The sequence below is a fragment of the Catalinimonas alkaloidigena genome, from assembly GCF_900100765.1.
Taxonomy (GTDB): Bacteria; Bacteroidota; Bacteroidia; order Cytophagales; family Flexibacteraceae; genus Mooreia; species Mooreia alkaloidigena.
Genome location: NZ_FNFO01000002.1, coordinates 345288 through 460630, shown reverse-complemented (window position 1 = coordinate 460630; position 115343 = coordinate 345288). Strand labels below are relative to the sequence as shown.

Here is a 115343-nt window from a genome sequence, read left to right as displayed (position 1 = left end):
TATAATTCTGGCGGTAGGATGCTTCGGCCTTCCTGCCCACAGCCAACCCGGCTTTCAGGGGAAACGCTTTTCGGTGCATTACGATCTGCTTACCTGCCCGGCCCTCAGCAACCCGACGTATACCAAGCCGTCCGGGCTACTGGCCTTCAATGCACAGCATGGGGGCAATATCGAATATGTGATAAACCGGCGTCATAGCCTGGGCCTGTTTATGCGTGGTTTCCGCACCCGATTTTATACGGGCTATGGTAGTTCTTCGAATGATGAGGAGAGGTATAGAAAGCTGTTTGGTACGGTAACCGGAATGAATTACCGCATCTACTCTCATTATCCGGGCAACATTGCCCCACAAGGGCGGTTTACCGACCTCGGCATGTCTTACACAAAAGCTGTGGTGGGCGACCGAAAAGTACCGGTGGAACAACTGTCCTCCTGCAATCTCCATTTAGGCCTCGGAAAACAGATGGTCTACGGCGGAAATTTTATGCTCCAGTATGGGATCGAAGTGGCATATCCTTTGCTGTTCCTTGAGAACAGTAGTTATGCCACCATCGACGCGTCGAAGCGTTACGCCAACCTGATGTACGTCAATTTCCGTGTGGGCTTTGGCTGGCTGACCTTTTAAAGGTCAGCTTTTCGTACCGGCATCGTCAGAAGCATCAGGCGTACGATCTTCTACCTCCAGCAGATCGACGTCGATTTCTTCGTCGTCGTCAGCGATGTAGAACTCTTCGTAATGCTCGAGCAGAGGCTCGAAGTCGAGTTTCTGGCGAGGCTTGTCAAAATACAGGAGCAGAGACGGCAGCAGCACAAGGTTGGTCAGCATGGCACACAACAAAGTGGTCGAGACCAGAATTCCCAACGCAACCGTTCCTCCAAACTCCGACTGTGAAAAGATCACGAAACCGGCGAACAACACCAGCGACGTGTAAAACATGCTGGAGCCGGTTTCCAGAATAGACACCGAAACTGCCTTGGGCACAAAGTAATTATGGCTTTTCAGTTCTTGCCGGTATTTAGCCAGGAAGTGCAGCGCATCGTCGACCGAGATGCCAAACGCAATCGAGAAGATCAGCGCCGTGCTCGGTTTGAGTGGAATGTTGAACCAGCCCATGATGCCCGCCGTGATGATCAGCGGTACGATGTTGGGAATCAGCGAGATCAGCACCATCCGAAAGCTGCCGAATAAGGCCGCCATGATCAGGGCGATAATCGCTACGGCAAAGAGCAGACTCGACCGCAGGTTTCGGATCAGGTAGTCGTTGCCTTTCACGAACAACAGCGTCGTACCGGTGATCTTGGCTTCCAGGTCGGTCCCCGCCAGCAGACTGTCTACTTCCGGACGGACGACATTCTGCATCAGCTCGCTCAGCCGAATAGAACCCATATCCTCGACTTTGAACGACACCCGCACCCGCTGTCCGGTACTGTCAACAAAGGCATCCATCAAATTACTTTCCAACGTGCCCTTTGCATCAGACTGACTACGCAGGTAGTTGAAAATGAAGTTTTTATCCTGGTTGGTTGGCAACCCGTAAAAAGCCGGACTTCCGTTGTAAAATGCCTGTCGGGCGGCCTTCAGGTAATCGACGATCGAGACCCCCGGTGCGATGGAAGGATGGGCCTCCAAATAGGCTTCCAATTCGGCGATGGTGCGGAGGTTTTTCAGGTCGAGCGCTCCACGTGGTTTGCCCGTATCCACCACCACTTCCAGGGGCATCACGCCCTCAAAATTATCTTCGAAAAAAGCCAGGTCGTGCCGGATGTCGCTGTCGGCGGGCAGATCGTCCACCATATAGGAAACGGCCCGGATGCGCAGCGCGCCCGCAATCGAGAACACCACGATCGCACCCGTCACCCCGAAAATGATGAGCGGATGGCGGTGTACCAGCAGATCCAGGCTGCGAATAAAACGCGTTGTGACTTTCGAATCGAGGTGACGCAACTGCCGCGGTGTAGGCGCCGGCAGGTAGGCATATACTGCCGGAATGAGGGTCACGCTCACCACAAAGGCCACAAATACGTTGATGCTCGCCACCAGTCCAAACTCTTTCAGGATGGCAATGTTCGTGAAGAACAAAACCAGAAACCCTACGGCCGTCGTCGCATTGGTCAGCAGCGTAACCACTCCGATTTTCCGCACGATGTAGGTCAGCGCGCGGACCTTGTTGCCGTGCTTGGCGTACTCCTGATGGTACTTGTTTAACAAATAGATGCAATTGGGTACCCCGATCACCACGATGATGGGCGGCAGCAGGCCCGTCAGCAGCGTGACCTTGTAGCCCAGGAGCGCAATCGTACCCATGGTAGAAAGCACCGTAATCCCGATAACGATCATGGGAAACACCACGGCGTTGAGCGACCGGAAGAAGATGAAGAGGATCAGGGCCGTTACCACGACCGACAGAATCAGAAAGAAATTGAGTTCTTCTTTGACCTTGGTCGTCATCACCGCCCGTACAAACGGCAGTCCGGCGTAATGCAGCGAAATGCCTGTATGCTCAGAAAAAGCTTCTCCCTGGCTCATGATGTCGTCGATCAGTTCGAACCGATCTTCCGAATCGAAGACCTTTGGGTCGAGGGTCACCAGCAGCGCCACTGCCGACGTGCTGTCGTTCGTCAAAAGCCCTTCGTACAGCGGAATGCTTCGCGAAATTGCCAGCAGGCTATCTAATTCTTGTTGCGTTTCGGGAAAAGGATCGAACAACGCCTCGAACACAAACCGACGCTTCTGCGCATCTTTGGTCAGGCGCACCAGCCGGGGTAGCGATACGACCTGTGTCACCCCTCGTAATTCCTGGATGGCCTTGCTCAGATACTCCAGCCGCTGAAAATTTTCTACTTCATAGATGCGCGGGTCCTGCAATCCGATTGCCATGATGTTGCCGTCTTCCCCGAAAGTTCGTTTGAACTCCTGGAAATAGGCCATGTCGGGATCGCTGGTCGGCACTACGTTGCTGAAGCTGTACGACATCTGGATGCGGCTTCCTTCGTAAGCCATAAACCCGGCGTACAGTGCCAGCAGTACGATGATAACCAGGCGGTACTTTAATATGAAATGGGCAACGTTAAAAGACATAGAGCGGGATCAGCAGCGACAAAAGTAAGGATTCTCGGGTAACCCGAATGAAATTGTGCCGGGGGGTCACTACGCACGTAAGAAATGGATCGAGGAATCGTAACGCATTGACGATGAGCTATTAACAAAAAACAACCTCGCAGCGAAGGTGGGGTCTCTTGATAATTTAGGGCCGCTTCTATCCGTTTTCGACAAGCCGCACCCCGGAACCCTACGGCGGGACAACAGCCCTACCAGTTTACCGGATCAACTCCAAAAAGTGACTTTCCGAGACGAACTCAATGCTGCTGCCGTAATGGCGCAGGCGCTGTGCTTCCCGCAATTTGGCACTCATTTGTCCCTCTTTCATGGCGACAAACTCCTTCTGCCCAATTACCAGAAAATGCGTTTCGGTCGTGACCTGGTTGCTGCAAACGCCCCCAATTTCCTCGACGGCATGCTGCGCGCGTGCCCGTGGCATGGAGAGAAAACGCCCGGTAAATACGATCGTTTTGCTGAAAAAAGGGTGATCGGGCTTTTCCACAGCAGACCTTTCCGGGCCGGCGATTGCCCGTGCCGGTGCGACGGGCAGGCGCTTCGGCGGAGCGGCGGCTTTTCCGGTGGCGGTGTAGCCGCCGGGAAATACGCGCCCCAAGCGCAGGCCGAGGTGGGCGGGTAGCTGTTGAAAATCGTCAATTCCGTGCTTTTCGAACGCACGCAACGCGATGAGCGCCGAAGCACGCGCATCGGAACCGGCGGCGTGGTGATTCAGGTCAATGCCCAACCATTGCGACAGGGAACCCAGCCCGTAGGACGTGAGGCCCTTCCAGGTACGGCGGGCGATCTGCACACTGCACGCATAATGAAAGGTAGGAAACGGAATTTCGTATTGCATGAGCCCATGGCGCAATACGCTGATGTCGAACGAGGCATTGTGGGCGACCAGATACGTGTCCTGAAAGTAAGGCACCAGCTCCGGCCACAAGGCGGCAAAGGTGGGGCTTTGTTCGACATCGCGGGCCGTGATGCCGTGGACCTGGATGTTCTGCCAGTTGAAATAGTTGGGCTCAGGCCGTATGCGCCACGAACGGGTTTCTACCACTCGCCCCTCTTCTACCCTCGAAAGGCCAATCTCACAAATGCTGTCCCGGCGGTAGTTTGCCGTCTCGAAGTCAAGGGCTATAAAACGCATGGTTCTTGTCGCGCGTACGTCTGGTTTTAAGGTTAAAGGTACGGGCGACCGTGAAAGAATCAAACCCCCTCCGCACCTTGCCCGAGCGATCGCGCGAAATTCCGAACTTTGGCCCCAATGCTGCGAAACATCATCGGGACGTTTGCCACCAAAGTCATCACGGCGGGCCTCAATTTCATCATTGTCCTCCTGACGACCCACTACCTGGGGGCAGAAGGGCGTGGCGAAATCAGTTTGCTGGTGGCCAACATCACGCTGATCGTGTTGATCTGCAACGTAGTCGGGGGCCCATCGCTGGTATACATGGCTTCGCGCCATCAGCCGTTTCAACTGGCATTGCCGTCGTTGCTGTGGGCGCTGCTGACGCCCCTCTGGACCGGGGCTGGCCTGGTGCTGGCCGATCAGGTACCGGCCGGCCTGGAAATGCATCTGATGCTGTTGGCAGGCATCGAAGGGGTTTATTCGGTCAGCATGATGCTGATTCTCGGCTGGAACCTGATCCGGACCCACAACCTGATTATGCTGGGGCGGGGCTTTGTGCTCTTCGTAGTGCTTCTGTCGCTTTTTTACGTGCAGCAACCGCAGGTCATGCATTACATCTGGGCGCTTTATGCCGGCTCGGGTATGGTGTTGCTGGTCAGCAGCGTGGTCGTGTTTCCTTATTTTAAGGAAATTTCCTTCCGGTCGTTCAAGAGTACGTTCCGGGCGGTGGTACGGACGGGGGCAACCGCCCAGTTTTCCAACATTCTCCAGTTCTTCAATTACCGCATCAGTTACTACTTCCTGAATTATTTTGCCGATACCCGTTCCGTCGGCATCTATTCGGCGGGGGTGATGCTCTCCGAATCCATCTGGCTGGTTACCCGGAGCGTTGCCTCGGTTCAATACGCCGAAGGCGTCAATACCGACGATGCCCAGAAGGCCGTACAGGTAGCATTCCGACTGGCGCGACTGTGTTTTCTGGCTTCGCTGGTGCTGCTGTTCCCACTGCTGCTGCTGCCCGATTCAGTGTTGACCTGGATTTTCGGGCGCGACTTCGGCGACGTGGGGGGCGTCATCCGTAGTCTGGCGATTGGCACCCTTTCTGTCAGCGTCTCTACGGTACTTTGCACCTACTTTTCCGGTCAGGGACGGTTTTACGTTAACAACTGGGTGGCGGGTATCGGGTTTATTGCGCTACTACCGGCCTGTTTTCTGCTCATTCCACGCTGGCACGTACTGGGGGCGGGCTGGGCCAACAGCTTGGCCTATCTGGCTTCACTGGTGTATGTCTGGATCACCTTTCGACGAGAGACCGGCTTTCGCATCACGCACCTGCTCCCCACCGCCGCCGATTGGCGTCTGGTACGCGCATTTCTCCGTCGATCGTAACCCACCGCGCAACAAATTCGGTTCGGTGGTTGTTGGGAGATGAGTTAGCTTTACATTATGGATCATTCTACTTCACCACAACCGCATACGGGTGTATTACTTGTGAACCTGGGCACGCCGGACAGCCCTTCTGTCGGCGATGTGCGGCGGTATCTCCGCGAGTTTCTGATGGACGGACGGGTGATCGACATTCCTTTTCTTTCCCGTTTCTTTCTGGTGAATTGCATCATTGCGCCGTTCCGCGCGCCGAAATCGGCAAAGGTGTATCAGGAAGTCTGGACCGACGCAGGTTCGCCCCTAAAAGTTTATAGCGAAGAGCTCAAGCGGCTGTTGCAAACGGCTCTGGGCGACGGCTACCGCGTTAGCCTCGGCATGCGCTACCAGAATCCCAGCCTCGAAAAGGCGCTGGAAGAATTACACGACCAGGGGTTCCGTCGGTTGATCATCGTGCCGCTGTTCCCGCAGTATGCTTCCGCCACGACCGGATCGGTCAAAGAAAAAGTGATGGCCCTGATTAGCCAATGGCAATTGATTCCTGAACTGACTTTTGTCGATCAGTTTTACGAACATCCCCTGTTTGTCGAAGCCTTTACGGCGCTGGGGAAACGTTACCTGGAGGCTGAACCGTTCGACCACGTGTTGTTCTCGTACCACGGATTACCCGAGCGGCAAATCCGGAAGGGCGATCCTCACAATCACTGCCTCCGCGACGGCTGTTGCGATTCGGTCGGGCCGCATAACCGCCTCTGCTACCGGGCGCAATGTTTCCAGACCAGCCGGTTGCTGGCGCAGGCGCTTGGCCTTTCCGACGATCAGTGGACCGTCTGCTTTCAGTCACGCCTGGGGCGCGATCCCTGGATTCAGCCCTATACTGAAGATGTGGTCAAACAACTGGTGGCGCAAGGCAAGAAACGTGTGCTGGCCTACTCCCCCGCCTTTGTGGCCGACTGCCTGGAAACCACGATCGAAATTGGGGAAGAGTACAAAGAAGTGTTTATGGAGACGGGCGGCGAACGCTGGCAACTGGTAGAAAGCCTGAATGTCGATCCGCGTTGGGTCGCCACGCTGCAAACGATGATTCAGGAGCGTTCACGCGCAGAGCACGTCTCGGATGAAGTGCCGCATACCGCTTCGCTTTCTTAAAACTTCGTTAAAGAACAAGTCTCACTCTCGCAACAATCTGATAATCAATACGTTATCTCAATAGACCTACGCAACGCCGTAGGTATTGTTAAATTCCCCAATCATGGCCCGGTCTGTCCCCAATGACCGGGCTTTTTTATTTGGCCAGCACCCGGTCTGGATAATCCGAGATGATGCCGTCTACGCCCAAACGCTTCATGCGTCGGATCTCGTCCGCCTCGTTGACGGTCCAGGGAATCAGTTGCATCGAACGGGTATGACAAAACGAAACCAACGTGGTGTCCACCAATTCGAAATGGGGACTGTAGATGGCAGGCACAAAGCCTAGGGTTTCCAGTTGTGCTTCAGGGCTTGCTTCATTTTCGACCAGCAACGCCAGCCGCAGGTCCGGATAGAGTTGATGAGCCACTTGCAGCGTACGCACGTCGAACGACTGCAGGATGCTCCGGTCCAGAATGCGCTTTTCTTCCAACACGCCGACCAGGAGTTTCACAAACGCTTCGGGAGCAGGATGAAATTTTTCGTCGCCTTCCGGCGTCGATTTGGTTTCGATGTTGTAGAAGACGGCGGGTTTTCCGTTGACTACCCGCCACTGTTCCACGCGGTCGATCACATCGGCAAGACGAGGTTTGATGACCGGTATTTTTTGTTGATCGGGAAACCGGGGATGGGGTTTGCTACCGCAATCGAACGCCCGCACTTCGTCGTACGTCATCTGGTAGATGTTGAACCGCGCCCGGGCTTCGTCTTCGTCTGTTGGTGCACCTGCGGCATTTCGGCAAATTTCGGGCGACATGAACGGCTCGTGCGACAGAATCACTTGTCGGTCTTTGGTAATCACCGCGTCCATCTCCAGGGTAGTTACCCCCAGTTCCAACGCGTGCATAAACGCCGGAATCGAATTTTCGGGGTAGAGGCCCCGGCAGCCGCGGTGCCCCTGCACATCCAAGGGCGCAGGCGAAGAACAAGCCATCAGCAATAGCGCTAACGAGAGAGAAAAAGATTTCATGAACAGGAATACGAATCAAATCGGAAGGCGAAAATCGCCGGAAGGCAGAGGCGTAAGCCGCTCGACCGGATGATTATATAAGTACGTCCAGGCCAGAATCGGGTTATCGGCAACTGCCTCACGCTGGACAGGCACCTGTGTCCGTACGTATTCCCAGGGTTGGGGAAACGTATCGCCAATTCCTTCGTACACATCCAGTTGGGCAAACAAGGCCAGCGGCTCTTCCAATGCATAGACCTCACCGTGCACCTTGCCGTCGCACGTCGGCTCGTATAGGGCACCCGGATACCACTCCACCCGAAACAACCGCCCCGGCATCCAGGCAGCGCTTACGTAACGCCCGGTCTTGTGCAGTAGTTGTGCGTTGGGATTATCGAATCCGCGCATGAGGGTACCGTATACAAAAAGGTAGTTGGCAGCGTCCATAGGCAGGCGAAGCATAAAGTGACGCATAAAAATAGCGGAGCCAGTCCTGATGGACCAACTCCGCACTCTCTAACCCTATGATTTTTAAGTAGCTACAGTTTGATATACCGGGTCTGCCAGACCGTATGCTTATCTCGCAACTGAACGAAATACACACCAGGTGCTAAATCACCCGTTTCGATCCGCCACTCGCCAGCGGGTTGCGGTTCTGTATACTGATAGATTCCCTGTGGACGACCCTGCGCATCGTGAATCCGCAGTTCCAGCGGTGAAGGCTGCGCACATTCGTACTGAATCGTGAAGGCCGCACCGCGTCCAGGATTCGGATAAAGTTGTGCCTTTAAAGTTTCGGCAAAGATCGGTGCCAGAAAGATCGGCGCGTAGCGCTCGGCACTCCCGTCGAAGTCGACCTGCTCCAACCGGTAGTACGCAGCCTGGTAACAGGCCGGATCGGCAAAGCGGTAGGTTTGCGGTGCGTTAGCATTACCAGCACCGGCGACAAAACCGATGCGCCGGTACTCGACGCCATCGTACGACCGTTCGATGTAAAATCCCGCGTTATTAATTTCTGTAGCGGTCTGCCACATTAAGTGCGCCGTATGCCCTTCGACGTGTCCCCGGAAATCGCGCAGGGTGATCGGCAGCGGCGTCAAATCACCTCCTATCGAAAACTTCGAAAACGTCGTCAACCCGGAGGTAGAGATCCAGTAAGGCGCAGAAGCCAAGTTCTGCGTTGCGGTGGGAAGGTTTTCCCAATCGAGCGAGATCGCAGCCGAGTAGCGCCCCATGCCGGCCGATGCCAGGTCCATCTCACCTCCCTGCGCATCGGGATACCAGAAGAGTTTCAGCGCAATGTCGGCACCCGAGCCGGTGTTGCCCGCCGTAGGTTCGACCTGCCATGTATAGCGGATAGCATTATTGTACCAACTAACCAGGGCACCACTGGTTCCCTGCTCATAAATTCCTGAAAACGAGCGCACTTTAAATTCATTCAGCGTGCCGTCGTTTGTAATGGCCAAGGGAGTATAGTATCCTCCCGAGCCGATGGGGAAAAGCGTTTCTACCCCCACGGCGGGGGTAGCCTGGAAAAATCCGACTCCCGCTTCGGAAGGCTGGTCGATGCTGTAGACATAACTATCGTTGCTACCTCCGGTGATGGTGCCGCCCGCTTCCACCGTCAGGTTGTAAGAACCGAGCAGCAGGTAACCATTCAGCATGTTCAACTGGTGTACCGTCAGGTCATTGCCCAAAAAAGCAAATCCGAACGAAGTGCGATCCATTGTCAGGTTGTTTAACTGCGCACTTCCCGGATCGAAGACAATCGTCCCGATTCCGCCGCCCGACCCTGCCAATATCAGGTTTGAAGACGCCCCGCCTTTCAGATTTCCGGCACTGGAAAACAGGCCACTCATGGTCAGGGTATTCGCTCCAATGTCGAGGTCGCCAAACAAGTAAAACAATCCTTCGAACGAGATGTCAGTGTTTAGTACCAATTCGGCTCCGGCTTGTACGGTGACGGCCCCACCGCTGCCGAACCGATAAGTGCCGCTCCCACCCAGGGGTTGTACGCCACTTCCACCGAAACTCACCTGGGCATCACCAAAATCGAAGACCCCTCCGTTGACGGTAAGGGTGCCATTAATTTCTGCCGTCGCGCTAGACGCCAGTTGGATCACCGTACTGCTGCTGTTGATGGTTAGCGAAGAGGTAGCATCAATCTGCAGGAACCCTGTAATCAACACGGTATCGGCATACTCGAACGTAGGAAACGAGCCATTGGTGATCAGCAACTGGCTGATGGTATCCGAAGCAGTCCCCCCCACGGTGGTAGCGGCCGTGCCGTTGAAGCGCAATACATCCGTCCGGAAAGGCTGCGCACGTGCAGGGTTCCAGGTCACATCGGTTTCCCAGTTGCCGCTGCCAATGTTGTCATACGCTTTTGAGAATCCGTATGCTCTGCCGGTATACCAGAACGGAAATACGGCCAGCCCCTCCGAATCGGTCAGACCAGCATGCGTCAGGTAGATTTCCAGCTCTGCCGTAGGAGGTGAGGGAATGGCACTTTTGACATCGACAACAATAAAGTAGTGTGTCGGTGTACTGGACAGCGACTCGCTCAAGCCAGTAAAGTTCAGTTGCGTAGTAGGCCCCGTAAGGGTACCCACTAAAACATCCGTCCCACTGTCATACACAGCATCGGAAGAGCGATACAAACGCGCCTCCGAAAGGTAGTTAACCATATTTTCAGAAAGCCCGAACTGCATGGCAGTTAACGTGGTGTTGATCTGTGCCGTCAGGGTTACGCCGAAAACGGGTTGATTGGTAGAACCTTCCTCCAGATCCAGATTGGTGAGACCGGAAGTGATGTGCGAGGCTTGTAACTGTGGCGTGTAGACCGCAACGTTGTCAAACAAAAAACGGTTGTTGTGGGTCACGCCTCCGGCGGTGCTACTGTGAATGGCCGTATATACATTGCCGGCGGTATTCAGTACCGTAGCGTCTGTTACGGTCATCCGCAGGGTGGAAGCGCCGCCCGTTCCCGGATCGATGTAGACTCTAAATTCGCCGGCCTTGCTTTTGGTGATCTTGATCGAATGGGTGGTACCACTCCCCGTATAGCCAGAAGTGATGTTGGTGATCGTACCAGAAGCGCTCTTTTGCAGGTAAAACTTGCCATCACTCTTCTGCTGGATCAGGTACCCATTGGTAGTGGCTGAAGCGACGTTGCTGTTGTTGGCCATCAACCACACGCGTGCCGCATTGTTCCCAAAAATGTTGGGAGCGGTGGCCAGGCCGGCACCCGCTTGCGTATCGCGGTAGATGAATTCCCAGACAACCGGCCGACCGGAGGCGCCGTTCATCGTAACGTTGGTACCGATTTGTCGGTAGAGGTAGTCGGAGTTGTTGGCACCTGCCAACGAGTACGCACCGCTAATTGCATTCGTAGTGGTCACGGCAAAGTTGCTTGTCGCAAGCGATGCAGTCCAGGCTGGATTGGCAGTGATGTTTCCGTCTTCAAAATAGTCGGAGAACTCCGTAAACGATTGCGCAGCCACGTTTGTCGAAAAGATCCCCGGAAGCATACATATCGTCAGCCACAACATGCGTGTAACGACGGTATGATAGTTCTTTTTATAGCGAGCCATTAGCGTAGATTTCATGATAGAGGTCTCATGAATGTAACTACTAAGATGGCTCAGCCTTAGCGATATATGCAATTCGGGCGCTCCCCCCCCACTGCAAGCCAAAGTTGTTTTATTGGGCAACAAGAAGCGTGTCTTTTCCGAACGCTCGTTCAGGCCTTACTTCCACTTACAAACCGCGACAAAATAGTACTATTCCTATTACGGATTATCATTTTTGTTGTACAAAACGACGAAAATGTCTATAACCCCGTATTTCTTACGTGGCTAGTAAGCCCTCCTTATTTTCAACGGCTTTCCCCTAACCCCTTTGCGCTCTGCCGTCTCTGCTTCTTGCCGGCTTGTTTCACGCCGCTTTGTGCAATTCAAACAGCGCACAATCCCCCCAGAACCCACCTAAAGCCCCTGTTTAGGATAATCTTCGGCAGCGCTTTAACTTAACGGGCCCGGTTTATTACTTTACCAATTCTTTGCGCTCTATGCTTCCCACTGATCCTTCCCAACGCGCCGCCATCAAACGTCTCGCCAACGATCCAGACCTCGCCCAGGCCGCACAGGCTTTTGCCGGTCACACCGCTGCCACTTCCCGAAAAGGAAACATCCGCCATTCGGTATGTCGGTGGTGCTACGAAAGCATCGCGCTGGAAACCCTGTGCGAAGCAGCCGTGGCGATGGGCATCCGGTCGATCGACCTGGCCGGGCCAGACGAATGGGAAACGCTCCGGCACTATGGCCTGACCTGTGCCATGACGCAGCACCGCGTTGGCAAAATGGGTTCGATTGAGTACGGATTTAACGACCCGACTCTCCACAAAGCGCTGTTGGCCTTCTACACGGACCTGATTCCGCGCGTCGCGGCCGCCGGCTACACCAACGTAATCTGTTTTTCGGGAAATCGGTGGGGCATGGACGACGCAACCGGCTTGCAGCACTGCGCCGAGGCACTGAAGCAGCTCATGCCACTGGCCCAGCAACACGGCGTGGTGGTCGTGATGGAGCTGCTCAACAGCAAAGTGGACCACCCCGACTACATGTGCGACCGGACCGCCTGGGGCGTGGCCCTCTGCCAGGCTGTGGGATCAGAGCACTTTAAACTGCTCTACGACATCTACCACATGCAGATCATGGAAGGGGACGTGATTCGAACCATTCAGGAGCATCATCCCTACTTTGCGCATTACCACACCGGAGGCGTGCCGGGCCGTCACGAAATCGACCGTACGCAAGAGTTGTACTACCCCGCTATCATGGAAGCGATTGTGGCGACAGGTTACCAGGGATTTGTTGCCCAGGAGTTCATTCCGAAACGCGAAGAGGCGCTGGCCTCCCTCCGGCAGGGGGTTGAAATCTGTGATGTATAGCTGAGTATAAAGCTTTTCTTTTCTCCTTTTTTAGCATATCGGCCTACCCGAAGCGGTACGATCGCTTAAGCTCTCTCATGAACCTACTTCTTATGAACTCACCACTGTCCGGCGGTCTTTCTTTTCTCTGTGCCGCTAGTGTGTTGGCCTCGTGCGCACAGCACACCTCGTCCACCACCGCACAAACGTCCGAGCCGAATCGGGACAGCCTTTACGCGCAGTTGTCCGATGCAGAAAAGCGCGACCCTCAATGGGCTTTGCTCGGACTGGAAACGGCCGAAGACCTGAACATCAGTCTGTTCGCTTCGGAACCGATGCTGGTAAACCCCACCAACATCGACATTGATGCCGAAGGACGCGTGTGGGTCTGCGAAGCGTATAACTACCGGATGCAACTCAACCCCAACAATCCTACCCGCGACGAGGGCGACCGGATTGTGATTCTGGAAGACCGGAACGGCGATGGCAAAGCTGACACCAGCCAGGTATTTTACCAGGGACCGGAAATCAATGCGGCACTGGGCATTGCCGTGCTGGGCAACGAAGTGATCGTTTCCTGTAGCCCGAACGTATTCAAATTCACCGACACCGACGGCGACCGGAAAGCCGACAAGAAAGAGGTACTCTTCACCGGACTGGGCGGCGAGCAGCACGATCACGCCATCCATGCGTTTACGTTTGGGCCCGACGGCAAGCTGTATTTCAACTTCGGCAACGAAGGCGGCCAGTTGCGTCGGGGCGATGGCTCGGTCGTCAAAGACATCTGGGGGCGCGTAGTCGATAATACTGGCGCACCCTTCCGGCAGGGCATGGTGTTCCGGTGTAATCCTGACGGCAGCGACGTCGAAGTGCTGGGTCACAACTTCCGCAACAACTACGAAGTGGCGGTCGATGCGTTCGGCACCCTCTGGCAGTCGGACAACGACGACGACGGGAACCAGGGCGTACGGATCAACTACGTGATGGAGCACGGCAACTTTGGGTACACCGACGAGCTGACGGGCGCCGGCTGGCGTACGCGGCGCACCAACATGGAGGCGGAAATTCCGAAACGCCATTGGCACCTCAACGATCCGGGCGTGGTCCCCAACCTGTTACAGACCGGTGCCGGCTCGCCAACGGGCATGGTGATTTACGAAGGCAGTCTGTTGCCCGAACGTTTTCAGTACGGGATGATCCATGCCGACGCCGGTCCTAACGTCGTGCGTGCGTATCCAACCGAACCCGATGGCGCCGGTTACCAGGCACGCATCGAAAACCTGGTGCAGGGAGCACGCGACCAGTGGTTTCGGCCGTCGGACGTGTGTGTGGCTCCGGACGGCTCGCTGTTCATCGCCGACTGGTACGATCCCGGCGTGGGCGGTCACCAAATGGGCGACTTAGCCGAAGGACGCATTTACCGCATCACCCCGAAGCAGGGAGGCGATACTGCTGCGTACCACATCACCCCGCCCGATCTTTCCACGCCGGCAGGCGCGGCCGAGGCTCTAAAAAGCCCGAACCTGGCGACACGAACCCTCGCCTGGAAAAAACTGTACGCCTGGGGAGCCGACGCAGAACCGGCGCTGCAAACCCTCTGGCAAGACGCCAATCCGCGTTTCCGGGCGCGGGCGCTCTGGCTGTTGTCCAAATTGCCCCAAAAAGGCGAAACCTATCTGCAGCAAGCGTTATCCGACGAAAATCCCGATCTCCGCATCACCGGCCTGCGCGCCGCCCGGCAGGTCCACGCATCGCCGCTTCCTTACGTCAAGCAACTCGTTAATGATCCGTCGCCACAGGTACGTCGGGAAGCCGCGCTGGCGCTGTACCACCAGAAAGCCCCCGAAGCGGCGCAACTCTGGGCCGACCTCGCCGCGCAACACGACGGAAAAGACCGTTGGTACCTGGAAGCTTTGGGCATTGCGGCCGACGGACAGTGGGACCGCTTTTTCACCGCCTGGAAAAATCAGGTGGGCAACGAGTGGAATACCCCGGCCGGGCGCGATCTTGTGTGGCGGGCACGTACCGAGGCCGCCGTTCCGCTGATTGTGGCCCTGGCGACCGATCCGGCCACGTCGTCGGACGAAAGCCCCCGTTACTTCCGCGCCCTCGACTTCCAGCAAGGCCCGGCTACCCGGAAAGCCCTGTTGGCCAGCCTGCAAAACCCCGCGTCCGATGCCGTCACGTTGCTTACGCTCCAACACCTCGACCCGCAGGCCGCTACGTTGCCGCAGGTGCGGTCCTCGTTGCAGAAGATGCTGGAAAAGACACAGGGCACTTACGATTACCTGACGCTGGTGGAACGCTACCGCCTGAAAGATCAATACGAAGGATTGCTGCAAACGGCACTGAGCTATCCGGACAGTAGCCTGGGGGCCGATGCGGTGCGCATTCTGGTGGCGACGGGCGGAATTGCCCAACTGCGCACCTCACTCGCTTCCATGGATGAAGCCACGCAACTCGCGGCGGTGAAAGTCATGGGCAAACGCAACGAGGCCCCGGTGAAAGACATTCTGCGGCGGGTGATGCTGGACACGACCTACGCGCTATCGGTGCGCCAGGAAGCCGTGCGCGGCTTCGGAAGCGGCTGGGACGGGGAAGAACAACTGGTAGCCCTGGTGCGCGAGCGGCAATTGCCCGAGGAGCTTAAACCCACGGCAGCGGGTGTGCTGGTGTCGGCCTACCGCCAATCGATTCGCAACGTGGCGACCGAATACCTCAACGTCGCAAGCGAAGGCTCGGACGATGACCTGCCCCCCGTGGTGGAGCTGGCGAAGCTGGAAGGCAACGCCACCAACGGAAAACAGGTGTTCCAACGCATCTGCCAGGCTTGCCATCAGGTTGACGGACAGGGCATTGACTTTGGTCCCAAGCTCAGTGAAATCGGCAGCAAACTTTCCCGCGAAGCGCAGTTTGTCTCCATCCTCCATCCCGACGCCGGTATTTCGTTCGGATACGAAGGCTTTGTCGTCAAGCTGAAAAACGGCTCTACCGTAACGGGCATGATCACGAGCCAGACCGAAAACGAAATCGCGATGAAGTTGCCCGGCGGCACGGTCAACACCTATCCGCTGAACGAAGTCGTCTCGAAAACGCCCCTCGATCATTCGTTGATGCCGACCGGCTTGCAAAGAGGCATGACGCAGGAAGAACTGGTCGATCTGGTTGAATACCTCATGTCCCTGAAACGGAACAGCTAGGCGTGCGGATCGTAAGACTAGGCGATGGCAGGTTGCATCCTTGTGCCATCGCCTGTATTTTGCTTTTCGATCGATTCACGCTGACTCTTCTCCGATGACACGTTTGCTGCTGACGCTCCCGCTTTTCTGGTTGATCCACACCGCCGTTGCTCAGGTGCCCCCCGATTCTTCCGGCACCATCCTCGTGAAAGATCCGGCCCTGCGTCAACTCCTCGATCCGCAGGCGAAAGTGGAAAAAGTGGCGGGCGGATTTCAGTTTACCGAAGGACCGCTCTGGTCGTTTCAGGGATCGCTTCTGTTCAGCGACATCCCCGCCAACCGCGTGTACGAGATGGACCCCGTCGACGGAGAGGTGTACGAACTGGTGCGGCCCAGCGGCAACTCCAACGGCCTGACCTACGACCGGGAAGAGCAGCTTCTGCTCTGCCAGCACGGCGACCGCCGGGTGGTGCTGTTGCGAAAAGACGGCGCGCTGAGCATTCTGGCCGATACCTACCGGGGTAAGCGGTTCAACAGCCCGAACGACCTGACGGTCCACTCCAGCGGTACGGTATTTTTTACCGATCCGCCCTGGGGATTGCCGCAAAACGACGACGACCCCGCCAAAGAACTCCCCTACAACGGCGTCTATCGGTATTACTACAGTGAGTTATCGCTGATCGACAGCACCCTGCATCGCCCTAACGGCATTGCGCTTTCGCCGGACGAAAAGTATCTGTACGTGTCGGAGACCAAACCCGACAAGCAAATCAACTGGCTGCGCTACGAACTCGATCCTTCGGCCAAAGTCCTTCGCAAAGAAGTGTTTATCTCGCTTCCTCCGCAACCCGAAACGGGCAACGCCGACGGCATGAAGGTCGACGTGCAGGGAAATTTATACGCCACTGGCCCCGGCGGTCTGTGGATTTTTTCGCCGGAAGGCAAGCACCTGGGCACCATCAAACTCCCGGAGCTTCCGTCCAACTGCGCGTGGGGCGGCACCGACGGCCGGACGCTCTACATGACGGCGCGAACCGGCATTTTTCGTGTGAAGTGCAAGGTAAAGGGCATTCAGCCCTGAGCGATCCGGCGGTATTTTTTGTAAAGCGGCCCGGCCGGGTTAGGCAAAAATCGGGACGAACCTACTCCTGATGGTTCCAACCCATTAACTTACAGCCACGCTCAGTACCGGTTCTGCCGGTTGTGCTGAGTATGGAAATTTTTATTCATTCTCTACTATTAAAACCGCCGTTGCTGCGGAACCAGTACTTATGTTCAAAAACAACCTAACCCACGTAGTCGCAGGCCTGGCCCTGTTAGGTTTTACCTTTAACGCAACCACAAGCGTGGCACAACAAGGCAAAAATCGCGAAGACATGGATCCCGAAGTCACCGAATTCTGGGAACTGGAACCTCGCGTCGTCACCCCCGGTGATGCTCAAACTCCTCCGTCCGATGCGGTCGTGCTGTTCGACGGCAAAAATCTTTCGCAATGGACCAACGCCAGCGGAGGCGCAGCTGGCTGGACCGTCGCCGACGGCGTGATGACCGTCAAACCCGGCGCGGGCATTATCAAAACAAAAGAAGGCTTTGGCAGCTGCCAGCTGCACATCGAGTGGCGCGAGCCGGCCAACATTCAGGGCACTAGCCAGGGGCGCGGCAACAGTGGGGTTTTCCTGATGGGCCTGTATGAGGTGCAGGTGCTGGATTCGTACAAAAACCGCACGTACTCGAACGGACAGGCAGGGAGTATTTACAAGCAGCACGTTCCACTCGTGAACGCCATGCGTCCTCCCGGCGAATGGCAGGTGTACGACATCATCTTTATGGCTCCCCGTTTCAACAAAGAAGGGCGCTGCATCGAACAGGCTCGAGTTACGCTGCTGCACAATGGCGTGCTGGTGCAAAACAACGTGTCGCTGATGGGCCCGACCGAGTATAAAGGTCTGCCGATCTACAAGCAACATGAGGACGCGCGCCCGATCGAACTACAAGACCACGGCAATCCGGTGAGCTTCCGCAACATCTGGGTGCGTCCGCTCTAACCTAATTTTTCGCATGAACCGTCGGGACTTTTTACAACACATGACAGCGGCCGGGGCGTTAGCGTCCCTGCCGCTGCCGTCCCTCCTGGCGGCTCCGGCACTGCGGAAACGCGCAAAACTGCAATGGGGGTGTGCGGCGATCACCTGGCAGGGACACGACCATACGGCGATAGAAGAAGTCGCCCAACTCGGGTATCGGGGCATTCAACTCCGCGCCAACGTCATCGACGAATTCGGGACGCAACCGCAAACGTTGCGCGACCTGTTGGCGCAGCACCACTTGCAGATGCCGGTTTTTTCCAGCGGCACGGTGCGGTGCGAAAGCCTCGCCGGCGCACAGCAGGAAATTGCGCTCCACACCGAGCATGCCCGGTTTGTTAAGCAGATGGGCGGCCAGTACTTGCAAGTGGTCGAGTTCATGAAGCCATCGGGCGACCGACCGACCGACGATGATTTTCGCCTGTTGAGCGACACGCTCAATACCCTCGGCAAACGCTGCGCCGACGAGGGCGTCACGCTCGTGCTTCACAACCACATGGGTTCCCTGGCCGAAGCACCCGAAAACTTCGACCGCCTCTGGTCACGCTGCGATGCCAGCGTCGTGAAGATTTTGCTCGACGTGGCGCACTACCAGCAAGGCGGGGGCGATCCGGTAGAGGCCATCGCGAAGTATGCGCCTCACATTGCGCTTTTTCACATTAAAGACGTGCGTCCGGTTCTGAAAGAAGGCCAGTATACGTACGAGTTTGTAGAACTGGGGCAAGGGCAGGTCGATCTACCCGCCGTGTTCGAGGCCATCGACGAATTTGAATTCAACGGCTGGGCCATCGTGGAACTGGACCGCGTGCCGCAACCGAACCAAACGCCCTATGCTGCGCAACTGATCAGCAAAACCTACCTCCAGAAGACGCTGAAACGAAAATTTTAACCGACCAATAGACTGCCTTACGGCTATGCAATTCACGTTCATTCGCTCATTCCCGCTCGCCTCGCTGGCGTTAGTCCTCGCCTGTGGCCCCGCCACCACGACCGAAGAGGCCGACGACAGCACGTCGACGGCCACCGCGCCAGTCGCCGAGCGCGCTCCCTCGCAGAATATCCTCACGCCCGAAGAAGAAGAAGCCGGTTGGACGCTTCTGTTCGACGGGGCCACCACCCAGGGCTGGCGCGGGGCCTACCGCCAGAGCTTCCCCGACTCGGGATGGACGGTGGAAGACGGTCAACTGATCGTCCTGGCTTCCGACGGTGCCGAGTCACACAACGGAGGCGACATCATCACCGAAAAAGAGTACAGCAATTTCGAGCTGACGTTTGAGTTCAAGCTGACCGAAGGGGCCAACAGCGGCGTCAAGTACTTCGTGACCGAAGCGGGCGACAAGCCAGCCGGCTCGGCCTTTGGCCTGGAATATCAGGTTCTGGACGACGACAAACACCCCGACGCCAAAATGGGTCGCGACGGCAACCGTACCGTCGGCTCGCTGTATGACCTGATTCCCGCAAAAGACAAGCTGGCGGCCCCCATCGGCGAGTGGAACACCGGGCGCATTCTGGTCGAAGGCAGCCACGTAGAGCACTGGCTGAACGGCAAAAAAGTGCTGGAATACGAACGCGGCAGCGAAGAGTTCCGCCAACTGGTCGCCCAGAGCAAATACGCCGCCCCCGAATACAACGAGAACGGCCGCTTCGGCGAAGCGCCCAAAGGACACATCTTGTTGCAGGACCACGGCAACCTAGTGGCCTACCGCGACATTAAAATTCGGGAGATACCCGCTTCCTGACCCATACTTCCCCACACTACAACCCTTATCCATCATGAAAAACGTATCCCAATCTCGCCGCGACTTTATGAAAAAAGCGGCCATCGGCACCGCCGGGCTGAGCCTCAGCATGAGCGCCAGCAGTTACGCCCGCATTCTGGGGGCGAACGACCGCGTCAACGTCGGGGTCATCGGCTTCTCCCACCGCTTTCAGGACGCCCTGATGCCCGCCTTCATGGCGAATGCAAAGGAACAGAATTTCCAGTTCGTGGCCGTTTCCGACATCTGGAACCAGCGCCGTGCCGAAGGCCTCGCCGTCCTGAAAGAGAAAACCGGCAACAAGAAAATCAAAGAGTGCCGCAACAACGACGAGTTGTACGACATCAAAGACGTGGACGCGGTGATCATCTCCACAGCCGATTTCCAGCACGCCATGATGTGTAAAGAAGCGGTAGAAAACGGACGGGACGCGTACGTTGAAAAGCCGTTTGCCGAAACGATGGAAGACAACAAAGCCGCCCGCGAAGCGGTAGAGCGAACCGGCAAGATCGTGCAGGTCGGCTCGCAGCGCCGCAGCGGCTCTAACTACTGGGCTGCGTACGATTTTATCAAATCCGGCAAGTTCGGCGACATCACGATGGTAGAAATGACCTGGAACGTGAACCAGCCCGGGCGCTGGCGTCGTCCCGACGAAGTGGCGGGCATCAAGGAGTCGGATACGGACTGGAAGCGGTACCTGATGAACCGCCCCTACGAAGCCTGGAACCCGCGCCACTACCTGGAGTACCGCTTGTTCTGGCCCTACTCGTCGGGCATTCCCGGCCAGTGGATGTCGCACCAGATCGATACCGTACACTGGTTTTCGGGATACGACCACCCACGCAGCGTCGCCGCCAACGGAGGCATCTACATGTGGAAAGACGGCCGCAAAAACCCGGATACGATGACGGCCGTGTTCGATTACGGCCCGCAGGACGACCTATCAAAAGGCTTCCAGGTGCTGTACTCGTCCCGCATGCACAACTCGGCCGGTGGTGTAAAAGAGTACTACTACTCGAACGGGGGGATGATGAACCTCGACACCAACAAGATTTCGCCGGAGGGGGGCCTGTCGGAGCGCATGGCCGCGCAGATGGACATGAAGCCGTTCCTGTTGCCGGAAATGTCGCTGGCCGAAGCTGCCAAGGCCGAAACGAGTGCCAATACGGGAGCCGATAACATGACGGTCGCCCACATGCGCAACTGGATGGAATGCGTGCGCAGCCGTAAAACGCCGAACGCTTCGGTCAAAGCGGGTTACAACCATTCGGTCGCCAACATCATGACCCGTATGGCCCTGCAAACCGGTAAGAAAATCACCTTCGACGACGACAAGCAGGAAGTCGTAGTGAGCTAGTTTATGGGCATAACCCATTAAAGCCCATTGGGGCAAAGAAACAAAGAACCACTTTTCTGCATCAAGCGTCCTGAAAAGTGGTTCTTTGTTATTATCAACAACTTATTGATTTTGAGCCAATAAACCAGACTTATCCTACTGGTCGCGATCACGAATTTGCACGTATTAGCAAGAATCTAAAAAGGCTATCTATGAATTCAGAGCCGTATCTCAATCCTTAGCTGACTTCAATCTCTTACGATTACCACCTCAAAGTCCTTCTACACGTACACTTCCAGCAACTCGGAGTCGCCCTGAGGAACGAGCGTAACCTTCGGCAGGCTGGCCGGTACCAGGTACACTTCCCCTTTGCTGATGGAAACGGTGTCGGTAGCCGCTTTGAGTTCGGTGGTGCCTTCGGTACCGATGTAGATCACGAACGAATCACGACCCGAGTGGTCGCGGTCCAGGGCCTGATCCAGCTTGAGTTTGTTCGTTGTGAAGTACGGGCAGCTCACCAGCGTGACCCCTTCGTTTTTGGCGTCTTTGTAATGCGTTTTCGCGTCGGGCGTCTCCTGGAAGTCGAGGGCGTCGAGGGCCAGTTCCGTGTGCAATTCACGCTTGTTTCCCTGGTCGTCGACCCGGTCGAAGTCGTAAATGCGGTACGTCACGTCCGAGGTCTGTTGAATTTCGGCCAGCAGCAGGCCTTTCCCGATGGTGTGGACCCGCCCGGCAGGCAGGAAGAACGTATCGCCCGCATCGACTTTTTCTTCGTTCAGGATGCTGGTCAGTTTCCCGCCGTTCAGCGCGTTGAGGTATTTTTCTTTCGTCAGGTCCTGGTTGAACCCGGCGATCAGCGTCGCGCCTTCGTCGGCCTGCATGATGTACCACATCTCCGTCTTCCCGAACGAGTTATGCCGTTTCTTGGCCAGTTCATCGTCCGGGTGTACCTGAATCGAGAGGTCTTCGGCGGCGTCGATGTACTTGATCAGCAGCGGAAAGTCGGTGCCGTGTTGTTCGTACACCTTGTTGCCGACCAGTTCGCCTTGGTATTCTGCGATCAACTCAGGCAGCGTTTTGCCTTGCAACGCTCCGTTCGCGACTTCCGACAGGTTGCCTTTCACGCCCGACAGTTCCCACGTTTCGCCGCAGTTGGGCAGCGGCGCAAAATCTTTGTGCAATACGTCGCGGATTTTGGTCCCGCCCCAGATTTTATCTTTGAAGATCGTCTTGAACGTCAGCGGATACAAATGCGTGGCCATAGGCTAAGATCGGTTAGATAAGGTTTGAAAGTGATGTTCGGTAAAATCCTCCAGACTGGAAAGCTTTAGCGTCGCTTTTTCGAAACGCGGATCGTCGAACGTAGAGGCTTCGGGGACGACGATGGTCGGAATGCCCGCCGCCACCGCCGCCAGCATGCCGTTCGGCGAGTCTTCCAGGGCCAGGCATTCGTGTGCCGCCAATCCCAGCTTTTTCAGGGCGGTGAGGTAGATGCCCGGATGTGGCTTTCCGAACGGTTCGTCTTCGGCCGAGTGGATAACGGTGAAATAGTCTTCTAACTCAAACGCCCGCAAACAGGCATAGATCAGCCGTTTGTAGGACGAGGAGGCGACCGCCAGGTGCAGCCCCTTCTTCCGGAACAAGTCGATGATGGCCTGGACGCCGGGCATCGGCTTGCCTTCGGCCAGCATCAGGGCTTCGACCGCCGCGACGATCTGTTCCACGACTGCCTCCTTGGAAGGACTCTCCCAGGGATAGCGCGCATGCCAGTAAGTCACGACTTCGTCGATGCGCAGTCCCATGGTCTGGATGCACATTTCTTCCGTCAGCGGCACGCCGAGGGGATTGAAAATGGCGACTTCAGCCTTGCGCCAGAGCGGCTCCGAATCGACGAGCAATCCGTCCATGTCGAAAATAATTCCTTTGATCATCCGCAGATTTTAGTGGGGTTGAGGGGGATTTTCCGATTCGTACCCGATTCGCTTCCAAAGGGTTACGTAGTCGGGCACGTCGTGGTGATAATGACTGACCAAAATCAGGGCCGCTTCGGCAGGCAGGTAATGCTGCACAAACCGAAACGCCTGTTGTTTGTGAGTAGGGTCAAGGTACTGAAACGGTTCGTCGAGGATGTAGAGGTCGCGTGGCACGGCAAATGCCTTGATCAACAGCAGCACCTGAAACTGTCCGGTCGAAACCGACGCCATGGTTTGGCGCCACAACGCCTCCAGGCCGAACCACGCCAGCATCGCTTGCCAGCGTGCCTCGGCGACCGGTTCGGTATGGACGGCCAGGGTGCGTTGCTGCAGAAACGCCGCGACGGGTTGGTTCCGAGGCGTATTGGCATAGCCGTAGGTCAGCAGCTCCGGAGCCAGAAAGTTGATCCGCCGTTTGATGTCCCAGATCGACTCGCCGGTGCCGCGCGGTCGGCCAAACAGCTCCACCTGGTTGTGATAGCCCTGCGGACTGTCGGCATTCAGCAAGGCCAGAATCGTACTTTTTCCACTGCCGTTCGGCCCCATCAGCACCCATTTTTCCCCTTGCCGGATGGTCCAGTGGAATCCTGCCAAGAGTATCTTTTCGCCGTATTGCAGCCGGATGTCGGTGAGCTTCACAATGGGTGCTCCGGCCACGGCAACGGGGGGCAAAACGCCGTTACTCTGCGGCGGCGTCGTGCCCGAAGGCTTGTCGAGCACCAGCGTACGGTTGATAAAAGACGGCAGGTGGTGGTGATGATCCGTCAGCACAAGTTGCGTCTGGCTGGCGGCAACGACACCCTCCAGCAACCGATTCAGGTCGGCGCGGCTCGGTTCGTCCAAGCCTTCGTAAGGATAATCTAACAGCAGCAAATGCGGCTGGGCTGCCAGCGCACGCAGCAAAATCAGCTTGCGCAACTGTCCGTTCGAGAGGTACGTGACCTTAAGGGGCAACAGTGGTGTCAGGTCGAAATGATCATGTCCTAGGCGGCGGACGGCCTCCACCAGGTCGCCCAGAAATGACTCGACCGTCGGGACGTCTTCGTTGCCGGTGGCGTAATAACGCTGCTGGTAGTAAAGCGACGACTGCCCTACGGCAAAGGCATGGGCGGGCAGGTAGACCACGTGCGCGCGGACCTGCCGGTAGCGCGCCTCCCAATCGTGTTCCGTCACAAACGCGTACGCGACGTGTCCGTGGGTGGGCGTCAGTTTCCCGGCGATGACGCGTAACAGCGTCGTTTTTCCGGCGCCGTTGTCGCCGCGAATCACCCAATGTTCGCCAGGTTGTAGTTGCCAGGAAACCGGAGGGAGCCAGGTCACACCCGCTCGGCTGACGGTGACGGCATCGCACGATACTACCATGCGCCAAAGTTATCGGACCGCGCCGGATGGGCACAAAAAAAGATCGCAGCGCCACGCCACGATCTTCCTATAAGGTTTATAACCGAAGAGGTTACGCCGACAGAATCGACAGGCCGCTTAAGGATTCCAGCTGCTCGCGATTCAGTTCGCAGTTGATCCATTCGGGATCGAAATCGGCGGCGACACGCTCGTAGAACCGAATGGCCGAGGCGTTGTCTTCGGCGACCTGCCACTTCATTTTGCTGGCGCCGTTTTTCACGGCCTGATGGGCCAGCGCCTGCATGAACAACTTTCCGATGCCTCGCCCCCGGTGCGACTCCGTGATGATCAGGTCTTCCAGGTAAAGGCTTTTGCCTTTCCAGGTAGAGTAGATGTAATAGTAGATGGTGGCCCCAACGATGTGGCCATTTTCTTCCGCGACAAAGAAGCGGAAGTAGCGGTTTTCGCCGAAGGCATCTTCCCGCATCTGCTCCGGCGAGTTGATGATGTAGTTGGGGTCGTGCTTGTGGTAAATGGCCAGTTCTTCGACTAACTGGTAAACCGCGTCAATGTCTTTTTCCTCTCCCTGGCGGATCAGGATACCGTTAGAATGATTCATAAAGAATTATATGGATGAAGCCCGGCACGATCGGCCGGATCAGGAATAAATCCGCGTTGTGCGTTTTTATGTACGAAATCGGGACGCAAACCGTTATGGTCGGTCTGTTCAACAAACCTGCGTCCGAATAAATTCAACACAAAGGTACAGGAATTCAGACCGACATGCCGCCCCGGACTGGTTACGGATATGTTACGTGTACCATTTGGCACCGGGGCGGTTGCACCGCTCAATGCCGCTCGAAGCGCTCTCCACTCAATTCCATGTACACCACGCCGTCGGCATCGACGGTAGGCCGCTGATCAATCCGAAAGCGCTTTCGATCCAGCGTGGAGTCGTCGGTGTTGCTGACGAAAACCAGATGCCGGTCGCGGATTTTGACGTAGCCTTCGCAGGTGAGGCCGCCCCATTTGCGCGTGTTGCAGACGCCGTAGCCGTTGCTGAAAATTTGCAACGCGTACGTACGCGAACTCCAGTCGCCCCGGAAAATGAGGTCATCGTCGTCGAGGGAACGCTGGCAAGAGGAGAACAAAACTAAAAGTGAGAAACAAGCGAGAAGGGTACGGTTTTTCATGGCTTACAGGAGGTAGAGGTGAACGCCTAAACCAAACAAGAACTGTGCCTTGGCGACCGAAGTCCACAAAAAAGGCCGGAAAGCAACTTTCCGGCCTACTTACATCGCACGTGTTTTTAGGTTACTCGGCGCTTACCCGCCAGATGATGTTGGCATCGTCGTCGTTGACCAGCATGGAGCCATCCTGCAGCACCGTCACTCCTACCGGGCGGCCGTGCACTTTGCTATCGGCAGCATCGGCAACAAATCCGGTCAGAAAATCTTCCGGTGCTCCGGTCGGCGCTCCGTTCGCAAACGGCACAAAAACGACCTTGTAGCCCGACAACTGAGCGCGGTTCCACGAACCATGCTGCCCCACAAACGCACCGTTCCGGTACTTGGCCGGAAAAGCCGACTGGTCGTAAAAAGCCAGTCCCAGCGAAGCCGTGTGCGAGCCCAGCGGCACGTCGGGCACTACGGTTTTTTCTACCAGATCAGGCCGCTCGCCCTTCCGGCGCGGATCGACGTGCTGACCAAAGTACGCATACGGCCAGCCGTAGAAGGCGCCTTGTTCTACACTGGTCAAGTAGTCGGGCACCAGATCGTCACCCAACTCGTCGCGCTCGTTCACGGCGGTCCACAATTCGTTGGAATTCGGTTGCCAGTCCATGCCGACCGGGTTCCGCAGGCCACTGGCGTACACTACTTCGCCCGAGCCGTCCGGGTTGATCTGTAAGATGTTGGCGCGACGTTCTTCCTCTTCGATGCCGTGTTCGGCGACGTTACTGGCCGAACCGACCGAAACGTAAATCTTCGAGCCGTCGGGGCTGGCGAGCAGATTCCGCGTCCAGTGATTGTTGTACCCACCGGCGGGCAGTTCTAGAATTTTCTCACCGGTGTTGGCAGCGAGTTGCGTCTGCCCTTCTTGGTAAGGATAGCGATACAGACCGTCTGTGTTCGCCACGTAGAAATACTCTTTCAGAATCAACATTCCAAAAGGCTGATTCAGGTCCTCCAGAAAGGTTTTTTGCAACTCGGGGGTACCGTCGGCTTTAAGGCCACGCAACAGCGTGATGCGGTCGGCGCTGTTCTTCGTATTGGATTCGGCCACCAACACGTCGCCGTTCGGTGCCTGATACGTCCAGCGTGGGTGCTCCAACCCTTCAACGTATTTTTTTACGACGAAACCGGCCGGCGCCTGGGGCGTCTGCCCTTCCGGCCAACCGATGACTTTCCCTTCGTTGTGCACCGATTCGGTCTGGTACGGCGGCGGAAGCGTCACCTCCCCGACTTCGGTTTTTACCTGCGCTGTGGCCGTGGTATCATTGACCAGTTCTTTGTCTACGTTCGATTCCTGCGATTTGCACTGGAACAGAAGCATGGCGGCCACCGCACATGCTCCGATTGAAAAAGTGGTGTTCATAAAAAGTGTGTGTATGGACAATCACTCACATAAACGGCTGACTCTGAGAAGGGTTATTGCATTTCTGCCGAATCATCCTGCCGCCGAACTGCGTATCTGATTTTGAGCGAAAAAATATTTTTACATATAATGTACGTACATTCAATGTTTATACATATATTTGTGTCATTGAAATTCACTTTATCGTCAAACCCCTAATAGATACCACTATGAGCAAGACAACTTGGACCATCGACCCCACGCACTCCGAGGTACAATTCAAAGTAAAGCACCTCGTAATTTCCACGGTAACCGGACACTTCAGCATTTATGACGGGAAGGTAACTACGGAAGAGAGCGACTGGACCACTGCACAGATTTTGTTCTCGGTCAACATCGACAGCATCAACACCGGGCAGGAGCAGCGCGACGCGCACCTGAAGTCAGCCGACTTCTTCGATGCCGCCAACTACCCGCAGATGACGTTCGAATCGACGTCGATCGAAAAGGTTTCGGACGATACGTACAAACTGCACGGTACGCTTTCGATCCGCGACGTGTCAAAGCCCGTTACCCTGAACGTAGAATACGGCGGTCAAACGACCGACTTCTACGGTAACCAGAAAGCGGGTTTCGAGATCAATGGAAAAATCAACCGCAAAGAGTTTGGCCTGACCTGGAACGGTGTAACCGAAGCGGGCAGCATTGTGGTCAGCGACGAAGTGAAACTGATCGCTAACATCCAGCTGGTGAAGCAGGTAGAACAGGAAGCGTAAGGATAAAACAGCATGCGTTCGCGTGCGGTGTGCACTCAGGAGGCGCGGGCAAGTAACAGGCTCCGCTACTTTTTCCTCCGCGAATTGCTTGATTTCTATAAAAAAAGCTGTGCCTCTTTCGAAGCACAGCTTTTTTGTTTTATGGATGCTCTATGCGGAGCTTAGGCGTTGGCCTGTAGCAGCGATTTATCGCGCGAAGGCAGCATGGTAGTTCCCATCAGGTATTTGTCGACCTCCCGAGCGGCCTCACGGCCTTCCGAGATGGCCCACACTACCAGCGACTGCCCTCGGCGGGCGTCTCCGGCAGCGAAAACACCGTCCACGTTGGTTTGGTACCCACGCGCTTTGATGTTCCCGCGCTCATCCTGCTCGATACCCAGTTCTTCCAGAATGCCGCCCTTCTGCGTGTGCAGGAAACCAACGGCCAGCAGTGCCAGATCACAGGGAATTTTGCGTTCGGTGCCCTCTACTTCGACAAATTTCGGGCGACCGGTTGCTTCGTCTTTCTTCCATTCGATGTCGACCAGACGAAGCCCTTTGACGTTGCCTTCGGCATCGCCGACAAACTCTTTTGTCAGAATGGACCAGCGACGTTCGCCACCTTCTTCGTGCGAAGAAGACGTCCGCAGCACCATCGGCCAGAGCGGCCAGGGGTTGTCTTCAGGACGCGACTCCGGCGGCTTGCTCAAGAGCTCAATTTGCGTGACCGAAGCGGCCCGATGACGGTTCGAGGTGCCTACACAGTCGGAGCCGGTGTCGCCACCGCCGATCACCACCACGTGCTTGTCGGTTGCCAGGATGTCTTCCTGCCAGGTTTCCCACCCTTGCAGATGAGCGGGTTTCGGATCACCATGGCCCGTTACGCGGCGGTTCTGCTGCGTCAGGAAATCCATCGCGAAGTGAACGCCTTTGAACTGACGCCCCGGAATCGGCAGGTCGCGCGGTACCGTAGAACCCGCACAAATGACCACCGCATCGAATTGCTGTTTCAGCTCTTCGCCGGTGATGTCCACACCCACGTTGGTGTTGGTGCGGAACGCTACCCCTTCCTGACGCATCACATCGACACGGCGATCGACCACCCACTTTTCCAGTTTGAAGTCGGGAATCCCGTAAATCAGCAATCCTCCGATTTTGTCGGAACGTTCGAACACGGTGACCGTATGCCCGGCGCGGTTCAGTTGCGAAGCCGCGGCCAATCCGGCCGGGCCGGAACCGATCACGGCCACTTTTTTGCCCGTACGAGTCGCTGGTGGCTTGGGCACAATCAGGTTGTGCTCAAACGCTTTTTCGGCGATGGTCTTCTCGATGTGCTCGATGGCAACCGGTGGCTTGTTGATGCCCAACACGCACGAACCCTCGCAGGGGGCCGGGCAAATTCTCCCCGTAAATTCCGGGAAATTGTTGGTCATGTCCAGAATCTGGATGGCTTCCGCCCATTCGCCGCGGTACGCAGCGTCGTTAAAATCAGGAATGTTATTTCCCAAAGGGCAGCCGTTGTGGCAGAAAGGAACGCCACAGTCCATGCAGCGCGCAGCTTGTTGCCGCGAGCGTTCTTCCGGAAACTCTAGATAGATTTCTTGATAGTCGTTAATCCTTTCATGCGGTTCTTTGGCTGCAGGGAGTTCCCGTTCGAACTCCATGAATCCCCTTGGTTTTCCCATGATGCTTCTACCTTTTTAAGTACTTCTTCTTGTTGTTGACGGCGACGCTGCAGTACGGCTTTGTACTCGCGTGGCATTACTTTAATAAAACTACCGATCTCTTTTTCCCAGTTTTCCAGGAGGCCTTGCGCCAGCGCGCTCTCGGTATACATGGCGTGGTTTTCGACCAGTTCGCGAACCAGTTCTTTGTCTTCTTCTTCCAGAGCTTCCAGCTCGACCAGCTCTTTGTTGCACTGCGACGGGAAGTTCTCGTGCGGATCGTAGATGTAGGCGACCCCGCCACTCATCCCTGCCGCGAAGTTGCGTCCGGTCTCGCCCAGCACCACCACGCGGCCACCGGTCATGTACTCGCAACCGTGGTCACCGACGCCCTCGACGACGGCTTTCACGCCGGAGTTGCGGACGCAGAAACGTTCGCCGGCCTGCCCGCGGATGTAGGCTTCGCCGGATGTAGCGCCATAAAACGCCACGTTCCCGATGATGATCTGCTCGCTGGCTTTGAACTGCGACGTCCGGTCGGGGTAAATCACCAGGCGGCTGCCCGACAGTCCCTTGCCGAAGTAATCATTGGCTTCGCCTTCCACTTCGAAGTGAATGCCCGGTGCGGAAAACGCCGCGAAACTTTGACCCGCCGACCCGCGGAATTTCAGGTGGATGGTGCCGCTCGGCAAACCACCGCTTCCGTAGCGCTTCGAAATTTCGTTGGAGAGCATTGTACCCGTCGAACGATCGGTGTTGATGATCTCAAACTCCGAATAAACGGCTTCCATGTTTTCCAGGGCCGGCTGGGCGGCTTCGATCAACCGACGGTCAAGCACGTACTCGATGCCGTGATCCTGTTCCATCTGCTTGTAAATGCCTACTTCCGATCCGGCGCTTTCTTTCGCCAGGATGGGGCTCAGGTCCAGGTTTTTAATTTTCCAGTGGTCGATGTTGTCGCGCATCTTGAGGCATTGCACCTGACCGACCATTTCGTCTACCGTACGGAAGCCCAGTTCCGCCATAATCTCGCGCAGGTCCTGCACCAGGAACTGGAACAGATTCACCACGTGGTCAGGATCACCCGTAAACAGCTTGCGCAGTTCCGGGTCCTGGGTAGCCACACCGACCGGACAGGTGTTCAGGTGACACTTCCGCATCATGATACAGCCTTCCACCACCAGGGCGGCCGTAGCCACGCCGAACTCTTCGGCACCCAGCATGATGGCGATGGCGATGTCGCGGCCCGTACGAATTTGTCCGTCGGTCTGGAGCGTCACGCGGCTGCGCAGATCGTTCTTTACGAGCGTCTGATGTGCTTCCGACAGGCCGATTTCCCACGGAATACCCGCATGGCGGATGGACGAAAGGGGCGATGCGCCCGTTCCGCCGTCGTGGCCCGAAATCAGAATCACGTCGGCGTGCGCCTTCGAAACTCCGGCGGCAATGGTGCCCACCCCGGCTTCAGAGACGAGTTTCACGTTGATGCGCGCTTCGCGGTTGGCGTTTTTCAGATCGTAGATGAGCTGAGCCAGATCTTCGATCGAGTAGATGTCGTGGTGCGGCGGCGGCGAAATCAGCCCCACGCCCGGCGTAGAGTGCCGTACGCGCCCGATCCATTCGTCGACTTTATGGCCCGGCAACTGTCCGCCTTCACCCGGCTTGGCGCCCTGGGCCATTTTGATCTGCAGCTCAGCCGCGTTGGTCAGGTAATTGCTCGTCACGCCGAAGCGACCCGATGCCACCTGTTTGATGGCCGAACGCTCCCAATCGCCGTTGGCTTTGCGCTCGAAACGAATTTCGTCTTCGCCCCCTTCGCCGCTGTTGCTTTTGCCGCCGATGCGGTTCATGGCAATGGCCAGCGTAGAGTGCGCTTCGTGCGAGATAGACCCGAACGACATGGCTCCCGTGGCGAAACGCTTGTAGATGTTCTCGGCCGGCTCTACTTCATCGATCGGAATCGAAGTGCGGTCGGCTTTGAATTCCAGTAGGCCGCGCAGCGTGCAGGCTTTTTCGACCTGCTCGTTGATGGCGCGAGCGTATTTTTTGTAGATGTCGTACTTATTCGAACGCGTAGAGTGCTGCAACAAGTGAATGGTCTCGGGATTGAACAGGTGGAACTCACCGGTCCGTTTCCACTGATAAAGGCCACCGACCTCCAGACGCGTGCGCGGCTGCGGAGCCAGATGGGCCGGCGGATAGGCCATGCGATGGCGCATCAGCACCTCTTTGGCCAGCTCGTCGAAGCCCATGCCTTCGATCCGGGAGATGGTTCCCCGGAAACACTTGTCGATCACGGTTTTGTTAACGCCCAGCGCCTCGAAAATCTGCGCCCCCTTGTAAGACTGCAGCGTCGAGATGCCCATTTTGGAGAAGATTTTCAACAAACCTGCTCCTACGGCGTAGATGTAATTCTTCTTGGCCTGAGTGGCGTCCAACGCTTCGGGGAAAAGGCCGTCCTGCTCAAACGACTCAATAGTATCGAGCGTCAGGTACGGGTTCACCGCACCGACCCCGTAACCGATCAGGGTAGCAAAGTGGTGCGTCTCGCGAACGTCGCCCGCTTCCACCACCAGTCCGGTTTGGGTCCGAAGGCGCTTTTCAATCAGGTGGTGATGCACCGCTCCGGCCGCCATCAACGACGGAATCGGCGCGTTTTCGACATCAGAACCACGATCTGAAAGAATCAGAATATTGTACCCTTCGTTGACCGCAGCTTCGGCCTCCTCGCAGATCCGATCGACGGCGGCTTCCAGAACACCGGGTTCGTCCGTAGCGGGGAACAGTGTTTTGAGTACGTAGGTCCGGAAATGCGGGTGATCGATGTACTTCAGCGTATTGAGCTGCTCGTTGCTTAACACCGGCTGCTGCAGCGCAATCTGACGGCAGTGCTCCGGCGAAGCGGCCAGAATGTTCTTAGACGGTCCGATGCTGGCCTGGAGCGACATCACCAAGCGCTCGCGAATGGAGTCGATCGGCGGGTTGCTGACCTGGGCAAACATCTGCTTGAAGTAGTGCGACAGGTGCTGGCTTTGGTCAGAAAGCACGGCCAGAGGCGTATCGGCGCCCATCGAGCCTACCGGTTCTTTCGCGCCGGTGGCCATCGGATGCAGAATCTGCTTCAGGTCTTCGGCCGTAAACCCGAACACCAGCTGCTGTTTGAAAAGATCTTGTCCGTCGAACTGTTCCGTGGCCACTTCGGCCGGTGTCAGTTCTTCCAGGCGCACTTTATTTTCGTCGAGCCACTGCTGATACGGTTCGCGTGAGCAGATGTCCCGCTTCAGCTCTTCGTCGGAAATGATGCGACCGGCTTTCAGGTCGGCTACAAACATACGACCGGGCTGCAAGCGTCCTTTCGAAACGACTTTGGCCGGATCGACCGGCAGAGCACCGGCTTCAGACGCCATCACCAGCACGTCGTCGGACGTGAGGCAGTAGCGCGAGGGACGCAGCCCGTTGCGGTCGAGCGTAGCGCCGACCATCTCTCCGTCGGTAAAGCAGACCGAGGCGGGGCCGTCCCAGGGCTCCATCAGGGAAGCGTGGTATTCGTAGAAAGCCCGCTTTTGAGGGTCCATTTCCGGATGTTCCTGCCATGCTTCCGGAATCAGCATCATCATGACGTGCGGCAGCGAACGGCCACTCAGCGTCAGCATTTCCACGATGTTGTCGAGGTTGGCAGAGTCGGAGTCGGCCGCGTCGCAAATCGGCGCCAGCATCATCAGCTCTTCCTTCGTAAAATTCGACGATTCGAACAGCACTTCTTTCGACTTCATCCAGTTGACGTTGCCGCGGATCGTATTGATCTCTCCGTTGTGCGCCATGTAGCGGAACGGCTGCGCCAGTTTCCACTTCGGGAAGGTGTTAGTCGAAAAGCGCGAGTGCACCATCGCCAGGGCCGACGTCAGGCGCTCGTCGCGCAGGTCGAGGTAATACGCGCCCACCTGTCCCGTCCGGAGTTGTCCTTTGTAGACGATGATGCGGTGCGAAAACGAGGCGATATAAAAGAAGTCATCCTCTTTGGCCTGCACCGTCTTTTGGATCATGTGCGAAGCGTAGTTCTTGAGGATGAACAGCTTACGTTCTAACGTTTCGGCGTCGAGCGCCGTTTTGGGTTTTACAAAAATCTGCTCGATCCACGGCTCCACCTTTAACGCCGTCGGGCCAACGGGCTTGGGGTTGGTCGGCACCACCCGGTACGCGATCAACTCAAGTCCCAAATCGTCCAGGTACTTGTTCAACAAAGCACGGCACTCTTCGCGAGTAGCTTCCTGCTTAGAGAAAAAAATGGTTCCCACGCCATACGAGCCGAATGCGGGCAGTTCGATTCCTTTCTCACCCAGCACCGCCCGAAAGAACGCATCAGGCACCTGAATGAGAATCCCTGCACCATCGCCCGATTCTGCATCACAGCCACATGCCCCACGGTGTTCCATGTTCTCGAGCATCTGCAACGCATCGCGAACAATCCCATGCGACTTTTGTCCCTTTAGGTGTGCTGTAAACCCAATCCCGCATGAGTCATGCTCCAGCTCGGGTACATAAAGAGACTTGACTTCATTTTCTTTCATGTAAATATTACGTTATACGACTATACATAAACCTGAGGCCCAGCGTGGTGGTGGTACCGGGACAATAAAGGCGACAATGCCGCCTTTCAGAACTTGGTGTAATACCGCAGAAAAAACTCTAAGATAGGGCTATTTTACAATTGCACCAATAGACGACAAGATTAATATTTTTGCGAATAATCGTGTAGTCGGTTGCAAGGTATGCAACCCCATTACAGGAAACAGGCTCACAAAGTTCTGCGTGTTACGATATTTTGCAATAATTGCAACCAAGCGACTTAGCGCGCTTTCTTACTATTGTACAATACCAGAAAACCCCTTTCTTCTCTCGTTCCTCCCGCGAACATAAGAGACAAGGCCGTACAAAGCTTTGAATACCGCTATTCGTTCTTCAAAAATGCAATGCTGCCTGGTGTTATTTTCTAAGGACATGTAAGTTATTACTAAATAATACAATAAACAAAATTTTATGTGTGTTTACCCAAAGCTGTTCAATTACTTTTATCAGCTAGGGTTCTGTTTGGTAATTTTTTATTTTGCCAACCTCGACCAACGCCTACAATGGCGTATCTTTCGGATATTATTTTCCTGGAAATGAGTGACTTAGGCACGCTTATGCGCAAGTGAGCTTCCGAAGAGTTGCTCCCCGCTTCCCACCACGTCAGGCGGCTTCCGGCTCGTGCTAATTTGTAACGCATTAACTGTCAACCCTTTTGGCGTATCAACATACTGTAGCGGGTCATGTGTACCGTTTTCCGGACCTGAAAACGGTTATGGCCAAGGCCTCGCCCCGCCGTTCCGGCGACGAGCTGGCGGGCATTGCGGCGCAACGGAGTGTAGAACGGGTCGCGGCACAAATGTGCCTGGCCGCGTTGCCACTGAAGCGCTTTTTGCAGGAGGAGCTGATTCCGTACGAAACCGATGAGGTGACGCGCCTCATTGCGGACACGCACGATGCGGAGGCATTTGCGCCGGTCGCCCACATGACGGTAGGCGATTTCCGCAACTGGCTGCTGTCGTCGGCCGCCACCACGACCGCATTGCAAAGGCTGGCTCCCGGTCTCACCCCCGAAATGGTGGCCGCCGTCAGTAAGCTCATGCGCTTGCAGGATCTGGTGCTGGTTGCCAGCAAGTGCGAGGTGGTCACGCAGTTCCGCAATACGTTGGGGCAACATGGTCATTTCGCGACGCGCCTGCAGCCCAACCACCCGACCGACGACCTGCGGGGCGTCGCAGCTTCGATCCTCGACGGCCTGTTGTACGGCTGCGGCGATGCGGTCATCGGGGTCAATCCGGCCACCGACCAGCCCCGGACGGTCCGGCGCTTGCTGGAGATGATGAACGAAATCCGCGAACGGTTCGATGTCCCGACACAGACGTGCGTATTGGCACACCTGACGACCACCCTCCCCTTGCTGGAAAGCGGGGCACCGGTCGATCTGGTTTTTCAGTCCATCGGCGGCACCGAGGCGACCAACCGCAGCTTCGGTGTCTCGCTCGCGATGCTACAGGAAGCCTACGAAGCGGCGCTGTCCCTGCACCGGGGAACTACCGGGCAAAACGTGATGTATTTCGAAACCGGACAAGGCAGCAGTCTTTCGGCCGGAGCGCACCACGGAGTCGATCAGCAAACCTGCGAGGCCCGTGCCTACGCCGTCGCCCGGCAGTTCAAGCCCCTGTTGGTGAATACCGTGGTGGGGTTTATCGGTCCGGAATACCTCTACGATGGCAAACAGATCACGCGCGCGGGCCTGGAAGATCACTTTTGTGGCAAACTGCTCGGCCTGCCGATGGGCTGCGACGTATGTTACACCAACCACGCCGAAGCCGACCAGGACGACATGGACGGTCTGTTGACCCTGCTGGCGACGGCGGGGTGCAACTTCGTTATCGGCGTGCCGGGTGCCGACGACGTGATGCTCCACTACCAGAGCACCTCTTTTCACGATGCTCTGTACGTGCGCCAGTTGTTGGGCCTCCGCCCCGCGCCCGAATTCGAAGCGTGGCTACAGCGCATGGAGATCATGACGCCCCAACTTCAGTTACGTTCCATTCCGCCTCACCACCATCTGCTGGCGGGGCTCACCTCACCCTCGTAAAAACGACGATGCATACGGAAGACGGATGGGAGCATTTGCGCGCGTTTACCGCCGCCCGCATTGCCCTGGGCCGGGCCGGTGGCAGCCTGCCTTCCACGCCGTGGCTCTCGTTTCAGTTGGCCCACGCCCGCGCCCGCGATGCGGTCTGGTCGGCGTTCGACCTCAAAGCGATGCGCAAACAACTTGAGCCGCTCGGATTGAGTGTGCTGTCGCTGCGCAGCCAGGCCACCGACCGGGCCGACTACCTGCGTCGTCCCGATTTAGGGCGGAAGCTGCAAGAAACGGCCGACGAAGCCCTTAGCCAATGTGCGGCCCCTTCGGACGTATGTTTCGTGGTGACCGATGGGCTGTCGTCCTATGCCGTGGCCGAAAACGCGTTTCCGTTTCTGGAAACCCTGTTACCGCTTTTGATTCAGGAGGGTCTGCGGGTAGGACCGCTGTGCCTCGTCACCCAGGGACGCGTGGCCATCGGCGACGAAATTGCCGTGCAGTTGGGCAGCCGGCTCGTGGTGGTGCTGATCGGCGAACGGCCCGGCCTCAGTGCGCCCAACAGCATGGGCATCTATTTTACGTACCAGCCCCACCCCGGCATTACCGACGAGAAGCGCAACTGCATTTCGAACGTGCGCCCCGAGGGGCTGCCTCCCACTGCCGCCGCCGAAAAACTTCATTACTTGTTGCGAGAAGCGTTCCGGCGTAAACTCACGGGTCTGGCGTTAAAAGACGATCAGGAACTTCGCCTGAGATGACCACGCCACCATTTTTCCAGAAAAAATTACCTCTCGGGAAGCACCCTCCTCTCCCCGCAAGGCCGAGCACCAGACGCATCTCCCTGATAATCAAACACTCTCCATTCGGATTCTACTTGTTCCTGCCCCGACAAGGCGCTAACGCTTTCCAGCCAAAAGTCCGGTGTTTTACGGACGTTTCGCCCCTGAAAGCCGCCCGAACAGCGACTTCCTTACACCTAGCCCCGAGGCCATGATGAAGAGCGGCTGCTTTGGAGAAAATAAATAAACCTGTTTTGGCAAGGGAACCTTATTCCTTTCGTTTCTCTTCTGATTCTTACTCAGTTTCAGCATTCTTTTTAAGGAATTGGCCTTCTGATGTTCTATCCTTGAATTTTATTTATCTAATTTGGCAGGACTCGACCTACAGCCTATTCCAATAAATCCTTAGTTTCTGTTTAATCACACCTACATGAATTCCAAAGTTCGCTTTGTCTCTTCTCAAAAAACCGAGTTTTTTCCTATCCTGCGTAAACGTGTTGATCAGTATTTCCGTGATCACAACCTCTCGCAAAAAGGCAACGAGAAGGTGATCTTGAAAACGATCGTCATGTTCGCGCTCTATTTTGTTCCTTACTTCATGATCATTTCCGGCGCATTCCCACTCGGTGTGATGTGGTTGCTGGCGTTGGTGATGGGGCTGGGCATCGCGGGCATTGGCCTGGCGGTGATGCACGACGCCAACCACGGCACCCTCTCGGACCACGCCTGGATCAACCGTTTTTTTGGCTATAGCCTGAACGTGATCGGCGGCAATGCCTTTACCTGGAAAGTTCAGCACAACGTGTTGCACCATACCTATACCAACATCCACGAGATGGACGAAGACCTCGATGCCGGCATCATCGTGCGGCTTTCGCCCCACGCGCCGCATTACTACCTGCACCGCTACCAGCACATCTACGCCTTTATGCTTTATGGGCTGGTGACGCTGTCGTGGGTGTTGTTCAAAGATTTTATCAAGATTACGCGCTACAATAAAATGGGCCTCACGGCCAAGCAACGCGCCAATGCCTCGGTCGAAGTCGGGGTGATTATCCTGACCAAGCTGCTCTACGTAGCCTACATGGTGGTGCTGCCGCTGGTGCTGCTCGACATTACGTGGTGGCAGTTTCTGATCGGTTTCATGACCATGCACCTGACAGCGGGGCTGATTCTGAGCCTGGTGTTTCAGACGGCGCACGTGGTAGAAGAAACCCTCCACCCGCAGGTGAACGCCGAAGGCTGCATCGAAAACCAATGGGCCATTCACCAGTTGGTGACTACCGCTAATTTTTCCCGCAAAAACCGTCTTTTGTCCTGGTATGTCGGCGGCCTGAACTATCAGGTAGAACACCATTTGTTCCCCAACATCAACCACATTCACTACCGGCCCCTCTCGGAAATTGTGAAGGCGACGGCGGCCGAGTTCGACCTGCCGTACCACGATCAGCCCACGTTCCTGAAGGCCATCCGTTCGCACGCGCGTCTGCTAAAAGAGTTAGGCAAGCCGGTTCCGGCAGTGGCTTCGGTACGCCCGAAAGCCGAAGCCGTCATGGCCGACTAACCTGCCAGCCAGTGTTCCAGCAGGTGGCCTACGGCGTAGGCCACCACAGCTGCGGTGACACCCAACAGCACCGTTTCGAGCACGCCACGCCACGCACGTTTTTCGTTGACGCGGCTTTTAAAGAAACCAATCAGTGCGAACGCAATTAAGGTAAGCCCGGAGGAAATTTCGAACCTCCGGGCTATTTCTATGGTGAACGCGTAGTCGAGCACGTACACCAACAGGGGAATAAACCCCACGATGACAAAGGCGACGAACGTAGCCAGCGCCATGCCCAGGGCCGGCTTGTTCGACGGAATCATCTCCAGTTCTTCTTTCATCATCACGTTGACCCAACGGTCACGATCGGCCGTAATCACCTCGACCACCTTCTCCAGAAGCTCGCCTTCGAACCCTTTGCCACGGTAGATTTCCCGAATCTCGTCGCGTTCCTGTTCCGGAAGCTGATCGACCTCATCGTATTCGATCTGGCGATTTTTTTCGTAGGCATCCCGCTCGGCCTGGTGCGACAGGTAACTCCCGACCGACATGGAAAAACCATCGGCCAGCAGGTTGGCAAACCCCAGAATCAGGATGATGGAGGAATCCAGCCCCGCTCCGGCCGAACCGGCCACTACGGCAAAGGTGGTGATGCTGCCGTCGATGCCGCCGTAAACAAACTCGGCCAGGTAGTCCTGATACCGCCCCAGGCCCGTAGGCGTGCCGTGAAGTTGGGGTTCGTCGTGAGATGTGTGCATGCACCCAAGCTAGTAAAGCTGCCGCAGGGATGAAAATTTCTGTCTTGATCACTTCTGCCTCTCCCCCACGCAGTTGTTTTTGGGCTGAGACGTCGGGCGGTAGTGTTGAACTTGAAATTCTTTTTCTTTTGCAACCTTGTTGCATTTACTCACGTTGCATGTATATTTGCTGTACAGGACAAGCATCGCTTCATGAAAAGTTGGTTACGTAACACATCCCTGCCTGCGGGTCGAGCCGTCGGAGCTGCGCTTGTTCTGTTACTCTTGTGGGGCTGGTCACGGCCCGCGACGGCTCAGTCTTCTTCTGCCGAGTGTCGGCTGTCGATTTCCGGACAAGTCCTGGACGAGCACGACGGCTCGGTGCTGGAATTTTCAACCCTTTATATCCACGATACGGGCAAAGGCGCTTCGGCCGATGCCGAGGGTCGTTTTCAACTGACAGGCCTGTGCCCGGGCACGTACCACATCACCGTAAGTCATATCGGGTGCAAGCCGCTGGACCGCACCCTTCAGCTTACCTCCGACTCTTCGTTTGTATTTCGGCTGGAGCACCACGCCGAACTGTTGCAGGAAGTGGTAATCTCGACGCGGCCCGTGCCCATCGCACCTGTGCAAACAGAAGTTACTCTGACCGGGCGCACCTTGCAGGAAACCCGCGGCCAAGCCCTTGGCGAAGCCCTGACGCGTCTGCCCGGCGTCAGCGTACTGCAAACAGGACCGACGATTTTCAAGCCGGTGATTCAGGGCCTGTACGGCAACCGCATTCAACTGATCAACAACGGCGTACGCCTCGAAAGCCAACGCTGGGGTACCGAACACGCACCCGAAATTGACCCGTTTCTGGCCAACGAACTCAAGGTTGTAAAAGGCGCTTCGGCGGTGCGCTACGGTCCCGAGGCCGTGGGCGGTGCCATCGTCGTCAATCCGCCTACCCTGCCGACCGAAGCGGGCCTGCACGGCGAGGCCAATCTGATCGGCTTTTCGAACAGCCGTGGGGGCGCGGCCTCCGCTTCGCTCGAAGGCGGCCTCAACCGCCTGGAGGGATTTGGCTGGCGCATCCAGGGCTCGGGCAAACGGACCGGCGACTGGCGCGCGCCCACGTACCTTCTGTCGAACACAGGCGTGAAAGAATTGAACCTGACGGCCGCCGCGGGCTATCAGCACGACCGCTGGGGAGTCGACGTGTACGCCAGCCGGTTTTCGACGGAACTGGGCATTTTGCGCAGCGCGCACATCGGGAACCTTACCGACCTGCAAGACGCACTGGAAAGCGGAACACCGCGCTACATCGCCCCTTTTACGTACGCCATTGCCAATCCGCGTCAGCGGGTTGCCCACTTGCTGACCAAGGCGCGGGCCTATTACCAAAGCGAACACAGCGGCAAATGGTCGCTGCAATACGGCGGGCAGTACAACAACCGGCGCGAATTCGACATTCGCCGGGGTGATCGGTCCGACCGACCCGCGCTGTTCATGCAACTGGCAACCCATACCCTGGACCTGAACTGGGAACAGGAACGACATGCCCATTGGCGACACGCGGCGGGCCTGACCGGTACGCTGCAACACAACCGCAACCGGTCGCTCATTACCGGCACGCTGCCGTTGGTACCCGATTTTCTGACGCGCTCAGTAGGGGCATACTGGATCGAGCGCTACGTCCGCGATCGCTGGGAACTGGAAGCCGGCCTGCGTGGCGATTACCGCTGGCAGCAGGTGCTGACGTTTGCGCGCAGCGCAGGATCGTACACCGCCGATTCGCTGATCCGACCGGTCTATCACCTGAAAAGCCTTTCGGGAAGCGTGGGAGCGGTCTATCACGTGGACGAGGGCGTAGTGCTACAAAGCCAGTTGGGACTCGCCTCACGTATGCCGACGATGAACGAACTGTACAGCCAGGGGCTACACCACGGCACCGCTTCGCTGGAACGGGGGCCTGCCATCTACACTGCCGACCCGGCGGTGGGCGTCAATCCCGACACCGTCTTCCGCAACGAACAGGCGTACAAATGGATCAATACCCTGACGTACAAACGCCCCCGCCTGTCGGGCGAGTTGAGCGCTTATTTTCAATACATTCCCGGGTTCATTTTTCTGCAACCGCAGGGCACGGAACTGACCATCCGGGGCGCTTTTCCGGTATTCCATTACCAACAGACCGACGCACGGCTGCTGGGCGCCGACCTGAACGTCACCTACAACCTGACGTCCCGGCTGGTGCTGACCGGGCAAGGCGCTGTGGTACGGGCACGCGACCTGCTCCGCCGCGATTTCCTTCCCTGGATTCCGGCCGACCGGATCGGCGGTTCGCTGACGTATCAATGGCCCCAGCTCCGGCAACTTCGCAACCTGTATCTGTCGGTCGGTACGTCGCACGTCCGGCAACAGACCCGGGTCCCCACCAACCGCGAACACCTGAACTTTGGACTGGAGACGCCACCCACCGTCCTCGACTTTGCCGCTCCACCACCGGCGTATACCCTCTGGCGACTTGATGCCGGCACCACGCTGCCCCTCGGCCCCCACCAACTGGGCGTTACAGTTTCGGTGACCAACCTGCTCAACACCCGCTACCGCGATTACCTAAACCGCCTACGTTACTACGCCGACGATACCGGCCGTAACCTGACCATTCGCCTTCATTATAGTTTTTAGTATTTCAACTTTTCAACTCCCCTTTTCTATGCGTACCCCTTGGAAACCAGCCGTTCTGGTGACTGCCCTCGTGGCGCTTGGCGTCTCTTGCACCAAAAACAACGATCCGGAGCCGGTCAATCAGGAAGAAGAAATCACGACCATGCACCTGATGTTTACGGAAGTCGGCAACGCTGGCAACACGTTTACGGTTTCGTACCGCGATCCGGACGGCACGGGCGGCAATGCCCCCACGCTCGATTCCATTGTGCTGGCCACCAACACCACGTACCAGGTCGAAATTCAGCTGCTGAACGAGTCTGATCCGAACGACGTAGCCGACATTACGGCGGAGGTACAACAAGAAAGCGACGAGCACTTGTTCTGCTTCGAGCCCGCCAACCTCAACCTTGTGGTGGAACGTACGGACAGCGACGGCACTTACGAAGTGGGCATCACGTCCGAATGGACTACCACCACCGCCAGCGAAGGCAGCATCCAGATTCAACTGCGGCACCAGCCCGGCGTGAAAGACGGCTCCTGCACTCCCGGCGAAAGCGACCTCCAGGTGACGTTCCCGGGTCGTATCCAGTAATCAACCTGTCTCCTAAAAAAGGCGCTTTTCAGAAGCGCCTTTTTTATACTAGGACGGGCGCAAACCGGTGCGTTTGGAACCAATAACCCTCTTTGTGTACTTTCCCGTACCTAGAGAGTACCCAAACGTTTCGGTTTACATGAGTCATTCGCACGCCCACGGTCATCATCACCACGGTCACGGACATCAGCACGGCCCCCACGAGCAATCGGAGTCGAACTTGCGGCTGGCCTTTTTCCTGAACCTGGGCTTCACGTTGTTCGAGCTGGTCGGCGGCCTTTATACCAACAGCGTGGCCATTCTGTCCGACGCGCTGCACGACCTCGGCGATTGCGTGTCGCTCGGCCTGTCGTGGTATTTGCAGCGCGTCTCGAAACGCGGGCGCGACGCCACGTTCTCGTACGGATACCGTCGTTTTTCGCTGTTGGGCGCCGTCATCATCTCGCTGGTACTTGTCGTCGGCTCGGTCATCATTCTGTTCGAAGCCATTCCGCGGCTTTTGAATCCGGAACCGCCCAAAGCCGGGGGGATGATCGTGCTGGCCATTGTCGGAGTGCTGGTTAACGGAGCCGCCGTTTTTCGACTGAGCAAAGGCGAATCGCTGAACGAGCGGGCCGTAAAGCTGCATTTGCTCGAAGACGTGCTTGGCTGGCTGGCCGTGCTGGCCGGTAGCATCCTCATGTATTTTTTTGACCTGCCAATTCTCGATCCGTTGCTCTCGGTCGGCATCGCGCTGTTCATCCTGTTCAACGTATACCGCAACCTCCGCGACAGCTTCCGCATCTTTTTGCAGGCCACGCCAACGAACGTTGACATTGATGCGCTCCGGGAGCAGATCCAGAACGTGGAGTCGGTGCAGGAAGTCCACGACATCCATGCCTGGAGCCTCGACGGCGCTTACAACATCCTGACCGTTCACCTGAAAGTAAACGACGCCACGACGTTCGAAGAGTCAGTACAGATCCGCAATCGGGTCAAGCAATTGCTGAAAGACGCGGACCTTCAGCACGTGACGGTGGAAGTGGAAAAGGAAAGCGAAACCTGCGACCTGCAACATTGTTAGCACAAAAAAAGCCGATCCCGGTCAGGAATCGGCTTGGGTCGTCGTAACGTTCTGATTTACTTCAGGTATTTCTTCAGGGCACGCGTGGCCGCCACAGCCGCAATCCCTCCTAATACGTAATAGCCTACGGTCATGACCTGGGTTTCGGTCGTCCGGTTGGTCGGTGCGTCGCCCAGTCCCAGTTTTCCGGGGAGAATGAGGCCCCCGAGACCGGCACCCAATCCCAGCAACACCCCTTTGGCCCAACTGGTCCCCGCCAGGCTGTAAAACGTCGCGTTGGCCATCAGGTCACCGCTCAGCGCCATGCCCCGTTTTGTTTCCGCATCGGGTTGCTTAAAATCCGTTCCACGGATGATGCTGTTGATCGCACGAATGCCTACCAAATCGATCCGCGGCGCCTGAGGCACCACCTGGCGTATGGATTCGTGGACCGCGGTAAGCGCTACGGCGCCGGCCATTCCACCGAGGAAAGAGGCCGATATAGGAGATCTCATAAGAAAAATAAGTTATATGGTTAAGATGAAAGGCACTTGTAATGGGTTACCGTACGGTTGAACGTAACTGCGGCGTTTTCGTTGGGTTCGGGTGCGGATCAGCCCCACACCAGCGGTGGTACGGCACCCGATTCCGTTAAAAAGGTGAGAAAAGCCTACAAACGCAAAACAACGATATACACGCGGTGTTTCGAATTCATAGGGATTCGCTTACATTTATCGAAGTGCAGGAACGTTTTAGAGGTGGAAAGTGCTATCCGTTTTTGATGACGGGATGCAAACTCGCCACCGGTATTTTTTGAATCAGACGTCGCTCATGAGCGCAAAAATAGGCATGAAGCCCGTGAGGGCATGTTTTTGGATCGTATGCTGGCTGATGGGCATGGCCACGACGGTCTGTGCGCAACCAAAGCGACACTTGTTCAACCAGGTCAACACCAGCCAGGGGCTTTCGCACAACCAGGTCAACGCCATTTTTCAGGACGACCGGGGGTTCATCTGGTTCGGCACGATGGCGGGGCTGAACCGGTACGACGGCTACGGTTTCAAACTGTTTCAGCACGACCTGAACGATACTACCTCGCTGAGCGACAATTACGTACAGCAGATTCTGGAAGCGCCCCACAACAAAATCTGGATCGGTACCACCGGTGGCGTAAACCTCTACGACCCCCTTACCGAACGCTTCGACCGCCACCCCGAACGCTTTCTGGCGTCGCTGGGCATTCCGAACGGTTCCATCAACGAAATCCACAAAGATCGCCACGGCCGTTTCTGGTTCGTTCATGCCCAACAGGGCCTGTTCCGCTACGATCCGGCGCGGCAGCAGACCCGCCACGTGATCGCCACCTCGCCCGAGGCGCCGTCGCAAACGCTGCAACACCTGGCCGAAGACCAGGAAGGGAACCTCTGGGTGATCCATGCGGATGGCCTATTAGAAAAGATCGACGGGCAAACGCTGTCGGTCATTCAACGCAATACGCAACTGTGCCGCTACTTTGGCGGCGAATTGCTGACCTACACCCTCTACGCCGATACGGACAACGACCTGTGGATTTTGCCGACCTATACCCCCCGGGGCGTGCTGTATTTTAACACCACTGACCAGACGATCCGTCCCCTGCACGAAAACACGCCGGCGACGCCCCTCAGCACCAATGTGGTGCGGGTCATTACCCAGGACGACGAAGGGGTGATCTGGATCGGGACCGATCACGGCGGCATTAACCTGATCGACAAAAGCGATTTTTCGATTCAGTACCTCTGGAATACCGAAGGTGACCCCAAAAGCCTGGCTCAGAACAGCATCAACACGTTTTACAAAGACCACTCGGGCATCATCTGGGTAGGCACGTTTAAAAAAGGGGTGAGTTATTACCACCAGCGCCTCGGCAAGTTTCAGCTCATCACGCACCAGGTGGGCAACCCCGCCAGCCTTCCCTACGACGACATCAACCACTTTGCGGAAGACGCACAGGGCAACCTCTGGATCGGCACCAACGGCGGCGGCTTGATTTACTACGACCGAAAACGCGAACGATTTACGCAGTTTCAACACGATCCGAACGATCCCTACAGCCTGAGCAGCAACATCATCGTCAGCCTGATGATCGACCATCGGGAGCGGCTCTGGATCGGCACCTACTTCGGCGGCCTGAACTGCTTCGACGGCAAACGGTTCATCCGCTACCAGCACGACGCCAGCGACCCCTATAGCCTGGCCGACGACCGCGTCTGGGAGATTTACGAAGACCGCGACCACCAACTCTGGGTAGGCACGCTGGGCGGTGGGCTGGATCGGTTCGACCCGCAAACGGCTCGGTTTATACACCACCGGAATCACCAGCCGAACGGCATCAGTTCGGACTACATTTCGGCCATTGCCGAAGACCAACAGGGCGACCTCTGGCTCAGCACAGCATTCGGCGTCAGTGTGTTGCCGCACGCAATCCGGGAAAAGCGCCCGCCCGCCATTCACGAGGCCGGCGTGTCGGAGTCGTCGGTGGAGTTTCAGAAGTATTACCACCCCAACAATTCGCCGAGCAGCAACAACAACGTATCCATTCTCCGCGATCACCGGGGGCGCATGTGGGTCGGTAGCCGCGAGGGGCTCAACGTATTCGACGACGAATTGCACCTGTTGCGTACGTTCCGCAAGGAAGACGGGCTGGTCGATAACGCCATCCTTTCCATTCAGGAGGACACGTTGCACGACCTATGGGTCAGCACGCCCAACGGTATCTCGCACTTGCAACTTGGGCAGGACAGCCTGATTGCGCAGATCACCAACTTCGACGAGTCGGACGGGTTGCAGGGGCGCGCTTTCAACGAAAATGCAGGATTTACCACCAGCCGCGGCGAGCTCTTGTTTGGTGGGGCCGATGGGTTTAACATCATTCAGCCGCCGGTGCTGGCCCCGCCGGCCGAACAACCGCCGGTCGTGCTGACGCACTTTTCGATCTTCAACCGGGAAGTTGGCATTGGCGAAGCACCGCACGATCGGCCGGTCCTTTCCCGCTCCATCACCGAAACCAAGAAACTGACGCTTACGCACCGCGACAACGTCTTTTCGTTCGAATTTGCCGCACTGAGTTACTACCATCCAGAACGGAACCGCTACGCTTACAAGCTGGAGGGATTCAACGACGACTGGCTGCTGACCGACGGCAAAACCCGACGCGCCACCTACACCAACCTGGACCCCGGTGAATACACCTTCCGCGTGAAGGCCGCCAACGGCGACGGCACCTGGAACGAAGACGGCGTACGGTTGGCCCTCACCATTCTTCCGCCGTTCTGGAAAACCAAAGCGGCGTATGTCATTTACTTTATCCTGCTGGCGGCCGTTCTGGTATTGGCCCGGTACATGACCCTGAAACGGGAACGCTTCCGCGTCAGCCTGGAACACGAACGCCGGGAAGCGCGTCGCCAGCACGAGATGGACCTGATGAAAATCCGGTTCTTTACGAACGTAAGTCACGAATTCCGCACTCCGCTTTCGCTCATCCTCACCCCCATCGAGAAGATGACGCGCGAGGCGCGTGATCCCGACCAGCAGCGGCACCTGCAACTGGTGCAGCGCAACGCCCGCCGCCTGCTCACGATGGTGAACCAGCTCCTGGATTTCCGGAAACTGGAAGAACAGGAAGTGGCGCTGCATGCTAATCAGGCCGACATCATCGCCTTTTTGGAAGACGTTACGGAAAACTTCGCCGACCTGTCCGATCAGAAACACATCGGTTTCTCGTTTTCGTCCGCAGTGGAAAAGCTCGACATGCTGTTCGACGGGGAGAAGCTGGAGAAAATCCTGTTCAATCTGTTGTCCAACGCCTTTAAGTTTACGCCCGCCTACGGCAAAGTGGAAGTCAGCGTAGCGACACGGAAGGTCGCCGACGCCGCGTGGCTCGACATCCACATCAGTGATTCGGGCATCGGCATTCCGCCCGAAAAGCAGGAAAAAATCTTCGAGCGGTTCTTCCAGCAGGAACTGCCACCCCACCTTTCCAACCAGGGAAGCGGCATTGGGCTGGCCATTACCCAGGAGTTTGTCAGGTTGCACCACGGGCACATTGCCGTCCAGAGCGAGCCGGAAAAAGGCAGTTGCTTTACCGTTTCGCTGCCCATCCGCACGCAGGAGGCCGATGCGCTGGTGCGCCATACGTCTCCTCAGCCGGTGCAACTGCTGTCCCCTTCGGCCGACACACTGCCCCACGCCGGTGCAAAACCCGCTAACGGAACGCGCAAGCCTACGGTCCTCCTGATTGAAGACCACGAAGATTTCCGTTTTTACCTGAAAGACAACCTGAAGGCACACTTCCACATTTTGGAGGCCAGCAACGGCCGAAAAGGCTGGGAGATGCTTCAGGAAACCACGCCCGATCTGGTGGTGTCGGATGTTATGATGCCGGAGCTGGATGGAATCGAGCTGTGCAAGAAGCTGAAACATACGCCTCAAACGGCGCACATTCCGGTCATTCTGCTCACCGCCCGCGCCACCGATGCGCAGCGGCTAGAAGGCTACGAAGTCGGAGCCAACGACTACATCACCAAACCGTTCAACTTCGAGATCCTGCTGTCGCGCATTCGAAATCTGCTGGGGCAACAGCGCGCCCAGCGGGAAGCCTTCAGCAAACGGATTGCCGTGCAGCCCAGCGAGGTGGAGGTACTCTCGCTCGACGAACGGCTGGTGCAAAAGGCCCTGAGCCTAGTTGAACAACACCTGGCCGACCCGGACTTTACGGTCGAGCAACTCAGCCAGGAATTGGGCATGAGCCGCGTTCACTTTTACAAGAAAATCACGTCCCTCACCAACCAGACACCGCTGGAATTTATCCGCACCGTGCGGCTCCGGCGTGCGCAGCAACTGCTCCGCGACAGCCAACTGACCGTGGCCGAGGTGGCCTATCGGGTGGGCTTCAACAATCCCAAAAATTTTTCCCGGTACTTCAAACAAGAGTTCGGCGTATTGCCCTCACAATACGCTACCCAAACCGCCGATTCCTGACACCGGAGTTTCCCTGCTTTTTCGGCCAAGTGTTCGGCTGCGTTTATTGGGGTCATAGCATGAACTTTGGCGTTGGCATCACCTGGCCAGGGACAGCATTTTGCTTGCACTATTCCGCGATACCGACACTACATCACTTACACTTCGCATGGTGGTTCCGGTGAGGCCCTGAAGGGTATCCTTAGCCGCAACCACGCTTAAAATCGGGGCTTACGGACGAAAAAAGTAAGCTAGTTAACATTTCGACCCCCAATCGGAAACATTCGCATCCCCTCGTACATCATGATTCCCGGTACTTTCACTCGTCTATACAAAACCTATTTTCCTCCACCACCACCATGATCGGGAAATTACGCCGTCGACCTACTGCCGCCGCGTTTTTGTTGTACCCCTCTCTGCTCCGCGCCACGTGGACGCTGAGCCTCCTTCTGTTGCTGTTCCCGTTCAGTTCTTACGCTCAAGTCGAAAAACAATCAGACGGCATTCTCCTGCGGCTTCCTTCTTCCAAAGGGAACTCGGCCCGAACGCTCCGTTTGCAATGGATTACCGACCGCATTGTCCGCGTGACGGCCAGCCCGGCCGCGACGCTACCCGATCCGGCCAGCTTGATGGTGGTGGCGCAAACACAAGCTACCCCCGACTGGACCCTCGACGAACAACGCCAACAAGTGGTATTGCGCACCGCAGCCCTGCAAGCCTCCGTCAACAAAGCGACCGGTGAGGTTACGTTTCGCGACGCGCAGGGAAAGGTGCTGTTGCAGGAAGGTGGCGAAGGCCGGCAGTTTCGTCCCGTTACACTGGAAGGAAATACGCTCTACCAACTTCGTCAGGACTTTCGCACTACCCCGGACGAAGCCTTTTATGGACTGGGACAGCCGCAAACCAACCTGATGAACTACCAGGGCAAGACCGTGGACCTGGTGCAAACCAACTCGCAGGTGGCGGTACCATTCCTGGTGTCCAGCAAGAAGTACGGTTTGTTGTGGGACAATTATTCCATTACCCGGTTTGGCGACCCGCGCCCTTACCGGCCGCTGTCGGATCTGCGGCTGTACGACAAAAACGGCAAAGCCGGTGGCCTTACCGCCACGTATGCCTCAAAAGATCAACCTGATAAGGTATATACTCAGCGTACAGAACAAGAAATCGACTACGAATTTCTGGACTGTCTGGACCGCTTGCCGAAGGAGTTTCCCATGCAGGAGGGCCTGGTCACCTGGGAGGGGGAAATTGCCGCGAACACAACCGGCGAACATCTGTTTCTGATGACCGTGGCGGGTTACGTCAAGGTCTGGATCAATAACGAAGAATTGGTGGATAGGTGGCGGGAAGCCTGGAACCCAGGCCCTGAACTGTTTGCATTCGCAATGGAACAGGGCAAAAAGTACCCCCTCAGAATTACCTGGGATCCGGATGGGGGGCAGTCGTTTCTTTCGATGAAATGGCTCCCCCCGCGACCCGCCTCTGCCCAACATCAATTCTCGCTCGTTTCCGAAGCGGGCGAGCAACTCGACTATTACTTCGTGGCAGGCGACAATTTGGACGAGGTGATCAGCGGGTACCGTCACCTGACGGGCAAGGCGCAAATTATGCCCCGCTGGGCGATGGGCTTCTGGCAAAGCCGCGAACGCTACAAAACCCAGGAAGAAGTGCTGAGCACCGTGCAGGAGTTCCGCAAGCGCCGCATTCCGCTCGACAACATCGTCCAAGACTGGTCTTACTGGAAAGAAGACCAATGGGGCAGTCAGGAGTTCGATGCTACGCGCTTCCCCGACCCGAAGGGTATGATCGCTCAGCTCCACGGCCAGTACCACACGCATTTTATGATTTCGGTATGGCCCAAGTTTTACGAAGGCATCGAGAATTACCGGAAGTTTGACGAGAAGGGCTGGCTCTATACCCAAAACATCAAAAACCGGCAGCGTGACTGGATCGGGCAAGGCTATGTCTCCACGTTCTACGACGCTTTCAATCCGGAGGCTCGCCAGTTGTTCTGGGAGCTGCTGAGCGAGAAACTGTTCAGCAAAGGCGTAGACGCCTGGTGGATGGACGCGTCTGAACCCGACATTTTATCCAACGCGTCGATCGAGCACCGCAAATCGCTGATGAACCCCACGGCCCTGGGTTCGGCCACGCAATACTTCAACGCCTATCCGCTGGTGAATGCACAGGGCATTTACGAAGGCCAGCGGGCCGAACGCCCCAACCAACGGGTATTTACCCTGACACGCTCGGCCTACGCGGGCATTCAGCGCTACGGCGCCGCTACATGGAGTGGCGACATCGCGTCCCGCTTCGACGAAATGGCACGGCAAATTCCCGGCGGGTTGAATTTCGCGCTTTCGGGCCTTCCCTACTGGACGACCGACATCGGCGGCTTCTTTGTGGAAAACAAGTACGATCGCCCCGCCCCGCAGGGCGAAGCGCTGGAAGAATGGCGCGAGCTAAATACCCGCTGGTACCAGTTCGGAGCGTTTTGCCCGCTGTTTCGTGTCCACGGGCAGTTTCCATACCGTGAGATTTACAACATCGCGCCCGAAAGCCACCCCGCCTACCAGAGCATGCTCTACTACAACCGGTTGCGATACCGGCTGATGCCCTACCTCTATTCGCTGACGGGCCAGGTCTACCACCAGGATTATACGTTGATGCGGGCGCTGGTCATGGACTTCACCGCCGATCCGAACGTCTATAACATCGGCGACCAGTTCATGTTCGGACCCAGTCTGCTGGTTAGTCCAGTCACCACTTACAAAGCCCGCGAACGCACACTTTACCTCCCTGCCGCCACCGGCTGGTACGATGCCTATACGGGCAAGCACCAACGCGGCGGGCAGTCCATTACGGCCGAAGCACCGCTGGAACGCATGCCCCTTTTCGTGAAGGAAGGCTCCATTGTGCCGTTCGGTCCCGATTTGCAGTACACTAGCGAAAAGCCGGCCGACCCCATCACACTCTACGTCTACACGGGGCAAGATGCCGCCTTTACGTTGTATGAAGACGAGGATACTACCTACGCCTACGAACAAGGCGCGTATGCGACCATCCCGCTTGAGTACAAGGAGTCGACCGGCACCCTGACCATCGGCTCACGCCAGGGCGAGTTTCCGGGCATGCTTCGGGAGCGTACGTTCCGGGTGGTGTGGGTAACGCCCAACCGCCCCAAAGGCTGGGAAGATAATCCGGCAGTAGATCACACCCTTACGTACCGGGGCACCACGCAAACCCTCAAACGACCATGAATTCAAGAGCTTACCTATACTTTTTTCAAACTATTACCAATCCTATCCAAAACATCTACATGAGTATGCAAAACAGTTACCGAGCCAGGGATTTCTCTCGGAGAAATTCATCGGCAAGCCCCTGGGCGATGGTGGCCTTCTGCCTGCTGGCGCTTCTGCTGCCATTGGGCGCGACCATTGCTCAGACCACTACCTACCGCGTCAACGGTAAAGTGACCTCACAGACCGATAGCGAAGGTATTCCGGGCGTCAACATCATCATCAAGGGTACCACCACCGGAACCACAACCAGTTTCGACGGTACGTACTCTATTCAGTTGAAAGAAGGCGATGTGCTGGTCTTCTCGTCCATCGGGTACGTCAACCAGGAAGTCAATCCCAACGGCCAGAGTGAACTCAACATCCAGTTGGCCGAAGACGTAGCCATGCTGCAAGACGTCGTGGTGGTGGGGTACGGCGAGATGAAGCGTAGCGACATTTCGAGTGCACAAACCACGATTGACTCGAAGTCCATCCAGAAGACGGTGAACACGACCATCGACCAGGCCATTCAGGGCCGGGCCGCCGGGGTCTATGTGACGCAGAACACAGGCCAGCCCGGGGGGGGCGTGTCGGTGAACATCCGGGGCGTCAACTCGCTGACGGGTTCGAACGAGCCGCTCTATGTGATTGACGGTGTGCAGGTGCAGCCGGGTACGGTTTCATACGGTTCGACCAGCTCGGTCAACCCGCTGGCCGGTCTGAACCCTGCCGACATTGCTTCGATGGAAATTCTGCAAGGGCCTTCGGCGACGGCCATCTATGGATCGCGCGGCACGAACGGGGTTGTGCTGATCACCACCAAGCGTGGACAGGCAGGCGAAACCAAGGTGAGCTACGGCTTCCTGTACAGCTTGCAGGACAAACCCCAGGAGCTTCCTTCCATGAATCTGCAGCAGTACGCGCAGATGTACAACGAGATTCGGACGCTACGGGGCGAAACTGCCCCCATCGAGTTCCGCGATCCTTCCATCTTAGGTGCGGGTACCAACTGGCAGGACGCGCTGTTCAAAACCGCTCCCCTGATGAAACACCAGGTGAGTCTGAGCGGCGGTAGTGAGAAAACCACATTTTACCTCTCCGGCGAATACTTCGACCAGGAAGGCGTGGCCATCGGTTCCAGCTTCGACCGGTACAGCGTGCGCGTCAACGTCGACAACCAGACCCGCAAGTGGCTGAAACTCGGCATGAATCTGAACGTGAACCAAACCAACGAACAACTGGCCTCCACGCAGGAGAACGTTATTCTGAACGCCCTGCAACTGGCCCCCAACATTCCGGTCAGAAATCCGGACGGTACGTGGGGTGGTGCCGATGCCGCCAACGGACAAAGTGTGCAGTTCACGCCGCTTAACCCGGTTGCCATTGCCAATCTGATCAGCAATACCCTGATGAGACGGCAGGTACTCGGCGGCTTTAACGTCGACATCAACATCCTGAAAGGTCTGACGTTCCGGACTACCCTGAACGGGAACATCCAGTACTCGGACGGTCGCTACTTCATTCCGACCTACCAACTGGGACTTAAGTCCAACGACGTCGCCAGCCTGAGCGTGACGAGCGACAACAGTCTGTACTGGAACTGGAACCAACTGTTGGAGTACAAAACCACCATCGGCAAGCACGACATCGGTGCGATGATCAGCCACGAGGCCCAGGAGTCGCGCTGGCAGCAGATTACCGGTTCGCGTACCGGCTTCCTGTCCAACGACGTGGTCGACCTGCCGCTGGGGAACCAGCAGAGTGCCAACAACGGAGGCGGTCGCAGCCAGTGGGCCATGGAGTCGTACTTCGGACGTCTGAACTACACGTTCAACAGCCGCTACATCGTACAGGCCGCCCTTCGGGCCGACGGCTCGGCCAACTTTGGTCCTGAAAACCGGTGGGGTGTTTTCCCCTCGGCGTCAGCTGCCTGGCGGGTGTCGGAAGAGAGCTTCATGCAGAGCATTCCGGTCATCAACGACCTGAAGATCCGCTACGAAACCGGCTTAACGGGTAACCAGGGCAACGGTAGCTACATCTACGGGCCGCTGGCTTCGGTCACGACTCCCTGGGGACCGGGCTTCCGCCTGAGCCGCTACGGCAACCCTTACCTGCAGTGGGAATCGACCATGACCAACAACATCGGTTTCAACCTTAGCTTGTTCCAGAGCCGCATCCAACTGGAAGGTGATTTCTACGTCAAACAGACCGAAAACCTGTTGCTGGAAAACCCGCTTCCTGATTACATGGGAACCGCTGGCGAAGGTGCCATCGGCCGCCCCTGGGTCAACATCGGTGCGATGCAAAACCGCGGTTGGGCCTTTACGCTGAACACGATCAACATCGACAACGGCAACTTCAGCTGGAATTCCAACTTCAACATCTCGGGCAACAAAGCCAAGGTCACAGAATTCTACTCTGAAACCGCTTCGCTCAACCGCATCGCGTGGTACATGAACAACTGGAACCAGCGCTCGGTCGTGGGTCAGGCGCCCTGGCAGTTCTACGGCTACGTGCAGGAAGGCATCTTCCAGTCGGTCGACGAGATCAACAACAGCGCCATTCCGGCCGACAACAACGGCAACCGTCGGGAAGTGGCTCCCGGTTCGATCTGGGTAGGCGACGTGAAGTACAAAGACCTGAACGGCGACAACATCATCGACGAACGCGACCAGACCTTCATTGGCAACCCCTGGCCTAAGTTCACGATCGGCTTCACCAACACTTTCGCCTACAAAGGGTTCGACCTCAGCATCCTGCTGACGGGCGTCTACGGCAACGACGTGTACAACTACCTGCGTTTCATCCAGACCAACCCGAACAACATCAACCTGGGACGCAACCTGTTTGAAGAAACGTTCAATTACGCCCGCGTGGAAGGCGAAGGCACCGCCGCTCAAGTGACCAATCCGGGTACCAACATTCCCCGCATCACAACGGCAACTGTCAACGGTCAAGGCGAATACTTCACGGACTACTTTGTTGAAGACGGTTCTTTCCTGCGCGTGAAAAACATCCAGTTGGGTTACAACCTGCCGCAAACGCTGATGGCGAAGCAATCGGTATTGCAAAGCGTACGACTGACGGCTGGTATTCAGAACCTGTACACCCTCACCAAATACAAAGGATACGATCCCGAAGTAGGGGCGTATGTAGGGCGCGACGTCGATACCAACTCGCAGTCCATCGGTCTCGACTACGGTCGTTACCCGCTGACGCCGGTGTACACTTTTGGAATCAATGCTGATTTCTAAAACAACCTTTTCTAAATCAAAGAATCAACATGAAGTATCTAAATACACTAGCCTGCCTGTTTACGGTGGCGCTATTGACCAGTTGTAACGAAGATTTTCTGGACCGACCGCCGCTGTCGCAGATTGTGGATGCCAACTTCTACCAGAACGCCGATCAGGTGCTGGCCAGCACGGCTCCTCTCTACAACCAGGTGTGGTTCGCGTACAACGACAAAGCCTCGCACGGCCTCGGCGATGCGCGCGGTGGCGTTTTGACCTCGGGTTCTTACCAATTGGAGAACATTCTGTTCAACACCACCCCCACTACTGGCGAAAACGTCAGTGCTTGGCGTTCGTTCTACAACGCCGTGGGGCAGGCCAACACGGTTATCAAAAACGTGAACCTGTACGCCAGTGAGAACGTCCCCGAGGACATCAAGCAGCACGCCATTGCCGAAGCGCGTTTCATGCGCGGTCTGGCGTATTCGTACCTGGTGCAGAACTGGGGAGCGGTGCCAATCATTGTGGACAACACGACCCTGTTGCAGGATACAACCATTACGCGCAACACCGTAGAAAGCGTGTGGGAGTTCGTGATCCGCGACATGCGTTTTGCGACCGAACATCTGCCCGGTGCGCCGGTGCAGCCGGGTCGCCTGGATCGGTGGGCTGCCGAAGGCATGCTGGCGAAAATGTACCTGACCCGTGCGGGCATCAGCGGCACGCGCAACCAGACGGACCTGGACAGCGCCGCTTACTTTGCTAAGCGGGTGATCGACAACAGCGGAGCGTCGCTGTTACCGAACTACGAAGACCTGTTTCTGACCAGGAACAACAACAACGCCGAGAGTCTGTTCGCCCTGCAGTGGACGTACAACGGCGACTGGGGCACCCAGAACAGTGTGCAAGCTTTCTTGGCATACAGCTCCGAAATCACCGGCTTTGCCGACGGTTGGGGTGGCGACATCGGTGCTTCCTACTACATGCTGGAGCAATACGAAGGCCTGATGGAAAACGGCGTGACCAACGACAAGCGCCGCAAGGCTACGTTCATGTTCCCGGGCGATCATTATGCTTACATTCACCAGCGCCTGCCCGGTAGCGATGCCACGCAGGAACTGGAAGTGCCGATCAATACGGCGCAGGTCGAGGGTCAGGATGTGCGGGGTAACACACGCGCCTGGGTGAAGAAGTACGTGGTGGGCCGTCCGGAAGACAACGACGGACGCGTGATGCAACAGCGCACGGAGATCAACACGTACATGCTCCGCCTGGCCGACGTGTACCTGATCTACGCCGAAGCCGTTCTGGATCAGAACCCGGCCGAAGCGCTCAAGTACTACAACGCCGTGCACCAGCGCGCCGGTCTTGAGCCGAAAGAGTCGATTACCTGGGACGACATCTTCAAAGAGCGTTTACTGGAGTTTGCCATGGAAGGACAGCTTTGGTACGATTTCGTGCGGCTGCACTATTACGATCCGGCCAAAGCGTATCAACTTTTGGGCGATCAGGAACGCGGCTTCTTTGTGGTCGAGCCCGATCAGCTGGAAGATCCGACCGCCTGGACCATCACGCTGACCGAGTCGCGGAAGGTGAACGTAACCTCCGGCAATTTCGAGCTGCCCATTCCGGCCATCGAACTTTCCACCGCGCCGAACCTGCGCAAACCTCCTGTTCCTTACGACTTCAATCAATAACATTCAGAAACGCCCTCGCGCGGGTCTTGCTACGGCGAGGGCGTTTCGTTCTACACCGATAAGTTTATGAAACGACATACATTTTCTTTAGTACGGCTCAATGCCCTCCTTTGCCTGCTGTTGACGGGAAGTATGGCGTTACTCTCTTCGTGCGACAACGAAGAAGTAGGCGCGCCCCCGGTCATCGAACGGGTACGGTTTACCGATCCGGCTTCGGCCGACACGTCGCTGACGCAGACGACCCTGGGCAGCGTTCTGGTGATTGTCGGACAGCACCTTTCCAGCACACAGTACGTGCTGATGAACGATTACCGCGTTTCCATCAACTCGGCGTACGCCACCGATCAGCACCTGATTGTCAACGTGCCGGACAGCGTCCCGACCGTAGCACAAAACCCGAATGTACCGAACACCATTACGGTGGTGAATGCCTTCGGACAGGCGTCGTACGATTTCCAGATCCTGCCGCCGGCTCCGATCATTGAGCAGGTCAGCAGCCAGTACGTGAAAGAAGGCCAGACGATTACGATATTCGGTCGGTATTTCTACTTCATTGAGAGCATCATCTTCCCCGGGGGCGTTGAAGCCACGGATTATACGGCCGCTTCGAACGGCGGCACCATCCGGGTTACTGTCCCGGCGGGGGTAGATCCTACCGATGGCGATCTGGTCGTTAACACGCAGAGTGGATCGTCGGCCGCGACGCTGGCCACCCGCCTCTACGATGGGGAAGGCATCGTCAGCAACTTCGACGACAAGGTAAATTTCGGATGGGGCATTGCTCCTACCAACATCACCAACTCGACGCCCAACGGGGTGATTCAACCATTGGACGAAAACTTCGCCATGATCAACACCACGCTTCCCGAAAACTGGGGCTGGTCGAACGACAAAGTAATCAACCTCGTGGATTGGGGCGGCGCACAGATTTACCCGACTGAACCCGCGGAAGAATACAGCCCGGATCTGCCGCTTGCCGACTTCGTCATCAAAATGGAAGTTGCCGTTTCGGCCGACGCGGCCCTGTTCTCCGGCATTCAATTGCAAGTGTGGACGGACAACGCCACCGAAGAAGTTTCGGTTAACATCGAACTCGGCGACTTTATCCGTACGACGGATGGCACATGGTACACGGTGACGATACCGCTGCAAGACCTGCGCGGCAGAACTTCCGGCAACCCGCTGGCCAACTACGGCGCCTTGATCGCGGGTAATGCCGGTGGGCAGCACCAACTCCGCGTCGTTATTGAGAACCCGACTCCTACTCCGGTACCTGTGGTGATGACCATCGACAACATCCGGGTAGAAAACACCAAGATCCGTTAAGATCTGCTCGCGATTTGGTATATGAAAAGCCCCCGTCTCTCAGTAGGCGGGGGCTTTCATTTTTAGAGGCAACAACACAACTCAAAGTAGCTGAAACAGGCGCATCTTTTGATCATTAAAAGTCACAACCAAAATTCGCCTTCCATCCGCAGCATTGATCACTTTTATATCCTTCACATCTCCCTCTAAAATCAGTCCGCTTTGAGCCGGAGCAATCGACTCAAAACCGCCCTTTCCATTCCCTTGCAAAACCACTCCGTACGAGGCATCGTAACGACCCGTCATAATTTCCGTTTGGTACTCGTTCCCCGCTAAAATCAAATCCAGGTTTCCGTCGCCGGTCACATCCTCACAGGCGATCGCATTGACCGGGGCAAATTGCGCTTCGACGGGCAAGTTGTGCTTGACAAATACGCCGTTATCCTGATTCTCGAGCCAGACGCTGTGGGTCTCTTCACACACCAGTTCGAGCATTCCCTGCCGATCGGCTGGACTGAACAACTCCTGCGTCCGCACGTTGGCGTACGCGGCGTGCAGGTTGAACTTTTTGCGAATTCCCGGTACTTGCATGGCAAAGTGGTCGCGCCCCATGGCGGGGTACAGCTGGCGTGCCCCGTTCGGATCGGGCAGGTAGTACGACAGGATGGGATCGAGGGTACCGTTTTGGTCCAGGTCCTTGGCAAACAGCCGAATGGGTGTAGCGAGCGACGCTTTGAATTTGTTGTTCATGCCCAGATTTCCCGCCACCAGATCCTGATCGCCGTCACCGTCCAGATCGGCCGCCGCTAAACTGCGCCACTGCCCGTTCAGTTGGGTCAGCGTGGTTTGTGACGAGATTTCCCGCAGCTGCGGCCCTTCGTTTTTAAAGAAACGGATCGGCATCCACTCCCCGGCAATGATCAGGTCGGGTCGCTGGTCCTGGTCCACATCCAGCCACAGAGCAGAAGTTACCATGCCGGGCCGTTGCAAGGCGGGACACACCGTGGCGGTAATGTCGGTGAAGTGACCGTTGTCGTTTTGCAACAGGTAACTGGCCGGCGCTACCGGAAACTGATTGGGCGAGACGCGTCCACCGATAAACAGGTCCAAATCGCCGTCGCCGTCGTAGTCTGCCCCCGCTACGCACTGCGCGCTGGTGGCAAGGCGGGGCAACGCCGTGCGGTCCAGACTAAAATTTCCTGCTCCGTCGTTGGTATACAGCCGCGGCTGGTAGTAAGGCGAACCCGCATCGTATTCGTATCCGCCGCTGTTGATGAACAAATCCAGATCGCCGTCGCCGTCGGCATCGAACAACAGGCAGCCCAGGTCTTCTTCGTCTTTTTCGCCCCGCCCCAGCGGTTTGGCCACAAACTGTCCGTTCGGCTGTTGCAGAAAAAACTGCCCCCACTGCTGGTACGCACCCCCTGCAAAAAAATCCATCCGCCCGTCGCCGTTGACGTCGCCTTGTGCCAGAAAAGGCCCCAGTTGGGAATACTTCTGCGGCAGCATCCATTGAAAACTGTAATCATCAAAAAACGTTTCCTGATGCTTGAAATCAACCTTGCGCGCTTGCGTAACATCGGCAAAAAGTAGTGTTCCCGAGGAATTGGAGGGCTTTTGCACATGTGTTGTCGCCTCTGCGTGATGCAACATCAAGGTCTGGTTGGCCGCCACCGCCCGCAAAGTCTGCTGCGCACCGTCGGGCCAGGTAATCACCAACGAATCTACCTGAGCCGCCGAACCCAACCCCACGTGCAACCGCGCGTCGACACTGGAAGCGTACCCTCGCACCGGCTGCTGCTCTACCACCTGCTGCGCGCCGCCCGCGTACAGCCGGAGCGAAGTCCCGAATCCTGCCGGATTTTTCGCCGGGCCGTCCAGATGCAGGGTGAGAAAATGGTGAGTTTGTTGCTTGTCTTCCTCCGTCAGGTTATTGCGCAAAACCATCGCCTCCTGGTTGATATTGTTGACCACCAGATCAAGATCCCCGTCGTTGTCCAGGTCAGCGTACGCACAGCCATTCGAGATGGAGGCCCGATCTCCTTCTACCTCCAGGGTATTGAAAGTCAGGTCTTTGTTGTTCAGAAACAGGTAGTTTTTGAGTGCTACGTCTCCGTAGTCGGCAAGCTTTTGCACCACCGCTCGGTTGCGCTCTTCCTGGCTGGCAGACGCCTGGTATTGCCGCGCGATGTTGTCCCGATTCAGGATGTAATCGTTGTTCAGGAAATCCCGCCCCATGCCGTTGGTGATGTACAGGTCTTTCCAACCGTCGTTATCCCAATCGGCCATGAGCACGCTCCAGCTCCAGTCGGTTTCGTGCACGCCGGCCAGTTGCCCTATTTCACTAAAAAACGGTTCAGGAAGGCCCTTCTGCGGGCGTACGCCCCGGTTCAGTTGCAGCATGTTGCGCATAAATGTGGGTTCATAGCCCATCCGCCGTTCCAGTTCGTAGCGATCGTACCGCATGAACGAGTACATCATTTTTTTGCGGGCATTATCAGCCGGCAGCATGTCCAGCGAAGCCAGATCGGGCCATCCGTCGTTGTTGATATCGGCGGCATCCACGCCCATACTCGAATAGCTCTGGTGTTTGAGCGCCGTGGCTGCTTCATTCCGAAACGTGCCGTTCTGCTGGTTGATCCACAACAGGTCGTTGGCGATGTAGTCGTTGGCCACGTAAAGATCGGGCCACGCGTCGCCGTTGAAATCGCTGACCACTACGCCCAAACCGTACCCGTTTTCGCGGAGGCCTGCCGCCTGCGTAACTTCCCTGAAGACCGGGTGCGCTGTCCCGCCCAGGTTCTGGTACAATTTATCGCTTGCCGGACTCGGTTGCGCATCGTTGCGCGGGGCGATGGTATTGGCGTTGAGCGCGTACAGCTGGTGATTGAGTAAGTACAGGTCCAGGTCGCCGTCGCGATCGTAGTCGAAAAAAGTGGCTTGTGTCGAGAAACTCGTATCGGCCAGGCCGTACGCTTCGGCTTGCTCGCTGAACGTCAGATTCTGGTTGTTGATGTAAAGGCGATTTTTGCGCTCCTGTGGGTTGTTTCGTCCTGAGGCACAGACGTAAATGTCGTCGTAACCGTCCTGGTTGATGTCCACCACACTTACGCCCGTCCCCCAAAAATCACTCGTTAGTCCTGCTTGCTCAGTCACGTCCTCAAACCGCAAATCGCCCCGGTTCAGGTAGAGGCGCGCGGAACCCTGGCTGGCACTGAAGTACACATCCGGCAGGCCGTCGCGGTTGAAATCTCCGATGCCCACACCGCCCCCCATGTAGGTATATTCGTTGGCGATCAGGTTTACCGAATCGTTTTCGGTGATTTTATTACTAAAATCGATACCGGTCTGGCTCGATTCGAGTCGTGTAAAGAGGCTAAATTTTTGCGTTTGCGCCGGACGCTCAGTTGTTGTTTCGTCAGCTTTTTCCCGCGTCTTATCGGTATCGCACGCACCGCCTAACCCGAGCACAAAAATCAGCCCCAAGACTCGCCCGAAATTCACTCTAATTTTTCGCTTCTTTTTTCTCATAAAATCCTACTCTTTTCACGCCATAACCTCAACAAATATACAGGCTTTTAAGTAGCTTTATACGCTCCGAGCACCCGCACTTTTTACACCCAAAAATTATGTTTTGTGTAGTGGCCCATGCACTCAACAAAAAACACCTCAACGTTGGACGTTAAAACCTAAAAAAAGGGATTACCGCCCGCCACTTAATCTAGTTACATTCAATCTATTGCAAACAAACTACGCTTTTTCATGACACCTCTGCGGATTCTTTTTCTGCTTTTCGGCTTCTTTACGGTAGCCCTCCCCCTTCAGGCACAAACGTATCGCTGGCGCAACGTCGTCATGGGGGGCGGCGGCTTTGTTCCGGGCATCGTATTCAGCCCCACCGAGCCGGGTTTGGTATATGCCCGCACCGATGTAGGAGGCGCGTACCGTTGGGATGCTGCCGGACGTACCTGGATCTCGATTACCGATCACCTTTCGCGTAACGAATCGAACTACACCGGAGTGCGCAGCCTGGCCCTGGACCCCTCCGACCCGGATCGTGTGTACCTGGCTACGGGATTATACAGTCAATCGTGGGCGGGCACGGGTGCTATCCTGGCGTCTACCGACCGGGGGACTACGTGGTCACATTACCCGCTGTCTATTAAGCTGGGCGGCAACGAAGACGGCCGCTCGACCGGCGAATGTTTGCAGGTGGACCCCAGTTTGAACAGTCGTTTGTTGCTCGGTTCCAGCACCGATGGTCTCTGGAAAAGCGAAGATTATGGTGCTTCTTGGGCACAAGTCACCAGCTTTCCGATCAATAGCACGCCTGCCGGCCGAAACGGGATCTCGTTCGTACTTTTCGATACCACCGGCAGTACCGCGGGTCAAGCAACTCCAACCATTTACGTGGGGGTGCTCCGCACGGGCGCATCCAACCTGTACCAAAGCCTGGACGGCGGCGTGACGTGGAGCGCCGTACCCGGGCAGACAACTACGCTGATGCCTCACCAGGCCGTCGTGGATGACCAGGGAAATATATACATCACCTATAGCAACGGCCCCGGCCCTAACAACATAACGTCGGGCGACGTACGGCGCTACCAGGCTGCTACGAATCAGTGGACCAGCATCCGCCCCGACCAGGGACAGCAAGGTGGTTTTGCGGGCATCAGCCGCCACCCCAACGGCACGTTGCTGGTCAGCACAATCGACCGCTGGTGGCCCGGTGATGAAGTATTTCGCAGCACCGATAACGGAGCGACCTGGCAACCCCTGGTGCGCAATGCCACCTGGGATTACGCCGGATTTGCACACGCCGCCGAATCGACACCTCACTGGCTGGGCGATGTCGACATCAATCCGTTCGATGCAGACCAGGCGTGGTTCGTGACGGGTTACGGCGTGTTTCACGCAACGAATCTAACAACCACCTCCGGGGCTGTTACATGGTCGTTTGACAACGCCGGGCTGGAAGAGACAGTACCGCTGGGCCTGATCAGTCCACCTAGTGGGCCGCATCTGGTCGTAGCGTTGGGAGACATCGACGGATTCCGGTACGAAACCCAGCTGGAAACCTCCCCCGCTGAGGGGCGCTTATCCCCTCAGTATGGCACCAACACCAGCATCGCCTTCGCAGAACAGCAACCCGCTGTCATGGCACGCACGCACTACAATGCCAATGCGCATTACGGCAGTTACTCGACCGACGGCGGCGCCTCCTGGCAGGCCTTTGCCTCCGCGCCGTTGGGCACAAGCGGCGGTGGCACCATTGCCCTGTCGGCAGACGGCAACACGTTGGTGTGGAGTCCGGCTGGGGCGGGGTTTCATTATTCGACCAATCGAGGCAGCACCTGGCTTCCGGCAAGCGGGGCCGCCAGCGGCATGAAGCCCGTCGCCGATCGGGTCAACGGACAGAAGTTCTACGTCTACCACGCGTTACAAGGGCAAGTCTGGCGCAGTACGGACGGAGGCAAAACGTTTACACAGGGCGCTACCGGACTGCCTTCGCTGTACGACTGGCAACTGAACGATGGGGCGCTCCAGGCGGTATTCGGGCAGGAAGACCATTTGTGGTTAAACCACCCGAGCGGCCTGTATCGCTCTACCGATGGGGGCCAGACTTTTTCGCCCGTTACTGGCGTAGCATCCGCCTATGCCCTAGGGTTTGGCAAAGCCGCGCCTGGCAGTGACTACCCGGCCATTTTCATGGCGGGCGTTGTTGCTGGCGTCTATGGCTTTTATCGTTCGGACGATCAGGGAACCCAATGGACGCGCATTAACGACGATGCGCACCAGTTTGGTTGGGTAGGGCTGCTGGCTGGTGACCCACGGGTGTACGGACGCGTCTACCTGGGAACAGGCGGCCGGGGTGTCGTATACGGTGAACCGGCTGAGGCCACGACCTCTTCGGAAAGGATGCGATCGCATCCGGTGCACCTGTATCCCAACCCCTCGGCCGACGGCAGTTTCTCACTTCGAACCGACGCACGTTCTCCGATTCAGCGGGTGCAGGTGCTGGACCTGCAGGGACGTCTGTTGTGGGAACACATGTTGCCTGCTCTAACGTCAGAAGCCATGATCCGGACCACACTTTGGTCGGGTTTCTACTTGGTCAGGTGCTTCTCAAGCCAGGGCGTTTCGACACAGAAGCTTATCGTTCGTTAATTTCTATGATGTCTCCGACACAGTTCTTTCGCTTTCTTTTCCGCTTTGGCACCGCGCATATTTGGCTCTGCTTTGCCGCGTTTTTCATAGGTCTGAACACCGTAGGCTATGCCCAGGACACCACACGGACGAACGATCTGATGATGTGGTTCACCCATCCGGCGCGCCACTGGAACGAAGCTCTTCCCGTGGGTAACGGCCGTTTAGGTGCCATGGTCTTTGGCGGCCTCCCGACCGAACGTCTGCAACTGAACGAAGAGTCGGTTTGGGTGGGAAAACCCGCTGACTTTGTGAACCCGGCGGCCAGGGCGGCGTTGCCCCAGGTGCGGCAATTGTTGTTTGCAGGCAAGTATGCCGAAGCCCAAGCCCTGGCGCAGGAAAAGATGATGGGAGACAAGCAGGTGTGGAGCACCTACCAAACGCTGGGTGACCTGACGTTGATGTTCGATAGCCTTCACCAACAGGCAACCGATTATCAGCGGGAAATCGACCTAGAAACGGCTACGGCACGTGTCCGGTATCGTGTCGGGCGCGTGCGCTATACACGCGAAATCTTTGCCAGTGCTCCCGATCAGGCCCTTGTGGTGCGCCTGACGGCCGACCAGCCGGGTGCGCTGACGGTGGGGGTAACCCTTAGCCGACCGGGCAACCAAGCGACCTGCCGCGTCGAAAATCAAACCCTTACACTCCGAGAACACATTGGGGGAGGAACGGGCGTTCACCTGGTAACACGGGCTCAGTTGCTGCCGGAAGGAGGAACCATACGAACGCAGGGGCAACAGGTGCAGGTGGACAGCGCCAACGCCATTACCCTTATTCTGACCGCGGCCACCGACTATTGGGGCAATGACCCGGAAGTCACAACAGACCGTCAGCTCGTTGCGGCTGCCCAGAAGACGTTCACGACTTTGCAGGAAGCCCACATTACCGACTACCAGCATTATTTCAAACGCGTAGCACTAGACCTGGGCACCAGCGAAGCTACCTACTTCCCTACGGACGCACGCCTTTTGGCGCTACAGCGTGGCAATGCCGATCCCGCGCTGCTGGCGCTTTATTACCAATTCGGGCGTTACCTGCTGATCAGTAGTTCGCGGCCCGGACCGGATGGTGGCGCTGCTCTACCCGCCAACCTGCAGGGGATCTGGGCCGACGGTCTGACGCCTCCCTGGAGTGCCGACTACCACATCAACATTAACATCCAGATGAATTACTGGCCCGCCGAGGTCACCAACCTGCCGGAACTGCACGCGCCTTTCCTGGATTTTCTGGATCGACTTCGCCCCGACGCCCGCAAAACGGCGCGTGATATGTACGGCATTGCAGGAACCGTAGCGCACTTTACCACCGATCCCTGGTTGTTTACCGAACCCTACGGCCAAACACAGTGGGCCATGTGGCCGATGGGCATGGCCTGGTGTGCCCAGCATCCGTGGGAACATTATCTGTTTACGGAAGATCAGGCGTTTCTGCGCGAGAAGGGCTACCCCGTGATGAAAGAAGCCGCCGAGTTCTGCCTCAACTGGCTGGTGGAACACCCCACGACGCATCAACTGGTTTCGGGACCGTCCATTTCGCCCGAAAATACCTTTCGGACCCAGGACGGCGCAATCGCCACGATGGTGATGGGCCCCACGATGGACCACATGATCATCCGCGACCTGCTGGAAAATACACGGCAGGCAGCGCAGATCCTAAAAACCGACCGGGCGTTGCAACGGCGCATTGAGAAAACACTGGCCCGCCTGGCCCCTACACAGATCGGCAGCGACGGACGCATCATGGAGTGGACCGAAGAGTTTGACGAGCCGGAGCCGGGCCACCGCCACATCTCACAGTTGTTCGGGCTTCATCCTGGCCACCAGATTACCCGCCAGACGCCGGAACTCTTCGCGGCTGCCCGCAAAACCATTGATTACCGCCTCTCGCACGGCGGTGGGCATACGGGCTGGAGTCGAGCCTGGATCATTAATTTCTTTGCACGGCTGCACGACGGCGAAGCGGCCTACGAAAACTTGATAGCGCTGCTGCGCAAATCGACGCTACCTAATCTGTTCGACACGCATCCTCCCTTCCAGATCGACGGCAATTTCGGGGCGACTGCAGGCATCACCGAGATGCTGTTACAAAGCCACGCCGGCGAGCTGCACCTGTTACCTGCCCTGCCGCAGGCCTGGCCACAAGGCCACATCCGCGGCATTTGTGCACGGGGTGGCTTCGAGATCGAACTGGAATGGGAGGATGGTCAGCTTCGGCAAGCCACCGTTCTTTCCAAATTAGGCCACGCCTGCCAACTGCGTTACGGCGACCGGGTCGTAACCCTAGCGACGCAGCCCAACCAGCGCTACGTACTGGACGGCGCCTTACGCCTTGTGCCTTAACCTCAGTTACAAACCTCTATACATGAGATCGTTTACTCGCTTTTTTGCGCTGTGCCTTTGCGGGGCCTGCGCCCAGGCACCCTCCACAACGCCGCCTTCGGATGCCATCCGCCTGAACCAACTCGGATTTTACCCGGATGGCCCCAAAACGGCCGCACTGGTCGATGCCGAGGCCACACGTTTTTACATCACAACCCCTGACCAACAAGACACCGTCTTCGACGGCGATTTGTCCGCGGCACGTCAGGCGTCGTACTCGCCACGCCGGGTGCGTCTTGCCGATTTCTCGGCCCTGCGCGACACTGGTACGTTCGTACTGGTGATTCCGGAAGTGGGCGCGTCCACTCCTTTTCGGATCGGGGAAGCGGTGTATCGGGAGGTGACCCGCGCTTCGATCAAAGCGTTCTATTTCCAACGGGCCTCGACCGACCTACCCGAACGCTATGCGGGTTCCTGGCAACGGCCGGGCGGCCATCCCGATACCCAGGTAAAAGTCCATGCGTCGGCTGCCTCGCCCGAACGCCCCGAAGGCACGGTCCTGTCCAGCCCCCGGGGGTGGTACGATGCCGGTGACTACAACAAATACGTGGTCAACTCCGGCATCACGATGGGCACGTTGCTTTCGCTCTACGAGGATTTCCCCGACCATTTTGCCCACGTTTCGCTCAATCTGCCGGAAAGCGGCAATCCCCTGCCGGACCTGCTCGACGAAGTGCTCTGGAACCTGCGGTGGATGCTGACGATGCAAGATCCGCACGACGGCGGCGTATACCACAAACTCACTACGGCTTCGTTCGAAGGCATGGTGACTCCGCAACAGGCAACGCATCAACGCTACGTGGTACAAAAAGGAACGGCCGCCACCCTCGACTTTGCGGCCGTTATGGCCCAGGCAGCGCGCGTTCTGCGTCCGTTCGAGCAAACCCTGCCGGGATTGGCCGATTCGTGTCTGACCGCAGCGGTTGCCGCCTGGCAGTGGGCAGAGCAGCATCCGGCGGTGGTGTACGATCAGGAAGCGCTCAACCAGCAGTTCGATCCGGACATCACGACGGGTGCCTACGGCGACAAGAACTTTGAAGACGAGCGCCTCTGGGCCGCGGCCGAGCTGTTGGTCACCACCGGGCAGGAGCAATACTTCCGGGCCGTAGAATGGTTTCCCGAAGACCACATCCCTTTGCCTTCGTGGGCACAGGTCCGAGCGCTGGGCTATTATACCCTGATTCGTCAGGACACACTGCCGCCGGTCGCACAGGAGGTACTGCCCCGCCTTCGCCAGATGGTGCAGGCCATGGCCGACACGCTACTCGCCGATGTAGACGCTCAGCCCTACGGCACGGTGATGGGGCAGAGTCCCCGCGACTACATTTGGGGCAGCAGTGCCGTAGCCGCCAACCAGGGAGTGGCGCTACTCCAGGCCTACCGTCTGACCCACGACGATGCCTACTGGAAAGGGGCGGTCAGCAACCTCGATTACCTGCTGGGCCGCAACGCCACCGGGTACTCGTTCGTGACGGGCCACGGGACCAAGACGCCTCAGCATCCGCACCACCGTCTTTCGGTCAGCGATGGCGTAGAAGCACCGGTACCCGGACTTCTGTCGGGCGGTCCCAACGCACGAGCGCCGCAACAGGATCACTGCACAAGTTATACCTCAGACGTACCTGACGAAACGTTTTCTGACGACGACTGCTCGTATGCCTCCAACGAAATCGCGATCAACTGGAACGCACCGCTGGCTTATCTGACCGGGGCGCTGGAAGCCTTGCATACCCCCATCAGCACTCAGCCACGGTAGAGATGCGGCGCGCCGTCCGCACGTTTTCAACCCCTAACGACCGCCCGAAACTAACTTTTCGGCGGGTTGGTGGTTATGGAGGGTAAGCGATGTCCCGTAAATTTTGGTTACTTTTCGTCCGTGAATCGCATGTTTCACAACCCTCACTCCTGATCCTATTATGAAGAAGATTACTTTACCTGGCTCTGTGCGCCATGCCTCCTGGCTCGTTGCGCTGGGCTTATGCATTGGCACAGGATGCCAGTCTGAGCACAGCCAGGAAAACGACACCCAAAACACCGAAACGGTGCGGCTGAAGCCCGACCCGGACAACGGGAGTATTGAACTGCCCGACGGATTCGAAGCCCTGGTGGTAGCCGACACGCTCGGCAGCGCGCGGCACATGGTCGTGCGCGACAACGGGGACATTTACGTGGCGCTGCGTAAGTCTGCCGACGGCAAAGGCATTGTGGCGCTGCGCGATACGACGCAGGATGGCCGTGCAGATATCATTCAGAAATTCGGAGACTATACCGGTACCGGCATCGACATCCACAAAGGCTATCTTTATTTCGCGCCCGACACGCTGGTGGTCCGCTACAAAATGAACGAGGGCGACCTCTTGCCCCAGCCTTCGGCAGAAATCATCGCTCAGGGTTTCGACAACCAGCACCAACACGAAGCCAAGCCGTTTACCTTCGACGAGGCTGGTAATCTGTACGTGACGGTAGGGGCACCTTCCAACGCCTGCCAGGATCCGGACCGCACGCCCGGTACGCCCGGACAAGACCCCTGCCCCATTCTGGAAAAACACGGGGGCATCTGGCAGTTTAAAGACGACCAACCCCATCAGGACCAGATGGCCGACGGCCACCGCTACGCAACCGGCATTCGCAATGCCGTGGCGCTGGACTGGAACAAGGATGCCAACAGCTTATACGCCCTGCAACACGGACGCGACCAACTCAACTCGTTCTGGCCGAAGCTGTATACCGACGCGCAAAACGCCGAACTTCCGGCCGAAGAGTTTTTCAAGATCGAAGACGGATCGAATTTCGGCTGGCCCTACTGCTACTACGACTGGCAGCAGGATCAGAAACTGCTGAACCCGGAATACGGCGGTGACGGCAAAGCCATCGGGCGTTGCGATACGATGGACCAACCCATCATGGCCTTCCCCGGTCACTGGGCGCCGAATGATCTTCTGTTCTACACCGGCGACATGTTCCCGGAACGTTACAAAAAAGGGGCGTTCATCGCGTTTCACGGTTCCTGGAACCGCGCACCGAAGCCGCAGGCTGGGTTCTTCGTGGCGTTTGTGCCGTTCGAAGGCGACAAGCCTTCCGGAGATTGGGAACGATTCGCCGACGGCTTTCCGGGTGCCGACAGCCTTGCCTCTCCTGGTGATGCCGAGTACCGTCCGATGGGACTGGCACAAGGCCCGGACGGGTCGCTTTACATTGCCGACTCGCAAAAAGGCCGCATCTGGCGTGTGGTCTACCAGCCGCAAACCGCGGCCACTCCCTCGGAATCTACCCCAAGTTTAGCTACAGTAAATCCTTAGTCTTGTGAAGAAATCCTTCTTTTTTGCAATTGCGTTGGGCCTGCTAACGGCCTGCGGTGGCAACACCGAAAACACCGGCACGGCCGATTCTACTCTGGCGGAAGATATGCCCGCTACCTCTGAGCCGGTTCCGGAAGATCAGACCCCTGCCAATGGGGCCGATGCTCAACTGCTGGCCGCCGGCGAAGAAGCGTATAAACAGTACTGCATCGCCTGTCACCAGGCCGATGGCAAAGGCGTGCCTCCGGCGTTCCCTCCGCTGGCGGAGTCAGACTGGGTTGCGGGTGATACCGACCGTCTGATCAATGTTCTGTTAAACGGCCTGGACGGCGAAATCGTCGTGAACGGGGAAACCTATAGTGCGATGATGCCGACCCACAATTTCCTTTCTGACGAACAGATTGCGGGCGTCCTCACGTATGTACGCACCAATTTTGGTAACGACGCTTCGCCCGTCGCGGTTGAAGACGTTACGGCGTTGCGCAATAAAAACTAAGTTTAGGGAAGCGCCTGGTTATCAGACTGGGCGCTTTCTTTACAATCAAAACTTTCAATATTTTTTGAAAATACAAAACAAACAACTTACCTTTAGGTGACAGCAAACCACTGCAGTTACCATGAATACACACCCCACCCTCGTATTGGCCGGCGGTTCCGGATTTCTCGGCCAGCTCCTTACCCGGCACTTTGCCGCACAGGGCTATCGCATCGTCATCTTATCGCGCCACGCCGCCCAGCCGTCTTCCTCTCAAGTGCATTACTACGCTTGGGACGGTCACACGCCCGGCCCCTGGCAGCAGGCCCTAGAAGGCGCTGCGGCCCTGATCAACCTGACGGGCAAATCTGTCAACTGCCGCTATACACCCGCCAACCGCCAGGAGATTGTTCGTTCGCGTGTGGCGTCGACGCAGGTGCTGGGCGAAGCAATCCGTGCTTGTCAGCATCCGCCGAAAGTGTGGATCAATGCCGGTTCCGCGGCGATTTATGGCAACGCCGGGGTGCAGTTGATGGACGAATTTTCGGCTACGGGCGAGGGATTTTCGGCGGACGTGTGTCGGGCTTGGGAAGAAGCATTCGAACAGCAGACTACACCTCACACCCGTAAAGTGATGCTCCGCCTGGGACTGGTGCTCAGCCCGGAAGGCGGCGTTCTCCCCCCTTTTTTAAAACTGGTACAAGCCCGGCTCGGCGGCCGTATAGGTCACGGGGATCAGTACCTGAGCTGGCTGCACGCCGACGATTTTGTGCGGATGGTGCAGTATGTAATGCAGCACGAGGAACTCACCGGCATTTTCAACGCGACCGGTCCTGAACCCGTTCGAAATCACCAGTGGATGCGCACCCTGCGCCAGGTAACCCGGCATCGGTTCGGCTTGCCCACCCCGGCGTGGCTGGCGCGTCTGGGCACTACCCTGGCCGGTACTGAAGCCGAACTCCTGTTGCAGGGACGGCGCGCCATTCCGGCCCGTCTGCTCCGCAGTGGCTTTCAGTTCCGGCATCCGTATCTGGAAGAAGCGCTTTGCCACCTGCTGCGCGTTTCTCCGCCGGAGCCGGTTTCTTTCTTTGCACCGGTATTGCCTAGCCGAACGGCTTCGTCTTGAAGAAGGACTTAACCCCGCATGGTCAAGGTAGTTCCATCTCGGTCCGCACGCTCAATCAGCTTAGTCTGGATAGCTACTGACAGATCGTGCCTTTAGGGAGTATAGCCGGGGCTTGTTGTCTTCTTTACAAGACAACCCACTTGCTATGCGCCTGCTTCTTCCGTGCTTTCTGTTGTTGACCCTCTTAGCGGCTTGTGCGCCGTCCGATACAACCACCCACGGCGCTACACCGCCGACGCGCCCCAACATCCTGATCATTCTGGCCGACGACATGGGCTACTCGGACCTGGGTTGCTACGGCAGCGAAATTCGCACGCCCCATCTGGACCAACTTGCCGCACAGGGTGTCAAATTCCGGCGGTTTTACAACGCCGCCCGCTGTTGCCCTACCCGGGCCTCGCTGCTGACCGGGCTTTACCCCCACCAGGCAGGGATGGGCAAAATGGTAGTAGACGCCGACACGCCGCGCGAGCCTGGTCCGTACGCAGGCTACCTGACGCCGCAAAGCGTTACCCTGGCCGAAGCCCTGCGCGACACCGGCTACGCGACCTATATGGCCGGAAAATGGCACGTGGGCGAACACCCGGATTTCTGGCCTCGCCGTCGCGGCTTCGACCGTTACTTTGGGCTGATCAGTGGCGCCAGCAGTTACTTCGAACTGGTCGACGAACGGCCGCGCGTCCGCTACATGGTCCATGACGACTCGCTGTGGTATCCGCCCGACTCGGGATTCTACATGACCGATGCCTTTACCGACAGCACCATCAACTTCCTGCAAACCCATCTGGACGAGAAGCCTTCGCAGCCGTTTTTCTGCTACCTCGCTTACAACGCACCGCATTACCCATTGCACGCCTTGCCGGACGACATCGCCCGTTACGAAGGCGTGTACAATATGGGATGGGACTCGCTGCGCGCGCAACGCCATCGGCAACAAATCGCTTCCGGCTTGCTGGATTCGACTTACCTCCTGTCGCCACGGCCCGACGACCTTGCGGCCTGGGCTGACACCACAGACCAGACCGAGTGGGCGCGCCGGATGCAGGTCTATGCCGCCATGGTAGACCGCATGGACCAGGGAATCGGGAAAATAGTGGAGATGCTCCGCCAGCACGATGCGCTGGAGAATACGATCATCTTCTTTCTTTCGGACAACGGAGGCTGTGCCGAGGATATTTCCGGACGCAATTTGCACGATCCGACGGTTCCGATTGGGTTGCGCGGCTCGTACGTGGCGTACCGCGAGCCCTGGGCCAATGCATCGAATACGCCCTATCGGCGCTACAAAGCCTGGACGAATGAAGGTGGGGCCATCACACCGATGATCGTGCACTGGCCACAAGGCCTGACGCAAACGGGTGTGACCTTACAGGGCATCGGCCACGTAGTCGATCTGATGCCTACGTGCTTAGCACTCGCCGAAGCCTCGTATCCCACTGTACATCACGGAGAAACCATTCCCCCGATGGCCGGGCATGACCTGTTGCCCATTTTGCGCGGTGAGGATAACTCTGCCCACCGCGAAATCGGCTGGGAGCATTTCGGGCGGAAGGCGTATCGCCAGGGGAAGTGGAAACTTGTAGATGAGTTGAATGGCTGGGAATTGTACGATCTGGAAGCCGACCCGACCGAACTCCACAACTTGGCCACCGAACAGCCGGAGCGGTTGCAACAGATGGTCGATCTTTATGAGGCCTGGGCCCAAAAAGTGGGAGTTTAACGTCACCCCCATAAACACAAAAAGGGAAGCGATTTGCTTCCCTTTCTATTTATTGAATGCAGTAGATACTAGCTCTTATCAGGCTTATCCTGGCTTTGGCTCGCGGTCTTGGCAGGTTTGTTCTTCTTCACTTTGATGAAGAGCTCTTCCTTACCTTCTTCATGGTCGGCCAGCAGCGTATCGCCAATCTGCACCTCGCCTTTCAGGATTTCCTCTGCCACCGGATCTTCCAGATAACGTTGGATGGCCCGGTTCAGCGGACGAGCACCGTACTGTTGGTCATAACCTTTGTCGGCCAGGTAGTCTTTCGCCTTCTCGGTCAGCTCGACCTGATAGCCCAGTGACATAATGCGGGCAAACAGTTTGTTGAGCGTGATGTCGATGATCTTGTGGATATCCTCGCGCTGCAACGAGTTGAACACGATTACGTCATCCAGACGGTTCAGGAACTCGGGCGAGAACGCCTTCCGAAGCGCATTCTGAATGGTGCTCTTCATCAACTCATCCATGCTGTCGTTCTTCGCACGGGTAGCAAAACCGATTCCGGCCCCGAAGTCTTTCAGGTCACGTACCCCGATGTTCGAGGTCATGATGATGATCGTGTTTCGGAAGTCGACCCGGCGACCCAGTCCGTCGGTCAGGATGCCATCGTCCAGCACCTGCAACAGAATGTTGAATACATCCGGGTGTGCTTTTTCGATTTCATCCAGCAGAATGACTGAGTACGGCTTGCGGCGGATTTTTTCCGTCAACTGACCACCTTCTTCGTAACCGACGTATCCGGGAGGCGCTCCCACGAGACGGGATACGGAGAATTTCTCCATGTATTCCGACATGTCGATCCGCACCAAGGCTTCGTCTTTGTCGAAGAGGTACGTAGCCAGCACCTTCGCGAGTTCGGTTTTGCCGACCCCGGTTGGCCCCAGGAACACAAACGAACCGATGGGTTTTTTCGGGTCTTTCAACCCGACGCGTGTCCGCTGAATGGCCTTCACCAGTTTCACGATGGCTTCGTCCTGACCAATTACTTTCTTGGTCAGTTCTTCGCGCATCCCCAGCAGCTTCTCGCTCTCGTTCTGTGCGATGCGGTTGGTCGGAATGCCCGTCATCATGCCGATTACTTCGGCGACGTTTTCTTCGTCGACCGCGTAGCGCTTCTGACGTGTTTCTTCTTCCCAGCGCTGTTTGGCCTGTTCCAGTTGTTCGAGCAAGCGCTTCTCCTTATCACGGAGCTGAGCGGCTTCTTCGTATTTCTGGCTCTTGACGACGCGGTTCTTTTCTTTCTTGATGTTTTCGATCTGCTCTTCCAACACCAGAATGTCCTGCGGAACGTGGATGTTGTTGATGTGCACCCGCGCACCAGCTTCGTCCAGTACGTCAATGGCCTTATCGGGCAGGAAGCGGTCGGAAATGTAACGATCCGACAGTTTCACACACGCATCAATCGCTTCGGGCGAATAGTTGACGTGGTGGTGTGCTTCGTATTTGTCCTTGATGTTGTTGAGGATCTCGATCGTCTCTTCCGGCGTAGTCGCATCGACCATTACCAGTTGGAAACGACGCGCCAGCGCACCGTCTTTTTCAATGTACTGACGGTATTCGTCCAGCGTGGTGGCCCCGATGCATTGGATGTCGCCCCGGGCCAATGCCGGCTTGAACATGTTCGACGCGTCGAGCGAACCCGAAGCGCCTCCGGCCCCCACAATGGTGTGGATTTCGTCGATAAACAGGATCACGTCGGGCGACTTCTCCAGTTCGTTCATAACGGCTTTCATCCGCTCTTCGAACTGACCACGGTACTTGGTACCGGCCACCAGCGAAGCCAGATCGAGCGTCACGACACGTTTGTTAAACAATACGCGCGACACTTTCTTCTGCACGATGCGGAGTGCCAGCCCTTCGGCGATGGCCGTCTTCCCGACGCCCGGCTCCCCGATCAGGATCGGGTTGTTCTTTTTCCGACGGCTCAGAATCTGCGCAACGCGCTCAATTTCTTTTTCCCGTCCTACGATCGGATCGAGTTTGCCTTCGTCCGCAAACTTGGTCAAGTCACGGCCGAAGTTGTCCAGTACCGGCGTACGCGATTTCTCGGTACCCTTGGTCTCCTTGCTCCCACCGGCCCCGAACTGACGCGGCTCATCGCTGTCGTCGTCGGTATCCGGCCCTGAGGTCGGGTGAGTAGACTGGTCTTCCATCAACTCTTTAATTTCGTCGTAGGTGACGCTAAATTTTTCCAGAATCTGCGTGGCGATATTATCTTCATCCCGAAGAATCGACAGCAGCAGGTGTTCTGTCCCGATCACCTCGCTTTTGAAGCTCTTGGCTTCGAGGTAAGTGATCTTCAGTACCTTTTCTGACTGGCGTGTCAGCGGGATACTAGCCAGATTTTTCACATTGTTCGTGGCTGTACCCTTCGTGGCACGCTCTATGGCAACCCTGAGGTCATCGAGAGAAACGCCCATCTTCTTGAGCAGACCGACGGCAACACCCTCCCCCTCACGTATCATTCCTAATAAGAGGTGTTCCGTTCCGATGTATTCATGCCCAAGTCGCAGCGCTTCTTCCCGACTCAAGGAAATAACTTCTTTGACACGATTCGAGAATTTGGCTTCCATAGCAACCTGGTTTATGCGTTAAATGCGTGAAAACTAAAAGTATACAAAAAAAAGTTCTGCCGAAACATCCTCTTACCAAACAAGAGAAAAATCGACCTTAGAAAATTATACAAAACGTACCATTTTCAACTCAATTACGGTACCTGATGGACTGTTTTAGTAGAGACAGTGCGTGGGGTCCTTCGCAGCAGAGCAAATCCAGTACGCTTAGGTTTTCTGCAAATTCCTCTCCAAACAATTGAGGATAGACAACGGGTTGGTAAAAATGTCGCCACGACGACGTTTGGCCCGGTTGAAATGCAGATCGAAGATCCCAGACGCCTTTTGCGTCAGCGTGCCAGTGCTCCGTCTCGGTTATTCTGGCAGACAAACCCAACAAATTCAGACACTGTGTCAGCACAAAACGATTCAGTTCGTACAGCCACTCCCACTCTTTTGCAAATACCCTCTCGAACTCGTCTGCAAAAAATTCGAAGAACGGGGATTTCCCATAAGCCGATTGCACCGCTCGCCAGTGTTGCGCCCGCCACCGCTGCGTGGTGTCGATCCGCACGTCTTTGATGGAAACGTGTTTTCTGGCCTTTTCTACAGGTACGGTTAACAACAGAACCTGGTTTGCACCCTGGATATAACACCGGTTGCGGTAGGTTTGTTTCTGGAAAGTTTCATGGGCCTCGATGATCAGTTCTCCCTCGGCCCGCAACAACGCGGCAAAAAATGCCTGGCAGGGGAAATAGTGCAATTCGGTAAGGAGGGGTCCCGGAGGCGGTGGTAAAGCAGGAGGCGTCATGTCAGAAGGCAGCATCCTAACATAAATCGGACGTAAGTTTTTACCGATATTGTTACTTTTGATCTTCTGCAAGCTAGCGAATTATGGCGAGAACACGCGGAACATGGTGGGTGTGGACCAGCGGACTGCTGCTCAGTCTGGCAATGCCCGCTTGCCGGTTAACGGCGCAGTCGCTTTCGGCAACGCTTGACTTTCAGCGGTTTCGGTTGGAGCGCGACCAGGCCCTGATCGAGCTCTGGCTCGGGGTGGAGGGTTCGTCGTTGCAATACAACCCCGTAGCGCCTCCGGACCAAGGCTGGCAGGGGGCTGTACACTACACGTGGATGATCCGGCGCGAAGATTCCGTATTTTTTGCCGAAAAGGTGCGTCTCGTCTCGCCCGTTTTTCCGACGGTAACGGGTACAACCCAGTGGCTTAGCGGCCGCCAGCGCGTGGCGCTTCCTTACGGCACCTATACCCTGGAGGTTGAAACGCGCGACGAAAATCGCCCCGATGCCCCGCCCCTCCATACCAACATTCCTTTGGAAGTGAGCTTTCCGGAGGCGCAGCCTGCCTTTAGCGACCTGCAATTGCTGGAGGATTACCGCCCCGCTACCTCCGAAACGCCGCACGCCCGGCACGGCTGGCTGTTGCAGCCTTATCCGGGTAACTTCTTTCCGCCCACCCAGCAACAGTTGCGCTTCTTCACCGAATTCTACAACAGCGCTGCGCACCTGGGCGATGGCGCCCCCTACGTGCTGAATTACCAGCTCCTGACGGCCGAAACCCGACAGCCGCTAGCGGCCTACGGGGGCTTCAGCCGACGCCAGGCCACCGCGAATGATGTACTGCTGGCCCAACTCGACATTCAGACCCTGCCGTCCGGTAACTACATTGTACAGGTCATGGCACGCAATGCCGCGGGCGAGATTCTCGCGACACAGGAGAAATTCTTTCAGCGCAGCAACCCGAGTGCGATGGTCGCTCAGGTGAGTACCGCCAATGGCCTGCTGGATTTGCACGGTACGTTTGCCGAACACCTGACCGACGACCACCTGACGTGGGTACTGCCCGCGCTGCAACCCCTCGCCACTGCCGATGAAGTCGAAACGTTGCGCACCGTAGCCGAACAGGGCACGCTCGCACAAAAACGCGATTACCTGTACCGTTTCTGGCACGAGCGGCATCCGTTTTCTGCCCAGGAGGCCTATCACGATTATGTAGAGCGGCTGCAAATCGCCGAGAAGCTGTACACCAGTCCGAACCTGCGTGCCTACCAGACCGACCGGGGCCGGGTGTATCTGCAGTATGGCAAGCCGAACTTCATTGAAAACGAGCTGACCTACCGCCAGCGCAACGCCATCGCCAATTCGTCGATGATTCCATTTGAAGTGTGGCACTACCCACACGTTATTCCTTATAACCAGACCAACCGTACCTTTGTATTTGTGCAGGAAAACCGAGCCAACAACAATTACCGTCTGGTGCATTCGGATGCCATCGGCGAAAACCGCAACGACGAGTGGTACCTGATGGTGCAGGGCAACGCCCCGTCGATGGACCAGTTTCAACCCGAGTCGACCGACCGTTACCTCCGCCCCTGATGCGTTTTTTACGAGTGATTTCGCGCTTGCCGTTCTGGTTCTGGTACGGCGTGTCGGATGTACTGGCATTTCTGGCCTATCGGGTGGTGCGCTACCGCCGGAACGTGGTAGAAGAAAATTTGCACCGAGCCTTTCCGGAAAAGTCAGACGCTGAGCGCCAGCGCATCACGAAAGATTTTTACCGCAACCTGGGAGACGTGATTGTGGAATCCCTGAAAACGATTTCCATTTCGCCGGAAGCACTACGCCGGCGCGTGCGCCCCGTCAATCCGGAACTCCTGTTGGACCCGCTGGCCCGGGGCGAAGGTGTGCTGGTGATGACCTCCCACCAGTGCAACTGGGAGTGGTTGCTGTTAGGAAGTTCGCTCTTTCTGGCACCGTATCCCATTCTGGCGGTGTATCGCCCGTTGCACAACCAGTTTTTTGATGAATTGATGCAACAGATTCGGGGACGTTTCGGGGCTACGCCCACGCCTGACCGCCGTCTGCTGCGCGAGGTGGCCACCCTGCGCAATCAGCCGTTTGTCACCGCGATGGTCGCCGACCAGGCCCCTGCCCCCGAGCATGGCTACTGGACCCATTTTCTGCATCAGGAAACCGCTTTTTTCCGTGGCTCAGACCGCATTGCCCAGGCGGCAGGTCTTCGGGTTTTGTTCACGCGCATGGTACGGGTCGGGCGGGGTCACTACGAAATCAGTTTCACGCCCATTGCCGCACCACCTTACAACCAAGAGGAGCCCAGCCAAATTCTGGACCGGTATGTAGAAGAGGCCGAAGCGGCGATTCGCGCCACCCCGGCCGATTGGTTGTGGTCGCACAAGCGATGGAAACACCGCCGCCCTGAGGGCATGCCGATTACACGAACTGCGTAATGTCGCCCAGCCCTTCGCGTTCTACTTCGAACTGACCGTTGGAGAAGTTGACGACCGTCGAGGCTACATTGTTGCCGTAGCCACCGTCGATGACGATGTCGACCAGATCGCGGTATTTCTCAAAAATCAGTTCCGGATCGGTCGAATACTCTACCACTTCGTCGTCGTCGCGAATCGAAGTCGTGACAATCGGATTACCCAACTCCTTTACGATCTGCCGCGGAATGTTATGATTCGGCACCCGGATGCCCACCGTTTTCTTCCGGGTATTCAACAACTTGGGTACGTTGCTGCTGGCGTTCAGGATGAACGTAAATGGGCCGGGCAGTGCTTTCTTCATCACCTTGAACGTAGCATTATCGACCTTGGCAAACTCGGAGATGTGGCTGAGGTCGTAACAGATAAACGCAAAGTTCGCTTTGTCGGCCTGCAGTCCTTTGATGCGGGCGACACGATCGATGGCCCTGGCGTTCGTGATGTCGCAGCCCATGCCGTATACCGTATCGGTAGGATAGATCACGACGCCTCCGTTGCGCAGGCAGTCGACTACTTCCAGAACTCTTTTCTGGGCCGGATTGTCCGGGTGAATTTTTATCAGGGTTGCACTCATACAATCAAACGGATTAACAATTGGTCAATAGGTTTTGGGGAGCAGATGCCACGGCGGCGCTCGTCTGGTCACCCTACGCGGGTCGCAGGGCGGTGGGTCGCCAACGTACTTAAAAAAAGCCCTTCTGCCAAACAACAACCGGGTTTTCGTTCCGTCGCCCGACGGGTCCTCTTTCAAAAAGCCAACGGGAACACAGAAGCACATCTTCCTGTTACTGTGCAAGTTTCCGTACCAAATCTTGCTGGTCGCACCACCATCTTTCCGTTACTTTTGCAGCCATGAGACGCCCTTTTCGCATCCTGTTTGTCACCCTGATTACGGTCAGCGTGGTAGCCGTCACGTTTTCGTTCTACGGTTACCAGATGCTTTTTACGCCCAATGTACTGGTGGAAAAGCCCGACCACCTGCTCTACATCCCGACCGGAGCGACCTATGCCACGGTCATCGACTCGTTGGAGAAGTACGACATGGTTCAAGATCCGGTTTCGTTTTCGTTTCTGGCGCGCCTGTCGGGGTATCAGGACAATGTAAAACCGGGGGTGTACCAGTTGCGCAAAGACATGACCAACAAAGAGGCGCTCTGGCTGCTCCGTTCGGGCGCGCAAGTGCCGGTGAACCTGACGTTCAATAACGTACGTGTCAAACAGGACCTGGCCGACCGCCTGGCGCAGTACGTCGAAGCGCCGTCTGAGCAAATTCTGGGGATGTTGCGCGACACCGCCATTGCCCGGCAGTACGGATTCGACACGCTGAATTTTGTCAGCATGTTTATTCCCAACACTTACGAAGTCTATTGGACCACCTCGCCGCAGGCCCTCTTCGACCGGATGCATAAAGAATACGAAGCGTTCTGGAACACCGAACAAAACGGCACCACCCGGCGTGACAAAGCGCAGGCCTTGGACCTCACCCCCCAGCAAGTGACGGTGCTGGCCTCGATTGTAGAAGCCGAAACAAAAAAGCCGGACGAGATGCCGCGCGTCGCGGGCGTGTACCTGAACCGACTGCAACGGGGCTGGGCGCTCCAGGCCGACCCGACCATTGTGTTTGCCTCCGGCGATTTTGCGCTGAAGCGTGTGCTGAATGTCCACAAGGAGATCGACTCCCCGTACAATACGTATATGTATCCGGGGCTGCCTCCGGGGCCCATCAACCTGCCGTCCATCCGCGCCATCGACGCCGTACTCAACTCCGAAGAGCACAAGTACATGTATTTTTGTGCCCGCGAAGATTTTTCGGGGTACCATAATTTCGCGCAAACGCTTACGGAACACAACCGCAATGCGCTGATCTACCAGCGTGCCCTGAACGCCGCCGGCATCCGATAACAGTACCCAATGGCAACGCGCAAATCGACAGCGGGTGCTTCCGCCCCCCCTGCCGCCGATCATCCCGTTGCCGCCTCCCGCTGAAGCTTTCCACCTGTCACCTAAAAACCAGTCACGCTTTTGTACACGCACGAAACGCAGATCCGCGTCCGCTATGCAGAAACCGACCAGATGGCGTATGTCTACTACGGCAATTACGCGATGTATTACGAAGTGGCCCGCGTAGAAGCCCTGCGTGCCCTGGGCCAGAGCTATAAAGTCATGGAAGACGAGGGCGTGATGCTGCCTGTCCTCGAATATTATACGAAGTACATTCGCCCCGCGCGTTACGACGATCTCCTCACGATCAAGCTCAGCATCCGCACGTTACCGGGAGTACGTATTACCTTCCACTACGAGATCTTCAACGAAGAAGGCACCCTACTGAACCTCGGCGAAACCACCCTGGTGTTCGTCAACAAGGTAACGCAGAAACCGTGTCCTCCCCCACCCGCCATGCTCGAGGCCCTGCAGCCCTTTTTTTCCAATCCCGAAAAAACTTGATCAAAATCTGACAAACGTTTATGTTTGTGCCCCCGACCCAGAGGAGTGGCAGAGTGGTCGATTGCATCGGTCTTGAAAACCGACGTACCGAGAGGTACCGGGGGTTCGAATCCCTCCTCCTCTGCTGAAACCTCGTTATTTGGTAAAAAAGCCCGTTCATTCGACGGGCTTTTCTCATTTACAGCCTTCCAGAAGCCTATTTCAACCCATTCTCTCCCAGATGGTGCAAATCGGGTTACACCTATCTGCGTATCGGTTACACCTCACCAGGAATCGGGTACACTTCGGCTATCTACAAAAGGTTTGTAACGATCAAATTAATTCATGCATCCGTAGAGTGGCTTTCAACATTCATCGAAAGCCATGCAAAAAAAAATTCCTCTACATGCGGGTTTTACTCCGTTTGCGTCGTAATGTCCGAAACCCGGAGCGTATTTCTACGCTCTATGCTCGAGTGACCATCTCCGGACTACGCGCTACTACTGATTTCTCTACACGTATTCAGGTCTATCCTGACCAATGGGACAGCACCAACCAACGCGTCCTCGGTGATTCCGAAAGAGCGGAGCTGGATAACGAAGCCATCGAGCGGGTGAGAAATGACCTCCGAACATTATTCAACCAACAAGTTGCCTTGTATGGGTCCATCGATCCGGATACACTCCAGGCGTTGTACCTCGGTCGCAAAGCCTCGCGCTCCGTTACCTTGCTGAACCTGGTCATCGATTATCTGCACAAAGAAGCCGAACGCAAGCAATGGACTCCCTCTACCAAAGGCATCTACCAGGACTACACGAACAACCTGGTTGAATTCCTGGAGAGCATTGGCCGTAAGCAACTGCCTCCGATGGGGTTTGACGAAACGATGGCACAGGATTTCTTCTACTGGCTCCGGAAGAAATCGGTACAGGCCCGCAGCGCCAAGCATCTCCAGTGGGTCAAACGTGCCCTCCAGGATGCCGTTCGGCGACGCATCCTCGGTCATAATCCGATCGAGTACATGAACTGGAGCAAAGGTGCTCCCCCTCCCATCGTCGCTTTGTCCGATGCGGAACTGGCCTTACTGGAAACTTACCGCTTCAGCAGCCCCATTCTGCAACGCGTTGCCGACTGCTTTACGCTGCAATGCTATACCGGATTGGCCTACGGTGAACTCGTCACGGTTCAGCGCTCCGCCATCCACTACGGAGGCCCGATGCCGGTCCTGGTGGTAGTCCGGCACAAGACCAAACACGTGAAAAATGGTCGCACCTACCGCATTCCCCTGATCGGCAAAGCCGTAGCGCTGCTGGAGCGTTATGGGTATGAAATGCCTGTGTACAAGAACCAACAGTACAACCGCTATTTGAAAGAAGTAGCAGCCATTCTGGGCATTGAAAAGAACCTGACCACGCACGTGGGCCGCAAAACAGCGGGGATGATTTGGCTCAACAATAATGTACCGTTAGAAACCGTCAGTAAACTGCTGGGGCATACCAAGCTTTCTACTACCCAGCTCAGCTACGCTGAAGTTTTGGATCACAAAGCTATCGCGGATATGGCCGCCTTTGAAGCCAGAACCAGCAAGCCTGGATCGTTGTCATGAACTGTACAGGATAGGGTTTCGTTACCAAAATAGTTAACTTGTCGCCATGAAAATCAAGAAAACAGCCCAGCGGAAGAAAACGCTGGGCTTTCTTCCCGAAAGTCCGGCCCAGCCGGGTAAAACGGTGTTATCTACGGTAAAGTCAAAAGCGAAGGTCGTCTCTCCAGCCGCCATCCTAAAGGCGGGGGGGGTTGAGAAATACGCTACTGCCAAGGGGCTGTCACCCGATGCCTTGGAAAAACACGCGGGTTCTATTCCCATGAGCGAGCGGGAGTTTAAACGTGCGTTGCGGTCCGTCGACTGATGGATGTTTTCTTAGACACCAACATCCTGATCTATGCCGTCCGAAATGAAGCTACTTTTCCCAAGCTGAAAACCCTATTGGGTAGCAAGCGCCTGGCCTACTCCTGTTCGGTAATTAACTATGCTGAATTGAAAGCGATGGGCCTTAAGCTCAGCTGGCAGCAAAAGAAGCTGGAGCAGATCGAAGAGGTGATGCAAGATGTGGTAATTGTAGATATTCGATTTGATGCCATTCTGAACCGGTACGCTGAAATCGACGCTTACTCGCTGAATCAGTTGCCTGGGGTCGACCGAAAGAAAGCTACGCCGATGGGTCAGAATGATATGTGGATTGCAGCGACCGCCTCGGTGTTGGAAATTCCGTTGTTGACGACGGATAAGGACTTCGACCATTTGCATAACCTTTACCTTGACGTAATCCGCCTGGAGCCTAAAGCGTTCAAATGATCTGATAGAAGCCTAGTCTTCCTAGCCGTAAGTTAGACGGTATAAGCCAGGAAACGGACCGAAAGCATACTTAGAACAAAGCCCCTGATGTGTGTAGCATCAGGGGCTTTGTTCTACATCTAGCAGATCGATCCAGGTTTTATCCTACGCTCAGTAACTTGGTGGATTCGTGCAGTCCATAGCGTTCCAGACGCATGTGCTCCAGCTCCTTTTGCAGCTTGGTATTTTCACGACGCAGTTCATTGATCCGGCTCCGGTTACGCTGGAGTTGCGCGTAAATTCCCGCCTCCTTCGTGTTCTGCTGACTGGTCTCATTGACCGCTCGGAACATGGAAATGCGCTGGCTTCGTAACCAGCTCAGGAAGTCGACTTTCTTCTGTTTCTGCTCTTCCGTGCGGTTTGTATTGCTGGTAGCATGCAACCAGTTCTCCACTTCTATCAGTGGTAAACAATTCATTTGCCTTTCTTTGCCATCAGCCGCTACAATTCGCGCGGGCTGGTAAACCTGAGAAAAATATGGATCTTCTCTTATTTTTCTATCCTGATTTTTGTAGCTCAGCTCTAAGATTTGACATAACGGCTTAAGTGGAATGAGCTGCCCACCTTCATTCATACAATATGGAATATTAGAATTTTGATACATAAAATATTTCATAGTGCTTGGTAAGAAATCATGTCATAATTAAGAACAAAGGGCTTCAATAGTCAAAATTGTCGATTTAGGGACAAAAGGATAACACTTGGCTATTAGCCTAGACATATCTTTAGCCAGCAGAACCTCACTATTGTACTTATTAAAGGCAGGAAACGCTTTCTTAATCATAGGAATCAAATCATGTCCTCTAGCTTGAAGATAAAACTTAGGCATAGATAACACTTTCCCATTCAGATATTCTACATCTATTCTCTCTTGGCCACTCTTAGCTTTGTAAGTGCGATTATGCTCTCCAAATCTTTCAAAAAAGTAGTCAACTATTTTTTGTAACCAAGAATTGTCTTCAGTTCCTATATTGAAATGATTGAAGGAGTGATCAACTCCAATACCCCGCTGGACATCACCCACATTAAGGTCAATTAATTTACATATTATATAAATTGGATCTAATAGAAAGTTTTCTATTGAATATCTTTCATTCCATCCATGTACAATCACATAATTGTTAGAATTATGCATTAGGTCCCAGTCGATTATACCATAGCTAGTTTTGTTCCCTGATTCTCTCAAATTCGCAACTATCCTAATAACACTATCACAGTTACCTTGGCCTAAAGAATTGGAGATAAAGTAAAGCCTATAAGCCAATTTATGATCTCTTTGATGCCTATCATGGATAACTTGATAATATTCAAGATCAGTAGGACTCTCTACAAAAACTTGCCTGTGATTCTTATAATCAATGCTTAGAGTAGGAATGAAGCTTGTCAGCATCTCCAAGGCATCGTCTTTCGAGATACTTGTCAATGAAGTTTCAGGGCTATTCCTTAAGCGGTAAATACAATGTTCTGGTGTAAGGGCAATAGTAGAAGGTGAATGTGTCGTTACTATAACCTTAATCTTGAATCTACTAACAAATACTTTTTCAAGCACATCAAGTAAGAGCTGTGACATCTCTGGGTGCAAATGAGCATCAGGTTCATCAAGGAGAATAACTTCTGGTAGACTTAAATTTTTTTCATAGTATTCACAGGTGAAAAGTTTTATTATTAGACCAATTATTATCTTTTCACCTGAGGAAAGGTCATGCATGCCTACATGATTACTAGTACTCTTCTTATATAGCTTAAGCTCAAAAGGGACATCTATACTAAATTCTCTTCTTTCTATCTCCTTGAAATAGAAATCGATTCCTAAAGAATCGAAAGTTTCGTTAATAACTTTCCAAGGTGGAGGATATTTTTCAACAAAATCATCGTCAGATACAGAGTTATTTTGCTCACTCTCGCTAAGCTTGTATCCATATAAAACTCTATTCTGCTGTCTTCTTACAGCATAGTTATAGAAAGCCCAATTTAGGTTTCCAGAAAACAAGGCTATATTTTGTATATACTGTTCAGGTAATGGTATATTATAAAAATCAGCATCAGAAAGCTTTTCTATATCTACCCCAGCTGTCTCACTAATGTACTGTAGAGAGGTATAAAATGTCCTGCCACTAAATTCAATAAACTGATTTAGCACCTGTTTTTCATGATTCGCATTAACTAATTCAGGCTTAAGATTGCTATTACCCTGATATAATTGATTGAAAAATTCACAGATAATGCCTCTATATTCTGCGGTATCAATCATCAAGTTATCACTATTTCTATCCTCTAACCTACTTTCTATATTATGTTCATTGATTAGGGCATACAACCTTATTGCTGAAGGACTTAATGCTTTAAACCTACTTTTGATCTGATCCATTTTTCCTCTCCAGGCTGAGTGGTCTATTTGTTTCGTATCAGTATAAACTATACCCTCATATTGGATTTTATCAAGTTTTCGATCATAATCCCAAATATAGCTATTATCTTCTGGAGGAGATGAATTATGACGATTACTAAGTAAGTCAAGAAGTTGAGATTTACCGCTTCCGTTCTTGCCCGTAATTACAGTTAAATCGGAAAGTTCTTGACTAGTAAAAGGAGAAAGGGATTTAAATTTCTTTTTAACAACTATCTTCATATAGGATATACCTTTAGATTGTTTCGCAAGTATAGTTTTCCATATTTAAATTAATCATGAATGTAGCTCTTTTTGCCAGAGTGTCTACCGTAGATAAGCAAGACACTAACAGACAAATAAATGAACTTACTGATTATTGTCGAAGCAACGGCTGGAATATTAATCATGTAATTACAGAGAAAATTTCTGGCCGCATAGCCAATGATAAACGTCCTGGTGTTGCTCTCTTACGTAAAGTAATTGCTTCAGGTAAGCTATCCAAGATAGTTGTTTCAGAAGTGTCTAGGCTTGGCCGTGATACAAGGGAAGTGCTAAATCTGATTCATGATATGAAGGAAAATAAGGTTTCCCTTCATATCATGAATTATCAATTAGATACATTGAAATCAGATGGTACAGAAAACTCCATGGGGCAACTCCTTATTACTTTACTCGCGGATATAGCTAGAATGGAAACCCAGCTGCTTTCCGAGCGGGTTCGTTCTGGCATGGCAGAGGCGAAACGAAAGGGCAAGCATGTCGGTAGGCCTAAGGGTAGCAATACAAAAACCGATGACTACCTGAAAAAACACAAAGTTGCGGTGTCTTTGCTTGTGAAGGGGGTGCCAATTCGTAAAGTAGCTGCTGCGTGTAACTGTTCTACCTTTACGGTCCAGTGCGTCAAACAAAAGATGCTTCAGAAATGCTTAATTACCTAACAAATAAAATAAATGTATAAGCCTGGTTATGGAATTTGATTGATACTTATCCTTTATAGAAAGTGAAGAAACTTTCTTCTATAGGTGATATCTTTATACATTAAATGGGAAGAATATCTCTCACAGTCAGACCCAAAGAGGTATATAGATGTTACCAAGAATATTAGTACAGGAGTTACGCAGTCTTGCTGAAAAGCCCGTCCATAATGCTTGTAGGACGTTTTCGTAAGATGTTATTCACTAGCATTCTCCATAGAAAAGCCTATTTAGAGCGTTTGGAAAGCTTTCGCCTTTTCTGAGTGTGTAACTCCTATAGTATATCATTGCTAATCAGAATCGACATACACGGCTACGATCCGGAAAATTTAAGGCTAACTTCTTACCAGAAGATATATTTCATACATAGTGTATAAACTTAGTTCATGATATAATGTGATCTATGAGTCAGTATGCTACAAATACACTCATTATCCGTTACCACCAGTAACAAAGTAAATATGAATAAAACACACATTAACAAATTCTACTCCAACAGTTTTGTTTTAGATAAGTCGAAAGCTGTTAGAATTAATGATATTATAGAAACTAATTTCAAGAAGGCGGGAATAGATTCTATTAAAACCGAATTCAAGCTCATATTGAGCAATGAAAAGGAATTAACGTTCGATAAGTTCAGCAACATATTTCAGATTGACAACGGCAGAAAAAATAAGGCTGAAAAACTTAAGCTTAATTGGAGTGGAAACGATAATGAAGTGTTAGTATATTTCTCTGATAAGCCAGCCGTAAGAGTTGATGTAACAGGCACAGATCTTGATTGGACAAATGAACTGTTTGCTGAAATCGACGAGCAAATTGAAAGGACTAAAGTATTTTCACTAATTCACAAAATAAAAAGTGATAATTTTTTCAAACTTATTTCTCTATTGATGATAAGCTTTGTTTTTCCACTGATGCTTGTAGTTACAAAAAACGACACAAAGGAGAAACTCAATATTACTGCTACCGACAGAAGCGCTTTGACGGAAATAGCAAAAAATACAAAGACAGTAGAGGAGAAAATAAATTTTCTTTTTGAGACGCAGCTTAAAATACTTGATATAAACATCAAGAATGAAACACCAGATGCTTTTCTCGATAATCTAAGCACGTACTTTTTAGATTGGAGAACTTATATGATAATAATTCCGATAATAGCAATATTAGGAATTTTATGGTATTTGCTAACCCAATGTTATCCTGTAGCAGTTTTTGATTGGGGAGATATGGCAGAGGAATACAGGAAGATAGTTGAAAGAAGAAAGCTACTGTGGAATATTGTAATCGGTTCAATAGTAATTGGGATTCTGACAAACTTCTTCGTATTTAGCATAACAAGTTTTAATTCAGGAAATTAATAGAGACGACGTAGCTAGAAGACAACAATAGACTGACATACTCAATACCTTTCTCAGTATGCCCTAACTGTCACTCACAAATCATTTACAAGGTAGAGAACAATAACAATCTCTGTGGCTTAACGCAGCGTAGTGCATCAAGACAATTGTAGGACGGAACTATCCTTTTGTCTCTGTCCAGGTTTCTCTGAAGCTTGTATTGAAAAAAGGATAGACGGATTACCAACCTGCCTGAGGCTCCGGTATGGCTTTTATCCTGGGCTTTTTTTGTACTGTCTAAAGCAACTCTTTTTTCCGATACATAACAAGTTATAGTTAAGAATCGATATCGCTTCAGTAAATCGCCCTCCATTAGCTAACTGTAGACGGGTTCAGGCAAATGCCCGAAGCCCGCAAAACAACTAGAAAGAACAGATTCTTGATCCTTCTATGACAAAGCAAGCTTAGCACGAGAATTATGAACCTCTGCACCATAAAAAAGGCGCTTGGATATGATCCAAGCGCCTTTTGTTTTTATAGGGTTTGTGGGAATTAAGGCTTTTTCAGGTTATGGTTTTCGTAGCTGTTGTATTCGTAGCCTTTTTCGGTGCGGTTGACATCTTTGTTCAATTCGTACGCCGACTTGGCAATGCCGCGTGAGGTGCCCGATACCAAGCCTTCGATGTAGATGCCGAACGAAATGAAATAATCGTTGGAGCGGAATTTAGGCACCAGGATGGGCATCTCGCTGGAAGCGTCGTTGTACTTCTTCGGAGGGTTCATGAGGCCGCCTTCCATCTCACGGCTCCGGAATCCCGCGCGGGTGATGAACCCGATGGGCGAACCTTTGAAGGGCGAAACGGCTAGCGAAAATTCGTGGGTCTGAGCGATGCCTTTGTAAGCACGCTTGGTCCGGCGAATCCAGTCGTACATGTAGCTGTAGCGCAGGTGAAAGCCTCGGTAGCCTGTGATGAAGTGCGCTCCGGCGCCGCGCTGGTTGCCTCCGACAATCAGCGGATACCCGTTCGAGGGATTGTTGCCTTCGAACGATTCGATCACCGAATACATCCATTGGCCGCCGACATAGACGTTTATGTAGTTGCCGAGCGGGGTTCCGAACGCCAGGCGGGTCGGGAAGGCCTCGGCCATGTCGTACCCTTTGCCCGGCGAAGGGTTGATGATCGCGTTGGGCAGAATCGAGAGGTCCGTAAAGAAATAGGTGTGCTTGTTGAAGATTTCGAACGACATGTCGATCGTGCCCACCTTCAGCGTGTCGCCCGGCTCGTATTCTCCGTATCCGTACGCGTAGTATTTGTACAGATTCGTTTCTACATGGAAAGGCCGGTAGCCGATCCGTCCGAGGTCGACGCCGTACCAATTCGAGACTTGTGCCTCAGCGGCATAACCTGTCAGCAAGAGGCCAATGGCCGCGGCAAGTGTTCGTAGGGTTTTCATCAATTCTTGGGGGTTATGTTCACCACGGCAGCCGCCTGCTGGTACTCTTTGTCAATGATTGAAAAACTGATCGGTGCCCGGAATTCTCCGCCGATGGCTCCGTTGGGCAGGTAGGCAATGCTGTCGACTACCTGTCGGAAGGTGATGCGCTTGGCCTCGGTTTCTGTCGACGATATTTCTACCGTAGCGCGCTCGGTCAGCTCAACCTGGGCATTACCGCCGTTCTTCAGCGCTTTGCAATAGACCCGGAAGGTCTCGTATTCCTGCGGAATTTCTGCCACGACGCTGACCGTCAGGCTGTCGCCGTCGTTCAGTTTCAGCGTTTGGTTACTGGTGGTGAGGTTGATCCCGTTCGCAGTGACCTGAAGAATGGTGGGGGGCGCGGGATTTTCGTAGCTTTCGCATCCTGCCAGCAGGAGGACTGCGACCGCGGCGGTGGTGATGTGTCGAATCATAATCTAGTATCGGCAATAATCGTTTACTCAGGCCATCAATCCCCTCCAGTGTGTTCAGGAGGAAGATTTTGCTATATGTACACGCCGTACATGTAGTACTCGGCACGCCTCTGCAACTTCGGGAGCGTTGTCTGGGAAGCGGTCATAGGACAAATCCGAGATCGCAAGTATACAACCGGCTGAAAGTCAAGACTGAAGTATTTTGTGGGTTTTCTAGAGCATGTAGCGATTGGCCAACTTTTGTGCACAATACCGGCCGATCCGATGCGTTTCGCCCCACGAAGGCATAAAAAAATAGCCCCCAAGCGGAGGCTATTCTCGTAAATTCGTCAACTTTCTAAAAAGGATTACTTGGCGACGGCATCCGGATAGGCGAAGGCCAGCTCAGCATCGACTTTTTCGTGCCAGGGCAGACCGTACGTGCCCAGCACCGCCAGGAACGGATCGGGATCGAACTCTTCGACGTTGTAGACGCCCGGCTTCATCCATTTGCCCGTCAGCATCATCATCGCGCCGATCATGGCTGGCACGCCCGTCGTGTACGAAACCGCCTGCGCACCGATCTCCTGATACACCGCCGCATGGTCGCAGTTGTTCCAGATGAAGTACGTCTGTTCCTGGCCGTTTTTCAGGCCTTTGATCTGGCAACCGATTGAGGTTTTGCCTTTGTAGCCTTCGCCCAGCGAGGCCGGCTCGGGCAGTACTGCTTTCAGGAACTCAAGCGGCACGATGTCCTGTCCTTGGAAACGCACCGGATCGATGCGGGTCATGCCCACGTTTTCGAGCACGCGCAGGTGGTTGATGTAATTTTGCGAGAAGGTCATCCAAAAACGCGCACGTTTCAGGCTCGGGAAGTTTTTGACCAGCGACTCCAGCTCTTCGTGGAACAGCAGGTACGACTCCTTCGGCCCGACTTCGGGGTAGTCGACGGGCTGGTGGATCGACAGCGGCTCGGTTTCGTGCCACGCGCCGTTCTCCCAATAACGCCCGTGCTGCGTAATTTCACGGATGTTGATCTCAGGGTTGAAGTTGGTCGCAAACGCTTTGCCGTGGTCGCCGGCGTTGCAGTCCACAATGTCGAGGTACTGGATCTCGTCGAAGTGGTGCTTGGCGGCGTAGGCGGTGAAGACGCCCGTCACGCCCGGATCGAACCCGCAGCCCAACAGCGCCATCAGCCCGGCTTCTTTGAAGCGATCCTGATACGCCCACTGCCAGCTGTACTCAAACTTTGCCACGTCTTTCGGCTCGTAGTTGGCCGTATCCAGGTAATGCACCCCCGTTTCGAGGCAGGCGTCCATAATGGTCAGGTCCTGGTAAGGCAACGCCACGTTGATCACCATCTTGGGCTGAAAATCGCGGATGAGCGCCACCAGTTCAGGCACGTTGTCGGCATCGACCTGCACGGTTTTGATGGGCGGCGCGTTAGGAATCCGCTCGGCTACGCTGGCCGCAATCTTGTCACACTTGGCCTTGGTTCGGCTGGCCAGCAGAATATCGGAAAAAACCTCGGGTACGGCGGCGCATTTGTGGACGACGACACTGCCGACGCCTCCGGCTCCGATGATCAGTACTTTACTCATGAGTCAGAACTATTGAGGGTGAATAAATGGGTTGGCGCAAAGGTAGGGGGAGGCCCTGTGGTTCTCCAAACGTGTGCGGCCACCCCACGATTACCGAATTGTTACATCGCCTGGTTGACCGACTGCCGGAGGTACATGTCCACAAACTCGATCACAAAGGCTTTGATCTCGTTGCGCAACGCCTCGTATTCCCGCTCCAGCGTGGCTTCGTCGACCTCAGCGCCCTCATGGTCCGACGGGTCGGGCAGCGGGCAGTGGATAAATTCCGTCTTGGCCGACGACTGAGGCAGCCGGTCGAATGCCTCCTGGCTTACCGTAATAAGGTAGTCGAACTTTTGCCCCTGGTACGCCGAAAGGGGCGTGGTACTTTGCTCGCTGATGTTGACGCCATCGACCTGCATGGCGGCCAGCGCACGCGGATTGATCCGCCGCACGTCCAGACCGGCCGTGGCGACCTCCGCCAGATTCGGGGCGTAGGCACGCAGGTAGCCGTGCATCATTTGCGAGCGGGTGGCGTCGTGCGTGCCGACGATCAAAATTCGTTTCATAGGCTAGGATCCGGACATCTCCAGCCCTTCTTTACGGTAAATACCCGGAGAGGTTGGAGATAGCCGGCGCTGTGTCATGGTGAAAAAGTAAGCGCATTTCGCTTTCTGTAAGAACGTCGCCGAGGCCCTGGTCCGTACGTGGCGTGCCCGGAAGTTTACGCCCGTAGTCTACCGGCTTACCCAGCGATTACCCCGGATGGTGAACCGCCAGGGCAACCGGGCGTCGTCGCCGGCATAGTCCACCCCGATGCGGGGCGTATCCACAAGGTCGGCTTCGGGAATCACAATGCCGCGGTCTTCGATCCAGAGCTCCGTGCCGGTCAGGTCGTTGCCGTAATGCTGTTTGCGAATGCCCAGCGCCGACGACACGTTGCCTGGCCCCGCCGTGAGCTTGGGCGTCACCTTTTTCTGCTTCCGGCGCTGTTGCATCACTTCCACACCCTCGGCAGGTTCCAGCGCGCGGATCAGCACGGCGTCGGCCTGGTCGCGTTCGTTGGTCACGACGTTGAACAGGTGGTGCAGGCCGTAGCATAAATACACATATGCCGTTCCGCCCGGCCCGAACATCAGTTCCGTACGCGGGGTCCGCCGGGGACCAAAGGCGTGGCAGGCGCGGTCGCTGGCACCACGGTACGCTTCGGTCTCGGTGATCATCCCCGCGGTGTACTGGCCGTCGATCAGAGAGACGAGGTATTTGCCCAACAATTCGCGGGCGATCTGCACCACGTCGTCGCGACGGTAAAAGGCTAACGGAAGTTTCTGGAAAGAAGTCACGGAACAGCATACGGAAAAAGCGGGCATTCGGCTACGCTCCGAAAGGCGACCACCTTTCCTAACCCGGCTGTTTTTATGCGGTGCGTTCGGCCCAGGGGCCGTAGCTTTACTGTTTCCAACCGCTGCCCGCATGGCTTCCTCCCCTTCTACCGTCGAAGCGCCGTCGTCGACCCAGTATCTGCTGGGCGCACTGCTGACGCTACTCAGTGCCGTGGCGTTTTCGTCCAAGGCCATCCTCGTCAAGTTGGCCTACCGCTTTCCGGAGGTCGACCCCGTTACGCTCCTGGCCCTGCGGATGCTGTTCTCCCTGCCGCTTTTTCTGCTCTCGGCCGTCTGGACGGGCCGCCGGCACCGGAACGCCCGCCTGACCCGACGCGACTGGGCAACACTGGTGTTTCTGGGACTGATGGGGTATTACCTGGCCAGCCTGTTCGATTTCCTGGGGCTGCAACACGTCTCGGCCAGCATGGAGCGCCTGATTCTGTTCGTCTATCCGACCATCGTAGTGCTGATCAACGCCGGTATGGGGCGGCAACGCATCCAGCCGGTGCAGATCCTGGCATTGCTGCTGACGTATTTCGGCATCGGGCTGGCTTTCGCGGGCGAGTCGCTGGGCGACACCCCCGGGAACCTCTGGCTGGGCGGCGCGCTGGTTTTTGCCAGTGCGGTCACCTATGCTATTTACCTGGTGGGAAGCGGCCACCTGATTCCCCGCCTGGGCAGCACGCGCTACACGTCGTACGCCATGTCGATTGCATGCCTCGGGGTGCTGACCCACTACGCCGTCACCAATGCGGGGCTGCCGACCGAACTCCCCGGCGACGTATACGGGTTCGCTGTCCTGATGGCGCTGATCGCTACGGTGTTGCCCGCCTTTCTGCTGGCCGAAGGCATCCGCATCGTCGGGTCGGGCAACGCTTCGATCATCGGGAGCATCGGGCCGGTGTCGACCATCGTGCTGGCGTACGTGTTTCTGGGCGAACGGCTGGTCTTTCTGCAGTGGATCGGGACGGCACTGGTCATGGCCGGGGTGCTGACCATCACCCTACGGGGCAAGAAACCGGGGCTGGCCCGGCGCGATGCATAGAAAATTTGGTGTACAGGGGGGTGGGCTTCCTTCCCGCCAAAGCTTAACACGGGTTTCACAGAAGCGAGTACGTTCCGTTCGGCCTTCCTTGTCTATCTTTGCGCCCACTTAATTCATTCCATCACCTAACCTTAACCATACAACATCGGTATGAGCGATCAGAAAATCACCATTAATAACGGTAAGCTCCAAGTACCTGACCAGCCGGTTATTCCTTTTATCGAAGGAGACGGGACCGGTCCTGACATCTGGCGTGCTTCGCAATTGGTTTTTGACGCAGCGGTAGAAAAAGCCTACGGCGGCAAGCGTAAAATCCAGTGGAAAGAGGTGCTGGCGGGTGAGAAAGCCTTCAACCAGACGGGCAACTGGATGCCCAACGAAACCCTCGAAGCCTTCCGCGAATACCTGGTGGGCATCAAAGGCCCGCTGACCACGCCGGTGGGTGGTGGCATCCGGTCGCTGAACGTAGCGCTGCGCCAGGAACTCGACCTTTACGCTTGCGTGCGTCCGGTGCGTTGGTTCCAGGGTGTGCCCTCGCCGGTGAAACAGCCGGAACTGTGCGACATGGTGATTTTCCGCGAAAACACGGAAGACATTTACGCCGGAATCGAGTTCCAGCAAGGAACCGACGACGAGAAGAAATTCTCGCAGTTGCTGAAAGAAAACTTCCCGGCCCGTTATAAGAAAGTACGCTTCCCCGAATCGGCCGGCTTCGGCATCAAGCCCGTTTCGCAGGAAGGTACCGAACGCCTGGTGAAAGCGGCCATCGACTACGCGTTTGCGCAGAAGCGCGACAGCGTGACGCTGGTGCACAAAGGGAACATCATGAAGTTCACGGAAGGCGCGTTCCGCGACTGGGGTTACGAAGTAGCGAAGAGCCAGTACGGTGCGAAAGACTACGAAGGTGGTCCGTGGCAGGTCATCGAAAAGGACGGTCATAAGATCATCATCAAAGACGTGATTGCCGACGCCTTCCTGCAGCAGATCCTGCTGCGCCCGGCCGAGTACTCGGTCATCGCGACGCTGAACCTGAACGGCGACTACGTATCGGACGCACTGGCGGCCATCGTTGGGGGTATCGGCATTGCGCCGGGTGCCAACATCAACTACGTAGAAGGTAGTGCCATTTTCGAAGCCACGCACGGCACAGCGCCGAAGTACGCCAACCAGGACAAAGTGAACCCCGGTTCCGTCATCCTGTCGGGTGCACTGATGCTGGAATACATGGGCTGGCAAGAAGCCGCTGACCTGATTTACAGCGGGTTGGAAAAGGCCATCGCCTCCAAAAAAGTAACGTACGACTTCGAGCGTCTGATGGAAGGCGCTACGCTGCTGAAGTGTAGCGAGTTCGGTCAGGAGATCGTCAACAACATGTAAGTCCCGGACTTCATATATTATTGGGTCCCTGTCTGGCTGGCGCCGGGCAGGGATTTTTTCTGCGCTGCCCTAATTCTAATCACATTCTAATCTGCGCCTAAGGGGTCTCTAATCGGCGAGTTCGTTCTTTGAGTCATACACTACGGAGAACTTTTTGCCAAGCGATTTCTTATGCGTACGATCTTGATTCCGACCGACTTTTCGAAAGATACGCTTCAGGCCATACGCGCCGCCGTGCAGCTCCTGAACGGCGAACGCTGTTACGTTACGCTGCTCCGGCTGATTCCGCTCCCCGACTCCATCACCGAACTTCTTTTTTTGCAACGCAGCCAGCGCTACGCACAGCGCGTTCCGCTGTGGTTTCAGGAACAACTCAAAAAACTTCGGGCCGAAACGCAGGGGCAACTGCTCAAAGTCGACGTTTCGCACCAGTACGGCGTATCGCGCCCGCTAGCAAAGCGTCTGCTCGAACACATCACCCCCGACCTGGTCGTGATTCCGGCCCGGCGGTCTAAATACTTTCCGGAAGAGTACCACCACTTTATGCACGAGCTGCAGCAAAGCAGCACGCCCATCTTATACCTGCCCGACAACGAGATTGCAGCCGACATTACACTCGCCACCCTGTTGGGCGAACAAAACTCGATGGAGTTGATTCAGCAGAGTCAGTTTCAGGTCAATCAGCTTTTCAACCGGCTGCATTCCAATCCGATTTTCATTTCGGTCAGCGAAACAGAACCCACGCCGTTGTCCTGGGAAAACGCCCGCGAGTGGCCGCCCCACCACGAACCCGCGCCGGAAGATGCGGCGGCCCCGCAAGAGCCAGCCGAGCCGAGCACGCGGGGCGCGATACGCCAGGGGCTTCGTGCACTGCTGCGCGAACTTCACATGCTCCGCAAGCCGAGTTTGCTCGTGCAGATCCGGACGGCGCAAAACTTCTGGCAGAGTATGTTCAGCAAACGCGAAGACGTTTCCATCATTCCGCAGCGGATTCAGATTCCAGTGCTTTCGCTAATGCACCCATAATTTCCTCTACACCATCACCTTACCCCCCATCCCACCACGTAGTTTCTGTTCATTCAACCCACCCTCTTGTCTCCGGGCAAGAGGGTTGATTCTTCAGACCACTCATGTTATTAAAGAAGCACATCCCGATCAGCTACGTCTTTGGGAAGATCAAATACGAAATGATTTTCGTTTCGATCTATGCCGTGATCATCGGCATCCTGGACGAAGATTTCCACGAAGATATTTCCGTACCGTTGTCGGTCCCGATGATTCTGGGCACGGCCATTTCGCTGCTGCTGGCGTTCCGTTCCAACCAGGCCTACGACCGCTGGTGGGAAGCCCGCATCATCTGGGGTGCCATTGTCAACGATTCGCGTTCTCTTACACGTCAGGCGCTTACGTTCGTACACGACCCGACGTTCTCGGTCGAAGTGCTGCGGTGGCAGGAGCAGTTTGTCAAACGGCAGATGGCGTGGTGCCACAGCCTGGGGCAGGCCCTGCGCGGCCTCGACCCGATTGGACGCTGCCGGTCGTTGCTGAGTGCCGAGGACCTGCATTTTATCGAACAGCACGACAACAAGCCCAATGCGTTGCTGCTGTTGCACGGGCGCGACATTCGCCGGTGGCTGGACGAGGGGTTGATCAACGCGTACCAACACGTGCAACTGGACGAGACCCTTACCAAACTGTGCGACTCGATGGGCAAATGCGAACGAATTAAAAACACGGTGTTTCCGACCACCTACAGCCTGTACCTGCACTTGTCGCTTTACTTCTTCGTCATGCTGCTGCCGTTCGGGTTGGTCGACTATTTCGGCTTGATCGAGATTCCGCTGGTCATTGCCATTGCGGCGGCGTTTTTCCTGATCGAGAAGATGGCCGTGCACCTACAAGACCCGTTCGAAAACAAGCCGACCGACACGCCGGTCACCACCATAGCCAACACCATCGAACGGAACCTACGTCAGATGCTGGACGACCAGCGCCCGCAAACCACACCGGAAGTACAGACTTATTACCAGATGTAATGCCGAGGGTTAGTCACCACGTCATCGTCTTCTTAGCCAGCGCCGATGTCCTCAGTGGAAATAGTAGTTGACTCAAGCGCTGGGGCACGGTTTAGAAAAATCGCCCGCAGGGCGTTAGGAAACCCGGCGGAAGGCAATGGTGACCGTTGTGCCCTGCCCGAGCGTGGAGTCGACGGTGATTTGTCCGCCAAACGAACGGATGATTTTGCCCGCCAGCGACAGTCCGATGCCGTTGCCCTGGTAGGTAGTTACGTTCTGCCCCCGGAAAAAGGGCTCGAACAAATGGTCCTGGTCTTCCGGCGCTACGCCGATGCCCCGGTCCTGTACGGTAATAATCTGTTGGTGGACATCGGCCGAGAGCGCCAGTTGTACGGGTTGGTTATCGGAATACTTGATGCCGTTGTGCACCACGTTGTGCAGCGCCAGTTCCATCCACTCCTGGTTGCAGATAAGCTGCAAGGCTTCTTCTTCGGCGGGAAGGTCTTCGAAGCGCAGGCGCACCTGGTTGTCGGGCAGTCGTTCGTCGAGGTTGCGCTTAAATTCGAGCAACAGCTCGTCGAGGCGGACCGGTGCCATTTGTTGTTTCTGCCCGTCGTAGCCGATTTGCGAAAGGCGCAACAGCATGGAAGTCAGTTGGTTGAGGCGACAGGACTCGCGGTAGATGTTTTCCAGCGACGTGACGTAGACTTCGGCCTCGCGGGGTTTCTTCAGGGCAAACTCCGCTTCGCCCATCACGGTGGTGAGAGGAGTACGCAGTTCGTGGGAGGCGTTGCTGACAAAGTTGCTTTGCAGTTCGAAGGCCGTTTCGAGGCGATCGAGCATCCGGTTGAACGTCTGCGACAGTTCGGCCAGTTCGTCTTTGCCGTTCCCGGTATCGAGCCGCAGGTGCAGGTTCGAGGCTCCGATGCGGTTGACGTTGGTAATGATCCGGGCGATGGGCTGAATGATCTGGTGGGAAAACACGCGCCCCAGCACAAACGTCAGGATCAGACTCAGCGCAAAGCCGGTGAACAGAATGTGCCGCAGCGTGGCGAGGCTCTGTGCGCCGTACGTATCGCGGGCGCGCACCAGCACGAGGTGATCTCCCTGATGAGTGGGGTAATGGATGCCCACATAAAAATTGTTTTTCTGATGAAACTCAGCGTCACCTTCACTCAGCGCCTCTTCATAAAACCAGGTGGGCAGGGCATGCAGCTCCTCGTTTTCCTGACGGTGCCGTTCGGAAGGATTGGCCGACAGAATGTAGTCTTCCTCGTCGGGCAGGGTCTGGAGCTGGTTCTGCCGTACATCTTTGTAAATCGCCACGTTCCGCTCGTCGTCTTCCAATTGCGTGCGGGCGGCAATGTAGGCACGTTCCCGCACCCGGCTCATAAAGGCCTGTTGCCCGAACCGCGCGACGAACAGGTACAAAAACACGCTCAGCACCAGGATGAGTGTCCCGGTCATCAGCGAGAAGGTCAGCGCGATTTTGTTGCGGATCGTCATGCTTCTTCTTCTTTTCGTAACACGTACCCCATGCCTACCACCGTATGAATCAACTTGGACTTAAATCCTTTGTCGACCTTCTTCCGCAGGTAGTTGATGTACACATCGACCACGTTGGTACCCAACTCGAAGTTGATGTCCCACACGTTTTCCAGCAGGTTGATTCGCGTCAGCACACGCCCTTTCTGTTTCATCAGGTACTCCAACAGGCGGTATTCGGTAGCCGTCAGGTTGATTTTTTCGCCCCCGCGCCGCACCAGTTTCGCGTCGATGTCGACTTCCAGGTCTTCCAGCCGCAGCACGTTGGCCGACGACGCATGCCGCTGCACCCGCCGCGTCACAGCTGCCAGCCGCGCCAACAGCTCCGAAAACTTAAAGGGCTTGACCAGGTAATCGTCGGCCCCGTGGTTCAGTCCGGCCACCACGTTCTCGGTCGTTCCCAGCGCCGTCAGCATGATAACGGGCGTCTGGTTGTGTCCCGCACGCAACTGCCGGCAAAATTCCATGCCGTTCATGCCCGGCAGCATCAGGTCCAGAATGATGGCGTCGAACGGATCGCCGGTGGCCATCGTCCAGCCCGTCGTGCCGTCCATCGCCACACTCACTTCGTGTCCTTCTTCCGTCAGTCCCCGCCGGATCAGCGAGGCGACGGCAGGTTCGTCTTCTACGACCAGTATCTTCATAAAGAATGATGCTCCTTTTCCAGTGTAAACTTACAAGTCTGGCACTTGGTTAGCCGCCTGCATTTGCGTTTTGCTCAGGGATCCCTTCCCCTCCACCCCATATACTATACTCCCCCGTTTTTCGGCATATCCCAACACCGCATTTTTAGCATATTAAAATAAATGGACACTTATTCAGAATAATATTTTCTCAAAACTTGCTTTTATTGCGCAGTTGTTAAATATATTGCATATATAAAGCTCCCCCGGACCATCACCTCGGCCGGGGGAATACTTTTGGTTTTCATTCTATTCACTTTTCTAGTTATCAATTTTTTCAAACCCTTTTTTGCTCTCATGAGGAAAACCTTACTGTTAATCCTGACGCTTTTCGCTTCCGCTTGCGTGATGGCGCAAGGCCGTCAAATCAGCGGCGTTGTCCGTTCCGGCACCGACAACGGTGTGCTGCCGGGCGTCAACGTTTCGGTAAAAGGCAGCACCGTCGGTACCATCACCGACGTCTCGGGCGCTTACACGCTGGAAGTTCCAGCCGACGCCAAAGTCCTGGTGTACAGCTTCATCGGCTTTGTCACTCAGGAAGTCGCCATCAACAACCGCTCGACGCTCGACGTCACCCTGGAGGAAGACATCGCGCAACTGAACGAAGTGGTCGTGATTGGTTACGGAACGCAGGAACGACGCGACCTGACCGGCTCAGTAGCATCCGTACGCGGCGAAGCCATCGAGAACCTGGTAACGCCATCGTTCGAATCGCAACTGGCGGGCCGCGCGCCTGGCGTGCAGATTACGACGCCGGGCGGCGTGCTGGGACAGGCTCCGCTCATTCGCATCCGGGGAGTCAACTCGCTGACGTCCGGGGCCGATCCGCTGATCGTCATCGACGGCGTCCCGGTGGTGACCGACGACCGCTCGGGCATTGTACCGGCGAACCCACTGGCCAACATCAACCCGGCCGACATCGCCTCGTTCGAGGTGCTGAAAGACGGGTCGGCTACCGCGATTTACGGTTCGCGGGCGGCCAACGGGGTGCTTCTGATTACGACCAAGCGTGGCACGGCCGGCAAAACCCAGATCAGCTACAACGTCAGCGCGGGTTTTAACGAAGAGGTCAGCCGGTTCGATCTGCTCACAGGCGACGAATTTGTGACCATCGCCAACGAGAAACGTACCAATGCAGGTGCCACTGCGCTGGCCCAACCCGGCGAAAACACCGACTGGCAGGACTACATTTTCCGCAAAGGCGGTGTGCAACAGCACAGCCTTTCGTTCCGCGGAGGTTCCGAGGCGACGCAATTCTTTTTCTCGTTGGGCTTCACCGACCAGAACTCGGCGCTGATTGCCAACGACCTGCAGCGTTACTCGTTCCGGGCCAATGTAGACCACACCATCAAAGAGCGCCTGAAGCTGGGCACCAGCCTTTCGTACGCGTTCACGACCATCAACGGCCTGAACAACGGCGCCAACTCACTTTCGGGAGCCGTCTACAACGCGACGCGGATGCTGCCAAACGTCAGCATTCTCGATCCTACCAACACCGCTTTCGACGGGTTCAACGTGCAGCCGGACGGCAGCACGCTCGGCATTGGAAACAACCTGGCGACGGTCGATAACAACATCCCGAACATTGCGTTCGTGCTGGCCAACAACGTCTACCGCAACCGTAACCACCGCCTGCTGGGCAGCGTCTACGGCGAGCTGGAGATTGTGAAGGGCTTGCGGGCGCGGACTCAGGTCGGTACCGACGTCACCCTCTCGGACGATTTTCTGTCGTGGGACCCCCGCCACGGCGACGGACGTGGACGGAACGGGTACGCTTCTCAGGAGTTTAACCCAGCCTACCGTTGGAACTGGCAAAATACCTTGAACTACCAGACCACGCTGGGCGAGGCGCATCACCTGGACGTGACCGTCGGCGCGGAATATCAGCTGACCAACACGTATAACTTCGGTGCGGTAGGGCAAGGGTTTTCGGACCGTTTCTACCAGCAGCGGAACCTGATTTCCGGCTCTTACGGCACACAGACCATTTCGGGGGGCTTCAGCCAGACGGGCTTCGACTCGTATTTCGGGCGCCTCAACTACAACTTCAAAGGCCGGTACCTGTTGTCGGTAGCACTGCGTAACGACGGCATTTCGTCGCTGCCACTGGCCAACCGGCGCGGCACCTTCCCGGGAGGGTCGATCGGCTGGCGCATTTCAGAAGAGGAGTTCTTCAACAGCACGCTGGTGCGCGACCTGAAACTCCGCGCCTCATACGCAGAGGTGGGCAACGTAGAAATCGGGGCCTTCCCCTATGTAGGGGGCTTTGGGGCGGTGTTGTACGGTCCGAATCCGGGCATCGCGTTCAACCAGGTGGCGAACTCGGACCTGCAGTGGGAATCGTCGAAGAAATACAACATCGGGCTGGACCTGACCATCGAACGGTTTACGCTCACGGCCGATGTGTTCCGCAACAACATCGACAATCTGGTTCTGGACGCGCCGGTCGCGCCGTCGCTGGGGGTGCCCAGCAACAGCATTACGCAGAACGTTGGTGCCATGTACAACCAGGGGCTGGAGTTGCGCCTGCAAGCCAACGTGCTGGAAAAAGGTACGTTCTCGTGGACGACCGACTTCAACTTTACGACCATCCGTAACGAGGTGACCCGCCTGGTCAATCCCCTCACCAGCACTTACAACCGCACCGAAGAGGGCAGCTCGATCGCGCAGCTGTACGGCTACCAGTGGGCCGGGGTGAACTCTTCCAACGGCAATCCGATGTACGAGAAAGCCGACGGTTCTGTGGTTCAGTACAACCTGCAACAGGGCAATTTGGGCTGGCGTGTTTACGACCCGGCCAACCCGGCCGACATTTCGCAGACCAGCACAGGCCCCGGCGGCGCCGACCTTACCTTTCTGGGCAACACGCTACCCAAATGGCAGGGCGGCTGGAGCAACCAGTTCCGATTGGGGAGTTTCGACCTGGAGGTGTTCCTGCGCTATTCGGGCGGCAACTACATCATGAACGAAAGCTTGCGCGGCCTGCTGGGGCAGGGCTTTGCCAACAACCACGCGTCGATCCTCGGCCGGTGGACGGAAAGCGGCGACGAGGCCGACGTGCCGAAGCTTTACTCGGGTCAGGACGCCAATATGTGGCAGACGGGGGCCGCAAACTCGCGCTTTGTCGAAAAAGGCGATTTCCTGCGGGTGCAAAACATCGTGCTGGGCTACCGGGTGCCGTCCGACGTGTTGTCGTCGCTGTTCGGCACGACCATCACCTCCGTACGGGCGTTCGCACAGGTGCAGAACCTGCTGACGTTCTCCAAGTACTCGGGGCTCGATCCGGAGCTGAACCAGTACTCGTCGCAGCTGCAATACGGCGTAGACTGGAACGTCGCGCCGATCATCCGCACCTGGTCAGCCGGGATCAACATCGGCTTCTAAACCCTCCGTCCTTATTACATCTCAACAGAACATCATGATTCCAAAAATAAAGCAACTTGTAAGTCTGACCCTGGTCTTTGCGTTGGGCGGATGCCAGGTAACCGACCTCACACCGGCCAACTTTTTGCCGGAAAGCGAAGCCTTTGCCGATGCCTCGCGCGTTGAGGCCGCAGTAGTCGGCGTGTACGAAGCCGCCCAACAGGGCTATTACGGTACCACTGTGCAGCGCGGCTACCCGTTCGGGGCGGCCTCGACCGAACAGGGAGACATGAAAGGTGAAGACATGTACAACGACCAGTTGTTCTACGAAATCACCTACACCAACGCCTGGACACCGACCACGGCCAACAACAACGGGATGTGGGTGGGGCTCTACCGCCTGATCAACCGCTGCAACGTGGTGCTGGAGGGCGTCGCCACGGCTCAGGAAAGCGGCGTCATTACGGCCGAAGCGGCCAACGTGTACCGCGGGGAAGTGCTATTTCTGCGGGCGCTGTCGCACCACGAACTGTTGGTGCACTTCAGCCGTCCCTACACGGATGACCCCTCGAGCCCGGGCATTCTCTACCGTACGTTTGCCATCAACGACGTGAGCAAGGTGAGCGATGGCGAAGCCGTTCAGCGAGGCACTGTGCAGGCCGACTATACCCAACTTCTGGCCGACCTCGACGAAGCCGAAAGCCTTCTGGAAAACGGCAGCAACGTGTTCCGGGCGCAAAAAGGAGCCGCCATTGCCCTCAAGTCGCGCGTTAAACTGCACATGGGCGACTGGCCCGGCGTCATTGCCGAATACGAAAAGCTAACGACGCTCTACGCCCTGACCGAAAGCCCCGACGGACCGTTTACGTCAGATAACTCGTCCGAGAACATTTTTTCGCTGGAAAACTCGGCGGCCTCGAACCCGGGTGTCAACGGCGCGCTGGTCAGCATGTACGGCAACCCCGAACTGGGCGGGCGCGGCCTGGTGAAAGTCAGTCCGGTCATCTGGCAGGCCGATTTCTGGCTGGAAGGTGACCTACGGCGTACGCTGCTGACGACGGAAGCGGCCAACGGCATCTATACCGCGAAGTACGACGCCTACGGCGTATACGACGACCCCACGCCGCTGCTGCGGTATGCGGAAGTGGTCTTGAACGCTGCCGAAGCGTATGCCCGTCAGAATGAACTCGACATGGCCGTGACGCTCCTTAATCAGGTGCGCGACCGCGCCCTGCCCGACGGCGCCGCCTCGTATACCGCCGCCAGCCTTGGCGGGACGCAGGCCGGTGTGCTGGAAGGCATCTGGCAGGAACGTCGCATCGAGTTTCTGGCGGAAGGCAAACGGTGGATGGACATTCACCGGCTAGCGGGCGAAGGCCTGATGGCGGGAATTCCCGAAAAAGCGCAGTCGCGTTCGGTTACTTCCATTGATTTTTATACCGGTGCCAGCCCGATCACCTACGATCACGCGCTGGCGTACGATAATCCGTTGTTCATCTGGCCCCTCCCGCTGGACGAGATGTTGAACAACCCGGGCTTGACGGATGCCGACCAGAATCCTGGTTACTGATCGCGTCACCGAATCATGTATCCGAGGAGCGACTTTGTACAGAAGTCGCTCCTCTGTGTTTATAGAGGGGCAACCCACCTCAAAAAACTGCCCATTCACACCGCGGGTCGGGCAACCGGTAGGTACAAAAACCCGACTCGTGCTTTTATAGAGTAAAGCGCCAGGCGCTTTTCCTATTTCCAGTACTGTACGATGCGTTATACCACCTACTTCTTCGCCCTGCTGCTGGCGGGCTGCCGCTTCGCCCCTGCCCCCGACACCACCACCGCGACGGAAACCTGGCAACTGACCGGCTTTGCCAAAGTCGATGCCGCCAATCCGGTGATGGAGCCCGATGCTTCCTTGGTTTTCTACGATTCCCTTCGCGGCGATTCGGTCCAGTGGGCGCTGAAAGATGTGTTTAACCCGGCGGCGGTAGTGCGGCACGACACTCTTTTTCTGCTCTTCCGGGCGGAAGATACCGTCGGGCGCCATGCCGGTACGTCGCGGATCGGCCTGGCGGCTAGTACCGACGGCCTGCACTTCGTCAAACGTCCCTCGCCGGTGTTGTATCCGGCCGACGACGCGCTCCAGCCCTACGAAGGCGAAGGCGGCTGCGAAGATCCGCGCATTGTCGAAGACGAAGCGGGGCGGTACTACCTGACCTACACGTCGTACGACGGCGAAACGGCGCGCCTGTGTGTGGCCACATCGCCCGACCTGGTCCACTGGCAGAAACAGGGATTGGCGTTTTCAGCGCCGCAGTACCGCAACCTCTGGGGCAAATCGGGGGCCATCGTGTGCCGACGCGAAGGGAGTCGACTGATCGCCACCCAACTTCAGAACCGCTACTGGATGTACTGGGGCGATACCGACCTCTACCTGGCGACGTCGCCCGACCTGATTCACTGGACACCGCTGGAAGCCGACAGTGGCCTGGTTTCGGTGCTGTCGCCGCGTCCGCAGCAATTTGACAGTCGCCTGGTCGAATCCGGGCCGCCGGCGCTGCTGACCGACCGCGGCATCGTGTTGATTTACAACAGCATGAACCTGGCTCCGGATCAGGGGGGCGCTCCGCACATTCCGGAAGGGACCTACGCCGCGGGCCAAGCGCTGTTCGACGCCGAAAACCCGGCCCAACTCCTGGAACGCGCCGATACGTATTTTCTGTATCCGGAAGCGCCGTACGAAGTCCACGGGCAGGTGGGACGGGTCTGCTTTGCCGAAGGATTGGTGCCTTACAAAGGGTATTGGTTTCTGTATTACGGCACCGCCGACTCCAAAATTGCGGTAGCCCGGGCGCCACTTCCTGAGTAACGGCTCCCTTCAAAGGGTGCATTTTTCCAGATTCCTCCGCAATACGGTCTGATTCTTCGAAAATCACGACGCGATTCTCAAAACCTCACGTCCTGCCGCTTCAGGGTGCGGCCGCGCATTCGGCGGCGGCGATGCCGATTTCTGGTCGTGCCTTACACCTTCACACACGGACCTTCCTCGGTGTGCGGGACGCCTGTTTCGCATGGGTCGTTGTTTTGAGTCATTGCGGGTAATACAACAATAGACGCCCCCGTTTTTCTTGCGTTCCCGCCGCGCCCTCCATTTTCCGTACGAATCCTGTGCCAGGCGCTATCCCGGAAGCAACCCTACAAGGGTGGTGTACAAGCTACTGAACCCCAGCAACTTAGGCGATATCTCTGTTACTTGGCTTCAGTCATTTTCCACCGCTTTCCCCTGATTTCATGCGCTTTTTGATGCTTCTTCTCGTTTCGCTTGTCTGTTCGCCCCTGGCAGCCCAATTCACCCATTCGCACTGGTGCAAAGGCTGGGTAGTGACCAATGCAGGCGACACCATCACCGGTGAAGTATCGTACCATGTGGACGAGGATGTGCTGATTTTACGCGAACGTGGCACGTGGCACACCTACACCTCGCAGACGGTGGCGTCGTTTGTCTTGCAGGATACCCTGTCGGGCGAAGTGCGGCGTTTTCGTACGTACACTTACGATGCCATGGGCAACCACTACGAAGTGCCGCTGTTTTTCGAAGTGTTTTTCGAGGGCAAACACGTGGCCCTGCTGGGCAAGGTGTTGCCGCGCCTGGTGCGCTGGAAACAAAATCGCTCGTGGGAGCGGATCACGTCTTCGAAACTGGAAGAGAATATCGAAGGCAATGCCCTCACCCAGAAATACTTGAAGAAGACCGAGTTGCACGCTGACTTTTACCTGATCCGTACACAGCCCGACGCGCGTCCCGTCCGATGCACCAAAGGCCTGCTGTACAAAAAATACGTTTCGAAGCGCCTGTACGGCTTCCTGGCCGACCGCAAAGAAGCGCTGACTAACTACGCCCGCGCCCGCAAAATCCAGTTTCAGCGGCCCAGCGAGTTTCTGACGATGCTGGTCTACTACGAACACCTGATGGCGCAGGAGCCCCAGGCGGCGCTTCGCCCGTGAACTTCTTGGGCGTTCGCACGTTGAGAAAAAGGAGACCTCGCTAATCTGTCACTTTTTTCATGAGTATTCTCAGCGCGCTACGCTACCGTAATTTCCGTTTTTATTTTACCGGCCAGGCGCTCTCCAGCCTTGGCAACATGATGCAGGAAGTCGCCATTGCGTGGCTAGCCTACCGCCTGACCGATTCGGCCTGGTTACTGGGCGTGGTCACGTTCGTGCGACAGGGCGCCGCGTTCGCCATGGGGCCGCTGGCGGGTGTAGCCGCCGACCGTTATCCGAAGGGACGCATGCTGGCCCTCTACCACAGCGTTTTGGCTTTGGCCTCGCTGCTGCTGGCGGTGCTCACCTGGACCGAGGTGATTACGGTGATGCACATGATCGGTTTACAGATCGTCCTGGGTGCGGCCAAAGGCATGGAGATTCCGGCGCGGCAGGCGCTGGTCAACGACATTGTCGAAGACAAGTCCATCCTGTCCAATGCCATTGCTCTGAATTCCACGCTGTTCAACACGTCACGGATTGTGGGCCCGGCCATCGCCGGCATGTTGATTCCGCTGATCGGCGAAGCCCTCTGTTTTGTTACCTACGCCACGGTGAGTTTCCTCATTGCGGGTATTTTTCTCTGGCTGAATGCCCACGTCACCGAATCGCCTTCGCCGGCCATAGGCAGCTTCCGACACCAGTTTACGGAGGGCGTGCGCTACGCCTATCATTTTGTCCCGATTCGTCTGATCCTGATTCTGGTCGCCACCGTTAGCCTGCTGGGCATTTCCTTTAACGTGCTGCTGCCCGTTTTTGCCAACGAAGTGCTTCACGTCGGGGCGACAGGCTTCGGGTACCTGACCAGCGCCATCGGAGCCGGTTCCATTCTGGGTGCCCTCTATTTCGGCAACCGCAAAGAAGCCGGTGGGCTGGAGCGCATCCTGTTTACCGCTACGCTCATTTTCGCGGTAGGGGTTACGGCCTTTGCGCTATCGGGTTCGCTGGTGTTTGCCCTGGGCGCGCTCGTCATCTCGGGCGTCGGGCGGGTCATGATTTTCACCTGCGCTAACACCTTGCTGCAAACCCTTTCGTCGGACGACAAGCGCGGACGGGTCCTCAGCCTCTACATCACTTCCTTCATGGGAGCCATCACGGTCGGCAGCCTGCTGATGGGCTTTTTTGCCGACCAGATCGGCGCACCGATCACCGTCCTCATCGGAGGAGTCAGTTGCCTGCTTCCGGCGCTGTTCTTTGTGCGGCGGCGGGCGGCGTTTCAGGTAGCACAGTAAGGCTCCTCGCGTGCACCCAGGTCCGCACCTGATAAGTAGAAAAGAAAGTAAAAGAAGAAAGTCGGGGTGGCGCGACTCGAACGCGCGTCCATCAACGTATAAGATTGCCGCTCTAACCGACTGAGCTACACCCCGAATGCATCAAGACACAGAAGTGGTGTCTGACGTATTCGGAAAAAAGAAGCGGTCGGTGCGTGCATGTGGCAAACTTACGGTACGTCGGTCAAACAAAAAAGGACCTCCGCAGAAGTCCTTATCATGGTGTATTTCAAACGTGATTTCTAGTAGTTCACGTCGCTTTCGTCGGTGATCACGTCGACCAGACGCTTGATTTCCTCCATCTTTTCTTTCTCGCCCAGCTTTTCGAACGAGATAATCAGATTGCGCAACATGCGCCGGATGATGTCGAGGTTCGAACAAGGCTCGTAAAACAAGTCCATCTTTGCCAGGTTCAGGTGCGAGATGTAGTTGTCGATGTCAGATTTGTAGAAAATCAGCCCCCGGTTAAAAGCGTTGATGTAGAACTGCAACTCGCGCGATTTGTACGTCAGTACGAACAGGTTGGGCAAGTTGACGCCGTAGACGGGCAGCTTGAGGCGTTGCGCCACCAGCATGTAGACCGCACACAACGAAATGGGGTTGCCCTTGTGCGATTCGAGCACGATGTTGAGCATCGAATTGTTGGGCGCGTGGAAGTTCTTCGTATTGGCGCTGAACTTCAACTTGCCGAACAGCACGTCGTTCAGGATGCGAATCTGGTCGAACGGGTGGATGTCGTTTTTCATCTCCAGCCACGTTTCGTAATAGATCTGCTCCATCTCCTTCCGCAACTTGCTGTATTCCAGGTCAGGATACTGGTACGTAGCAATCAGCCACAGTCCTTCCAGCAGATCTTCGGCACCGCCCTCTTTCCAGGCCCGTAGCTTTTTCTCCAGCACCGAATACTGCAGGTGGTGAATCAGGTCCTCGATCCGCTTTTGCACGTACGGATTGAAATTGCTCTCCCACTCACTTTCCAGGTACGGGATCACAGGATCGCCCAGCGAAATAATCTTTTGTTCCACATGGCTCAACACCTCCTCATCTTCATCGCTGAGCAGGGATACCAGTGCTCGGAGTTCCTTTTCTTCCATCATGAAAAAAATTTACGAAAATTTCTGGTTCAGGTCTGTATCACGCCTACATTAAATTGCGACGTAAGCGGTGCCTGATTCGCGGCTTCGATGCCCATCGAAACCATGCGGCGGGTTTGCAGCGGGTCGATGATGCCATCCACCCACAGCCGGGCGGCGGCAAAATAGGGCGAAAGCTGTTCCTGATACCGGTTGGTGATTTCTTCCAGCAGTTGCTTCTCTACCTCGGGCTTGATCTCCTCCCCTTTGGCTTTAAGTCCGGCGACTTTGATCTGCAGGAGCGTTTTGGCCGCCGAGGCCCCACTCATCACCGCCATTTGTGCCGAAGGCCAGGCGTAAATCAAGCGTGGATCGTACGCTTTTCCGCACATGGCGTAGTTGCCCGCACCGTACGAATTGCCCACGATGACCGTGAATTTCGGGACGACCGAGTTGGCCACGGCGTTCACCATTTTCGCCCCGTCTTTGATAATACCGCCCTGTTCGGCGCGGCTCCCGACCATAAAGCCGGTGACGTCCTGTAAAAACAAGAGCGGTATCTTTTTTTGGTTGCAGTTCATAATGAAGCGCGCCGCCTTGTCGGCCGAGTCGGAATAGATGACGCCGCCCATCTGCACTTCGCCCTTGCGGGTCTTGACCACCTTGCGTTGGTTGGCCACAATGCCGATGGCCCAGCCGTCGATGCGGGCCGTTCCGCACAGCAGCGTTTTGCCGTATTCCTGCTTATATTCTTCGAACAGCGAGTCGTCGACCAGCCGTTCGATGATTTCGCGCATGTCGTAGGGCTTCAGTGGATCGGCGGGCAACAGCCCATAAATTTCCTGTGGATCTTTTTTAGGCAGGGCAGGCGCGGTCCGGTTAAACCCGGCACGATCGGGTTCACCGACTTTGCCCATCAGGCTGCGGATGTAGTCCAGACACGACTGATCGTTCTCGAACTTGTAGTCCGTCACACCCGAAATTTCGCAGTGCGTGGTGGCCCCGCCGAGCGTCTCGTTGTCCACGTCCTCGCCAATGGCTGCCTTCACCAGGTACGATCCGGCCAGGAAGATGGAACCTGTCTTGTCGACGATCATGGCTTCGTCGGACATGATCGGCAGGTACGCCCCTCCGGCCACACACGAGCCCATAATGGCGGCAATCTGAATGATGCCCATTGACGAAAGACGCGCGTTGTTGCGGAAGATGCGCCCGAAATGTTCTTTGTCGGGAAACACGTCCTCCTGCAAAGGCAGGAACACGCCTGCGCTGTCGACCAGGTAAATGATCGGCAGGCGATTTTCCATCGCAATTTCCTGGGCACGCAGGTTTTTCTTAGCCGTGATGGGGAACCACGCTCCGGCCTTCACGGTGGCGTCGTTGGCCACCACCATGCAAAGACGCCCCTGCACGTAACCGACACCGGTCACCACCCCGCCCGATGGACACCCCCCAAATTCTTCGTACATGCCTTCGCCCGCAAACGCCCCGATTTCCAGAAAATCGGCTCCTTCGTCGAGCAGATACTCGATCCGCTCCCGGGCCGTCAGTTTTCCTTTGGCGTGATGCGCCTCAATCTTTTTGGTGCCGCCGCCTTTCCACACGCGTTTTTCGTGGTTGCGGAGGCGGAACAACAGCTGCTTGTAAACGTCTTCGTTACGGTTGAATTCCAGGTCCATGAGGTGGGGTTTCGTTCGGTGTTTGGCTACTGCGAAGATAGCCGTTCCTCCTAAAAAAGAACGGGCGGAAGTTTGCCTCCGCCCGTTGTCCAACAATCTTAAAATCTTGCTTAGGGAAGCGTGCCTTCGTAGGTGGTCACTTCCGACTCAGGGGTCGTTTCTTCTTCCTGATCGTCGTCTTTGTCGCTCTTGTCTTTCCGCCCGAAAATCGAGAAATGCACGTACCGCTTCGGGTGTTCGCGCAAGTCGACCAGCAACTCGTCGAGGCTCGACAGCGAAGCATTGAGGTTGTTGTACATCGCTGCGTCGTTGGCCAGTTTGCCCAGCGTACCTTCGCCTTTGTTCACCTTGGCCAACGTGGCGTTCAGGTTCGCGACCGATTGGTTGACGTTCTGCACGGCAGCGGCCAGTTCCATCTGTTGCAACGTGTCGGCTACGGCATTCAGTTTGGTCAGCATCGGACCGATCTGCGCATCGTATTCCGTCAGCGAGCCGGTAAACTGGCTCAGATCACGCGTAATGCCCAGAATATTTTCCCGGTTCTCGGAGAGGGTCAACCGCAGCTGGTTGGTCGACAAACGCGCTTCCCGTAGCATCATGTTCACCGAATCGGCAGTGCCGGAAAAGCCACTGATGATGCCGTTCAGCGTGTTAGACATCTGGTTAAGGTTGTCCATCACCGGCAGGGTTTTCTCCTGCAACAGGTCGACGATGCTCTCGTCGACCGTGCCTGTCAACGTATCTTCCGCATTGAGCGCCACTTTTACGTCGCCGAGTTCGAGGCGGATCATCTTCCCGCCCAGCAGATCGCCGTCGGTCAGCACGGCCCGCGACTCGCGTCCCAGCACAATGTCATCGTCGATGTCGATCGCCACCTGCAGCATGTTGTTCCGCTCGGGCAAGCGCTTGATTTCTTCCACACGTCCTACGGCCAACCCGTTCAGCATCACGGCGTTAGACACCGTCAGGCCGTCTACGTTCTCGTAAAAGGTGTAATACGTTCGGCTGGAGGAGAAGAGGTCCGCTCCCTTCAGGAAGTTGAACCCCAGATAGAGGATGGTCCCTGACACCAAGGTCAGGAGCCCCACCTTAAATTCTTTAGATACCTTCACACAACAGAGATTTAGTCGATATCAATTATACCGGATTTGGGTACGAAAGTTTCAATTCCTTTACAGGAACGCGCGCAAACGTAATTTATTGGTGGAGATTGTGCCGGAAAAGCTGCAGCGACGCGTTACTCGATCGACTCGATGTCTTTCTTGTAATCGCGGAACGCCCGGTAAATGCCGGAGGCAATGTAAACTTGGCCGAGATTATCGTTGAGGTACTTCTCTTCGGTCGGATTGGTCAGAAAGCCCACTTCGACCAACACGGCCGGCATGGCCGATTTCCAGAGGACCCACAGCGAAGCCTGTTTCACCCCCCGGCTGTGGCGCCCGACCCGGTCTTTGAACTGCGTCTCGACGTGGTCGGCAAACAGCAACGAATTTTCCAGGTAGGCCGACTGCATGTTGGCAAAGAAAATATGCGCCAGTGGCGAGTTCGGGTCGAAACCATCGTACTTTTCCAGGTAGTCGCTCTCCTGCAAAATGACCGAGTTCTCGCGCTTCGCCACTTCGAGGTTGCCCGGCACGTTGCTGTTCCCCATCACGAAGCTTTCGGTACCGTAGGCCGCCTTGGGGCCTGAATTGCAGTGGACGGAGATAAACAGATCGGCATCGTTTTTATTGGCGATGGCGGGCCGGTCGCTCAGTTCGATAAACCGGTCGTCTTTTCGGGTGTAGATCACCTTTACGTCCGGCATATTTTCCTGAATGATCCGCCCCAGTTCCAGGGCGATTTTCAGCGCAATGTCTTTTTCGCGGGTTTTGTAGCGACCGGTCCCCAGGTTACCGGGATCGTGCCCGCCGTGGCCGGCGTCGATCACCACCGTTTTTACTTTGAATCGCTTGGAATTGAGCGAGGAGAACGCGCCGGTGCCGATCACCAGGGCTATCGCCATCGTTACAGCAAAGAGTTGCTTCATTGGGAACTGTTACCTGATTGCGTGAACAAACGAGCGGTCATGGCCGGAAGCGTCTTCCACCATGCCTTACGCGGCCAGAGAACAAAGTCCATACCACCTATTGCAAAGATAACGCTTTAGAAGATGTTTTATTGGAATCAGGAAATTTGGCGGTTTGACGTGAATGTGTAACTTTGTCGCCCTTCTGAGCCAGAGCGGCTCATCAAACTGGTCTCGTGGCCGAGTGGCTAGGCAGAGCTCTGCAAAAGCTCGTACAGCGGTTCGAATCCGCTCGAGACCTCCGAAAACCCCTTGTACGCTTCGTATGGGGGGTTTTCTTTTTTTATGGTCTTCTCTGGGTACTGCTTACAACCCTTCCTGCACAGGCGCTGGCAGCTGCGGTCAAAATTCCGTAATGCTACGGCCTCAGAACGCGTAGAAATACGCTTTCCCTCCCTCTCCTGCCGCATTACCTTTGTTTTGTAATCGCCTCGTCGCTGCCTGATCTTTCTTCAGCTACGCCCCACGCAGCCGATTGTACGCACAGATTTTCCGTTTCGCGAACGGTGCTGCTCCGCACCCCTTCCCACCCTTCGTTCCGACCCCCTGGTCCCTCATGTTCCCTTCCCTCACCACTATGAAAACCTCGATCCTTTTGGCACGCATCGGCTTGTACGGTACACTGATGCTGAGTTGCACGCTGGCCAGAGCGCAAAACCTTTTTTTGGGTACGGGGGCAGGCGCCTCCAACACATCCGGTTACTCCAACACGTTTGTGGGGGGCTATGCCGGCAACCGAAATACGACCGGCTACTCAAATACCTTTACCGGCGCGTTTGCAGGCTATCTGAACACCACCGGCCCGCGGAACGTCGCGACGGGCACGTTTGCGGGTTACCTCAATACTACCGGCTCGGACAATACCTTCGTAGGATACTTTGCGGGCTTCCGCTCGGTAGGGACCAGCATTGGCTTGAGCCACAACACATTTGTGGGCAGTTATGCCGGGCAGTACAACACCGAAGGTTTTTACAACACGTTTCTGGGCACCTGGGCGGGCGAAGACAACACGACCGGCGCCTACAATACACTGGTGGGTACCGGAGCAGGCGCGAACACCACAACCGGCCTGAGCAACACGTTTGTGGGCTACTCGGCCGGTGGCAATACCACCACCGCCAACGCCAATGCGTTCGTAGGGAATTTGGCGGGCTTCAACAACACCACCGGTGCCAACAACGCGTATCTCGGCTCAGGGGCGGGCGGCGCGAACCAAACCGGCTCGGGCAACACCTTTCTGGGCGTACTGACCGGCAGTAGCACGAGCCTTGCCAACAGCGCGGCCATCGGCTACCGGGCGCGGGTCACGGCCAGCAACTGCCTGGTGCTGGGTTCCATCAACGGCGTCAACGGGGCCACGGCCAACACCAACGTGGGGATCGGCCTTACGGCTCCTGCCTACCGGTTGCAACTGGGCAGCAATTCGGCGGCCAAGCCCGGTTCGAACGTCTGGACCGTTGCGTCGGATCGTCGCCTGAAAGAGGACATTCGGCCGTTTGAAGACGGGCTGCGCATCATCCAACAAATTCACCCCGTCCGTTACCGCTACAACGGCAAAGCCGGGCTTTCGACCGAAGAAGAATACATCGGCATTATTGCCCAGGAGGTGCAGGAAATTGCGCCCTACATGGTGGGAGCATTTACGCATCAGGACAGTAGCGGCACGCCGGAAACGTACCTCGATTTCGACGGCGGGGCGATGGTGTACCTGCTGATCAATGCCGTGAAGGAACTGAAAGCCGAAGTAGAATCGCTCCGGAGTGAGCTGGGGCTTTCGACCGAAACGGCGACGCAAACCAAGGCGCGGCTGTGGCAGAATTACCCCAATCCGG

Annotated in this window: 80 protein-coding genes and 3 tRNA genes (1 of these 83 only partly in view); 50 read left to right on the top strand and 33 right to left on the bottom strand. The window is 55.9% G+C overall.

All coding sequences use genetic code 11. From position 1 onward, the window contains the following. The first annotated feature begins 73 nt into the window (after nt 1-73). The gene (locus tag BLR44_RS28520) at nt 74-625 is read left to right on the top strand and encodes a hypothetical protein (protein WP_218127015.1); all 552 of its coding nucleotides are present in this window, start codon (nt 74-76) and stop codon (nt 623-625) included. 3 nt (nt 626-628) lie between these two features. Here BLR44_RS28520 and BLR44_RS05285 read toward each other — a convergent pair whose 3' ends face one another. Together BLR44_RS05285 and BLR44_RS28840 are read right to left on the bottom strand one after the other, a co-directional pair. After that, on the bottom strand, nt 629-3079 hold the full coding sequence (locus BLR44_RS05285) for an efflux RND transporter permease subunit (protein WP_089679992.1): 2451 nt from the start codon (nt 3077-3079) through the stop codon (nt 629-631). A gap of 238 nt (nt 3080-3317) precedes the next feature. Beyond that, nucleotides 3318-4250: an exonuclease domain-containing protein gene (locus BLR44_RS28840; RefSeq protein WP_176955903.1), complete on the bottom strand. Its 933-nt coding sequence runs from the start codon at nt 4248-4250 to the stop codon at nt 3318-3320. A gap of 117 nt (nt 4251-4367) precedes the next feature. Between BLR44_RS28840 and BLR44_RS05270 the strand changes: the two genes are divergently transcribed. After that, a complete protein-coding gene (locus tag BLR44_RS05270) occupies nt 4368-5621 on the top strand; it encodes a lipopolysaccharide biosynthesis protein (protein ID WP_089679988.1) in 1254 nt (417 codons plus the stop codon). Nucleotides 5622-5678: 57 nt separating this feature from the next. Then, entirely contained in the window at nt 5679-6764 is a 1086-nt protein-coding gene (gene hemH / locus BLR44_RS05265; RefSeq protein WP_089679986.1) for a ferrochelatase, read from the top strand. 136 nt (nt 6765-6900) lie between these two features. On the opposite strand, the gene BLR44_RS05260 is transcribed toward hemH, so the two are convergent. The 3 genes from BLR44_RS05260 to BLR44_RS05250 all read right to left on the bottom strand — a co-directional run bounded on the left by BLR44_RS05260 (nt 6901) and on the right by BLR44_RS05250 (nt 11360). Beyond that, entirely contained in the window at nt 6901-7773 is an 873-nt protein-coding gene (locus BLR44_RS05260) for a glycerophosphodiester phosphodiesterase (protein WP_089679984.1), read from the bottom strand. Between the two features lie 15 nt (nt 7774-7788). Further along, a complete protein-coding gene (locus BLR44_RS05255; protein WP_176955902.1) occupies nt 7789-8214 on the bottom strand; it encodes a gamma-glutamylcyclotransferase family protein in 426 nt (141 codons plus the stop codon). 77 nt (nt 8215-8291) lie between these two features. Beyond that, the gene (locus BLR44_RS05250) at nt 8292-11360 is read right to left on the bottom strand and encodes a T9SS type A sorting domain-containing protein (RefSeq protein ID WP_089679980.1); all 3069 of its coding nucleotides are present in this window, start codon (nt 11358-11360) and stop codon (nt 8292-8294) included. A 461-nt stretch (nt 11361-11821) separates the two neighbouring features. Between BLR44_RS05250 and BLR44_RS05245 the strand changes: the two genes are divergently transcribed. The 7 genes from BLR44_RS05245 to BLR44_RS05215 all read left to right on the top strand — a co-directional run bounded on the left by BLR44_RS05245 (nt 11822) and on the right by BLR44_RS05215 (nt 21059). Further along, nucleotides 11822-12703, top strand: coding sequence for a hydroxypyruvate isomerase family protein (locus BLR44_RS05245; RefSeq protein WP_089679978.1), 882 nt, complete (start codon nt 11822-11824; stop codon nt 12701-12703). Nucleotides 12704-12795: 92 nt separating this feature from the next. Next, nucleotides 12796-15882 (top strand): PVC-type heme-binding CxxCH protein, encoded by a 3087-nt coding sequence (locus tag BLR44_RS05240; RefSeq protein WP_089679976.1) that lies wholly within the window; start codon nt 12796-12798, stop codon nt 15880-15882. A gap of 94 nt (nt 15883-15976) precedes the next feature. After that, entirely contained in the window at nt 15977-16942 is a 966-nt protein-coding gene (locus BLR44_RS05235; RefSeq protein WP_089679974.1) for an SMP-30/gluconolactonase/LRE family protein, read from the top strand. Nucleotides 16943-17237: 295 nt separating this feature from the next. Beyond that, entirely contained in the window at nt 17238-17906 is a 669-nt protein-coding gene (locus BLR44_RS05230; RefSeq protein WP_317042768.1) for a 3-keto-disaccharide hydrolase, read from the top strand. Between the two features lie 13 nt (nt 17907-17919). Next, nucleotides 17920-18834, top strand: a complete 915-nt coding sequence (locus tag BLR44_RS05225) for a sugar phosphate isomerase/epimerase family protein (RefSeq protein ID WP_089679969.1) — start codon at nt 17920-17922, stop codon at nt 18832-18834. A 25-nt stretch (nt 18835-18859) separates the two neighbouring features. Continuing rightward, nucleotides 18860-19684, top strand: a complete 825-nt coding sequence (locus BLR44_RS05220) for a 3-keto-disaccharide hydrolase (protein WP_089679967.1) — start codon at nt 18860-18862, stop codon at nt 19682-19684. 34 nt (nt 19685-19718) lie between these two features. Then, the gene (locus BLR44_RS05215; protein ID WP_089679965.1) at nt 19719-21059 is read left to right on the top strand and encodes a Gfo/Idh/MocA family protein; all 1341 of its coding nucleotides are present in this window, start codon (nt 19719-19721) and stop codon (nt 21057-21059) included. 260 nt (nt 21060-21319) lie between these two features. On the opposite strand, the gene BLR44_RS05210 is transcribed toward BLR44_RS05215, so the two are convergent. From BLR44_RS05210 to BLR44_RS05185, 6 genes are all read right to left on the bottom strand, one after another. Next, nucleotides 21320-22300, bottom strand: coding sequence for a type I phosphomannose isomerase catalytic subunit (locus tag BLR44_RS05210; RefSeq protein WP_089679963.1), 981 nt, complete (start codon nt 22298-22300; stop codon nt 21320-21322). 3 nt (nt 22301-22303) lie between these two features. Next, nucleotides 22304-22969: a hexitol phosphatase HxpB gene (hxpB, locus tag BLR44_RS05205; protein WP_089679961.1), complete on the bottom strand. Its 666-nt coding sequence runs from the start codon at nt 22967-22969 to the stop codon at nt 22304-22306. A 9-nt stretch (nt 22970-22978) separates the two neighbouring features. Further along, nucleotides 22979-24373, bottom strand: coding sequence for an ATP-binding cassette domain-containing protein (locus BLR44_RS05200; protein WP_089679959.1), 1395 nt, complete (start codon nt 24371-24373; stop codon nt 22979-22981). Between the two features lie 91 nt (nt 24374-24464). Further along, on the bottom strand, nt 24465-24971 hold the full coding sequence (locus BLR44_RS05195; RefSeq protein ID WP_089679957.1) for a GNAT family N-acetyltransferase: 507 nt from the start codon (nt 24969-24971) through the stop codon (nt 24465-24467). A 229-nt stretch (nt 24972-25200) separates the two neighbouring features. After that, on the bottom strand, nt 25201-25545 hold the full coding sequence (locus BLR44_RS05190; protein WP_143017130.1) for a hypothetical protein: 345 nt from the start codon (nt 25543-25545) through the stop codon (nt 25201-25203). A gap of 121 nt (nt 25546-25666) precedes the next feature. Continuing rightward, nucleotides 25667-26947: a PQQ-dependent sugar dehydrogenase gene (locus BLR44_RS05185; RefSeq protein ID WP_089679953.1), complete on the bottom strand. Its 1281-nt coding sequence runs from the start codon at nt 26945-26947 to the stop codon at nt 25667-25669. A gap of 209 nt (nt 26948-27156) precedes the next feature. Between BLR44_RS05185 and BLR44_RS05180 the strand changes: the two genes are divergently transcribed. Beyond that, a complete protein-coding gene (locus BLR44_RS05180; protein ID WP_089679951.1) occupies nt 27157-27702 on the top strand; it encodes a YceI family protein in 546 nt (181 codons plus the stop codon). 161 nt (nt 27703-27863) lie between these two features. Here the strand turns inward: BLR44_RS05180 and BLR44_RS05175 are convergent, their stop codons facing one another. Together BLR44_RS05175 and gltB are read right to left on the bottom strand one after the other, a co-directional pair. Beyond that, complete coding sequence (locus BLR44_RS05175) at nt 27864-29366, bottom strand: glutamate synthase subunit beta (protein ID WP_089679949.1); 1503 nt, start codon at nt 29364-29366, stop codon at nt 27864-27866. After that, nucleotides 29270-33913: a glutamate synthase large subunit gene (gltB, locus tag BLR44_RS05170; protein ID WP_089679947.1), complete on the bottom strand. Its 4644-nt coding sequence runs from the start codon at nt 33911-33913 to the stop codon at nt 29270-29272. The genes BLR44_RS05175 and gltB overlap by 97 nt, the downstream gene beginning before the upstream one ends. 713 nt (nt 33914-34626) lie before the next feature. Here gltB and BLR44_RS05165 point away from each other — a divergent pair. The 3 genes from BLR44_RS05165 to BLR44_RS05155 all read left to right on the top strand — a co-directional run bounded on the left by BLR44_RS05165 (nt 34627) and on the right by BLR44_RS05155 (nt 38346). Further along, nucleotides 34627-36012 carry an ethanolamine ammonia-lyase subunit EutB gene (locus BLR44_RS05165; protein ID WP_089679945.1) on the top strand — a complete coding sequence of 462 codons (1386 nt, stop codon included), beginning with the start codon at nt 34627-34629 and terminating at the stop codon, nt 36010-36012. Between the two features lie 8 nt (nt 36013-36020). Then, on the top strand, nt 36021-36761 hold the full coding sequence (gene eutC / locus BLR44_RS05160; protein WP_089679943.1) for an ethanolamine ammonia-lyase subunit EutC: 741 nt from the start codon (nt 36021-36023) through the stop codon (nt 36759-36761). 451 nt (nt 36762-37212) lie between these two features. After that, nucleotides 37213-38346 carry a fatty acid desaturase family protein gene (locus BLR44_RS05155; protein WP_089679941.1) on the top strand — a complete coding sequence of 378 codons (1134 nt, stop codon included), beginning with the start codon at nt 37213-37215 and terminating at the stop codon, nt 38344-38346. Here BLR44_RS05155 and BLR44_RS05150 read toward each other — a convergent pair. Further along, nucleotides 38343-39083, bottom strand: a complete 741-nt coding sequence (locus BLR44_RS05150; RefSeq protein ID WP_089679939.1) for a VIT1/CCC1 transporter family protein — start codon at nt 39081-39083, stop codon at nt 38343-38345. The two genes, BLR44_RS05155 and BLR44_RS05150, sit on opposite strands and share 4 nt — an antisense overlap. Nucleotides 39084-39275: 192 nt before the next feature. Here BLR44_RS05150 and BLR44_RS05145 point away from each other — a divergent pair, with 192 nt between their 5' ends. The 3 genes from BLR44_RS05145 to BLR44_RS05135 all read left to right on the top strand — a co-directional run bounded on the left by BLR44_RS05145 (nt 39276) and on the right by BLR44_RS05135 (nt 43375). Continuing rightward, complete coding sequence (locus tag BLR44_RS05145; protein ID WP_089679937.1) at nt 39276-41738, top strand: TonB-dependent receptor; 2463 nt, start codon at nt 39276-39278, stop codon at nt 41736-41738. A gap of 28 nt (nt 41739-41766) precedes the next feature. Continuing rightward, on the top strand, nt 41767-42312 hold the full coding sequence (locus tag BLR44_RS05140) for a hypothetical protein (RefSeq protein ID WP_143017129.1): 546 nt from the start codon (nt 41767-41769) through the stop codon (nt 42310-42312). A gap of 139 nt (nt 42313-42451) precedes the next feature. Continuing rightward, nucleotides 42452-43375, top strand: a complete 924-nt coding sequence (locus BLR44_RS05135) for a cation diffusion facilitator family transporter (RefSeq protein WP_089679933.1) — start codon at nt 42452-42454, stop codon at nt 43373-43375. Between the two features lie 56 nt (nt 43376-43431). On the opposite strand, the gene BLR44_RS05130 is transcribed toward BLR44_RS05135, so the two are convergent. Then, a complete protein-coding gene (locus BLR44_RS05130) occupies nt 43432-43869 on the bottom strand; it encodes a hypothetical protein (RefSeq protein ID WP_089679931.1) in 438 nt (145 codons plus the stop codon). Nucleotides 43870-44212: 343 nt separating this feature from the next. Between BLR44_RS05130 and BLR44_RS05125 the strand changes: the two genes are divergently transcribed. From BLR44_RS05125 to BLR44_RS05105, 5 genes are all read left to right on the top strand, one after another. Next, nucleotides 44213-48373 (top strand): hybrid sensor histidine kinase/response regulator transcription factor, encoded by a 4161-nt coding sequence (locus tag BLR44_RS05125; RefSeq protein WP_245705979.1) that lies wholly within the window; start codon nt 44213-44215, stop codon nt 48371-48373. Nucleotides 48374-48711: 338 nt separating this feature from the next. After that, on the top strand, nt 48712-51615 hold the full coding sequence (locus BLR44_RS05120) for a TIM-barrel domain-containing protein (RefSeq protein WP_089679929.1): 2904 nt from the start codon (nt 48712-48714) through the stop codon (nt 51613-51615). A gap of 128 nt (nt 51616-51743) precedes the next feature. Further along, nucleotides 51744-54890, top strand: coding sequence for a SusC/RagA family TonB-linked outer membrane protein (locus BLR44_RS05115; RefSeq protein WP_245705978.1), 3147 nt, complete (start codon nt 51744-51746; stop codon nt 54888-54890). A 29-nt stretch (nt 54891-54919) separates the two neighbouring features. Continuing rightward, nucleotides 54920-56566, top strand: a complete 1647-nt coding sequence (locus BLR44_RS05110; protein WP_089679927.1) for a RagB/SusD family nutrient uptake outer membrane protein — start codon at nt 54920-54922, stop codon at nt 56564-56566. 66 nt (nt 56567-56632) lie between these two features. Further along, nucleotides 56633-57892, top strand: coding sequence for a glycan-binding surface protein (locus BLR44_RS05105; RefSeq protein ID WP_143017128.1), 1260 nt, complete (start codon nt 56633-56635; stop codon nt 57890-57892). An 81-nt stretch (nt 57893-57973) separates the two neighbouring features. On the opposite strand, the gene BLR44_RS05100 is transcribed toward BLR44_RS05105, so the two are convergent. Continuing rightward, a complete protein-coding gene (locus BLR44_RS05100; RefSeq protein WP_176955901.1) occupies nt 57974-61375 on the bottom strand; it encodes a CRTAC1 family protein in 3402 nt (1133 codons plus the stop codon). Between the two features lie 258 nt (nt 61376-61633). Here BLR44_RS05100 and BLR44_RS05095 point away from each other — a divergent pair, with 258 nt between their 5' ends. The 7 genes from BLR44_RS05095 to BLR44_RS05065 all read left to right on the top strand — a co-directional run bounded on the left by BLR44_RS05095 (nt 61634) and on the right by BLR44_RS05065 (nt 73079). Then, nucleotides 61634-64039 carry a T9SS type A sorting domain-containing protein gene (locus tag BLR44_RS05095; RefSeq protein WP_089679921.1) on the top strand — a complete coding sequence of 802 codons (2406 nt, stop codon included), beginning with the start codon at nt 61634-61636 and terminating at the stop codon, nt 64037-64039. A gap of 5 nt (nt 64040-64044) precedes the next feature. After that, a complete protein-coding gene (locus BLR44_RS05090; protein ID WP_089679919.1) occupies nt 64045-66420 on the top strand; it encodes a glycoside hydrolase family 95 protein in 2376 nt (791 codons plus the stop codon). Nucleotides 66421-66442: 22 nt separating this feature from the next. Further along, on the top strand, nt 66443-68215 hold the full coding sequence (locus tag BLR44_RS05085) for a glycoside hydrolase family 9 protein (RefSeq protein ID WP_089679916.1): 1773 nt from the start codon (nt 66443-66445) through the stop codon (nt 68213-68215). 160 nt (nt 68216-68375) lie between these two features. Continuing rightward, nucleotides 68376-69758, top strand: a complete 1383-nt coding sequence (locus tag BLR44_RS05080) for a PQQ-dependent sugar dehydrogenase (protein ID WP_089679915.1) — start codon at nt 68376-68378, stop codon at nt 69756-69758. 4 nt (nt 69759-69762) lie between these two features. Beyond that, on the top strand, nt 69763-70254 hold the full coding sequence (locus BLR44_RS05075; protein WP_089679913.1) for a c-type cytochrome: 492 nt from the start codon (nt 69763-69765) through the stop codon (nt 70252-70254). A 121-nt stretch (nt 70255-70375) separates the two neighbouring features. Then, nucleotides 70376-71359 carry a TIGR01777 family oxidoreductase gene (locus tag BLR44_RS05070; RefSeq protein ID WP_089679911.1) on the top strand — a complete coding sequence of 328 codons (984 nt, stop codon included), beginning with the start codon at nt 70376-70378 and terminating at the stop codon, nt 71357-71359. 145 nt (nt 71360-71504) lie between these two features. Continuing rightward, nucleotides 71505-73079 carry an arylsulfatase gene (locus BLR44_RS05065; protein ID WP_089679909.1) on the top strand — a complete coding sequence of 525 codons (1575 nt, stop codon included), beginning with the start codon at nt 71505-71507 and terminating at the stop codon, nt 73077-73079. A 68-nt stretch (nt 73080-73147) separates the two neighbouring features. On the opposite strand, the gene BLR44_RS05060 is transcribed toward BLR44_RS05065, so the two are convergent. Together BLR44_RS05060 and BLR44_RS05055 are read right to left on the bottom strand one after the other, a co-directional pair. Beyond that, nucleotides 73148-75694, bottom strand: coding sequence for an ATP-dependent Clp protease ATP-binding subunit (locus BLR44_RS05060; protein ID WP_089679907.1), 2547 nt, complete (start codon nt 75692-75694; stop codon nt 73148-73150). A gap of 130 nt (nt 75695-75824) precedes the next feature. After that, nucleotides 75825-76556, bottom strand: coding sequence for a WbqC family protein (locus BLR44_RS05055; protein ID WP_143017127.1), 732 nt, complete (start codon nt 76554-76556; stop codon nt 75825-75827). Nucleotides 76557-76567: 11 nt separating this feature from the next. On the opposite strand from BLR44_RS05055, the gene BLR44_RS05050 reads away from it, so the two are divergent. Both BLR44_RS05050 and BLR44_RS05045 read left to right on the top strand, forming a co-directional pair. Next, entirely contained in the window at nt 76568-78067 is a 1500-nt protein-coding gene (locus BLR44_RS05050; RefSeq protein WP_089679904.1) for a GWxTD domain-containing protein, read from the top strand. Then, complete coding sequence (locus tag BLR44_RS05045) at nt 78067-78939, top strand: lysophospholipid acyltransferase family protein (protein ID WP_089679901.1); 873 nt, start codon at nt 78067-78069, stop codon at nt 78937-78939. The genes BLR44_RS05050 and BLR44_RS05045 overlap by 1 nt, the downstream gene beginning before the upstream one ends. Here BLR44_RS05045 and BLR44_RS05040 read toward each other — a convergent pair. Next, on the bottom strand, nt 78923-79549 hold the full coding sequence (locus BLR44_RS05040) for an L-threonylcarbamoyladenylate synthase (protein WP_089679900.1): 627 nt from the start codon (nt 79547-79549) through the stop codon (nt 78923-78925). The two genes, BLR44_RS05045 and BLR44_RS05040, sit on opposite strands and share 17 nt — an antisense overlap. Before the next feature lie 278 nt (nt 79550-79827). Between BLR44_RS05040 and mltG the strand changes: the two genes are divergently transcribed. From mltG to BLR44_RS05010, 6 genes are all read left to right on the top strand, one after another. Then, nucleotides 79828-80877, top strand: coding sequence for an endolytic transglycosylase MltG (mltG, locus tag BLR44_RS05035; protein ID WP_089679898.1), 1050 nt, complete (start codon nt 79828-79830; stop codon nt 80875-80877). Nucleotides 80878-80997: 120 nt separating this feature from the next. Then, a complete protein-coding gene (locus tag BLR44_RS05030) occupies nt 80998-81420 on the top strand; it encodes an acyl-CoA thioesterase (protein ID WP_089679896.1) in 423 nt (140 codons plus the stop codon). A 39-nt stretch (nt 81421-81459) separates the two neighbouring features. Beyond that, nucleotides 81460-81544, top strand: a tRNA-Ser gene (locus BLR44_RS05025). A 261-nt stretch (nt 81545-81805) separates the two neighbouring features. Further along, nucleotides 81806-83005, top strand: a complete 1200-nt coding sequence (locus BLR44_RS05020; protein WP_176955900.1) for a site-specific integrase — start codon at nt 81806-81808, stop codon at nt 83003-83005. Nucleotides 83006-83051: 46 nt separating this feature from the next. Beyond that, nucleotides 83052-83309: a hypothetical protein gene (locus BLR44_RS05015; protein WP_089679892.1), complete on the top strand. Its 258-nt coding sequence runs from the start codon at nt 83052-83054 to the stop codon at nt 83307-83309. Further along, nucleotides 83309-83755, top strand: a complete 447-nt coding sequence (locus tag BLR44_RS05010; RefSeq protein WP_089679889.1) for a PIN domain-containing protein — start codon at nt 83309-83311, stop codon at nt 83753-83755. Before BLR44_RS05015 ends, BLR44_RS05010 begins: the two co-directional genes overlap by 1 nt. A gap of 139 nt (nt 83756-83894) precedes the next feature. On the opposite strand, the gene BLR44_RS05005 is transcribed toward BLR44_RS05010, so the two are convergent. Together BLR44_RS05005 and BLR44_RS05000 are read right to left on the bottom strand one after the other, a co-directional pair. Next, nucleotides 83895-84410, bottom strand: coding sequence for a phage antirepressor N-terminal domain-containing protein (locus BLR44_RS05005; RefSeq protein WP_089679887.1), 516 nt, complete (start codon nt 84408-84410; stop codon nt 83895-83897). 27 nt (nt 84411-84437) lie between these two features. Beyond that, nucleotides 84438-86423, bottom strand: a complete 1986-nt coding sequence (locus tag BLR44_RS05000) for an AAA family ATPase (protein ID WP_089679885.1) — start codon at nt 86421-86423, stop codon at nt 84438-84440. 56 nt (nt 86424-86479) lie between these two features. Between BLR44_RS05000 and BLR44_RS04995 the strand changes: the two genes are divergently transcribed. Together BLR44_RS04995 and BLR44_RS04990 are read left to right on the top strand one after the other, a co-directional pair. Further along, the gene (locus BLR44_RS04995) at nt 86480-87121 is read left to right on the top strand and encodes a recombinase family protein (RefSeq protein WP_089679883.1); all 642 of its coding nucleotides are present in this window, start codon (nt 86480-86482) and stop codon (nt 87119-87121) included. A 497-nt stretch (nt 87122-87618) separates the two neighbouring features. Next, the gene (locus tag BLR44_RS04990; RefSeq protein ID WP_089679881.1) at nt 87619-88518 is read left to right on the top strand and encodes a hypothetical protein; all 900 of its coding nucleotides are present in this window, start codon (nt 87619-87621) and stop codon (nt 88516-88518) included. Between the two features lie 531 nt (nt 88519-89049). Here the strand turns inward: BLR44_RS04990 and BLR44_RS04985 are convergent. From BLR44_RS04985 to BLR44_RS04965, 5 genes are all read right to left on the bottom strand, one after another. Then, nucleotides 89050-89952: a hypothetical protein gene (locus BLR44_RS04985; protein ID WP_089679879.1), complete on the bottom strand. Its 903-nt coding sequence runs from the start codon at nt 89950-89952 to the stop codon at nt 89050-89052. Further along, nucleotides 89952-90407: a hypothetical protein gene (locus tag BLR44_RS04980; RefSeq protein ID WP_089679877.1), complete on the bottom strand. Its 456-nt coding sequence runs from the start codon at nt 90405-90407 to the stop codon at nt 89952-89954. The genes BLR44_RS04985 and BLR44_RS04980 overlap by 1 nt, the downstream gene beginning before the upstream one ends. Nucleotides 90408-90754: 347 nt before the next feature. Beyond that, the gene (locus BLR44_RS04975) at nt 90755-91987 is read right to left on the bottom strand and encodes a saccharopine dehydrogenase family protein (RefSeq protein WP_089679875.1); all 1233 of its coding nucleotides are present in this window, start codon (nt 91985-91987) and stop codon (nt 90755-90757) included. A 101-nt stretch (nt 91988-92088) separates the two neighbouring features. Continuing rightward, complete coding sequence (locus BLR44_RS04970) at nt 92089-92535, bottom strand: arsenate reductase/protein-tyrosine-phosphatase family protein (protein ID WP_089679873.1); 447 nt, start codon at nt 92533-92535, stop codon at nt 92089-92091. Nucleotides 92536-92703: 168 nt separating this feature from the next. After that, on the bottom strand, nt 92704-93309 hold the full coding sequence (locus tag BLR44_RS04965; RefSeq protein ID WP_245705977.1) for a DNA-3-methyladenine glycosylase: 606 nt from the start codon (nt 93307-93309) through the stop codon (nt 92704-92706). 130 nt (nt 93310-93439) lie between these two features. Here BLR44_RS04965 and BLR44_RS04960 point away from each other — a divergent pair, with 130 nt between their 5' ends. From BLR44_RS04960 to BLR44_RS04945, 4 genes are all read left to right on the top strand, one after another. Beyond that, a complete protein-coding gene (locus BLR44_RS04960; protein WP_089679869.1) occupies nt 93440-94396 on the top strand; it encodes a DMT family transporter in 957 nt (318 codons plus the stop codon). A 150-nt stretch (nt 94397-94546) separates the two neighbouring features. Beyond that, nucleotides 94547-95773 (top strand): NADP-dependent isocitrate dehydrogenase, encoded by a 1227-nt coding sequence (gene icd / locus BLR44_RS04955; RefSeq protein ID WP_089679867.1) that lies wholly within the window; start codon nt 94547-94549, stop codon nt 95771-95773. A gap of 171 nt (nt 95774-95944) precedes the next feature. Beyond that, nucleotides 95945-96799, top strand: coding sequence for a universal stress protein (locus BLR44_RS04950; protein ID WP_089679865.1), 855 nt, complete (start codon nt 95945-95947; stop codon nt 96797-96799). A gap of 104 nt (nt 96800-96903) precedes the next feature. Then, entirely contained in the window at nt 96904-97809 is a 906-nt protein-coding gene (locus BLR44_RS04945) for a bestrophin family protein (RefSeq protein WP_089679863.1), read from the top strand. 114 nt (nt 97810-97923) lie between these two features. Here the strand turns inward: BLR44_RS04945 and BLR44_RS04940 are convergent, their stop codons facing one another. Then, on the bottom strand, nt 97924-99294 hold the full coding sequence (locus BLR44_RS04940; RefSeq protein ID WP_089679861.1) for a HAMP domain-containing sensor histidine kinase: 1371 nt from the start codon (nt 99292-99294) through the stop codon (nt 97924-97926). After that, nucleotides 99291-99977 (bottom strand): response regulator transcription factor, encoded by a 687-nt coding sequence (locus BLR44_RS04935; protein WP_089679860.1) that lies wholly within the window; start codon nt 99975-99977, stop codon nt 99291-99293. Before BLR44_RS04935 ends, BLR44_RS04940 begins: the two co-directional genes overlap by 4 nt. A gap of 336 nt (nt 99978-100313) precedes the next feature. On the opposite strand from BLR44_RS04935, the gene BLR44_RS04930 reads away from it, so the two are divergent. From BLR44_RS04930 to BLR44_RS04910, 5 genes are all read left to right on the top strand, one after another. Next, complete coding sequence (locus BLR44_RS04930) at nt 100314-103400, top strand: SusC/RagA family TonB-linked outer membrane protein (RefSeq protein ID WP_089679858.1); 3087 nt, start codon at nt 100314-100316, stop codon at nt 103398-103400. Nucleotides 103401-103434: 34 nt separating this feature from the next. Continuing rightward, the gene (locus BLR44_RS04925) at nt 103435-104949 is read left to right on the top strand and encodes a RagB/SusD family nutrient uptake outer membrane protein (protein ID WP_089679857.1); all 1515 of its coding nucleotides are present in this window, start codon (nt 103435-103437) and stop codon (nt 104947-104949) included. Nucleotides 104950-105141: 192 nt separating this feature from the next. Next, nucleotides 105142-106245: a glycoside hydrolase family 130 protein gene (locus BLR44_RS04920; RefSeq protein ID WP_089679854.1), complete on the top strand. Its 1104-nt coding sequence runs from the start codon at nt 105142-105144 to the stop codon at nt 106243-106245. Between the two features lie 422 nt (nt 106246-106667). Continuing rightward, the gene (locus BLR44_RS04915; RefSeq protein WP_089679852.1) at nt 106668-107381 is read left to right on the top strand and encodes a hypothetical protein; all 714 of its coding nucleotides are present in this window, start codon (nt 106668-106670) and stop codon (nt 107379-107381) included. 59 nt (nt 107382-107440) lie between these two features. Beyond that, nucleotides 107441-108652: an MFS transporter gene (locus tag BLR44_RS04910; RefSeq protein ID WP_089679849.1), complete on the top strand. Its 1212-nt coding sequence runs from the start codon at nt 107441-107443 to the stop codon at nt 108650-108652. 61 nt (nt 108653-108713) lie between these two features. Here the strand turns inward: BLR44_RS04910 and BLR44_RS04905 are convergent. The 5 genes from BLR44_RS04905 to BLR44_RS04885 all read right to left on the bottom strand — a co-directional run bounded on the left by BLR44_RS04905 (nt 108714) and on the right by BLR44_RS04885 (nt 113448). After that, nucleotides 108714-108787, bottom strand: a tRNA-Ile gene (locus tag BLR44_RS04905). Nucleotides 108788-108933: 146 nt separating this feature from the next. After that, nucleotides 108934-109785: a transglutaminase-like domain-containing protein gene (locus tag BLR44_RS04900; RefSeq protein ID WP_089679847.1), complete on the bottom strand. Its 852-nt coding sequence runs from the start codon at nt 109783-109785 to the stop codon at nt 108934-108936. A gap of 29 nt (nt 109786-109814) precedes the next feature. Continuing rightward, on the bottom strand, nt 109815-111443 hold the full coding sequence (locus BLR44_RS04895) for an acyl-CoA carboxylase subunit beta (RefSeq protein ID WP_089679845.1): 1629 nt from the start codon (nt 111441-111443) through the stop codon (nt 109815-109817). Between the two features lie 110 nt (nt 111444-111553). Beyond that, complete coding sequence (locus BLR44_RS04890; protein WP_089679843.1) at nt 111554-112555, bottom strand: MlaD family protein; 1002 nt, start codon at nt 112553-112555, stop codon at nt 111554-111556. A 125-nt stretch (nt 112556-112680) separates the two neighbouring features. Continuing rightward, nucleotides 112681-113448: an N-acetylmuramoyl-L-alanine amidase family protein gene (locus tag BLR44_RS04885; RefSeq protein WP_245705976.1), complete on the bottom strand. Its 768-nt coding sequence runs from the start codon at nt 113446-113448 to the stop codon at nt 112681-112683. Nucleotides 113449-113681: 233 nt separating this feature from the next. On the opposite strand from BLR44_RS04885, the gene BLR44_RS04880 reads away from it, so the two are divergent. Then, nucleotides 113682-113752: transfer RNA gene (locus BLR44_RS04880), tRNA-Cys, on the top strand. Nucleotides 113753-114088: 336 nt separating this feature from the next. Further along, nucleotides 114089-115343, top strand: the 5' portion of a protein-coding gene (locus tag BLR44_RS04875; protein WP_176955899.1) for a tail fiber domain-containing protein. 227 nt of this gene lie beyond the right edge of the window; only the first 1255 of its 1482 coding nucleotides appear in the window; the start codon lies at nt 114089-114091; its stop codon lies beyond the right edge, outside the window.

What these genes read in the sequence shown, in the direction of transcription:
- BLR44_RS05065 (WP_089679909.1), top strand. Translation starts at nt 71,505, where the DNA reads ATGCGCCTGCTTCTTCCGTGCTTTCTGTTGTTGACCCTCTTAGCGGCT.
- BLR44_RS05050 (WP_089679904.1), top strand. Translation starts at nt 76,568, where the DNA reads ATGGCGAGAACACGCGGAACATGGTGGGTGTGGACCAGCGGACTGCTG.
- BLR44_RS05015 (WP_089679892.1), top strand. Translation starts at nt 83,052, where the DNA reads ATGAAAATCAAGAAAACAGCCCAGCGGAAGAAAACGCTGGGCTTTCTT.
- BLR44_RS04980 (WP_089679877.1), bottom strand. Translation starts at nt 90,407, where the DNA reads ATGATTCGACACATCACCACCGCCGCGGTCGCAGTCCTCCTGCTGGCA.
- BLR44_RS05235 (WP_089679974.1), top strand. Translation starts at nt 15,977, where the DNA reads ATGACACGTTTGCTGCTGACGCTCCCGCTTTTCTGGTTGATCCACACC.
- BLR44_RS05270 (WP_089679988.1), top strand. Translation starts at nt 4,368, where the DNA reads ATGCTGCGAAACATCATCGGGACGTTTGCCACCAAAGTCATCACGGCG.
- BLR44_RS04895 (WP_089679845.1), bottom strand. Translation starts at nt 111,443, where the DNA reads ATGGACCTGGAATTCAACCGTAACGAAGACGTTTACAAGCAGCTGTTG.
- BLR44_RS05255 (WP_176955902.1), bottom strand. Translation starts at nt 8,214, where the DNA reads ATGCTTCGCCTGCCTATGGACGCTGCCAACTACCTTTTTGTATACGGT.
- BLR44_RS04930 (WP_089679858.1), top strand. Translation starts at nt 100,314, where the DNA reads ATGAGGAAAACCTTACTGTTAATCCTGACGCTTTTCGCTTCCGCTTGC.
- BLR44_RS05260 (WP_089679984.1), bottom strand. Translation starts at nt 7,773, where the DNA reads ATGAAATCTTTTTCTCTCTCGTTAGCGCTATTGCTGATGGCTTGTTCT.
- BLR44_RS05245 (WP_089679978.1), top strand. Translation starts at nt 11,822, where the DNA reads ATGCTTCCCACTGATCCTTCCCAACGCGCCGCCATCAAACGTCTCGCC.
- BLR44_RS05180 (WP_089679951.1), top strand. Translation starts at nt 27,157, where the DNA reads ATGAGCAAGACAACTTGGACCATCGACCCCACGCACTCCGAGGTACAA.
- BLR44_RS05155 (WP_089679941.1), top strand. Translation starts at nt 37,213, where the DNA reads ATGAATTCCAAAGTTCGCTTTGTCTCTTCTCAAAAAACCGAGTTTTTT.
- BLR44_RS04985 (WP_089679879.1), bottom strand. Translation starts at nt 89,952, where the DNA reads ATGAAAACCCTACGAACACTTGCCGCGGCCATTGGCCTCTTGCTGACA.
- BLR44_RS05085 (WP_089679916.1), top strand. Translation starts at nt 66,443, where the DNA reads ATGAGATCGTTTACTCGCTTTTTTGCGCTGTGCCTTTGCGGGGCCTGC.
- BLR44_RS05210 (WP_089679963.1), bottom strand. Translation starts at nt 22,300, where the DNA reads ATGGCCACGCATTTGTATCCGCTGACGTTCAAGACGATCTTCAAAGAT.
- BLR44_RS05135 (WP_089679933.1), top strand. Translation starts at nt 42,452, where the DNA reads ATGAGTCATTCGCACGCCCACGGTCATCATCACCACGGTCACGGACAT.
- BLR44_RS04990 (WP_089679881.1), top strand. Translation starts at nt 87,619, where the DNA reads ATGAATAAAACACACATTAACAAATTCTACTCCAACAGTTTTGTTTTA.
- BLR44_RS05110 (WP_089679927.1), top strand. Translation starts at nt 54,920, where the DNA reads ATGAAGTATCTAAATACACTAGCCTGCCTGTTTACGGTGGCGCTATTG.
- BLR44_RS05040 (WP_089679900.1), bottom strand. Translation starts at nt 79,549, where the DNA reads ATGAGTGCAACCCTGATAAAAATTCACCCGGACAATCCGGCCCAGAAA.
- BLR44_RS05090 (WP_089679919.1), top strand. Translation starts at nt 64,045, where the DNA reads ATGATGTCTCCGACACAGTTCTTTCGCTTTCTTTTCCGCTTTGGCACC.
- BLR44_RS05225 (WP_089679969.1), top strand. Translation starts at nt 17,920, where the DNA reads ATGAACCGTCGGGACTTTTTACAACACATGACAGCGGCCGGGGCGTTA.
- BLR44_RS28840 (WP_176955903.1), bottom strand. Translation starts at nt 4,250, where the DNA reads ATGCGTTTTATAGCCCTTGACTTCGAGACGGCAAACTACCGCCGGGAC.
- BLR44_RS05250 (WP_089679980.1), bottom strand. Translation starts at nt 11,360, where the DNA reads ATGAAATCTACGCTAATGGCTCGCTATAAAAAGAACTATCATACCGTC.
- BLR44_RS05240 (WP_089679976.1), top strand. Translation starts at nt 12,796, where the DNA reads ATGAACTCACCACTGTCCGGCGGTCTTTCTTTTCTCTGTGCCGCTAGT.
- BLR44_RS05175 (WP_089679949.1), bottom strand. Translation starts at nt 29,366, where the DNA reads ATGGGAAAACCAAGGGGATTCATGGAGTTCGAACGGGAACTCCCTGCA.
- BLR44_RS04935 (WP_089679860.1), bottom strand. Translation starts at nt 99,977, where the DNA reads ATGAAGATACTGGTCGTAGAAGACGAACCTGCCGTCGCCTCGCTGATC.
- gltB (WP_089679947.1), bottom strand. Translation starts at nt 33,913, where the DNA reads ATGAAAGAAAATGAAGTCAAGTCTCTTTATGTACCCGAGCTGGAGCAT.
- BLR44_RS05215 (WP_089679965.1), top strand. Translation starts at nt 19,719, where the DNA reads ATGAAAAACGTATCCCAATCTCGCCGCGACTTTATGAAAAAAGCGGCC.
- icd (WP_089679867.1), top strand. Translation starts at nt 94,547, where the DNA reads ATGAGCGATCAGAAAATCACCATTAATAACGGTAAGCTCCAAGTACCT.
- BLR44_RS04925 (WP_089679857.1), top strand. Translation starts at nt 103,435, where the DNA reads ATGATTCCAAAAATAAAGCAACTTGTAAGTCTGACCCTGGTCTTTGCG.
- BLR44_RS05130 (WP_089679931.1), bottom strand. Translation starts at nt 43,869, where the DNA reads ATGAGATCTCCTATATCGGCCTCTTTCCTCGGTGGAATGGCCGGCGCC.
- BLR44_RS05285 (WP_089679992.1), bottom strand. Translation starts at nt 3,079, where the DNA reads ATGTCTTTTAACGTTGCCCATTTCATATTAAAGTACCGCCTGGTTATC.
- hxpB (WP_089679961.1), bottom strand. Translation starts at nt 22,969, where the DNA reads ATGATCAAAGGAATTATTTTCGACATGGACGGATTGCTCGTCGATTCG.
- BLR44_RS04900 (WP_089679847.1), bottom strand. Translation starts at nt 109,785, where the DNA reads ATGGAAGAAAAGGAACTCCGAGCACTGGTATCCCTGCTCAGCGATGAA.
- BLR44_RS05145 (WP_089679937.1), top strand. Translation starts at nt 39,276, where the DNA reads ATGAAAAGTTGGTTACGTAACACATCCCTGCCTGCGGGTCGAGCCGTC.
- BLR44_RS05105 (WP_143017128.1), top strand. Translation starts at nt 56,633, where the DNA reads ATGAAACGACATACATTTTCTTTAGTACGGCTCAATGCCCTCCTTTGC.
- BLR44_RS05120 (WP_089679929.1), top strand. Translation starts at nt 48,712, where the DNA reads ATGATCGGGAAATTACGCCGTCGACCTACTGCCGCCGCGTTTTTGTTG.
- BLR44_RS05230 (WP_317042768.1), top strand. Translation starts at nt 17,238, where the DNA reads ATGGATCCCGAAGTCACCGAATTCTGGGAACTGGAACCTCGCGTCGTC.
- BLR44_RS05140 (WP_143017129.1), top strand. Translation starts at nt 41,767, where the DNA reads ATGCGTACCCCTTGGAAACCAGCCGTTCTGGTGACTGCCCTCGTGGCG.
- BLR44_RS04920 (WP_089679854.1), top strand. Translation starts at nt 105,142, where the DNA reads ATGCGTTATACCACCTACTTCTTCGCCCTGCTGCTGGCGGGCTGCCGC.
- BLR44_RS05190 (WP_143017130.1), bottom strand. Translation starts at nt 25,545, where the DNA reads ATGAAAAACCGTACCCTTCTCGCTTGTTTCTCACTTTTAGTTTTGTTC.
- BLR44_RS04975 (WP_089679875.1), bottom strand. Translation starts at nt 91,987, where the DNA reads ATGAGTAAAGTACTGATCATCGGAGCCGGAGGCGTCGGCAGTGTCGTC.
- BLR44_RS04940 (WP_089679861.1), bottom strand. Translation starts at nt 99,294, where the DNA reads ATGACGATCCGCAACAAAATCGCGCTGACCTTCTCGCTGATGACCGGG.
- BLR44_RS05080 (WP_089679915.1), top strand. Translation starts at nt 68,376, where the DNA reads ATGAAGAAGATTACTTTACCTGGCTCTGTGCGCCATGCCTCCTGGCTC.
- BLR44_RS05005 (WP_089679887.1), bottom strand. Translation starts at nt 84,410, where the DNA reads ATGAAATATTTTATGTATCAAAATTCTAATATTCCATATTGTATGAAT.
- BLR44_RS05220 (WP_089679967.1), top strand. Translation starts at nt 18,860, where the DNA reads ATGCAATTCACGTTCATTCGCTCATTCCCGCTCGCCTCGCTGGCGTTA.
- BLR44_RS04950 (WP_089679865.1), top strand. Translation starts at nt 95,945, where the DNA reads ATGCGTACGATCTTGATTCCGACCGACTTTTCGAAAGATACGCTTCAG.
- hemH (WP_089679986.1), top strand. Translation starts at nt 5,679, where the DNA reads ATGGATCATTCTACTTCACCACAACCGCATACGGGTGTATTACTTGTG.
- BLR44_RS05045 (WP_089679901.1), top strand. Translation starts at nt 78,067, where the DNA reads ATGCGTTTTTTACGAGTGATTTCGCGCTTGCCGTTCTGGTTCTGGTAC.
- BLR44_RS05115 (WP_245705978.1), top strand. Translation starts at nt 51,744, where the DNA reads ATGGTGGCCTTCTGCCTGCTGGCGCTTCTGCTGCCATTGGGCGCGACC.
- BLR44_RS05195 (WP_089679957.1), bottom strand. Translation starts at nt 24,971, where the DNA reads ATGAATCATTCTAACGGTATCCTGATCCGCCAGGGAGAGGAAAAAGAC.
- BLR44_RS04970 (WP_089679873.1), bottom strand. Translation starts at nt 92,535, where the DNA reads ATGAAACGAATTTTGATCGTCGGCACGCACGACGCCACCCGCTCGCAA.
- eutC (WP_089679943.1), top strand. Translation starts at nt 36,021, where the DNA reads ATGCATACGGAAGACGGATGGGAGCATTTGCGCGCGTTTACCGCCGCC.
- BLR44_RS05000 (WP_089679885.1), bottom strand. Translation starts at nt 86,423, where the DNA reads ATGAAGATAGTTGTTAAAAAGAAATTTAAATCCCTTTCTCCTTTTACT.
- BLR44_RS05095 (WP_089679921.1), top strand. Translation starts at nt 61,634, where the DNA reads ATGACACCTCTGCGGATTCTTTTTCTGCTTTTCGGCTTCTTTACGGTA.
- BLR44_RS05200 (WP_089679959.1), bottom strand. Translation starts at nt 24,373, where the DNA reads ATGGTAGTATCGTGCGATGCCGTCACCGTCAGCCGAGCGGGTGTGACC.
- BLR44_RS05010 (WP_089679889.1), top strand. Translation starts at nt 83,309, where the DNA reads ATGGATGTTTTCTTAGACACCAACATCCTGATCTATGCCGTCCGAAAT.
- BLR44_RS05185 (WP_089679953.1), bottom strand. Translation starts at nt 26,947, where the DNA reads ATGAACACCACTTTTTCAATCGGAGCATGTGCGGTGGCCGCCATGCTT.
- BLR44_RS05060 (WP_089679907.1), bottom strand. Translation starts at nt 75,694, where the DNA reads ATGGAAGCCAAATTCTCGAATCGTGTCAAAGAAGTTATTTCCTTGAGT.
- BLR44_RS05070 (WP_089679911.1), top strand. Translation starts at nt 70,376, where the DNA reads ATGAATACACACCCCACCCTCGTATTGGCCGGCGGTTCCGGATTTCTC.
- BLR44_RS04915 (WP_089679852.1), top strand. Translation starts at nt 106,668, where the DNA reads ATGCGCTTTTTGATGCTTCTTCTCGTTTCGCTTGTCTGTTCGCCCCTG.
- BLR44_RS04960 (WP_089679869.1), top strand. Translation starts at nt 93,440, where the DNA reads ATGGCTTCCTCCCCTTCTACCGTCGAAGCGCCGTCGTCGACCCAGTAT.
- BLR44_RS05150 (WP_089679939.1), bottom strand. Translation starts at nt 39,083, where the DNA reads ATGCACACATCTCACGACGAACCCCAACTTCACGGCACGCCTACGGGC.
- BLR44_RS04945 (WP_089679863.1), top strand. Translation starts at nt 96,904, where the DNA reads ATGTTATTAAAGAAGCACATCCCGATCAGCTACGTCTTTGGGAAGATC.
- mltG (WP_089679898.1), top strand. Translation starts at nt 79,828, where the DNA reads ATGAGACGCCCTTTTCGCATCCTGTTTGTCACCCTGATTACGGTCAGC.
- BLR44_RS04885 (WP_245705976.1), bottom strand. Translation starts at nt 113,448, where the DNA reads ATGGCGATAGCCCTGGTGATCGGCACCGGCGCGTTCTCCTCGCTCAAT.
- BLR44_RS04995 (WP_089679883.1), top strand. Translation starts at nt 86,480, where the DNA reads ATGAATGTAGCTCTTTTTGCCAGAGTGTCTACCGTAGATAAGCAAGAC.
- BLR44_RS05020 (WP_176955900.1), top strand. Translation starts at nt 81,806, where the DNA reads ATGCGGGTTTTACTCCGTTTGCGTCGTAATGTCCGAAACCCGGAGCGT.
- BLR44_RS04910 (WP_089679849.1), top strand. Translation starts at nt 107,441, where the DNA reads ATGAGTATTCTCAGCGCGCTACGCTACCGTAATTTCCGTTTTTATTTT.